Annotated in this window: 98 protein-coding genes, 1 tRNA gene and 1 pseudogene (1 of these 100 cut by a window edge); 51 read left to right on the forward strand and 49 right to left on the reverse strand. The window is 63.5% G+C overall.

From position 1 onward, the window contains the following. The 6 genes in view from LNV06_RS15510 to LNV06_RS15535 are tightly spaced (at most 34 nt apart) and all read right to left on the reverse strand, a layout consistent with a single transcriptional unit that may run on beyond the window. Positions 1-175, reverse strand: the start of a protein-coding gene (locus LNV06_RS15510) for an urease accessory protein UreF (protein ID WP_263539203.1). 503 nt of this gene lie to the left of the window's left edge; 175 of the gene's 678 nt are visible here — the first part of the coding sequence; its start codon is at positions 173-175; its stop codon lies beyond the left edge, outside the window. Next, on the reverse strand, positions 172-696 hold the full coding sequence (gene ureE / locus LNV06_RS15515; RefSeq protein WP_411970124.1) for an urease accessory protein UreE: 525 nt from the start codon (positions 694-696) through the stop codon (positions 172-174). The genes LNV06_RS15510 and ureE overlap by 4 nt, the downstream gene beginning before the upstream one ends. An 11-nt stretch (positions 697-707) precedes the next feature. Further along, a complete protein-coding gene (gene ureC, locus LNV06_RS15520; protein WP_263539204.1) occupies positions 708-2,471 on the reverse strand; it encodes an urease subunit alpha in 1,764 nt (587 codons plus the stop codon). Further along, the gene (locus tag LNV06_RS15525) at positions 2,471-2,776 is read right to left on the reverse strand and encodes an urease subunit beta (protein ID WP_263539751.1); all 306 of its coding nucleotides are present in this window, start codon (positions 2,774-2,776) and stop codon (positions 2,471-2,473) included. The genes ureC and LNV06_RS15525 overlap by 1 nt, the downstream gene beginning before the upstream one ends. Before the next feature lie 5 nt (positions 2,777-2,781). Further along, complete coding sequence (locus LNV06_RS15530; RefSeq protein ID WP_263539205.1) at positions 2,782-3,363, reverse strand: HupE/UreJ family protein; 582 nt, start codon at positions 3,361-3,363, stop codon at positions 2,782-2,784. 34 nt (positions 3,364-3,397) lie between these two features. Beyond that, positions 3,398-3,700 (reverse strand): urease subunit gamma, encoded by a 303-nt coding sequence (locus tag LNV06_RS15535; RefSeq protein WP_263539206.1) that lies wholly within the window; start codon positions 3,698-3,700, stop codon positions 3,398-3,400. A gap of 102 nt (positions 3,701-3,802) precedes the next feature. On the opposite strand from LNV06_RS15535, the gene LNV06_RS15540 reads away from it, so the two are divergent. Further along, positions 3,803-7,351: a hybrid sensor histidine kinase/response regulator gene (locus tag LNV06_RS15540; protein WP_263539207.1), complete on the forward strand. Its 3,549-nt coding sequence runs from the start codon at positions 3,803-3,805 to the stop codon at positions 7,349-7,351. Further along, positions 7,348-8,406, forward strand: coding sequence for a response regulator transcription factor (locus LNV06_RS15545; protein ID WP_263539208.1), 1,059 nt, complete (start codon positions 7,348-7,350; stop codon positions 8,404-8,406). Before LNV06_RS15540 ends, LNV06_RS15545 begins: the two co-directional genes overlap by 4 nt. Positions 8,407-8,434: 28 nt before the next feature. Here the strand turns inward: LNV06_RS15545 and LNV06_RS15550 are convergent, their stop codons facing one another. Further along, entirely contained in the window at positions 8,435-8,809 is a 375-nt protein-coding gene (locus LNV06_RS15550) for an Mpo1-like protein (RefSeq protein ID WP_263539209.1), read from the reverse strand. A gap of 721 nt (positions 8,810-9,530) precedes the next feature. Here LNV06_RS15550 and LNV06_RS15555 point away from each other — a divergent pair. The 5 genes from LNV06_RS15555 to gtfA all read left to right on the forward strand — a co-directional run bounded on the left by LNV06_RS15555 (position 9,531) and on the right by gtfA (position 17,006). Beyond that, positions 9,531-10,604: a LacI family DNA-binding transcriptional regulator gene (locus LNV06_RS15555; protein ID WP_263539210.1), complete on the forward strand. Its 1,074-nt coding sequence runs from the start codon at positions 9,531-9,533 to the stop codon at positions 10,602-10,604. Positions 10,605-10,835: 231 nt separating this feature from the next. Continuing rightward, entirely contained in the window at positions 10,836-13,121 is a 2,286-nt protein-coding gene (locus LNV06_RS15560; protein ID WP_263539211.1) for a TonB-dependent receptor, read from the forward strand. Positions 13,122-13,134: 13 nt separating this feature from the next. Continuing rightward, positions 13,135-14,154 carry a PfkB family carbohydrate kinase gene (locus LNV06_RS15565; protein WP_263539212.1) on the forward strand — a complete coding sequence of 340 codons (1,020 nt, stop codon included), beginning with the start codon at positions 13,135-13,137 and terminating at the stop codon, positions 14,152-14,154. Continuing rightward, positions 14,151-15,494, forward strand: coding sequence for an MFS transporter (locus LNV06_RS15570; protein WP_263539213.1), 1,344 nt, complete (start codon positions 14,151-14,153; stop codon positions 15,492-15,494). Before LNV06_RS15565 ends, LNV06_RS15570 begins: the two co-directional genes overlap by 4 nt. Positions 15,495-15,512: 18 nt before the next feature. Then, positions 15,513-17,006 (forward strand): sucrose phosphorylase, encoded by a 1,494-nt coding sequence (gtfA, locus tag LNV06_RS15575; protein ID WP_263539214.1) that lies wholly within the window; start codon positions 15,513-15,515, stop codon positions 17,004-17,006. A gap of 10 nt (positions 17,007-17,016) precedes the next feature. On the opposite strand, the gene LNV06_RS15580 is transcribed toward gtfA, so the two are convergent. Continuing rightward, complete coding sequence (locus LNV06_RS15580) at positions 17,017-18,156, reverse strand: alpha/beta hydrolase family protein (RefSeq protein ID WP_263539215.1); 1,140 nt, start codon at positions 18,154-18,156, stop codon at positions 17,017-17,019. A 55-nt stretch (positions 18,157-18,211) separates the two neighbouring features. Next, positions 18,212-18,505 carry a hypothetical protein gene (locus tag LNV06_RS15585; protein ID WP_263539216.1) on the reverse strand — a complete coding sequence of 98 codons (294 nt, stop codon included), beginning with the start codon at positions 18,503-18,505 and terminating at the stop codon, positions 18,212-18,214. Positions 18,506-18,681: 176 nt separating this feature from the next. Here LNV06_RS15585 and urtA point away from each other — a divergent pair, with 176 nt between their 5' ends. From urtA to urtE, 5 genes are all read left to right on the forward strand, one after another. Further along, complete coding sequence (urtA, locus tag LNV06_RS15590) at positions 18,682-19,971, forward strand: urea ABC transporter substrate-binding protein (RefSeq protein WP_263539217.1); 1,290 nt, start codon at positions 18,682-18,684, stop codon at positions 19,969-19,971. 267 nt (positions 19,972-20,238) lie between these two features. Further along, positions 20,239-21,753: an urea ABC transporter permease subunit UrtB gene (gene urtB / locus LNV06_RS15595; protein WP_263539752.1), complete on the forward strand. Its 1,515-nt coding sequence runs from the start codon at positions 20,239-20,241 to the stop codon at positions 21,751-21,753. A gap of 302 nt (positions 21,754-22,055) precedes the next feature. Then, the gene (urtC, locus tag LNV06_RS15600; protein ID WP_263539218.1) at positions 22,056-23,141 is read left to right on the forward strand and encodes an urea ABC transporter permease subunit UrtC; all 1,086 of its coding nucleotides are present in this window, start codon (positions 22,056-22,058) and stop codon (positions 23,139-23,141) included. Beyond that, entirely contained in the window at positions 23,138-24,022 is an 885-nt protein-coding gene (gene urtD / locus LNV06_RS15605) for an urea ABC transporter ATP-binding protein UrtD (RefSeq protein WP_263539219.1), read from the forward strand. Before urtC ends, urtD begins: the two co-directional genes overlap by 4 nt. A gap of 5 nt (positions 24,023-24,027) precedes the next feature. Next, positions 24,028-24,735 carry an urea ABC transporter ATP-binding subunit UrtE gene (gene urtE / locus LNV06_RS15610; protein ID WP_263539220.1) on the forward strand — a complete coding sequence of 236 codons (708 nt, stop codon included), beginning with the start codon at positions 24,028-24,030 and terminating at the stop codon, positions 24,733-24,735. A gap of 28 nt (positions 24,736-24,763) precedes the next feature. Here the strand turns inward: urtE and LNV06_RS15615 are convergent, their stop codons facing one another. Further along, a complete protein-coding gene (locus tag LNV06_RS15615; RefSeq protein WP_263539221.1) occupies positions 24,764-25,666 on the reverse strand; it encodes an urease accessory protein UreD in 903 nt (300 codons plus the stop codon). Between the two features lie 51 nt (positions 25,667-25,717). Next, positions 25,718-26,935 (reverse strand): M24 family metallopeptidase, encoded by a 1,218-nt coding sequence (locus LNV06_RS15620; protein WP_263539222.1) that lies wholly within the window; start codon positions 26,933-26,935, stop codon positions 25,718-25,720. A gap of 250 nt (positions 26,936-27,185) precedes the next feature. Between LNV06_RS15620 and LNV06_RS15625 the strand changes: the two genes are divergently transcribed. Next, a complete protein-coding gene (locus tag LNV06_RS15625; RefSeq protein WP_263539223.1) occupies positions 27,186-27,764 on the forward strand; it encodes an NnrU family protein in 579 nt (192 codons plus the stop codon). Between the two features lie 73 nt (positions 27,765-27,837). Here the strand turns inward: LNV06_RS15625 and LNV06_RS15630 are convergent, their stop codons facing one another. Beyond that, positions 27,838-29,136 carry a glycerophosphodiester phosphodiesterase family protein gene (locus LNV06_RS15630; protein ID WP_263539224.1) on the reverse strand — a complete coding sequence of 433 codons (1,299 nt, stop codon included), beginning with the start codon at positions 29,134-29,136 and terminating at the stop codon, positions 27,838-27,840. A 274-nt stretch (positions 29,137-29,410) separates the two neighbouring features. Between LNV06_RS15630 and LNV06_RS15635 the strand changes: the two genes are divergently transcribed. Next, the gene (locus tag LNV06_RS15635; protein ID WP_263539225.1) at positions 29,411-30,721 is read left to right on the forward strand and encodes a phytase; all 1,311 of its coding nucleotides are present in this window, start codon (positions 29,411-29,413) and stop codon (positions 30,719-30,721) included. 51 nt (positions 30,722-30,772) lie between these two features. On the opposite strand, the gene LNV06_RS15640 is transcribed toward LNV06_RS15635, so the two are convergent. Continuing rightward, positions 30,773-31,393: a glutathione S-transferase family protein gene (locus tag LNV06_RS15640; RefSeq protein WP_263539226.1), complete on the reverse strand. Its 621-nt coding sequence runs from the start codon at positions 31,391-31,393 to the stop codon at positions 30,773-30,775. Between the two features lie 201 nt (positions 31,394-31,594). Here LNV06_RS15640 and LNV06_RS15645 point away from each other — a divergent pair, with 201 nt between their 5' ends. The 3 genes from LNV06_RS15645 to LNV06_RS15655 all read left to right on the forward strand — a co-directional run bounded on the left by LNV06_RS15645 (position 31,595) and on the right by LNV06_RS15655 (position 35,014). Further along, complete coding sequence (locus LNV06_RS15645) at positions 31,595-32,086, forward strand: hypothetical protein (RefSeq protein ID WP_263539227.1); 492 nt, start codon at positions 31,595-31,597, stop codon at positions 32,084-32,086. Between the two features lie 82 nt (positions 32,087-32,168). Continuing rightward, entirely contained in the window at positions 32,169-33,950 is a 1,782-nt protein-coding gene (locus LNV06_RS15650) for an ABC transporter ATP-binding protein (protein WP_263539228.1), read from the forward strand. Positions 33,951-33,988: 38 nt separating this feature from the next. Then, entirely contained in the window at positions 33,989-35,014 is a 1,026-nt protein-coding gene (locus LNV06_RS15655) for a CE1 family esterase (RefSeq protein ID WP_263539229.1), read from the forward strand. Here LNV06_RS15655 and LNV06_RS15660 read toward each other — a convergent pair. Continuing rightward, complete coding sequence (locus tag LNV06_RS15660; RefSeq protein ID WP_263539230.1) at positions 34,990-36,699, reverse strand: GGDEF domain-containing protein; 1,710 nt, start codon at positions 36,697-36,699, stop codon at positions 34,990-34,992. The two genes, LNV06_RS15655 and LNV06_RS15660, sit on opposite strands and share 25 nt — an antisense overlap. A gap of 275 nt (positions 36,700-36,974) precedes the next feature. Continuing rightward, entirely contained in the window at positions 36,975-38,177 is a 1,203-nt protein-coding gene (ppk2, locus tag LNV06_RS15665) for a polyphosphate kinase 2 (RefSeq protein WP_263539231.1), read from the reverse strand. Positions 38,178-38,449: 272 nt separating this feature from the next. Between ppk2 and LNV06_RS15670 the strand changes: the two genes are divergently transcribed. Beyond that, a complete protein-coding gene (locus LNV06_RS15670) occupies positions 38,450-39,157 on the forward strand; it encodes a hypothetical protein (RefSeq protein ID WP_263539232.1) in 708 nt (235 codons plus the stop codon). Between the two features lie 20 nt (positions 39,158-39,177). Here the strand turns inward: LNV06_RS15670 and LNV06_RS15675 are convergent, their stop codons facing one another. Continuing rightward, a complete protein-coding gene (locus tag LNV06_RS15675; protein WP_263539233.1) occupies positions 39,178-39,798 on the reverse strand; it encodes a DUF7010 family protein in 621 nt (206 codons plus the stop codon). 255 nt (positions 39,799-40,053) lie between these two features. Between LNV06_RS15675 and LNV06_RS15680 the strand changes: the two genes are divergently transcribed. From LNV06_RS15680 to LNV06_RS15690, 3 genes are all read left to right on the forward strand, one after another. After that, positions 40,054-41,295: a CaiB/BaiF CoA transferase family protein gene (locus tag LNV06_RS15680; protein WP_263539234.1), complete on the forward strand. Its 1,242-nt coding sequence runs from the start codon at positions 40,054-40,056 to the stop codon at positions 41,293-41,295. Positions 41,296-41,393: 98 nt separating this feature from the next. Further along, positions 41,394-42,500, forward strand: coding sequence for a sensor histidine kinase (locus LNV06_RS15685; protein WP_263539235.1), 1,107 nt, complete (start codon positions 41,394-41,396; stop codon positions 42,498-42,500). Continuing rightward, complete coding sequence (locus LNV06_RS15690; protein WP_263539236.1) at positions 42,497-43,333, forward strand: LytR/AlgR family response regulator transcription factor; 837 nt, start codon at positions 42,497-42,499, stop codon at positions 43,331-43,333. Before LNV06_RS15685 ends, LNV06_RS15690 begins: the two co-directional genes overlap by 4 nt. A gap of 57 nt (positions 43,334-43,390) precedes the next feature. On the opposite strand, the gene LNV06_RS15695 is transcribed toward LNV06_RS15690, so the two are convergent. Beyond that, positions 43,391-44,635 (reverse strand): serine hydrolase domain-containing protein, encoded by a 1,245-nt coding sequence (locus LNV06_RS15695; RefSeq protein WP_263539237.1) that lies wholly within the window; start codon positions 44,633-44,635, stop codon positions 43,391-43,393. Between the two features lie 119 nt (positions 44,636-44,754). Here LNV06_RS15695 and LNV06_RS15700 point away from each other — a divergent pair, with 119 nt between their 5' ends. Then, positions 44,755-45,414 (forward strand): response regulator, encoded by a 660-nt coding sequence (locus LNV06_RS15700; protein WP_263539238.1) that lies wholly within the window; start codon positions 44,755-44,757, stop codon positions 45,412-45,414. Further along, positions 45,411-46,856, forward strand: a complete 1,446-nt coding sequence (locus tag LNV06_RS15705) for a sensor histidine kinase (protein ID WP_263539239.1) — start codon at positions 45,411-45,413, stop codon at positions 46,854-46,856. Before LNV06_RS15700 ends, LNV06_RS15705 begins: the two co-directional genes overlap by 4 nt. Positions 46,857-46,872: 16 nt before the next feature. Here LNV06_RS15705 and LNV06_RS15710 read toward each other — a convergent pair whose 3' ends face one another. Next, a complete protein-coding gene (locus tag LNV06_RS15710; RefSeq protein ID WP_263539240.1) occupies positions 46,873-47,334 on the reverse strand; it encodes a heavy metal-responsive transcriptional regulator in 462 nt (153 codons plus the stop codon). A gap of 405 nt (positions 47,335-47,739) precedes the next feature. Between LNV06_RS15710 and LNV06_RS15715 the strand changes: the two genes are divergently transcribed. The 8 genes from LNV06_RS15715 to LNV06_RS15750 all read left to right on the forward strand — a co-directional run bounded on the left by LNV06_RS15715 (position 47,740) and on the right by LNV06_RS15750 (position 52,544). Continuing rightward, positions 47,740-48,192: an ester cyclase gene (locus LNV06_RS15715; RefSeq protein WP_263539241.1), complete on the forward strand. Its 453-nt coding sequence runs from the start codon at positions 47,740-47,742 to the stop codon at positions 48,190-48,192. Next, positions 48,185-48,526: a hypothetical protein gene (locus LNV06_RS15720; RefSeq protein ID WP_263539242.1), complete on the forward strand. Its 342-nt coding sequence runs from the start codon at positions 48,185-48,187 to the stop codon at positions 48,524-48,526. Before LNV06_RS15715 ends, LNV06_RS15720 begins: the two co-directional genes overlap by 8 nt. A 47-nt stretch (positions 48,527-48,573) precedes the next feature. Beyond that, positions 48,574-49,044 carry a DUF2867 domain-containing protein gene (locus LNV06_RS15725; RefSeq protein ID WP_263539243.1) on the forward strand — a complete coding sequence of 157 codons (471 nt, stop codon included), beginning with the start codon at positions 48,574-48,576 and terminating at the stop codon, positions 49,042-49,044. A gap of 8 nt (positions 49,045-49,052) precedes the next feature. Further along, positions 49,053-49,418 carry a bleomycin resistance protein gene (locus LNV06_RS15730; protein ID WP_263539244.1) on the forward strand — a complete coding sequence of 122 codons (366 nt, stop codon included), beginning with the start codon at positions 49,053-49,055 and terminating at the stop codon, positions 49,416-49,418. Between the two features lie 345 nt (positions 49,419-49,763). Then, positions 49,764-50,561, forward strand: a complete 798-nt coding sequence (locus LNV06_RS15735) for a CPBP family intramembrane glutamic endopeptidase (RefSeq protein WP_263539245.1) — start codon at positions 49,764-49,766, stop codon at positions 50,559-50,561. A 102-nt stretch (positions 50,562-50,663) separates the two neighbouring features. Then, positions 50,664-51,068 (forward strand): hypothetical protein, encoded by a 405-nt coding sequence (locus LNV06_RS15740; protein WP_263539246.1) that lies wholly within the window; start codon positions 50,664-50,666, stop codon positions 51,066-51,068. A 79-nt stretch (positions 51,069-51,147) separates the two neighbouring features. Then, positions 51,148-51,423 carry a DUF2164 domain-containing protein gene (locus LNV06_RS15745; RefSeq protein WP_263539247.1) on the forward strand — a complete coding sequence of 92 codons (276 nt, stop codon included), beginning with the start codon at positions 51,148-51,150 and terminating at the stop codon, positions 51,421-51,423. A gap of 170 nt (positions 51,424-51,593) precedes the next feature. After that, on the forward strand, positions 51,594-52,544 hold the full coding sequence (locus LNV06_RS15750; RefSeq protein ID WP_263539248.1) for an MBL fold metallo-hydrolase: 951 nt from the start codon (positions 51,594-51,596) through the stop codon (positions 52,542-52,544). A gap of 8 nt (positions 52,545-52,552) precedes the next feature. On the opposite strand, the gene LNV06_RS15755 is transcribed toward LNV06_RS15750, so the two are convergent. Genes LNV06_RS15755 through LNV06_RS15770 form a run of 4 tightly spaced genes read right to left on the reverse strand, consistent with a single transcriptional unit; the run spans position 52,553 to position 59,585 of the window. After that, positions 52,553-53,947, reverse strand: coding sequence for a patatin-like phospholipase family protein (locus LNV06_RS15755; RefSeq protein WP_263539249.1), 1,395 nt, complete (start codon positions 53,945-53,947; stop codon positions 52,553-52,555). 3 nt (positions 53,948-53,950) lie between these two features. Beyond that, on the reverse strand, positions 53,951-55,384 hold the full coding sequence (locus LNV06_RS15760) for a TolC family protein (protein ID WP_263539250.1): 1,434 nt from the start codon (positions 55,382-55,384) through the stop codon (positions 53,951-53,953). A gap of 20 nt (positions 55,385-55,404) precedes the next feature. Beyond that, positions 55,405-58,470, reverse strand: a complete 3,066-nt coding sequence (locus tag LNV06_RS15765; protein ID WP_263539251.1) for an efflux RND transporter permease subunit — start codon at positions 58,468-58,470, stop codon at positions 55,405-55,407. After that, complete coding sequence (locus tag LNV06_RS15770; RefSeq protein WP_263539252.1) at positions 58,467-59,585, reverse strand: efflux RND transporter periplasmic adaptor subunit; 1,119 nt, start codon at positions 59,583-59,585, stop codon at positions 58,467-58,469. Before LNV06_RS15770 ends, LNV06_RS15765 begins: the two co-directional genes overlap by 4 nt. Positions 59,586-60,005: 420 nt before the next feature. On the opposite strand from LNV06_RS15770, the gene LNV06_RS15775 reads away from it, so the two are divergent. Together LNV06_RS15775 and LNV06_RS15780 are read left to right on the forward strand one after the other, a co-directional pair. Then, positions 60,006-61,058, forward strand: coding sequence for an AraC family transcriptional regulator (locus tag LNV06_RS15775; RefSeq protein WP_263539253.1), 1,053 nt, complete (start codon positions 60,006-60,008; stop codon positions 61,056-61,058). A gap of 165 nt (positions 61,059-61,223) precedes the next feature. After that, positions 61,224-61,505 (forward strand): HU family DNA-binding protein, encoded by a 282-nt coding sequence (locus LNV06_RS15780; protein ID WP_263539254.1) that lies wholly within the window; start codon positions 61,224-61,226, stop codon positions 61,503-61,505. Between the two features lie 59 nt (positions 61,506-61,564). Here the strand turns inward: LNV06_RS15780 and LNV06_RS15785 are convergent, their stop codons facing one another. Both LNV06_RS15785 and LNV06_RS15790 read right to left on the reverse strand, forming a co-directional pair. Next, the gene (locus tag LNV06_RS15785; RefSeq protein ID WP_263539255.1) at positions 61,565-62,299 is read right to left on the reverse strand and encodes a hypothetical protein; all 735 of its coding nucleotides are present in this window, start codon (positions 62,297-62,299) and stop codon (positions 61,565-61,567) included. 6 nt (positions 62,300-62,305) lie between these two features. Further along, a complete protein-coding gene (locus tag LNV06_RS15790; protein ID WP_263539256.1) occupies positions 62,306-63,709 on the reverse strand; it encodes a DUF885 domain-containing protein in 1,404 nt (467 codons plus the stop codon). Between the two features lie 146 nt (positions 63,710-63,855). Here LNV06_RS15790 and LNV06_RS15795 point away from each other — a divergent pair, with 146 nt between their 5' ends. Next, positions 63,856-64,752, forward strand: coding sequence for a DMT family transporter (locus tag LNV06_RS15795; protein ID WP_263539257.1), 897 nt, complete (start codon positions 63,856-63,858; stop codon positions 64,750-64,752). 127 nt (positions 64,753-64,879) lie between these two features. On the opposite strand, the gene LNV06_RS15800 is transcribed toward LNV06_RS15795, so the two are convergent. The 3 genes from LNV06_RS15800 to LNV06_RS15810 all read right to left on the reverse strand — a co-directional run bounded on the left by LNV06_RS15800 (position 64,880) and on the right by LNV06_RS15810 (position 67,757). Continuing rightward, positions 64,880-65,566, reverse strand: coding sequence for a choice-of-anchor E domain-containing protein (locus LNV06_RS15800; protein ID WP_263539258.1), 687 nt, complete (start codon positions 65,564-65,566; stop codon positions 64,880-64,882). A 378-nt stretch (positions 65,567-65,944) separates the two neighbouring features. Beyond that, the gene (locus LNV06_RS15805; RefSeq protein ID WP_263539259.1) at positions 65,945-67,147 is read right to left on the reverse strand and encodes a sensor histidine kinase; all 1,203 of its coding nucleotides are present in this window, start codon (positions 67,145-67,147) and stop codon (positions 65,945-65,947) included. Beyond that, the gene (locus LNV06_RS15810) at positions 67,137-67,757 is read right to left on the reverse strand and encodes a response regulator (RefSeq protein WP_263539260.1); all 621 of its coding nucleotides are present in this window, start codon (positions 67,755-67,757) and stop codon (positions 67,137-67,139) included. The genes LNV06_RS15805 and LNV06_RS15810 overlap by 11 nt, the downstream gene beginning before the upstream one ends. A gap of 143 nt (positions 67,758-67,900) precedes the next feature. On the opposite strand from LNV06_RS15810, the gene LNV06_RS15815 reads away from it, so the two are divergent. The 6 genes from LNV06_RS15815 (at position 67,901) to eutC (ending at position 75,124) form a co-directional block, all read left to right on the forward strand. Then, positions 67,901-68,587: an ABC transporter ATP-binding protein gene (locus LNV06_RS15815; protein WP_263539261.1), complete on the forward strand. Its 687-nt coding sequence runs from the start codon at positions 67,901-67,903 to the stop codon at positions 68,585-68,587. A gap of 8 nt (positions 68,588-68,595) precedes the next feature. After that, positions 68,596-71,055 (forward strand): FtsX-like permease family protein, encoded by a 2,460-nt coding sequence (locus LNV06_RS15820; RefSeq protein WP_263539262.1) that lies wholly within the window; start codon positions 68,596-68,598, stop codon positions 71,053-71,055. A gap of 146 nt (positions 71,056-71,201) precedes the next feature. Further along, positions 71,202-72,479 carry an acyltransferase family protein gene (locus LNV06_RS15825; protein WP_263539263.1) on the forward strand — a complete coding sequence of 426 codons (1,278 nt, stop codon included), beginning with the start codon at positions 71,202-71,204 and terminating at the stop codon, positions 72,477-72,479. Next, positions 72,476-72,922 (forward strand): lactoylglutathione lyase, encoded by a 447-nt coding sequence (locus LNV06_RS15830; protein WP_263539264.1) that lies wholly within the window; start codon positions 72,476-72,478, stop codon positions 72,920-72,922. Before LNV06_RS15825 ends, LNV06_RS15830 begins: the two co-directional genes overlap by 4 nt. A 31-nt stretch (positions 72,923-72,953) precedes the next feature. Then, positions 72,954-74,360, forward strand: coding sequence for an ethanolamine ammonia-lyase subunit EutB (locus LNV06_RS15835; protein ID WP_263539265.1), 1,407 nt, complete (start codon positions 72,954-72,956; stop codon positions 74,358-74,360). Next, positions 74,357-75,124: an ethanolamine ammonia-lyase subunit EutC gene (eutC, locus tag LNV06_RS15840; RefSeq protein ID WP_263539266.1), complete on the forward strand. Its 768-nt coding sequence runs from the start codon at positions 74,357-74,359 to the stop codon at positions 75,122-75,124. Before LNV06_RS15835 ends, eutC begins: the two co-directional genes overlap by 4 nt. A 44-nt stretch (positions 75,125-75,168) precedes the next feature. On the opposite strand, the gene LNV06_RS15845 is transcribed toward eutC, so the two are convergent. From LNV06_RS15845 to rsmB, 6 genes are all read right to left on the reverse strand, one after another. Next, positions 75,169-75,369, reverse strand: a complete 201-nt coding sequence (locus tag LNV06_RS15845; protein ID WP_263539267.1) for an oxidoreductase-like domain-containing protein — start codon at positions 75,367-75,369, stop codon at positions 75,169-75,171. A gap of 113 nt (positions 75,370-75,482) precedes the next feature. Continuing rightward, positions 75,483-75,558, reverse strand: a tRNA-Phe gene (locus tag LNV06_RS15850). A gap of 71 nt (positions 75,559-75,629) precedes the next feature. Next, positions 75,630-76,328: a response regulator gene (locus tag LNV06_RS15855; protein ID WP_263539268.1), complete on the reverse strand. Its 699-nt coding sequence runs from the start codon at positions 76,326-76,328 to the stop codon at positions 75,630-75,632. A gap of 11 nt (positions 76,329-76,339) precedes the next feature. After that, the gene (locus LNV06_RS15860) at positions 76,340-78,613 is read right to left on the reverse strand and encodes a sensor histidine kinase (RefSeq protein WP_263539269.1); all 2,274 of its coding nucleotides are present in this window, start codon (positions 78,611-78,613) and stop codon (positions 76,340-76,342) included. Between the two features lie 66 nt (positions 78,614-78,679). Next, positions 78,680-79,354, reverse strand: coding sequence for a DUF4390 domain-containing protein (locus LNV06_RS15865; RefSeq protein WP_263539270.1), 675 nt, complete (start codon positions 79,352-79,354; stop codon positions 78,680-78,682). Between the two features lie 119 nt (positions 79,355-79,473). Next, the gene (rsmB, locus tag LNV06_RS15870; RefSeq protein WP_263539753.1) at positions 79,474-80,775 is read right to left on the reverse strand and encodes a 16S rRNA (cytosine(967)-C(5))-methyltransferase RsmB; all 1,302 of its coding nucleotides are present in this window, start codon (positions 80,773-80,775) and stop codon (positions 79,474-79,476) included. Between the two features lie 166 nt (positions 80,776-80,941). Between rsmB and folE the strand changes: the two genes are divergently transcribed. Further along, a complete protein-coding gene (gene folE, locus LNV06_RS15875) occupies positions 80,942-81,667 on the forward strand; it encodes a GTP cyclohydrolase I (RefSeq protein ID WP_263539271.1) in 726 nt (241 codons plus the stop codon). Positions 81,668-81,696: 29 nt separating this feature from the next. Further along, positions 81,697-82,119: a BLUF domain-containing protein gene (locus LNV06_RS15880; RefSeq protein WP_263539272.1), complete on the forward strand. Its 423-nt coding sequence runs from the start codon at positions 81,697-81,699 to the stop codon at positions 82,117-82,119. Between the two features lie 29 nt (positions 82,120-82,148). On the opposite strand, the gene LNV06_RS15885 is transcribed toward LNV06_RS15880, so the two are convergent. The 3 genes from LNV06_RS15885 to LNV06_RS15895 form a co-directional block, all read right to left on the reverse strand. After that, positions 82,149-82,694, reverse strand: coding sequence for a LemA family protein (locus tag LNV06_RS15885; RefSeq protein ID WP_263539273.1), 546 nt, complete (start codon positions 82,692-82,694; stop codon positions 82,149-82,151). Continuing rightward, positions 82,687-83,427 (reverse strand): 7-cyano-7-deazaguanine synthase QueC, encoded by a 741-nt coding sequence (gene queC, locus LNV06_RS15890; RefSeq protein WP_263539274.1) that lies wholly within the window; start codon positions 83,425-83,427, stop codon positions 82,687-82,689. The genes LNV06_RS15885 and queC overlap by 8 nt, the downstream gene beginning before the upstream one ends. A 168-nt stretch (positions 83,428-83,595) precedes the next feature. Further along, complete coding sequence (locus LNV06_RS15895) at positions 83,596-86,631, reverse strand: reprolysin-like metallopeptidase (RefSeq protein ID WP_263539275.1); 3,036 nt, start codon at positions 86,629-86,631, stop codon at positions 83,596-83,598. 229 nt (positions 86,632-86,860) lie between these two features. On the opposite strand from LNV06_RS15895, the gene LNV06_RS15900 reads away from it, so the two are divergent. Both LNV06_RS15900 and LNV06_RS15905 read left to right on the forward strand, forming a co-directional pair. After that, positions 86,861-87,361 (forward strand): hypothetical protein, encoded by a 501-nt coding sequence (locus tag LNV06_RS15900; protein WP_263539276.1) that lies wholly within the window; start codon positions 86,861-86,863, stop codon positions 87,359-87,361. Between the two features lie 197 nt (positions 87,362-87,558). Further along, complete coding sequence (locus LNV06_RS15905; protein WP_263539277.1) at positions 87,559-88,179, forward strand: cohesin domain-containing protein; 621 nt, start codon at positions 87,559-87,561, stop codon at positions 88,177-88,179. A 57-nt stretch (positions 88,180-88,236) separates the two neighbouring features. On the opposite strand, the gene LNV06_RS15910 is transcribed toward LNV06_RS15905, so the two are convergent. From LNV06_RS15910 to LNV06_RS15940, 7 genes are all read right to left on the reverse strand, one after another. Then, positions 88,237-88,617, reverse strand: coding sequence for a DUF2845 domain-containing protein (locus tag LNV06_RS15910; RefSeq protein WP_263539278.1), 381 nt, complete (start codon positions 88,615-88,617; stop codon positions 88,237-88,239). Between the two features lie 39 nt (positions 88,618-88,656). Continuing rightward, positions 88,657-89,952 carry a glutamate-5-semialdehyde dehydrogenase gene (locus LNV06_RS15915; RefSeq protein ID WP_411970125.1) on the reverse strand — a complete coding sequence of 432 codons (1,296 nt, stop codon included), beginning with the start codon at positions 89,950-89,952 and terminating at the stop codon, positions 88,657-88,659. Positions 89,953-89,998: 46 nt separating this feature from the next. Then, positions 89,999-90,397, reverse strand: coding sequence for a thiol-disulfide oxidoreductase DCC family protein (locus LNV06_RS15920; RefSeq protein ID WP_263539279.1), 399 nt, complete (start codon positions 90,395-90,397; stop codon positions 89,999-90,001). Then, a complete protein-coding gene (locus tag LNV06_RS15925; RefSeq protein WP_263539280.1) occupies positions 90,394-91,614 on the reverse strand; it encodes an FAD-binding domain-containing protein in 1,221 nt (406 codons plus the stop codon). The genes LNV06_RS15920 and LNV06_RS15925 overlap by 4 nt, the downstream gene beginning before the upstream one ends. Continuing rightward, entirely contained in the window at positions 91,598-93,220 is a 1,623-nt protein-coding gene (locus tag LNV06_RS15930; RefSeq protein WP_263539281.1) for a cryptochrome/photolyase family protein, read from the reverse strand. Before LNV06_RS15930 ends, LNV06_RS15925 begins: the two co-directional genes overlap by 17 nt. Then, complete coding sequence (locus LNV06_RS22675) at positions 93,199-93,279, reverse strand: DUF2256 domain-containing protein (RefSeq protein ID WP_411970133.1); 81 nt, start codon at positions 93,277-93,279, stop codon at positions 93,199-93,201. Before LNV06_RS22675 ends, LNV06_RS15930 begins: the two co-directional genes overlap by 22 nt. A 119-nt stretch (positions 93,280-93,398) precedes the next feature. After that, positions 93,399-93,710: a high-potential iron-sulfur protein gene (locus tag LNV06_RS15940; RefSeq protein WP_263539282.1), complete on the reverse strand. Its 312-nt coding sequence runs from the start codon at positions 93,708-93,710 to the stop codon at positions 93,399-93,401. 172 nt (positions 93,711-93,882) lie between these two features. Here LNV06_RS15940 and LNV06_RS15945 point away from each other — a divergent pair, with 172 nt between their 5' ends. Next, positions 93,883-95,007, forward strand: a complete 1,125-nt coding sequence (locus LNV06_RS15945) for a MerR family transcriptional regulator (RefSeq protein WP_263539283.1) — start codon at positions 93,883-93,885, stop codon at positions 95,005-95,007. Here LNV06_RS15945 and LNV06_RS15950 read toward each other — a convergent pair. The 3 genes from LNV06_RS15950 to LNV06_RS15960 form a co-directional block, all read right to left on the reverse strand. Then, the gene (locus LNV06_RS15950) at positions 95,004-95,990 is read right to left on the reverse strand and encodes an AEC family transporter (protein WP_263539284.1); all 987 of its coding nucleotides are present in this window, start codon (positions 95,988-95,990) and stop codon (positions 95,004-95,006) included. The two genes, LNV06_RS15945 and LNV06_RS15950, sit on opposite strands and share 4 nt — an antisense overlap. 22 nt (positions 95,991-96,012) lie before the next feature. Further along, on the reverse strand, positions 96,013-97,869 hold the full coding sequence (locus LNV06_RS15955; RefSeq protein WP_263539285.1) for an ATP-binding protein: 1,857 nt from the start codon (positions 97,867-97,869) through the stop codon (positions 96,013-96,015). A gap of 101 nt (positions 97,870-97,970) precedes the next feature. After that, entirely contained in the window at positions 97,971-100,655 is a 2,685-nt protein-coding gene (locus tag LNV06_RS15960) for a DNA topoisomerase III (protein WP_263539286.1), read from the reverse strand. Between the two features lie 136 nt (positions 100,656-100,791). Here LNV06_RS15960 and LNV06_RS15965 point away from each other — a divergent pair, with 136 nt between their 5' ends. Genes LNV06_RS15965 through LNV06_RS15975 form a run of 3 tightly spaced genes read left to right on the forward strand, consistent with a single transcriptional unit; the run spans position 100,792 to position 103,074 of the window. Continuing rightward, positions 100,792-101,307, forward strand: coding sequence for an SET domain-containing protein (locus LNV06_RS15965; protein ID WP_263539287.1), 516 nt, complete (start codon positions 100,792-100,794; stop codon positions 101,305-101,307). Between the two features lie 11 nt (positions 101,308-101,318). Beyond that, the gene (locus LNV06_RS15970) at positions 101,319-102,287 is read left to right on the forward strand and encodes a biotin--[acetyl-CoA-carboxylase] ligase (RefSeq protein ID WP_263539288.1); all 969 of its coding nucleotides are present in this window, start codon (positions 101,319-101,321) and stop codon (positions 102,285-102,287) included. Between the two features lie 43 nt (positions 102,288-102,330). Then, a complete protein-coding gene (locus tag LNV06_RS15975) occupies positions 102,331-103,074 on the forward strand; it encodes a hypothetical protein (RefSeq protein WP_263539289.1) in 744 nt (247 codons plus the stop codon). Between the two features lie 4 nt (positions 103,075-103,078). Here LNV06_RS15975 and LNV06_RS15980 read toward each other — a convergent pair whose 3' ends face one another. Continuing rightward, positions 103,079-105,190, reverse strand: coding sequence for a S8 family serine peptidase (locus LNV06_RS15980; RefSeq protein ID WP_263539290.1), 2,112 nt, complete (start codon positions 105,188-105,190; stop codon positions 103,079-103,081). A 239-nt stretch (positions 105,191-105,429) separates the two neighbouring features. Between LNV06_RS15980 and LNV06_RS15985 the strand changes: the two genes are divergently transcribed. Next, a complete protein-coding gene (locus LNV06_RS15985; protein WP_263539291.1) occupies positions 105,430-106,482 on the forward strand; it encodes a hypothetical protein in 1,053 nt (350 codons plus the stop codon). Between the two features lie 508 nt (positions 106,483-106,990). Here LNV06_RS15985 and gap read toward each other — a convergent pair. Together gap and tkt are read right to left on the reverse strand one after the other, a co-directional pair. After that, entirely contained in the window at positions 106,991-107,989 is a 999-nt protein-coding gene (gap, locus tag LNV06_RS15990) for a type I glyceraldehyde-3-phosphate dehydrogenase (protein ID WP_263539292.1), read from the reverse strand. 86 nt (positions 107,990-108,075) lie between these two features. After that, the gene (gene tkt, locus LNV06_RS15995; RefSeq protein ID WP_263539293.1) at positions 108,076-110,142 is read right to left on the reverse strand and encodes a transketolase; all 2,067 of its coding nucleotides are present in this window, start codon (positions 110,140-110,142) and stop codon (positions 108,076-108,078) included. A gap of 2,088 nt (positions 110,143-112,230) precedes the next feature. Here tkt and LNV06_RS22680 point away from each other — a divergent pair. After that, positions 112,231-112,326 (forward strand): annotated as a pseudogene (locus LNV06_RS22680) (FxDxF family PEP-CTERM protein); the annotation flags it as partial. Positions 112,327-112,493: 167 nt separating this feature from the next. Next, a complete protein-coding gene (locus LNV06_RS16005; RefSeq protein WP_263539295.1) occupies positions 112,494-113,117 on the forward strand; it encodes a TIGR02466 family protein in 624 nt (207 codons plus the stop codon). Positions 113,118-113,137 lie beyond the last annotated feature (20 nt).

A 113,137-nucleotide genomic window follows, 5' to 3' on the forward strand; every position in this document is an offset into this window, starting at 1 on the left:
CCAGGTCGCCGCGCGTCTGCGTCAGCGCGAGTTGCTGCGACAGCCATTCGGCCGCGCTCGCCTCGTCATGCACCCGACCATGCTCGACCGCCGACTCCAAGCCCTCGGAGTAAGAAAAGCCCCCAATCGGCAAGGCCGGCGAGGCCAGCCACATCAACTGCAGCAAGGCACTCATGGGTGGGGATGGGGATGGGGGTGTGCATGTGAATGCGCATGGCCATGTTCATGGGAGTGGGCGTGCCCGGCGCCATACGCCCCGGCCTCAGGTTCAAAGGGCGCGTTCACCGCAGCCACTCGGAGGTGCATGGCCTGCAGCATCTCGGCCAAGACATGGTCGGGCTCGATCTGCAAATAGTCGGGCCGCAGTTCGATGGGCACATGGCGGTTGCCCAAGTGATAGGCCGCGCGAATCAGATCAAAGGGCGAGCCATGTTCCGGGCAAGCGCTGATGCGCAGCAAGGCCTGCGGCGCGGCCGTGACACGGATCAAGGACCCGTCCTCGGCCACCAACACATCGCCCCCGCGCAAAACGGTGCCGCGCGGCAAGAAAACACCGAGACTGCGGCCCAGGCTGTCTTGCGCTTGGAAGCGACTTTTTTGACGGCAGTCCCAGTCCAACAAGAGCTCGCTGGCGCGCTTCAACAGCACGGCGGCCAAACCCTGGCCCTGAGGAATCCGCTTGGACACTTGCAGCATTGATCAATGCCTCAAAACAGAAAATAGCGCTGCGCCATTGGCAGCGAAGTCGCGGGTTCGCAGCTGAGCAATTGCCCATCAGCGCGCACCGCATAGGTTTGGGCATCGACTTCCATGCGCGGCAAATAGTCGTTATGAATCATGTCGCGCTTGCCAATGCCGCGGATGTTTTTCACCGCCGCCAAGGTCTTGCTCAAGCCATAGCGCTGGCCCACGCCGGCCGCCATTGCGGCTTGCGAGACAAAGGTCAAGGAACCACGCGCCAGCGCGCCACCGTAAGCCCCAAACATCGATCGGTAGTGCACCGGCTGCGGTGTCGGAATCGAGGCACTGGGGTCACCCATGGCGGCCATGGCAATGCTGCCGCCCTTCAAAATGAAGCTGGGTTTGACGCCAAAGAAGGCCGGCTTCCAGATCACCAGATCGGCCCATTTGCCCACCTCAATGCTGCCGACCTCATGGCTGATGCCATGCGCAATCGCCGGGTTGATGGCCAGCTTGGCCACATAACGCTTCACCCTTGCGTTGTCGTTACGCGCCCCATCGCCGGGCAAGGCGCCGCGCTGCGTCTTCATTTTGTGCGCCGTTTGCCAGCAGCGAATGATGACCTCGCCGACCCGGCCCATGGCCTGCGAGTCAGAGCTGAACATGCTGATGGCGCCCAGGTCATGCAAGATGTCTTCGGCGGCAATGGTCTCGCGGCGGATGCGGCTTTCGGCAAAAGCCAGATCCTCGGCGATGGCCGGGTCCAGGTGATGGCAGACCATCAACATGTCCACATGCTCATCCAGCGTGTTGATGGTGTAAGGCCGAGTCGGATTGGTGGAAGACGGCAGCACATTGGCCTCGCCCACCACCTTCAAGATATCGGGCGCATGGCCGCCGCCCGCGCCCTCGGTGTGGAAGGTGTGGATGGTGCGGCCCTTGAAGGCCGCGACCGTGTCTTCCACAAAGCCACTCTCATTGAGCGTGTCAGTGTGGATGGCCACTTGCGTGTCGGTGGCTTCGGCCACGTTCAGGCAGTTGTCGATGGCGGCCGGCGTCGTGCCCCAGTCTTCGTGCAGCTTCAGGCCAATGGCGCCGGCCTCGATTTGCTCATGCAGGGCGCCGGGCAGGCTGGCATTGCCCTTGCCCATCAAGCCCAGATTCATCGGGAAGGCATCGGCCGCCTGCAGCATGCGTTCGATATGCCAAGCGCCCGGCGTGCAGGTGGTGGCGAAGGTGCCGGTGGCCGGCCCGGTGCCGCCGCCCAGCATGGTCGTCACGCCGCTGGAGAGCGCCTCTTCGATCTGCTGCGGGCAGATGAAGTGGATGTGGGTGTCCACCGCGCCGGCGGTCACGATCATGCCCTCGCAGGCAATCACCTCAGTGCCGGGGCCGATGATGATGTCCACGCCGGGCTGGGTGTCGGGGTTGCCGGCCTTGCCGATGGCGGCGATGCGGCCGTTCTTCAGGCCGATGTCGGCTTTGACGATGCCCCAGTGGTCAAGGATCAGGGCGTTGGTCATGACCGTGTCAACCGCCCCTCCGTCCTTCCCATCACCGCGGCCGCGTTGCGACTGCGCCATGCCGTCGCGTATGGTCTTGCCGCCGCCGAACTTCACTTCTTCGCCATAGCCGACGGCATTGCCGGCGGCGTCGACACGTCCCTCGCCTGCGCGCAGGGTCAGGTCTTGCTCCACCTCAATGATCAGCGCGGTATCCGCCAAACGCAGGCGGTCGCCCACGGTCGGGCCATACATCTCCGCATAGGCGCGGCGTCCAATGGTGGCCATCACAAAGGCCCTTGCACCAGGCCGCGAAAGCCGTAGACGATGCGATCGCCGGCCAGATCGACCAGCTCCACCGTGCGCTGCTGGCCCGGCTCAAAACGCACCGCCAGGCCCGAGGCGATGTTCAGCCGCATGCCGCGCGCGGCAGCGCGGTCGAAGCTGAGCGCCGCATTGGTCTCGGCAAAGTGGTAGTGCGAACCGACCTGAATCGGCCGATCGCCAATGTTTTGCACCACCAGGCTGAGCGTGCGCCGGCCGGGATTGAGCTGATGCTCGCCCGCATCAGTAAAGAGTTCGCCGGGGATCATCATGCTCAAACCACCCGCAGCAACAAGCCCAGGCCCAGCAGCGCGATACCGCCGCCCAGCATGCGGCTCAAGCCAAGCTGCCAAAGTGCATTGCGGCGCAAGACCAAGCCCATCGCCAAGCCCAGCAAATGCAAGCCCCAGGTGGCCACCACCATGCCGATCAAGGCCAGGCTGCCCTCCAACTCGCTGCCATGGGCCACACCGTGGAAGAAGGCAAAAAAGCCCACCAGCGCCATGGCCAAAGCCGGCCCCATCTGCTGCCGCAGCGCAGCCAACAAACCCAAGCACAAGACGGACACCGCAATCATCGGCTCCAGCGCCGGCAAGCCCATCTCAGCCAAACCGCCCAGGCCGGCCAAGGCGCCAGCCAGCAACATCAAGGCAAAGGCCAGCGGCGCGCGCCAGGGGCGCTGCAAGGCCAAGCCGCTCCACAGGCCGACGGCCAGCATGGCAGCCAAATGGTCCGCGCCGCTGAGCGGATGAACAAAGCCGCTCAAGAAGTCATGGCCGTGGGCGACGTCCCCGGTGTGCGAAGCCGCCAAGACCGGCAAGAGGGCGGACAGTGCGGTGACGAAAAAACGCTTCATGCAAACACTCCTGAATACGAAAAAAGGCTGGGCTTCAAACAATCGGCTGGTGCACCGTCACCAGCTTGGTGCCGTCGGGGAACGTGGCCTCCACCTGAATGTCGGCAATCATTTCGGCCACGCCGTCCATCACGTCAGCGCGGCTGAGTAAGTCGCGGCCCTCGCTCATCAACTGCGCCACGGTCTTGCCGTCGCGCGCGCCTTCCATCACCGCGGCGCTGATGAAGGCCACCGCCTCCGGGTAGTTCAGCTTCAATCCGCGAGCGCGGCGGCGCTCGGCCAGCAAGGCGGCGGTGAAGATCAAGAGCTTGTCGCGCTCTCGGGGAGTCAATTCCATGGCAGGGCCTGAATTCGCTGTGGTCCCTCAGTCTTAGCAAGCCCCGTGCCGCTTTTGCTCATCACCAGCGCAGCGGGCACGAAACCTGCACACCCCAGCGGCATGAGCGAGCTCGCCGCCAGTCCCTGCCCAAGCACCACCCCAAGCATCAGCCCTGCCACCAGCAGCGCGCCCCAGCGCGTCATCAAGGTGCGCCGGGACTACAACGCCTGGGTGGCCAGCGAAACGCTGGAAGACTATGCGCTGCGCTACACGCCGCAGCGCTTTCGGCGCTGGTCCAAGTTTCGGGTGGCCAACACCGCCTTTGGCGCGGCCTCGTTTCTGATCTTGGAAGCGGTGGGCGCCACGCTGCTGCTGCAATACGGTTGGGCGAATGCCTGTTGGGCGATTCTGGCCACCGGTCTGATCATCTTTCTGGCCGGCCTGCCCATCAGCATCTATGCCGCTCGCTACGGCGTGGACATGGACTTGCTGACCCGCGGCGCCGGCTTTGGCTATATCGGCTCGACCCTGACCTCGCTGATCTACGCCAGCTTCACCTTCATCTTCTTTGCGCTCGAAGCGGCCGTGATGGCCTATGCCCTGGATCTGGCGCTGGACATCCCGCCGCGCTGGGGCTATCTCATTTGCGCGCTGGTGGTGATCCCCTGGGTCACCCATGGGGTCTCGCTGATCAGTCGGCTGCAACTGCTCACTCAGCCGCTGTGGCTGCTGATGCTCTTGCTGCCCTATGGCTTTGTTTGGGTGCGTGAACCCGCTGCTTTCGCGGGCATCACGCACCAGATTGGCGTGCAGTCCGGCGCTGCGGGTTTTGATCTGCGCTACTTCGGTGCAGCACTCACCGTGGGCATTGCCCTGATCACGCAAATGGGCGAGCAAGCCGACTACCTGCGTTTCATGCCCGCCCTGCGCGCGAACGCCAGCATTGCGGAGCGGCGCCGCTGGTGGACTGCGGTGCTGGTGGGCGGGCCGGGCTGGGTGGTGTTGGGCGTGTTGAAGATGCTGGGCGGCGCGCTGCTGGCCTATCTGGCCCTCAGCCACGCGGTGCCGCCGGAGCGCGCCGTGGACCCGAATCAGATGTATCTGGCGGCCTATGAATATGTATTCCCGCACTACGGCTGGGCGGTGGCCGCCACCGCGCTCTTTGTGGTGATCTCGCAGCTGAAGATCAATGTCACCAATGCCTATGCCGGCTCCCTGGCCTGGAGCAACTTCTTCTCGCGCCTGACCCACAGCCACCCCGGCCGGGTGGTCTGGGTGGTGTTCAACACCTTCATTGCCTTCTTGCTGATGGAGATGAATGTGTTCGAGGCTCTGGGTCTGGTGCTGGGGCTTTATGGCAATGTGGCCATCGCCTGGATGATGGCGGTGGTGGCAGATCTGGTGATCAACAAGCCCATGGGTTGGTCGCCAGCCGGCATCGAGTTCAAGCGCGCCCATCTGTACGACATCAACCCGGTGGGCGTGGGCGCCATGGCCCTGGCCTCGCTACTTTCGGTGAGCGCGCATCTGGGTCTCTTCGGCGAAGGGCTGCAGGCTTTCTCGGCCTTGATCGCCATGGGCTGCGCCCTGCTGGCCTCGCCGCTGATCGCCTGGGCCACGCGTGGGCGCTATTACCTGGCGCGCTCGGCGAGCACCGCCACTCCAGCCGCCGAAGCAGGCAGCTACACCCGCCTGGTCAACCGGCGCTGCGTGATCTGCGAGCGCAGCTATGAAGGCCCAGACATGGCACACTGCCCGGCCTATCAAGGCCCGATCTGCTCCTTGTGCTGCACGCTGGACGCGCGCTGCGGCGACTTGTGCAAGCCGCAGGCCAAGCTCTCGGCCCAATGGGCGGCGGCGCTGCGCTGGCTTTTGCCGCGCAAGACCTGGCCCTTTTTGGACAATGGCCTGAGCCACTTCTTGCTCTTGATGGGCGTGGCGCTGCCGCTGCTGGCCGGCTTGTTCGGCCTGCTCTACAGCCAGGAGCTGCGCAGCCTGGCCGGCACTGCGGACACCCAGGCCTTGCAGAGCCTGCGCGCCGGCTTCATCAAGGCCTATGTGCTGCTCGGCCTGGTGGCCGGCATTGCCGCGTGGTGGTTGGTGCTGACGCATCAAAGCCGCGAGGTCGCTCAAGAAGAGTCGAACCGCCAAACCGAGGCCTTGATGCGCGAAATCGCCTCGCACCAGCGCACCGACGAAGCGCTGCAAGCCGCGCGGCTCTTGGCCGAGCGCGCCCAAGCCGCGGCGGAAGCCGCCAACCAGGCCAAGAGCCGCTACGTCAGCGCCATCAGCCACGAGCTGCGCACGCCGCTGAACAGCATCTTGGGCTATGCCCAGCTGATGGCCGAAGACCCCACGCAAGACCTGCCCCCCAGGCGCCGCCAGGCGGTGCAAGTAATCAAGCGCAGCGGCGAGCACTTGCTGCAACTGATTGACGGCACGCTGGACCTGGCGCGCATCGAAGCCGGCAAGCTCAGCCTGGAGCTCGCGCCCATGCGCTTTGAAGACTGCCTGCATGAACTGGCCGAGATGTTCGAGCCGCAAGCCGCCGCCAAGGGGCTGCGCTTTCACTTTGAGCCGCAGGGCGAATTGCCCACTTGCGTGCGGGCCGACGAGCGGCGCCTGCGTCAGATCCTCATCAATCTGATTGGCAATGCGCTCAAGTTCACGCAGCAGGGCGCGGTGCGCCTGCGGGTGCGCCATGCGCGCGAGATGGCCTGGATTGAGGTGCAAGACAGCGGCCCCGGCATGAGCGAAGCCGACTTGGCGCGCATCTTCGAACCCTTCACTCGCGGCAGCGCGTCGGGCGAAGCCACGAGAGAGGTCGCCAGAGAAGCCGGTACCGGCTTGGGCCTGAGCATTGCCAAGATGCTGGCCGCGCTGATGGGGGGTGAGCTGACGGTGCGCAGCCGCTTGGGCGAGGGCTCAACGTTCACCGTCAAGCTCTTCTTGCCGGCCATCGCCGAGTCCGGCCTGCCGCATGCTCAAGCCCGCGCCATCCATCGTCCATTGCCCCGTTTGGGCTATGCCGGGGCGCGCCGCACCGTGCTCTTGGTCGATAACGAAGAAGCTGATCGGCAGCTGCTGCAAGAACTGCTGCAACCCTTGGGCTTTGAGCTGCATTGCGCCGCCAGTGGTCATGACGCTTTGGACCTGCTGGTAAGCGCCGGCCTGCGCCCCGATGCTGTGCTGATGGACCTGGCCATGCCCGGCATTGACGGCTGGGAGACGCTGCGCCGACTGCAAGCACTGGCGTTGAAGCCCGCCCCAAAGGTCGCCATTGTTTCGGCCAATGCGTTTGAGAAAGGCCAAGACAACACGGCCGGCATCCGCGCGGCCGACTTCATCACCAAGCCGGTTCGGCATGCCGAGTTGCTGGATTGGTTGGGCCAGGCTTTGCAACTGCAATGGCTGAGCGGCACGCCCGAGCCCGCGTCCCGGCCTCAGGAGGCGAGCCCAGCGGCAAGCGTCGCTCTGCCGGCCGAGCATCTGCCCGCCCTGCGCGAGGCTGTACAGCTGGGCTTTTACCGCGGTGTCTTGAACCAGCTCGACGCCATGGCTCGCCTGGCGCCAGAGAGCCAGCTCTTCATCGAGCAGTTGCGAGGTATGGCCGCGCAGTTTCAGTTTGAAGCCATGGAACAGTTGTTGAGCGAGGCCCCAAGCATATGAATGCAGGTGTCAAAAACGAGGCGCCGCCTTTCAACGCGAACTCCAGCGCGCACTCCAACGCGCAGTACGGTCCGCAGTTCGCCCGCCAACGTGGCGAGCTGGTCTTGATCGTCGACGATGTCCCCGACAACCTGAGCCTGCTGCACGATGCGCTGGATGAATCGGGCTACACCGTGCTGGTGGCCACCAACGGCGAGGCCGCGCTCAAGCGCGCCACGCAGGCCCTGCCCGACATCGTGCTGCTGGACGCAATGATGCCGGGCTTGGACGGCTTTGAGGTGGCGCGTCGCCTGAAGGCCAACGCCGCCACGGCGCACATCCCCATCGTTTTCATGACGGGCTTGACCGAGACCGAGCATCTGGTCGCCGCGCTCGACGCCGGCGGGGTGGACTACGTGACCAAGCCCATCCGGCCCAAGGAGGTGCTGGCTCGCATGCAAGTGCATATGCGCAGCGCGCGCCAGGCTCAGGGCGCGGTGCAAACGCGGCGGGCGCTGGACGCCTTTGGCTACGCGAGCATCACGGTGCGCGCCAGCGATGGCCGGCTGATGTGGCAAACCCCTTTGGCGCGCGAGCTGCTGTTGACCTACTTCGGCAGCGCCGGCAGCCGCGCGCCCGAGCCGGTGCTGGCCTGGCTGCAGCGCCACCTGCCCGCCGCACGCGATCAACAGCTCGAGCCACCGCGCCTGTATGTCGAGCAGGGTGCGCGACGTCTGAGTTTTTCACTGCATCAACAGATAGGCAACGAGGCTGAAGGCGAGAACCCCGAGGAGGCTGGCGATTGGCTGATCGTGATGCGCGAGGTGTCTGATGCCGCCATCATCGAGTCCATGGGCCTGAACTTCCGGCTCACCGCCCGCGAGGCCGAGGTCTTGTACTGGGTCATCAAGGGCAAGATCAACCGCGATATTGCCGACATCCTCGGCGCCAGCCCGGCCACGGTCAAAAAGCACCTGGAGCGTGTATTTGCCAAGTTAGGCGTTGAAACCCGCACCGCCGCCGCCGCCATGGCCATGGGCCGCATCCGGCAATTGCACCCGCAGTGGGAGCTTTGAGCGACTGTCAGTTCAACAATTCAAAGGTTCAGAAGCTCAAACGACCGAGCCACATGTCGCGGTACATCACCCAGTCGCCCATCAAGCTGTACAAAGGGCGGCTGAAGGAAGCCGGCTTGTTGTGCTCAAAGCCAAAGTGCCCCCACCATGCGAAGCCATAGCCCAACAAAGGGCAGAGCCAGCACAAGGCCCACACGCCCGTCACCGCCGCCGCGACCAGACAAAGCAAGACCAGGCTGGACCCGATGAAGTGCATGCGACGGCAGCGACGGTCGCTATGCTCCCCCAGGTAGAAGGGGTAGAACTCAGCGAAGCTGCGAAGCTCGCGCGGATCTACTCGACCAGCAGCGGCGGAGGCATCGTCCGTCGTGGCCGGTACTGCGTCTTGCTTGCTGCTGTGCATGGATGGTCGCTCCTGTTTTCTTGCAGGCATCTTGCCCCCTGCCTCATCCCCAAGAAAGCCGTGCCTGCCCTATCCAGGGTATGTCCCGACGCAAATTTGTGCACAGCTGCCCCAGGGTGGTGCTGGCGTGGATGGCATCGAAAAACACTTAGCGGATCTTCGCCTGTCGGCAGGTGCCGAGCGCCGCCGGGGACGCAATTCCGCTCCTGTCCCCCGCCGTCGCCCTTCAGGCGCCGGCTCCTCCTCTACCTCGCGGAATCACGTCCCCGACGCCACTCGGCAGTTCCACCAATGCGAGTCCGCGTGGAGGTCGCAGGGCCGTGCTGGATCAGGACGCTTGGGGGCTTTGCGACACGAGGTAAAGGAGGAGCCACGGGCGAAGACCGGGGCGGGGGACTGAGCTCGGACTCAAGGCGTCCTGAGGATGGCTTGAGCCTAGCGAAGGGCTGGGCCGCTGGCCCAGACAGGAGCGGCGCAGAGCCTTCAAGTGGCCCGATCTCCGCCAGATCGGAGGTCAACAAAGCACACCAGAAAAAAAGCCCCAAGCTTTTGGCCTGGGGCTATGAATCCACCATAGGGACGGTGGAGGAGACAACTGAGTACCTCTTAGCTTTAGCAGCATTCGTGCCAGCTTTAGCTGAGGCCGCACCGATGTCGCGGCGAAGCATGCTCAAAGTCGGCTCTGAGCTTGCCTTCAAGGGCTGCGGCACAATACAGCCCCATGCCAAAGCGTGAGCCTTCATCAGTTTCCAAAGCCGCCAAACCAGACGCGAAGCAAGGTCCCGCAGAGCAGCGGCGTTTGCAGATGGCCGACATCGCTCGATTGGCTGGTGTCTCGATGTCCACGGTGTCGCGTGCTTTGAGCGGCAGCCCTTTGGTGAACGCCGAGACCCGCCAACGGGTGGCCGAGTTGGCCCGCTCACTGAACTATTCAATCAATCTCGGCGCGCAGAACCTGCGCTTGCAGAAGAACCGCATCGTCGCCGTGGTCGTGCCCTATGAAGCGGCCTCGCGGCAACACATTTCAGACCCCTTCTTCCTGGCGCTGGTCGGCAGCATCGCGGATGCCCTAACGGATCAGGGCTACGACATGTTGCTCTCCCGTGTCGACGCCGAGCACCTGGACTTGGCTGCACAGTTCTACGACTCGGGCAAGGCGGTCGGCGTGATCATGGTGGGTCAATGGCGCCACCATGATCAACTCAACGCCTTGGCCACACGCCAACTGCCGCTGGTCGTTTGGGGTGGCGCGCTGCCGCAGCAGCTCTACTGCACCGTCGGGGGCGACAACACCGACGGGGGTCTGCAAGCCACCCGCCATCTGCTGCAACTGGGCCGGCGACGCATTGCGTTTCTCGGCGATGCTCAGCTGCCCGAAGTTTGGCTGCGCCGGGAGGGGTATCTGCAAGCCCTGCAAGAAGCCAAGCTGCCAGCCGAACCGGCGCTCGCCTTGGCCTTGCCTTTTGAACCCAGCGCCGCGCGCACGGCCATCGAGCAATGGCTGCCCGAGGCGCCCGCTTTTGATGCAGTGCTGGCTTGCAGCGACTTGTTGGCCTTGCAGGCCATTCATTGCTTGCGCGCACGCGGGCAACGTGTGCCGGAGGACGTCGCGGTGGTCGGTTATGACGACATGCCTCTGGCGGCCTACTGTGACCCGCCACTGAGCACCGTGCACCAGCCGGTAGCCGAAGCCGGAGCCGAACTCGTGGCGGCGCTGATGGCCCAGCTGCGCGGCACGCCCAGCCCCTCACGCACGCTGGGCGTGAAACTGATCGTCCGCCATAGCACTGGCTGACGATCGATTGCAAGAAATTTTTCAGTAACCTTGTAATGCCAATGCAGATACGTGTTTCCCCTCGTTTGCAATCGATTGCAATCGATTGCAATAAGTTTCAGAATGGTGCCCTAGAAGACGGCGGTGGTGCACGATGCCCCAAAAGGCAACACGCCCACCAGCGGTCTCGACGATCCGCTGGTGACGCCACTTCCCTGAGCGTGACCAGTTCCTCAATAGGAGACAGACGCCATGCGAAACCACCAGCCCTCTTTCTCACGCCGCCCGACTTTGGCCGCCATCACCCTGGCACTGCTGCAGCTACCCGCCCTGGCCCAGCAAGCTGCGGCTCCCGCGAGCGAGGCCGAAGCCGCGCAAGACGGCAAGCAAGACAGCCTCAAACTGAATCAAGTGGTGGTGACCGGCAGCTCGGTTCGTACCAGCAAGATGAAGCAAAGCCTCTCGGTCAGCTCCATGGACAGCGAACAGATCAGCAAAGTAGGCGCGAGCAACGCTGCTGAACTGCTGCGCAGCGTGCCGGGTCTGCGGTCGGAGTCGACCGGCGGTGAGGGCAATGCCAATATCACCGTGCGCGGAGTGCCCCTATCGGCGGGCGGTTCGCGCTATGTGCAAATGCAAGAGGACGGCCTGCCGGTGCTGCTCTTCGGTGACATTTCCTTCGGCACGGCCGACCAATTCCTGCGGGCCGACTACAGCACGGCCCGCCTGGAGGTGGTGCGCGGCGGCTCCGCTTCGACCTTGGCCTCCAACTCACCCGGCGGCATCGTCAACTTCATCAGCAAGACCGGCGCCGGCAAGCCGGCCGGCTCCATCGGCCTAAGCCTGGGACTGGACAACCGGTTGATGCGCCTCGATGCCGACTACGGCGGCAGCATCGGCAAAGGCACCAGCTTCCATATCGGCGGGTTCCAACGCGTTGGCGAGGGTGGTCGCCCAACCGGCATGAACGTGGAAAACGGTGGCCAGATTCGCGCCAAGCTGACACAGAAAATCGACGCCGGCTACCTGAGTGTCAATGTCAAGGCTCTGAACGATCGCACGCCCTCCTTCATGCCCGTACCAGTCACGGTGGACAAGGGGCAGATCAACACGATTGCAGGCGTCGATCCACGAACGGCCTTCTTCATCACCCCCAGCCTGGCCAAGGACACCGGCTACAACAAGGACGGTGGCACCAGCACCAGCAACACCCGCGATGGCCTCAACATCAAGAGCCTGGCTTTTGGCTTCGAGGCTGGCCTGGATCTGGGCCAGGGATTCAGTGTGGAGGAGAAATTCCGCCGGGCAAGCAACTCGGGCCGCTTCATTGCGCTGTTCCCGGCTGACAACGGCAACAATGGTGCAGACAAGTCCTTCACCGGCACACTCTTCAACACCTCGCTGGACAACTTTGACAACACCTTCAATGACCTGAAGCTAAGCAAGGTGATCCAAGGCGAAGGCGTCAAAACCACCTTGGTCGCTGGCCTCTTCACCGGCGTGCAGAACGTCGCCCAGACTTGGTTCTGGAACCAATACAAACTGAGCATGCAAGGCGTTGGCTCGCAGGTACTGAATGCTGCCGGCCAGCCCGGCAGCGCTCCGATCGCCGAGGGCTGGACCACCTGGGGCGGCTGCTGCACCCGCAGCTTCGATGTGCAGTACACCCAGACTTCGCCCTACGCTGCAGCTTCAGTGGAACTGGGCAGCTTGATCCTCGACGGCAGCTTACGCCGCGACGAACAAAAAGCCAGCGGCTACACCTTGTCGGGCAACAACACGGCCAAGACCTGGGACAGCGCTAGCCAGAAGACCATCAACTATAAAGTGGCACACACGTCCTACTCGCTAGGTGCCAACTACAGCATAACGCCCAATCTGGCCGGCTTTGCTCGCGTTAGCAACGGCGTGTCCTTTAGCGCGGACCGGCTGCTTTATGGCAACCCGCTGGACGGATCGGTGCCGATCAGCGTCAACGAGATCGACCAGGTCGAAGGCGGCGTGAAGTGGCGTCAGAGTGGCCTGAGCCTCTTCGCCACATTGTTCAATGCGCGCACCACCGAAAGCAATTTCGAGGTCACCACCCAGAAGTTCAGCGCAAACAAATATGAAGCCAAGGGTCTAGAGCTGGAAGCCGCCTACAGCTGGGGAGACTTCAGCATCAGCGGCGGCGCCACCTTCACCAACGCCAAGATCAAGGCCTCGAACGACGCCGCCATCGTCGGCAAGAAGCCGCGCCGTCAGGCCAGCTTCGTCTACCAGCTGGCACCCAGCGTGATGCTGGGCCAGATCGAGGTGGGCGCCGCCCTGGTCGGCTCGGGCAAGTCCTACGGTGACGATGCCAACACCATCACCATGAAGGGCTACACCCTGATCAATGCCTTTGTGAATGTACCCTTGGGTGACAAGGCCCAGCTCTCGCTCTCGGCCAACAATCTGTTCAACACCTTGGCCTACACCGAGATCGAGGGCGACGGCCATGCCGCACGCGCCTTCAACGGCCGCAGCCTGCGCGCCACGCTGAAGTACAACTTCTGATCGCGGCGGCCTCATGCACAAGGAGCTGAACTCCGCCGTCCTGCTGGTGGGCGAAGCGCTGGTGGACGAGTTCCACGAGCGCCAAATCGCCGGCGGCGCACCCTTCAATGTGGCGCGCTCGCTGGGAGCCTTGCTGGCCGACGAGGGCGGCGGCTCAGCCCCGGTGTGCCTGGTCAGCCGCATCGGCCATGACGATGTCGGTGGCGCCCTGATCCGTGCCAGCCTGCAACGCTTCGGCCTGGCGACCGAGGCGGTGCAGATCGACCCCACGCACGCGACCGGCCGCGTCACCGTCAGCGAGCAGTTCGCCGCCGACGGCAGCCCGGCCGGCCACAGCTTTCACATCCACACGCCGGCCGCCTGGGACTTCATCGCCTCGGAACCGGCCTTGGCCTCACTGGAAGCCTTGCGACCGCGTTTCTTCTACTTCGGCACCTTAGCCCAGCGTGGTGCGGTCTCGGGCGCCAGCATCCTGGCCCTGGCCGAGCGCGCCCGCACCCTCGGTTGCACGCGCTACCTGGACCTGAACCTGCGCGCCGGCACAGACACGCCCCTGCTGGCCGGCACCTCGCTGGCCCAGGCCGACTGGCTCAAGGTCAATGACGAGGAACTGGGCCTGCTGCTGCGTTGGTTCGGCCGCGCGGGTGATGCGGCACTGAACCCGCTGGACGAGGCCCAAGCCTTGAGCCCCGCGGTGGCGGCGCTGATGCAGCGCTTCGGTCTGCAGCGCATGATCCTGACCCGCGGCGGCGCTGGCTATGCCGCCTTTGCCGCGGACGGTGCACTGCTGGCGCAAGGGTCAGGTCTTGCCATCGCCCAATTGGTCGACACCGTGGGCGCGGGCGATGCCTTCAGCGCCATGCTGCTAGCCAGCCTGATGCGCGGCGATTCACTGCCGGCCAGCCTGCAATTGGCCAATGGCTACGCCGCAGCCCTATGTGGCGAGCGCGGCCCCATGCCCGAGGACGATGCATTCTTCCTGCCATGGCGACAGGCCCTGCAGCAACAAACGCTGAAGGAAAACGGCTCATGAGTCACATGAACAAACCCAGACTCAGCTTCTGGCAGATCGTCAATATGAACATCGGATTCTTCGGCATCCAGTTCAGCTTCGGTCTGCAGCAGAGCAATATGAGCCCGATCTACCAGTACCTGGGCGCGGACGAAGCCAGCCTGCCCTTGCTGTGGCTGGCCGGGCCGCTGACCGGCCTGCTGGTGCAGCCCCTGGTCGGTGCCTTCAGCGACCGCACGGTCAGCCGCTGGGGCCGGCGCACGCCCTACTTCCTGATCGGCGCCCTGCTCTGCAGCCTGGGCCTGCTGGCCATGCCCTTCAGCCCGACACTGTGGTTTGCCGCCGGCCTGCTCTGGATCCTGGATGCTGCCAACAACGTGACCATGGAGCCCTACCGCGCCTACGTCTCGGACCGGCTCGACGCCAGCCAGCATTCCTTGGGCTTCCTGACCCAAAGCGCCTTCACCGGCCTGGCCCAGACCCTGGCCTATCTCGCGCCCACCTTGCTGGTGCTGATGGGCATGGACAAGGACGCGCTGGGCAGCAACAACATCCCCCAGATCACCCTGACGGCTTTTCTCATCGGTGCCGTGTTTTCCATCAGCACGGTCTGGTGGTCGGTGCGGCGGGTGCCCGAGTTGCCGCTGAGCGCCGCGGAGCTGGCGCAGATACGCCGCCAGCCGCGCGGCCTGGGCGCAGCGCTGCACGAGATCTGGAGCGCGCTGCGCGAGATGCCGCGCACCATGCGCCAGCTCTGGTGGATGAAGCTGTTCCAGTGGTACGCCATGATGTGCTACTGGATCTACATCGTGCCGTCCCTGGCCCTGACGCTCTTCCAAAGCAGCGACCCGCATTCCCAGGGCTTCCGAGACGCTGGCCTGGTGAACGGGCAGATCGGAGGCTTCTACAACTTCGTCGCCTTCCTCGCGGCTTTTGCGATGGTGCCCTTCACCCGGCGCTTCGGCCCCAAGCGCGTGCATGCGCTCTGCCTGGTGCTGGCCGGCGCCGGCATGTGGGCCATCCCCGAGATCCAGAACCGCTGGCTGCTCCTTCTGCCCATGCTGGGCGTGGGCCTGGCCTGGGCCAGCATCATGGGCAACCCCTATGTGCTGCTGGCCGGCAGCATCCCGCCCGAGCGCGCCGGCGTGTACATGGGCATCTTCAATATGTTCATCGTCATCCCCATGCTGATCCAGATGGTGACGCTGCCGCTGATTTATCACAGCCTGCTGGGCGGCCGCCCGGACCATGTGATCCGCCTGGCCGGCGCCCTGCTGGTTTGTGCCGCCATCGCCATGCTTCGGGTGCAGACCCAGGCCCGCCCGTCCCCTTTGCCCGAGAACGAAGCCGGCGTGGCCTGAGCCACGCCGCCCACCGATATGAAGAACCAAGTCCAACTGATCACCTACGTCGACCGCCTCGGCGGCCGCCTCGACGGCCAGGACCTGCAGCGCCTGCGCCGCCTGCTGGGCCCGGGCGGCGCGCTCGGTGAGGTCTTCGGCGGCGTGCACCTGCTGCCTTTCTTCCACGCCATCGACGGCGCCGATGCGGGCTTCGACCCGATCGACCACACCCAGGTCGACCCGCGACTGGGAAGCTGGAGCGACATCAAGGACCTGACGGCCACCCTCGACGTCATGGGCGATGTGATCGTCAACCACATGTCGAGCAGCTCGCCGCAATTTCTGGACTACTCGACGCACGGCGACGCCTCGCCCTATGCCGGCCTGTTTCTGACCCTGGATGCGGTCTTCCCGCAGGGCGCCACCGAAGCCGATCTGCTGGCCGTCTACCGGCCGCGCCCGGGCCTGCCGGTACAGATGGCCACACTGAAGAACGGCCAGAAGAAGCTGCTCTGGACCACCTTCACCGCCGCCCAGATCGACATCGCTGTGCACCACCCGCAGGGCCGCGCCTACCTGCTGAGCATCCTGCAGACCTTTGCCGAGCAAGGCATTCGCATGGTGCGCCTGGATGCGGTGGGCTATGCCATCAAGAAGGCCGGCGCCAGCTGCTTCATGATGCCGGAGACTTTTGCCTTCATCGACGAGTTCGCGGCACAGGCACGCGGCTTGGGCATCGAGGTGCTGGTGGAGATCCATGCCTACTACCGGCGCCAGATCGAGATCGCTGCGCGCGTGGACTGGGTTTACGACTTCGCCTTGCCGCCGCTGGTGCTGCACGCTTTCTTCTTCGCTCAGTCCGGTCCGCTGCAGCAGTGGATCGCGCAGCGCCCCCGCAATGCGCTGACGGTGCTGGACACGCACGACGGCATCGGCATCATCGACATCGGCGCCGACGCCAGCGACCGCGAAGGCCAGCCCGGCCTGGTGCCGCCGGCCGAACTCGATGCCCTGGTCGAGCGCATCCACAGCAACAGTGGCGGCGAGAGCCGGCAAGCCACCGGCGCTGCCGCCTCCAACCTCGATCTGTATCAAGTCAACTGCACCTTCTACGACGCCCTGGGCCGCGACGATGTGCGCTATCTACTGGCGCGAGCGCTGCAGTTCTTCCTGCCCGGTGTGCCCCAGGTCTACTACGTCGGCCTGCTGGCCGGCCACAACGACATGGAGCTACTGGCCCGCAGCGGCGTCGGTCGCGACATCAACCGCCACTACTACGACGAAGCCGAGATTGCCTCAGAGCTGCAGCGACCAGTGGTGCAGCAGCTGGTCCAGCTGATCCGCCTACGCAACAGCCACCCCGCTTTTGCCGGCGAGTTCAGCAGCGAGGCCAGCAGCCCGCAAGACCTGACCCTGCGCTGGCAAGCCGGCGAACATCGAGTCTCCCTGCAACTGAACTTCGCCTCCCTGGCCCATGACTTGAGCTTTAGCACGGCGAACGGAGAAACAAAGCGACTGCAGTTTCGCTGAGCGTCCAAACTCAGCGACGCCGCAGCTGGGCCAAGGTCCAATCAGGCAAGAGCTGCAAATAGCCGGGGGCATAAGCCGCTTCGGCATCCCACAAATAGCGGGCGCTCATGCCCCAGGTCCATTCCTCGGGCCGCTGGGTCTGATAGCGATCGGCCCGCAAGAGCTGGTGATCGCCGCCGGCAAAGACCTTGACCGCGTGGTGCTGCTGCACCAGCACCTGGTTCGATTGATCGATGGGCCCGGCGTGCAAGAGCTGGGCATAACGACGCGCCGAAGCAGCAGCGTCCACATTCAGATCTTGCGCCCCCCACACGGCCAAGAAGGGCGCTTGCGCCACGTGCACGCCGGCACTGGCATCGGCCTGGCGATTCAGCGCCACAAAACGGTAACGCTCGGCCGACAAAGGCGTCGCGTTCGCACCCAAGGGCGGTGGGCTTGCGCTGAGATAGCGGGTCAGCGCTTGCCGATAGTCTGCATAACTCAATGCCAAATCGGGCTGCGGCGCGGCCCGCTGCCAGGCCAGCACGGCCTCCACCGCCGCCTCATCATCACCCAAGCCCTCACGCCGCAAGCGTTGGCGGGTGAAGTACTCGCCCTGCGAAGCCCAATCGACCGCGCCGCCCACGGTGATCAGAAAAGCCGGCATCTGCGGCTGTGGCCATTGCGCCGCCTCGGCCAAGACCCAAGCGCCTTGCGAAAAGCCGATCAAACCTAAACCACGCGGGTCCACCTCGGGGCGCTTTGCCAGCAAAGCCATGGCAGCGGCGGCCTCTTCGGCGCGTTGCTGCAAGGTCTGGCCCTGCCAGCCCAGGTCTTCGCGGGACTTGCGCAGCGGCAACGATCGCCCGGTGCCCGGCTTGTCCCAGCTGAAACAGGCAATGCCCGCCTTGAGGAAGGCATTCATCAACAAGGCATAACGATCCAGCCCGCGGTCTTGCGGGCCGTCTCCATGCACAAACAACACGACCGGATGCGGCCCCGGCCCGCTGGGCAAGAGCAAGCTGCCCGACAGCTGGTAATCCCCCTGGCTGAAGCTCAAGTCCAGCTGCTGCTGAGCCTTCACCTCATGAGCGGCCAAACGCAGCGCCAAGACCAGCAGCAAGCCCAAACACAGGGCCGCCAGGCCCAGCCAAAAAACACGTCGTCTCACTCGGTCCATGCGCGCCGCACACCCTCTTCTTCCATTGCCTTCGACACCATCCGACTCAGTTCTGCGCCAGCTTGCCGCCTTTGATCAGCACCTCGCTGCTGGCCTTCACCTCCACCGCCTCGCTGGCCTCAAACCGGAGCGTGCGACCCTTGATAACAATGCTGCCGTCTTTTTTCATCAGCAGGCTGGCTTGGCCAACCACCAGCTCCAAGCTCTCTTCCGCCTCGATACGCAGATGCTTGCCGACTTGCACGCGCAGGTCTTTGGCCACACTCAGCCGAGCCTGCCCGTCAAGCGCAATGACGCGATCGGCCACGGCAGCCCCCGGCAAGGTCTTGTTTTCAGGCATGCTTGATCTCCGAAATGAAAGCCCGGGCAGGATAGCGGATCGCCCTCGGGCGCGTACGCCATCCGCCGTATATCGTTTCTGCTTCGCGATGCCTACATTGGACCTGTCCCTGAGGCCGGCTGTGGCCCAGGCCCCCGGATTCACCCATAGCCCCCCATCCACACAGGAGCGATTCCATGCATCAAGACCAGCCCCGTCGCCGCGCGCTGAAGACCTTCAAAACCCTGGCACTGGCCAGCGCCCTCGCCAGCCTGGGCTTCACCGGCTTGAACGCTCAGGCCGCCGACACCATCAAGGTGGGCGTGCTGCACAGCCTCTCGGGCACCATGGCGATTTCGGAGACGGTGCTCAAGGACACCGTCTTGATGGCCATCGACGAGATCAATGCCAAGGGCGGCGTGCTGGGCAAGAAGCTCGAGCCCGTGGTGGTGGACCCGGCCTCCAACTGGCCGCTGTTCGCCGAGAAGACCAAGCAGCTGCTGACGCAAGACAAGGTCTCGGTGATCTTCGGCTGCTGGACCTCGGTCTCGCGCAAATCGGTGCTCCCGGTGGTGGAGGAGCTGAACGGCCTGCTCTTCTACCCGGTGCAATATGAGGGTGAAGAACTCAGCAAAAACGTCTTCTACACCGGCGCCGCGCCCAATCAGCAGGCGATTCCGGCGGTGGACTATTTGATGAGCAAGGACGGTGGCGGCGCCAAGCGCTGGGTGCTCTTGGGCACCGACTACGTCTACCCCCGCACCACCAACAAAATCCTGCGCGCCTATTTGAAGACCAAGGGCGTGAAGGACACGGACATCGACGAGAAGTACACGCCCTTTGGCCACAGCGACTATCAAACCATCGTCGCCGACATCAAGAAATTCTCGGCCGGCGGCAAGACGGCGGTCGTCTCCACCATCAACGGCGACTCCAATGTGCCCTTCTACAAAGAGCTGGGCAATGCCGGGCTGAAGGCCAAGGACGTGCCGGTGGTGGCCTTCTCGGTCGGTGAAGAAGAGCTCCGCGGTGTGGACACCAAACCGCTGGTCGGCCATCTGGCCGCCTGGAACTACTTCATGTCCATCAAGAACCCGGCCAATACCGAGTTCATCAAGAAGTGGAGCGACTACGCCAAGGCCAAGGGCTTGGCCGGCCACAAGGACAAGCCGCTGACCAATGACCCGATGGAGGCCACCTATATCGGCATCCAGATGTGGAAGCAGGCGGTCGAGAAGGCCAAGAGCACGGACGTGGACAAGGTCATTGCCGCTATGGCCGGCCAGACCTTTACCGCGCCCTCGGGCATCACCTCCAAGATGGACGAGAAGAACCACCACCTGCACAAGTCGGTGTTCATCGGCGAGATCAAGGCCGACGGCCAGTTCAATGTGGTCTGGAAGACACCTGCGCCGGTCAAGGCCAAGCCCTGGAGTCCCTACATCGAAGGCAATGACAAAAAGCCTGACGAGCCGGTGAAGAAGTAAGCCTTTTCTCCTAACTTCTCCTCACTTCTCCCCTCTCGCCCTGCCCTGCTTCCACCCGCCCGCAGCCCCCAGCTTGCGGGCGCTGGAGGTCTGCGGCTGGCTCCGTGTGCTTCACTTGCTTGAAACGGAACTCCGATGATTTGCACCGGGCGGAAAGCGTCGCCATTGCTGAGCTCGCTTCGATGGCTGCAGTTGCTGCTGCTGCTGAGCGTGAGCTGCTTGCTCGGTTCGCAGGCTTGGGCCCTGAGCCGCGAACAGGCGCTGGCTATGGCGGCCAGCGAGGACACCGAGGCGCGCATCGCCGCGATGAATGCCGCACTGGCGGCAGCCGCCCGGAAGCCCGATGCGCGGCTGCAAGCTTTTTTGCAAGCCCTGGCCAATGAGGAGCTCAAGCAGGCCGACGCGCAACTGCTGATCGTGTCGGACAGCGGCACCGCAATTGACGCGCTCAGCGGCAAGCCGGTGCCGAAGCTGCCGGCCAGCTTGGACGATATCCCCGTAAACAACCGCTTGCGCGGCGAGTTAGATCAAGCGCTGGCCGCGCTCAAGCTCTTCAGCGGCACCGCCAAAGAGCGCCTCGCCGCCGCGCAGGCCTTGCAGCAAGACGCCAGCGAGCAGCGTCTGCCCTTGTTGGACCAAGCCCTGACGCAAGAACCCGACGCCGCGGTACGCAGCGAGTTACAACTGGCCCGCGCCGCGGTGCTGAGCGGCAGCCCCGAGGTCGGCAAGCGCCTGCTGGCGGCCAAGCAACTGGGAACATCCGACAGCCCCGCCACCCTGCTCTTGCTGAACCAGCGCCTGGAAGAAGAGAGCGACCCCGCCGTCAAAAGCGCGCTGCAGGTATCGCTGCGCAAGCTACAAGCCACGCTGGCCTGGGGCGAGCGACTCGGCGCGCTGTTCTCGGGCCTGAGCCTGGGCAGCATCTTGCTGCTAGTGGCCTTGGGTCTGGCCATCACCTACGGTCTGATGGGCGTGATCAATATGGCCCATGGCGAGCTGATGATGATTGGCGCCTATGCCACGTATCTGGTGCACCTGGCCTTTCGCCAATGGCTGCCGCCCAGCTGGTTTGACGCCTATCTGTTGGTGGCCCTGCCGGTGGCCTTCTTGAGCGCGGCGGCCGTGGGCGCCTTGATGGAGCGGCTGGTCTTGCGCTGGCTGTATGGCCGTCCTTTGGAGTCGCTGCTGGCCACCTGGGGTTTGAGCCTGGTGCTGATGCAAAGCGTGCGCAGCCTCTTTGGCGCTCAAAACGTGGGCGTTGAAAACCCCGCCTGGATGAGCGGCGCCTGGCAGGTCTTGCCGAATCTGAGCCTGCCCTACAACCGGCTTTTGATCTTGCTCTTTGCAGGGCTGGTGTTTGGCGGCATGAGCTTGCTCATCAAGCGCACCCGCCTGGGCCTCTTCGTTCGCGGCGTGACGCAGAACCGCCCCATGGCCTCGTGCATGGGCGTCAACACCGCCCGCATCGACACCTACGCTTTTGCGCTGGGCTCCGGCATTGCCGGCCTGGCCGGCTGCGCGCTCAGCCAGGTGGGCAATGTGGGCCCCGACCTGGGCCAGAGCTATATCGTTGATGCCTTCATGGTGGTGGTGCTGGGCGGCGTGGGTCAGCTGGCCGGCACGGTCTATGCGGCCCTGGGCCTGGGCTTGCTGAACAAGCTGTTGGAGGGCTTTGTTGGCGCCGTCCTGGCCAAGATCGCAGTGCTGGTGTTCATCATCATCTTCATCCAGAAGCGGCCACAGGGCATCTTCGCGATGAAGGGGCGGGCGGTGGAGGCTTGAATGACACCCATTGAGCTTGTCCTCATGACCCAGCCCGTCGGGCGAGTGTCTCCGCTCATGTCCTCCGGATCTGGCTTCGCCAGACCCTCCCCCTTTACTTCGCTTCAACACTCGCCCGACGCGCTTAGCGGCCTCTCTTCTATCCAGAGCCAAAGCGGCGCCGTAGAAGGCTGGCCGGGTGCTTTGCGGAGCGAAGTAAAGGAGGAGGCACGGTCGGAGGCCGTGCCGGGGGACATGAGCGCAGTAAAGCGCCCGGTCGGCCTGACCCTCGAGAAGGCCCTATATCAAGCGTCAGAACAGCCATGAATTTCAAACCGAAAGCTCTCCTCAGCCCCCAAGGCTGGCTCGGCTTCAGCAGCGCGCTGCTCGTCATCGCCTTGCTGGTGCCGGCCCTGAACCTGTGGGTGCCTGAGGGTCAGGTCTTGCATTTGAGCGACTATGCGGTGGGCCTGGTCGGCAAGATCATGTGCTACGCCATTTGCGCGCTGGCCATGGACTTGATCTGGGGCTTTGCCGGCATCTTGTCGCTGGGCCACGGCCTGTTCTTTGCGCTGGGTGGCTATGTGATGGGCATGTATTTGATGCGCCAGATCGGCAGCGAAGGCCAGTACCAAAGCGCCCTGCCCGACTTCATGGTGTTTCTGGATTGGAAGACCCTGCCCTGGCACTGGAGCTTGAGCGACAGCTTTGCGGCCACGCTCGTGCTGGTGGTCTTGGTGCCGGGCTTGGTGGCCTTTGTCTTCGGCTACTTTGCCTTTCGCTCGCGCATCAAAGGGGTGTACTTCTCCATCATCACCCAGGCACTCACCTACGCAGCCATGCTGCTGTTCTTCCGCAATGAAACCGGTTTTGGCGGCAACAACGGCTTTACGGACTTCAAGCGCATCGCCGGCCATGCGATCGCCACACCCAGCACCCGCATGGCGCTCTTTGTGCTGAGCGGCTTGGCCTTGCTGGGCTTTTATCTGCTGGCCCGCTGGATCACCCAAAGCAAGTTCGGCCGGGTGCTGCAAGCGGTGCGTGACGCTGAATCTCGGCTGATGTTTTGCGGCTACTCACCGCTGCCTTACAAGCTGACCATCTGGACCCTGTCGGCCGTCATGTGCGGCGTGGCTGGGGCGCTGTATGTGCCCCAGGTCGGCATCATCAACCCCAGCGAAATGAGCGTGGCCAATTCCATTGAGATCGCGGTCTGGGCGGCGGTGGGCGGGCGCGGCAGCTTGTTGGGGCCTATCGTCGGCGCCTTTGCGGTGGGCGGGGCCAAGAGCTGGCTGACCGTCAGCGCGCCCGAGATCTGGCTCTACTTTCTGGGCGCATTGTTCATCGCCGTCACCCTCTTCCTGCCGCATGGCTTGGCGGGTCTGATCAAGAGCCGAGGCAAGACATGACCCCTGAACTGATGAACGAAGGCCGCGAACGGCTGCAATATCGAGAGCAACAAGGCCAAAACACCGTGGGCGGCTCGGGTGGTCTGGGCGGCTACGGTGCCGGCTACTCGCGGGTGCACCAGCCGGGCTCGCTGGACCTGACCCACGGCCGCATTTTGTATCTCGAAGATGTGAGTGTGTCTTTTGATGGTTTTCGCGCTATCCACCAACTCTCGCTGGACATTGCGCCAGGCGAGCTACGCTGCATCATTGGCCCTAACGGCGCGGGCAAGACCACCATGATGGACATCATCACCGGCAAGACCCGGCCCGACAGCGGCCGCGTCTTCTTCGGCAGCACCATCGACCTGCTGCGCCACAGCGAGGCCGAGATCGCCGGCATGGGCTTGTGCCGCAAGTTTCAAAAGCCGACGGTGTTCGAAGCGCTGACGGTGTTCGAGAACTTGGAGCTGGCCCTGAAGACGCCGCGCGGCGTGGCGGCGGCCCTGTGGCACCGGCTCAGCGGCGAGCAGCGCGACCGCCTCGGCGAGGTGCTGGACCTGATCCAACTGAGCGAGCAATGGCAGCGTCCGGCCGGGCTCTTGAGCCATGGCCAAAAGCAGTGGCTAGAAATCGGCATGCTCTTGATGCAAGAGCCCAAGCTGTTGCTGCTGGATGAGCCGGTGGCCGGCATGACGGATCAGGAAACCGAGCGCACCGCGGAGCTGTTTTTGTCTCTGACGCCCAAGCATTCGCTGATCGTGGTGGAGCACGACATGAGCTTCATCGCCCGCATTTCGCAAACCGTGACGGTGCTGTGCGAAGGCGCGGTTTTGGCCCAGGGCACACTGGCCCAGGTGCAGGCGGATGAGCGGGTGATCGAGGTCTATTTGGGGAGATGAGCGCGATGCTGCAAGCCAAGAACATCCAACAGTATTACGGCGGCGGATCGCACATCTTGCGCGATGTGAGCGTCAGTGCCAGTGCGGGCCGGGTCACCGTGCTGCTGGGCCGCAACGGCGTGGGCAAGACCACGCTGCTCAAATGCCTGATGGGCCTGCTGCCGATCAAGAGCGGCACGATGGAATTCGCCGGCCAGGATCTGGCCCGCATGAAGCCTTATGAGCGGGTGCGAGCCGGCATCGGCTATGTGCCGCAGGGGCGCGAAATTTTTGCGCGGCTGACGGTGAAAGAAAACCTGGAGATGGGCCTGGCCAGCCGCCCCAGCAGCACGCCAATTCCAACGGCCTTGTTTGAGCTCTTTCCGGTGCTGCAGCAAATGCTGCACCGGCGCGGCGGCGACCTCTCAGGCGGCCAGCAACAGCAGCTGGCGATTGCACGCGCCCTGGCCGCGGGCCCCAAGCTTTTGATCCTGGACGAACCCACCGAGGGCATACAGCCCAATATCATCAAAGACATCGGCCGCATCATCCGCAAGCTGGCCGACGAAGGCCTGAACGGCCAGCGCATGGCGGTGCTGCTGTGCGAGCAGTACTACGACTTCGCCGAAGAACTGGCCGACGACTATCTGGTGCTGGAGCGCGGGGCCGTCATCTCATCCGGCAGCCGCAGTGAGATGGCCAGCAAGGGCGTGCGGCAAATCGTTTCGATCTAAGACCGGCTTACTCTTTTCACAGAGCCCCTCACATGGACCAGATGCGCGGTGGCGTGGCGCTCAAGCCCCACAGCTCGTGCCGCCACAGCGCCCAAGCCTGACGCAGCAGCTGCAAGCTCGGCTCGGTCAAATGGCTGAGCGCACGCAGCACCAGCACCTGGCCATGCGCCGCCGTGGCGCCTGCGATCAAGCCCGCTTCGGGCGCCGCTTCGCGCTCTTGCGCTTCGATCAAGGCGCGCACCGCCTCCAGCGCACGCTCTTGGCGCGGCCGGGTGATCGCATGGCCCGCAGCAAACACCAGCGTCGCCATGCAGCGGCGCCCGGCCAGCCCCAGGGCGCCATTCATCAGCAACTCGTCTTGGGCTTCGATCAGCCCACGCTCCAGCCACACGCCGCAGACCTCCAGATGCTGGGCAAAACGCCCCCGGTCAAAGGGCGCGCCGGCGACGGGCAGGCCCAGGGCGGTGATGTCCCAGGCCATCATCTCAGCACCGGGCGCCAGCTCGAAGCGCGCCTCATTGAGGGCATCGCAGGCCGGATAGGCCAAGGCCTCCAGCGGCAGCCACTCCAGCCGCGAGCCACCGGCCAGCTGGGCGTGCAGCTTTTGAGTGGCCAGCGCGCCGGCTTCGCTGCGATAAAAACGGGTGGCGCCTGGCGTGGTGATCAGGCCATGCGCGCCCTCGGCCAGGCGCAGCTGCACATCCAAGGTGTCGCCGCCGACCAGTCCTCCGGGCGGATGGACCAGCACGTTGTGGCAGACCGCATCGCCCTCGGGGTAGAGGCTTTTCAGAATGCGCAGTGGGCCGTCATGGCGGTAGCGCAGCACGCTGCGCTGGGCCTCCAAGGTGTAATCCAAAGCCAGGCTGGCGCGCCAGTTGGAGCCGGCGCTCAGAGGCAAGCGTTCGGGTGATCGGAGCAAGTCGGGGTGCATGCAAGCAGGCTAGCAAGAATCGGGCCCCTCTGCTTGCCCCACCTCGCCTGCTCAGACCGCCAAGCCGAAAGGGTCGTCCACCGAATGGGCCGGCTGGCTGAACCAGCGCGGCCCCTGCGCCGTCATATAGACATGGTCTTCATGCCGGATGCCAAACTCGCCGGGCACGCAAATCATCGGTTCATTGCTGAAGCACATGCCCACATCCAGCGGCGTCTCATCGTTGTCCACTAGATAGGGCCACTCGTGAATGTCCAGGCCGCAGCCGTGGCCGGTGCGGTGCGGCAGGCCAGGCAATTCATAGCGGGGCCCCAAGCCCGCAGCAGCAATAACACGGCGCGCCGCACGGTCGACCTCGCGGCAAGCTGTGCCCAGTTGCGCCGCCTCGAAGGCCGCCGCTTGCGCCGCCTTTTCCAAGTTCCAAATCTCGCGCTGGCGGGCATTGGCTTCACCAAACACATAAGTGCGGGTGATGTCCGACATATAGCCGTGCACCAAGCAGCCGGTGTCGATCAGCACCACATCGCCCTCCTTCAGGCGCTGCGCCTCCTTGACCCCATGCGGGAAGGAACTGGCCACACCGAAGAGCACGATGCAGAAGTAAGAGCCGCTGGCGCCGACATTGCGGTGCGCGTTGGCGATGAAGGCCTCGACCTCGGTGGTGCTGATGCCCTCATGCAGCATGCTGGCGGTGGCGCGGTGCACGGCCATGGTCATGTCATGGGCGCGCTGCATCAGCGCGATCTCGGCAGCGGACTTGCGCATGCGCAAAGTGGCAGTGATCGGCTTGGCGTTCACCCAGGCAATGCCTTCGCGCTGCAGGCCGTCCACCACGAACAGCGGCGTGTCTTCACTCACCGCAATACGCGCATCGGCGGGCACACCCAAACTGGCCAGCACCTGGCGGCACAGGGCATAGGGGCTCTCATGTTCATGCCACAGGTGCAAGGCGCCCGGCAGTTGCATGTACTCGCGCAGCGTGCCTTCTTCAAAGGCTGGGGCGATGTATTGCGGTTCGCCCTGGGCCGGAATGATCAGGCCGACCATGCGCTCGCTCGGGTACCAAACAGTGCCGCTGAAGTAACGCATATTTGTGCCGGCATGGGCGTACAAGGCAGCGATGCCTTGCGCCTGCATCAAGCGCTGCGCCGCCTGCAAACGGGCCCGGTACTCGTCCAAGCCAATCGGCTGCGCGCCGCTCATCATGTTGACCAGCCCGTCCAGCGCCTGCTGTGCCCGGACGCCACCCACACCCACTGTTCTTGCCATCACCGTTTCTCCTGTTGGAGCCCGCCAGAAAGCTTGCACCCTTGAGCGCAAGTCGTATAAATATATTTACAGCATTCTACGATTGAAGAGACTGGGAAAGGTCGGGGCCTATTCACCGCCCATCACCCCGCCATTCCCTCGGAGCATTCCTGGCAGAAGAAAATCGGTTACAACCGCTGCCTTGCATAGCCCAAGGGATCAGAAGCCACGGCGACTGCCCTAGCCACAGCCCCCCACAGGAGTTTGATTCATGCTCGAATTGATTGCCGGACTGACCCTTTTCTTGGGCGTCCACTCGGTGCGCATCGTCGCCGACGGCTGGCGTAGCGTCCAGATCGCGCAGCGTGGCGAAACCGTCTGGAAGCTCAGTTACACCGCCCTCTCGCTGCTGGGTTTGGGCCTGATCATCTGGGGCTACGGCCAAGCCCGCTTGAGCCCGCAAGTGCTGTGGGCCACGCCCAAGGGCATGAACCACTTGGCCGCGCTACTGACCTTGGTGTCCTTCGTCTTCCTGGTGGCCGCCTATGTGCCGCGCAATGCCATCAAGGCGCGCTTGAAACACCCCATGGTGCTGAGCGTCAAAGTCTGGGCTCTGGCGCATCTCTTGGCCAACAACACCGTGGCCGACCTGCTCTTGTTCGGTGGCTTTCTGGTTTGGGCCGTGCTGTGCTTCCGCGCCGCCCGCCAGCGCGACCGGGTCAATCCCCCCGCCGCGATTCAAGCCCGTCCGCTGAACACCGCCATCACCGTGCTCGTCGGTGCGGTCGCATGGGCCCTGTTTGCCTTTGTCGGCCATGCAGCGTTGATTGGTGTTCGGCCCATGGGCTGAAGCAAGTCTGCGTCGGACAGCAAAAAGGGGCCTCGCGGCCCCTTTTTCGTCTCAGTGAGCACTAGCGCTTGAATCAAGCGGCTTGGCTGCTCTTGCGACGACGCGCCATGGCCAAAACGCCGGCCAGGCCGCCCAACATCAGCGCATAGGTTTGCGGCTCAGGCACAGCCAGAGCTGCCACTGCGGCCACGCCCAGATCGGGTTGGTCGGTGAAAAAACCGTCCATGCCCAGGTCCACAAAGGCCTTGACCTGGCCGGCGAGGTCGCCAAAAGCGGCCGGGTCAGCGCTGCTGTCGAACTCATTCGGCAGGAAGACGTTTTCAGCGCGGAAGGTCCAGCCGTGCACGGCCAGGCCGCGCTGGTGCGCGTTGGCGATCAGCTGCGTGGGGCTGCCCAACTTGCCGCCCACCAAGGTGATCATCAGATTGGTGTTGGAGCCCACACCGTCGGCGTAGCCCTTGATGAAATCGAGGCCGGCGGCCGAGGCCAAGTCGGCGTAGCTGCGGGCGTCATCGAAAGGCGTGCCGCTGCCATTGAGCAGCTGCACGATCTTGATGTCGGTCTTGCTGTTGATGTACTCGAGGTTGTGCACCTCGAAGGACTGGATGAACACCGGCGCATTGCGGTCATTGCCATAGTTGGCATGCAGCACTTCGACCAGCTTGTCTTCCATGCGCTTCAGGCCGGTCGCGTCGGTGAAGTTCTTGAAGTAGGTCGGGTGCTTGGTTTCTGGGTAGATGCCAATGGTGCGGCCGGTCTCGAGGGACTTGGCCTTGGCCAGATCGATCACTTCTTGCAGGGTCGGGATCACCAACTTGTCGTTGTAGGCGTTGTTGCCCAAGCGCAGATCACGCAGACGCTCTTGGGCGCGGATGTCGCTGCGGATCTCCGCTGCAGTGAAGTCTTCGGCGAACCAACCGGCGACTTTTTGGCCGTCCAGCGTCTTCACCTTGAGGCGATCGGCATATTTGTCCAGCTGCCAGACATTGGTGCTGCTGTCGGTGCGGTTCAGCACCGGGGCGCCGTTGACCATCTTGATGCTGCCGTCGGCGTTCAGGTCCACGCGCGCCAACAAGGGCTCGTGACGGGCAATCAGCTCGCCGTCCTTGGTCATGACCAGATCGGGCTCGATGTAGTTGGCACCTTGGGCGATGGCCAATTCATACGAGGCCAAGGTGTGCTCGGGCCGGTAGCCAGAAGCACCGCGGTGGCCGATGACCACGGGCGCGTCGCCCGTCAAAGTGTTCCAAACCTTGGCGGGCAAGGCCTGGGGGCGCGCGCCATAGATATCGGCTTGTGCCTGGGCCGTGCCGGCCAAAGCAAAGCCAGCGCAAACTGCCGCCACGGCGGCCATACGGTACGAGTTCAACATAAGCTTTCTCCTCTCGGTGGACCAATCAAATCACCGCGGAGCATCGAATAGATCGATGACAGCGGCGTGAAGCCGGCCATCCGCTGTTCGGCTTGCTCCCGCCCCCTGGTCTGCCGAGCTCCCCCGCCGTTGCCCTTGAACTGTTCGGATCAGAGCGCGAGACACGCCGCAGCCATCTTGTCTCGCTAAGGTTCAATTTCAGCGCATCCGCTCTCGGCAGCTAGTCTCGGACGGTGCCCCTCTTTAGCCCCATCTTTCTTGGAGTCACTCCACCATGTCCTCCACCCCTCGCCTGCGCGCCATCGCGCTCTGTATCGCTTTGTTGGCCGCCGCCCTGCAGGCGCAAGCCGCTTCCGCCGTGATTGAAACCCCGACCATCGACAGCAGCGGCGATGCCGACGATCCAGCCATCTGGCTGAACCCGCTGGATGCATCCAAGAGCCTTGTCATCACCTCGGTCAAGAACTCCGGCCTGCGCGTCTATGACCTGAACGGTCAGCAGCTGCAAAGCCTTTTGCCTCCCGGCAAGATCGACGGTGTGGCCAGCCGTTTGAACAATGTGGACGTGCAGTACAACTTCCGCATGGCCGATGGCAGCCGCGCTGACCTGGCCATCTACAGCGACCGCGGCCAAGACACGCTGCGCGCCTTCAAGATCAACGCCAGCGGCACGCCGCTGACCGAGGTCACCGGCTACAACCGACTCTTCCCCCAGCAGCCACTCGCCAATCAGGCCACCGGCTATGGCCTGGCCCTGTGGCGTGACCAAGCCAGCGACAAGCTCTACAGCTTGGTGGCTCAGCGCGGCGGCAGCGGCGCCGGTGGCGCCATCAAGGGCCATAGCGTGGCCCAGTTCGAGATGATCGCCACGCCCGACGGCAAGGTCAGCTCGCAACAGGTGCGCAGCTGGGACCTGCCGACCAGCTACAAGGGCCAAAGCCTGCTGAACGGCATCGACAGCACCGGCTCAAGCTACTCGCCGCAATCCGAAGGCATGGTGGTGGACCAACAGACCGGCATGCTCTACGTCGGCCAAGAAGACGTGGGCATCTGGGGCATCGACTTGGCCAGCGGCACGCTCGGTGCCAAGCCGCTGATCGAAACCAAGAACTTCGACCCCAACAGCCCACTGACGCCCGATGTGGAAGGCCTGACGATTCGCTACGCCAAAAACGGCGAAGGTGTGATCCTGGCTTCCAGCCAAGGCGATAGCAGCTTCGCCGCCTTCAATCGCAAGGGCTTTGGCTACCTGGGCAGTTTCAGCGTGGGCGCCGGCGCGCATGACGCGGTGGAACATTCCGACGGCGCCGACGTCAGCAGCTTTGCCCTGCCCGGCTTTGAAGATGGCGTCTTCATCACCCAGGATGGCGAAAACGTCAACAATGGCGCCCTGGTCGGCACCAACTTCAAATACGTCAAATGGTCAGACCTGGCCAAGGAGCACGCCTTCCTGGCGCCCTACGCCCAAATCGACCCTGACTTTGACCCACGCAATGTGGCGGCCATCCCCGAGCCCAGCAGCTACGCCATGCTGATCAGCGGCCTCGCTGCCTTGGCTCTGCTCGCTCGCCGCCGCAAGGTCTGAAGAAGCGTTGAACTCAGCCGGGACGGCCGAAGCCGTCCCCGCTGAGTTCGGTCAAGCCGCGAACTTGGCGTAGTAAGCCTGCACCGCCGGCAACTGCTCAATGCGCGCCAAATGCGCATTGAGCGCCGGCGCTACTTGAGCCACCAGATCGCGGGGCACATGGTCCAGACGGCCGGAGTTCAGGCCGCGCACATCCACAAAGACCTTCAAATCCGCCACCGTCAGGCGCTGGTCGGCAAAGTACTCGCCGCCGTGAGCGAGCAGTTGCTTTTCCAGCCAGCGCAGATAGACCGGCATGGACCCATTCACCAGCGCCAGCCGCGCTTGCTTTTGCTCCTCGCCGCTCATGCGAAAAGTCGGGCCCAGCTTGACCGAGGCCTCTTCCACCACATACATCACCTCATCGCAGAGCAAGGCTTGATAAGGGTCGCTGGGGTAGAGCTTGGCCAGCTTGCCCGCATAACGCAGGATCGCATCGCACTGCGTCACCTGCACGCCGTCGACCTGCAAAGTCGGGACCTGCCCAAACGGCGTGCTCTTGCGCAGCTCTTCAAACTCGGGGAACTTGAAGCGATGGTCTTCAAAGGCCACATCGCCCAGATGGAAGGCCAAGCGCACGGGCTCGGCCCGGCCGCCGTGAAAGTCAAAGTAAGTCAGTTTGAGTTGGCTCATGGTGATGACGAAGTCCTATGAGGGTCAAAGAAGGAAAGTCGATTCTTGAGGCGGATATCAGCTAGCTGCATGGGCTGAGCCGCCTTGCCATCCTAGCCCTAAGGGGATAGACCCCAAATCCTTTCTCAGCCAGGCCTGCAAGTAACGGGCATCTCAATCGCATGGTCAAATCAAGGGCAGAACTCAATAGACCTCCACTGCATGAAGCTCCTGCTGGCAATGCTGCTGTCATTGGCCGCCTCCGTTTCCGCCCTGGCTCAGGAATCCGTGTACGTGGAGGCCGTCAGATGCGTCGGCGGCCCATTCGGGATGAAGCTGCCTGCGGATGCGCGAAAGTTGCGCCTGATGGCACCACTGCTTCGCGAGGCTATTGCAGAAGTCGAACGCTGGGATGGCTATACCGCGACAAGAAAGACGCTGTACTTCGAAGGGCTAGAAATCGGTGTTGTTGAGTTCTCAAATGATGCCGCGAAGCTCATGGTCACGCATGCGGACATCGCCAGTCCGAAGTGGAACCATCTTTTGCCCTTCAAGATTCACCAATCGATATCCTCCGCGCGCGCTGTGCTCGGCGCTAGCGCGACGGACGATGCTCGCTTAAGCCGAAGCTATGACAGCGATGGCGATAGCCTTCAGTTTCGGACTTCAGGCGCTTTGCTGGTCGGCATTTCGTACAGCTGCTATTCCGGGTGAGCGCTTAAGCGTCCACACGGGCCACATGAGCGCAGCGCCCGGAGTCTCATTGAAGTCACGCTCGCTCAGTTACCCTTCCGCCATGAACACCACCCACCCTTTCAAGAAGCTGCTGGCCTATGCCCAGGGCCACAGGCGCGATATTCGCCTGGCAACGCTGTATTCCATCCTCAACAAGTTCTTTGACATCCTGCCCGAGGTGCTGATCGGCGCGGCGGTCGATGTGGTGGTGCGCGGCGAGCAGAGCTTTTTGGCCAAGAACCTCTTGGTCAACTTCGGCATCACCGACACCTGGCAGCAGCTGCTGGTGCTGGGCGCACTGAATGTGGTGGTGTGGATTGGCGAGTCGGGCTTTGAATATTTGCTGGAGCTGAAGTGGCGCGGCCTGGCGCAGAACATTCAGCATGAGCTGCGCCTGGACACCTACCGCCACGTACAAAAGCTCGAACTCAGTTACTTCGAGAACCAGCGCACCGGCGCTCTGATGTCTGTGCTGAACGACGACATCAACCAGTTGGAGCGTTTCTTGAATGGCGGCGCCAATCAAATCATCCAGGTGGTGTGCTCTTCGCTGATGGTCAGCGCGGTGTTCTTTGCGCTGCAGCCGGGGCTGGCGGTGATCGCCTTGCTGCCGGTGCCGGCGATTTTGTTCGGCACTTTTTGGTTCCAAAAGCGCCTGGCGCCGCGCTATGCCGAGGTGCGCGAGGCGGCCGGCGATGTCTCGGCCCGGCTCAATAACAATCTGCTCGGCCTGGCCACCATCAAGGCCTTCGCCACCGAGAACCTGGAGGCCGCCCATATCGAGCAAGCCAGCCGTGGTTATCTGCAGTCCAACGCCCGCGCCATCCGCCTGAGCTCGGCCATCACCCCGGTGATCCGCATGGGCATCTTGGCCGGCTTCACCGCCACCCTGGTCTATGGCGGCTGGTTGACGATTCATGGCGATCTGGCCGTGGGCGCTTACTCGGTGCTGGTCTTCCTGACCCAGCGCCTGCTCTGGCCCATGACCCGCCTGGCCGAGGTGGCCGATATGTATCAGCGCTCCATGGCTGCAGCGCAGCGGGCGCTCGGGCTCTTGGACACGCCGATTCGCATCGCCTATGAGGGCGAGCATTTCCCGGTCAGCCAGGCACGCGCGGCGCTGCGCTTTGAGAACGTCAGCTTTGCTTATGCCGAGCAGCCGACCTTGCAAACGCTAAATTTAGACGTACCCGCCGGCCAGACGATTGCGTTCGTGGGCAGCACCGGTTCGGGCAAATCCACCTTGGTCAAGCTGCTGCTGCGTTTTTACGAGCCGCAGCAGGGCCGCATCTTGTTTGACGGCAAGCCGATCGCCGAACTGAATCTACAAGACCTGCGCCGCGCCATCGGCTATGTGGCGCAAGACAGCTTTTTGACCGACGGCACGATTGCCGAGAACATCGCCTACGGCATGGCCGAGGCCAGCGAGGCCCAGATCCATGAGGCAGCGCGTCTTTCTGAGAGCCTGGAGTTCATCGAGCGATTGCCGTTGGGCTTTGCCACCCGCGTGGGCGAGCGCGGCCAAAAGCTCAGCGGCGGCCAGCGCCAGCGCCTGGCCCTGGCCCGCGCGATTCTGAAAAACCCGCCGCTGCTGATCCTCGACGAGGCCACCAGCGCGGTGGACAACGAGACCGAGGCTGCCATTCAGCGCTCGCTGAATGTGGTCAGCCAAGGCCGCACCACCCTGGTCATCGCGCACCGCCTGTCCACCGTGCGCCAAGCCCATTGCATCCACTTGCTGGAGCGCGGCCGCATCGTGGAGAGCGGCACGCATGAGGAACTGCTGGCACGTGGTGGCGCCTATGCGGCGCTGTGGCGGCTGCAGACCGGCGAGCTGGCCTGAAATCTCGCCGTCAGAGCCCTAGATCTATCGACCACCCCATGAGCATTCCTTCCTCAGGTCTGCGCGGTTGGCTGCGCCAGTGCCTCCTCGGCAGCAGCGTTGTCAGTGCTCCGCTGGCGCGCCTCAGCTCGCAGCAACTGGACAGCCCCGACGGGCTGCGCCCTTATCAACTGGCGCTGCCCAGCGCCGGCCCCTGTTCGGCAAACCCGGGTCAGCGCCCCCTGGTCATCCTGCTACACGGCTTCGGTGCTACCGGCGCGCAGTTGCTGGGCCAAGGCTTTCCGCCTTCGCCTTTGGCGCAATGGCTGGAGATTGCCGAACGCGAAGGCTGGGTGCTGGCAGCGCCAGATGGAAGCGGCAAAAGCTGGAACGACGGCTTTGCCGACGCCAGCGCAAACGCCAAGACCGATGACGTCCGTTTCATCCATCAGCTGATCGACCATCTGATCGCCACCCAAGCCGTTGACCCAAGTCGTGTCTATGTGATGGGCGTCTCCAAAGGCGGCATGATGAGCTTGCGTCTGGCGGCCGAGTTAGGGCCCAAGTTGGCGGCTTTTTGCGCCGTGCTGGCCTCAATGCCGCGCAACAGCTGCTGCGCACTGCCCAGTCATCCGCTGCCCGCCCTCTTCATCGCCAGCCGCAGCGATCCGCTGGTGCGCTTTGAGGGTGGCAGCTTCCGAAAGAACCGCCGGCAAGCGGGCGAGATGCTGGGCATTGAGGCTTCGGTCGCCGTCTGGCGCGACTTGGCTGGCTTACACGGCCTGAGCAGCGACACACGGTGCACGCCCATCGCACCGCGCAATCCGCTTGACGGCAAGCCAGGCACAAAAGCCAGCAGGCAGGATTGGGGCGAGGAGGCGAGCGGAGCGCTGCAGGTCAGCTTGGTCACCATCGAAGGCGGCGGTCACGCCGAACCCAGCCCAACGCGGCGCTATCCGCGCTGGATCACCCTTCTCACCGGCGCACAAAGCGCTGACTTCGAAACAGCCGAGCTGGCCTGGGCATTTTTCAAAGACAAAACTCGCCTGGGCCCCCAGCATCAATCTTCACAAGACCAAACGTAGACCCGCGAGCGTCCCGCCGCTTTGGCGCCATAGAGCGCCGAATCGGCGCGTGACAAAAGCAAGTCGAGCGAATCGCCGGCCGTTTCAGAGTCCGCCACACCGGCAGAGAAACTGCAGGCAAAGCGGGCCGATGCACCATCTTCAAAGTGCAGGCTCATGAAAGCCTGCAGCAACTGCGCCACCCGCTCGACGGCCTGCGCCGCATGCGCTTTGGGCAGTAGCAAGACAAACTCTTCGCCGCCGTAACGGCAGACCAAATCCTCAGCACGCATGGTGCGACGCGCCAAATCGCCAAAGGCACGCAAGACCTTGTCGCCAGCTTCATGGCCATGCAGATCATTGACCTCCTTGAAGTGGTCCAGATCGATGACCGCCACCGACAAGACCTCATGGTTGCGAATGGCCAAGGTCAGCAAGGCGCTGCCGGCTTCGATCAGCTGGCGTCGGTTGCCCAGATGGGTCAAAGGGTCCTCCAAAGCTTGAGCCTGCAGCAGCTTTTGCAAGCGCGCGGTCTCCATCACACGGCTCTTCAACAATTCGTTCAGTTGCTGCACCTGATCGGCGGTCTTCTTGGCCAGATCCCGCTCGCGCTCAGCTTCACGCATGCGATGAGCGAAGCGCAAGCTCATCTGCCTGGACTTGGCCGCCACCCCAAGCAACTGCTCATGTTTGGCAAAGGCCTTTTCAAGCAGACGGTAGCCCAGGGCGGAGTCACCATACCGGGTGGCTGCCTGGGCCGCCACGCGCAGCAAGTTGACGCGCTCGACCGGCAAGGTGTCGGCCACCGGCTCCCCCTCCAACTCGCGCTGGCGCCTCAAGCAGAGGTCGAGCGCTTCTTGTACCTGGCCTTGCGCCAACAAGATGCGCGCCCACAAACTGGTGCGCAGCGTCAGCTTTTCATTGCTCATCGGGTCGATGGACGGCTCACCCCGCAGGACTGCAGCCGCCTCATCCACATGGCCGCTTTCGAGCAGAGCCATGGCAATCTCTTCCTGCCTTTGCAAAGAGGGCGGAAGGTCATCGCTGATCCGATTCATCAAATGCAGTCGAGCCACTTCCAAGGCCCGGTCCGCGCAGCCCATCTGGCAAAGGCAGGGCACCAGATTGCCGGCCGCAAAAATGATTTGTCGTCGCGAACCCAATCGCAAAGCCTTGTTCAAGCATTCATGCAAATGCCGCGCGCCATCTTCCAGGTTCAAGAGGTCAGACTCAAAAGAACCCAGATTGTTCAAAGCATTGACCAGCACCGGCGCCAAGCCGGTCTCGCGGGCCAGATCCAAGGCTTGATAAAAATGGTCCAGTGCCTTGACGTCGTTCTTGCTCATCGAATAGACCGTGGCCAAGGCCGCTGCGCTCAGATAGGCCTCGCAGCGATTGCGACGCGCACGCTGCGCATGCAAGCTCGACAAGAGCTGCTGAGCGGCCTCAAGCCGCCCCGCCCGCCGCAGGCCTTGCGCCTCGACGTGGCGGAGCAGCAACTCCGCCGCCAGGCGCTCCTCGCCTCGGACCTCAGCCAGGTATAGCTGGGCGGCTTGGAGCTCTTGTTCAGCCTGGCGCTCATCGCCGGCGCGGTAGTGGCACAGCGCCATCAAGGCCAGGGCTCTGGCCTGATTCTCAGGCGCTTGAAGCTGCTTCATCCAGCGTTTGGCCATGACGATCGCCGCCACCTCGCCTTCGCTGAACATCCGGGCGATCGTCTGATCACACCAATCGCGAACCCTGAGCGTGCTCTCCACCATGCGCCCTCCTTGCTGGTTGCGTGCGGCTTGAACGCGGCCTTCAGAAGGCCATGTTCAGACCGATGGCTTCAGCCTAGCAGGACTCGGGCGCCTGTTGAGCCCCATGTTTGGAGCTGCCACTGCCAAGACTTCGGTGCTAGGCTGTTGCGCGCGAACCTTCGGTGATTGAGGTCTGAAGGGCTTGGCCTTTAGGAGCTTCAGAGCCTCAGAAACTGCCCCCGTCAAGCTTGGCTTACGCCCTGCGACTCACCCCGCTCGTACACCACGTTAGCGCGCCCCACCAGCAAGGGGTCCAACTGGCCCAGCTTGCTGAGGTCTTTGTTGGCATAGGGCAGCTGGTGCAGCACATGGCGCATGGCGTTCAGGCGTGCGCGCTTTTTGCAATCGGACTTGACCACGGTCCAAGGTGCTTCGGCAATGTCGGTGTGGAAGAACATTGCCTCCTTGGCCTGGGTGTAGCTGTCCCATTTGTCCAGCGAGGCCAGGTCGATGGGCGAGAGCTTCCATTGCTTGAGCGGATGGGCCTCGCGCTCCTTGAAGCGCCGGCGCTGCTCCTCACGGCTGACCGAGAACCAGAGCTTGACCAAGTGCACGCCGCTGCGCACCAAATTGCGCTCGAACTCCGGCGCCTGGCGCATGAATTCTCTGTACTCATCGTTGCTGCAAAAGCCCATCACCCGCTCGACGCCGGCGCGGTTGTACCAGCTGCGGTCGAACAGCACGATCTCGCCCGCCGTGGGCAGATGCTGCACATAGCGCTGGAAGTACCACTGGCCGCGCTCCACCTCGCTGGGCTTCTCAAGCGCCACCACACGCGCGCCACGTGGATTCAAATGCTCCATATAGCGCTTGATGGTGCCGCCCTTGCCGGCCGCGTCGCGCCCTTCAAACAAGATGATGACCTTTTGCCCGGTCGCCTTGACCCAGGCTTGCAGCTTCAGCAGCTCGACCTGCAGCTGGTACTTCTGTTGCTCATAGCTCTTGCGCGACATCAGGTTTTTGTAGGGATAGCCGCCGCGGCGCCAATCGGCGGACAACTCCTCATCCGGGTGCAAGCCCTGCGGTTTTCGGCCGACTTGCAACTCCTGCAACAATGCTTCGCGCAAGGCAGCAGCGTCATCGGCAGAAGAGCCGGCCACGATGGCCTTGACCGAGGAGGCGAGAGCCTCTGCGCCGCCCTTGGCGACGATGTCTTTCAAGGCGGCCAGCTCGCGCGCCTGCGCGGCCGCGACGGCTTCCTTGACCACATGGCGCGCGATACCGGGGGCGCTGCGGCTGCCGGCGGTGTCACCGCTGCGGCTGCGACGGGGCTGGGCTGCCGGCTTCAAGCGGGGCTTGGCGCTGGCGGCGGCCTTGGCAGATTTGGACGCGCTGGCCGACTTCTTGCTGCCGACGGCGGGCGACTTGCTCGGTGCTGGGCTCATGGTGCGGATTCGAGAGTCACGAAACTGTCACGTTCGCACTGTAACCCTGGTTTTGACTTGACCTAACTCAAGAGTCGCGACGCTTTTGCGCCGCTCTCGGAGCGTTCACACCCCCCATCGCAGTCGGCGTGAAAAAGTACTGCAAAAGGCGCGAAAGGTGCGAAAAGGCACAATGAGGCCTGCCCTCGGCAGCACGCCGACAGGCCCTATAAAAACGAAGACATGGAGCAAGCCGCGTGAATCGATGGACCCACTCTTTGACCCGGATACTGATGAGCGTCGCCCTGCTGGCCTCGGTCACCCAGGCCTCACTGGCGGCCAGTCTCGGCGCTGACGGTTATCGCGAGAACTTCGACAGCATGGGCGTGCTCGGCGTCAGCCCACCCGAGGGCTGGAGCTTGTGGGTGGGCGAGGCCGGCAGCTCGCGCAGCAGCTGGACCGAAAGCATCAGCGCCAACGGCCCCGGCCACTGTGTCGCCAATATGCGCCGCTCGCGCGACAACTTGCTCGCCAGCAACGCGCCCTATTCCCCCAGCCATGTGGGCTACAACGCAGCCTTTGCCGTCAACCAAACCCGGGACCGGGTGCTGGCCACCTCGCCCACCGTTTTCGCGGGCATGGCCTGGCAGCTGGAGCTGAGCAATGCCAGTGGTCAGGCCATCGAGGCTATTCAACTCAGCTACGACACCCGCCGCTTCACTGTCGCTGCGCATGACAACGAGTTGCCCGGCTACCAGCTGTTCTTCAGCCTCGATGGGCGCAGCTGGAACGTAGTGCAGGCCCTCATTCCCAACCTGGACAGCGTGCCCAACACCGTGGGCGTCACGCCGATCAAACAAGCCCGCATAGACCTGGGCGGACGCTGGGCGCCCAATGCGGTGCTGCTGCTGCGCTGGGTGGACGACAACGCCGAGCAAAGCTCGCCCGACCAGATCATTGGCCTGAACAATGTGGAGGTTCAGGCGCTGAGCAAGCCCTGAGCCTGGGCCGCCTCGCTCCATCAGGCTGCTACTGCAGCTTCAGCCCGCAGCGAAAAACTCCCGATGCGCTGAGCCTGCTGCCAGCGCCGTTCCATCACCCAGATGGTGAGCAGATACACCGCCACGATCAGCGCCGGAATCAAGACAAAGCGCTGGGCCGGAAAGGCATACCAAGCGCCCAGCACCAACACGCTGCGCGCCAGCGCATGAAAGACGCCAACCCAGTGCTGAATGATCCAGCTATAGGGCAGCCACATCAGCCCAGCCAGCACGCCGAAACTCAGCGGTAGCGATTGATAGTCTTGCGTCGCCCAAGGCAGGGCAATGGCAAAGATCAGCAGGCACATGAGCACGGCTGAGATGAAGAGCCGGTCAAATTCGTTCTTGGGCTTGTTGCGGGCAAAGAAGTTCTCACCGGTAAAACGCGACAAGAACGCGCCCAGATAAAAGATGACGCCGGTGCCCAAGTACAGGGCCATCACCGCCTGATACGGCGTGCCCAGCCAGCCCACCAGGCCAATGCCCGCCCAAGCCAAAGTGCCCGCCAGCGGCATGGCCAAGCCGCGCCGGCGAGAGAACTCTTCGCGCTGCGCCTCCAGGCTGCGAGGTGCGACTGCGAGATCGTGCTTGCTGCTCATCATGATCGACTCCTTTTTTCACTCTCAACTCAGGGCGACGTGCTCTGTTGGGCTGAACTTTGAGCCACAGGGCAGACAAGGCCGAGACGCTTGCGATGTTTCGACAGTCAGCGCGACGAATCGACACCAGCGCCGATGCATGCCCGGCCATCCAAACGAGGCGGCGATCGCTCTGCGAGATACTCGCGAGGCCTTTTCCCACCAACAGTTCGGGCCTCAACAGGCCCAGCTGCGCCAACAAAGCCGACAGCGACCACGATGAGTGCAAAGTCAGAGGACACCCACAGCCCGTCCACCGCCTCGAACGCCGCCCTGCCCCTGGCCGGCCTGCGGGTGATCGAGTTCACCCATATGGTGATGGGCCCGACCTGCGGCATGGTGCTGGCCGACCTGGGTGCCGAGGTCATCAAGGTCGAACCACTGAGTGGCGACAACACCCGCCAACTGCTCGGCTCGGGCGCCGGCTTTTACCCCTTGTTCAACCGCAACAAGCTCAGCTTGAGCTTGAATGTGAAAGACCCGCGCGGGCTGGAGATCGTGCTCAAGCTGGTGGCCAGCGCCGATGTCTTCAGCGAGAACTTCAAGGCCGGCAGCATGGACAAGCTGGGCCTGGGCTATGAGGCCTTGAGCCGGCTGAATGAGCGCTTGATTTACGTCTCGCACAAAGGCTTTCTGCCCGGACCGTATGAGCACCGCACCGCGCTCGACGAAGTGGTGCAGATGATGGGTGGCCTCGCCTATATGACCGGCCGGCCGGGCGACCCGCTGCGCGCCGGCAGCAGCGTCAACGACATCATGGGCGGCATGTTCGGCGCCATCGGCGTGCTGGCGGCGCTGCAGCAGCGCCACAGCAGCGGGCGCGGCCAGCAGGTGCAGTCGGCCCTGTTCGAGAACAATATTTTTCTGGTGGCGCAGCACATGATGCAGTTCGCCGTCACCGGCAAGGCCGCCGCGCCCATGCCCGAGCGCATCTCGCCCTGGGGCATTTACGACGTCTTCAACGTGGCCGGCGGCGAGCAGATCTTTCTGGCCGTGGTCAGCGACACCCAATGGGCTGTCTTCTGCCAAGCCTTTGCCCTGACTGACCTGCAAGCCGATGCCCGCCTGGCCAGCAACAATCTGCGGGTGCAGGCGCGCGAATGGCTGTTGCCCGAGTTGCGCCAGCGCCTGAAAGACCGCTCGGCCCAAGACATTGCTGCAGTCTTCGAAGCCGCCGGCCTGCCTTTTGCCCCCATCACCAAGCCCGAGCAGCTGATGCAAGACCCGCATCTGCTCGCCACCGGCGGCCTGGCGCCCATGACCCTGCCCGATGGCCGGGCCACCCAAGTGCCGCTGCTACCGCTGAGCCTGGACGGTGCCCGCCTGGGCCTGCGCCGCGACCCGCCGCGCCTGGGCCAACACAGCCGTGAGCTGCTGGCCGGCTTGGGCTATGACGAGGCATCCATTGCTCAGCTCATCACTGAGGGCGTGGTGGGCGCTGAAAACCCGGTCGCAGCTTGAGGCTGGGGTCGGGAGCTTTGGGGTGAACAGCGCTTCAGCAGGGGCGAGCGGTACCGCGTGGGCGGCAAGGCCGCTTCGACTGCTGCTACCGTAGCGCCATGTCTGCAATCAACGATTCAGCAAGGTCCTCACCCCGGAGCCTGAGTTGGCAATTCAGCTGGGGCTTTGCCGCCGCCTTTCTGGCCATCGGTCTGCTGCAAAGCATTTCGGAGCTGCAGCATTACTTGGCCCAGGGCGGCCAGCACCCGTGGGAACCCTTTCTCTGGGAGCTGAGCTCCACCAGCTGCACCTCCTTGCTGGCGCCGCTGATCTTTCGGCTGCATCAGCACAGCCTGAGCCTGAAGGCCTGGCCGCAACGCCTGGGTCTGCACCTGGGCGGCGCCCTGCTCTACCCCTTGCTTCATGTGGGCGGCATGTTTGGCCTACGCTTGGCTGTTTATGCACTGGCCGGCGTGAGCTACGAGCCCGGCAGCGCGGGCGAGATCTTGGCCTATGAGGTCGGCAAAGACTGGGTCAGCTACGCCATCATCGTGGGCTTGTGCCATGCCGTGCTGCTGCATCACGCCCACCGTCAGCGCGAGCAAGACCTGCTGCGCCTGCAGGCCGAGCTGGCCGAGGCACGGCTGGCTCGGCTGGCCGAGCAGATCCAGCCGCACTTTCTCTTCAACACCCTGAACTTGATTTCATCGGTGATGTATGAAGACGTGGCCCAGGCCGACCGTATTCTTTGCGATCTGGCGGCCTTGCTGCGCCAAGCGCTCACCGCCCAACAAAGCCCACGCCACACGCTGGCGCAAGAAGTTGCCTTGGTGCGGCCCTATCTGTCCATCATGCAGGCGCGCTTTGGTGAGCGCCTGAGCGTCAGCATCGAACTGAGCGAAGACGCGCAGCGCTGCCTGCTGCCCAGCCTGCTCCTGATCGCCCCGGTGGAAAACGCCATCACCCACGATGTGGCGCAAAGCAGCGGGCCGGTGCGGGTGAGCCTGCAGGCCGAGGTGATTGCGGGGCAGCTGCATCTGCGAGTGCACAACAGCGGCACCGCGCCGCAACGCCAGCACCGCGAGGGCGCCGTGGGCATGAGCAATACCCGCGAACGGCTGCAGAGCCTTTACGGAGAGCGCGCCCAAGTGACGCTGCAGCCCCACCCCGAGGGCGGCACGCTCTTGCGCCTGCAACTGCCCGCTGAGATGGAGACCAAGGCATGAGTGATATGCCGCCCCCAATGCCGCTGCCCTTGAGCCTGCTGATTGTGGACGACGAGCCGCCCGCGCGCGCCAAGCTGCGTCGCCTGTTGGCCGAGATGCCCGGCCTGCAAGTGGTCGGGGAAGCCAGCCATGCCGACGAAGCCCAAGCCTTGGCTGAAGCCCTGCGGCCCGATGCCGCGTTGCTGGACATTCAAATGCCAGGCCGCAGCGGCTTGGAGTTAGCCCTCAGCCTGCCCGAAGGCATGCTTTGCGCTTTTTGCACCGCTTTTGACGCCCACGCGGTGCAAGCCTTTGACCTGAACGCGGTGGACTATCTGCTCAAGCCCTACACCGCCGAGCGCCTGGCCGACACGGTGCTGCGCCTGCGGCAACGCTTGCAAGTTCAGCGGCAACTGCAGTTGCAAGCGCTGCCTGAGACACCAGCGCAAGCCAAGCCTCCGGCTGCGCGCAGCGTCTTGCTCAGCGCCTTGCAACAAATTCAACCGGTGCCCGGCCACTGGCTGCTGCCGCAGCGCGCCGCGGCCGGAGGTGGGCTGTTCAAGCTACCTCTGGCCTCGGTGGAATGGGTGGCCGCAGCCGACAACTACATTGAGTTGCACGCCCCACCTAGCCAACATCTGGACCGCTGCACCTTGTCCGACTTTCTGGCCCATGCCAGCGTGCAGGAGTGCGGCTTCTTGCGGGTGCACCGCTCGCACGCAGTCAACCCCCGCCACATCCAGGCCATCAAAAGCCTGCCGCGCGGCGAAGCCGAGCTGACCTTGAGTTCAGGCGCCAAGCTGCGGGTCTCGCGCGCCTATCGACAAGCCTGGAAACCAGCGCCGAGCGCTTGATCCATTCAAGTCGTCCTGCTCAGACAAGCTTTTGAAACCGACCGGGCCAGAAGCTCATCAAAAGCCTGCCGCCGCCAGCGCCGCATCAATCTGCGCCATCAGCGCCACATGATAGGAGTCGCTGGCTTGCTCCTCGGCCTTGTTCATCAGCACCGCATAGCTGCTGCCCGAGGCCCGCTGGCGAATGATGCTGGTCGTGCCCGGCAGCTCTCCGAAATGAAAGCCATCCTGGGTCTTGCCCGCCAAAGGCAAGCCATTGCCGGCCATATCGACGCCGCTGGCATTGGTTTGCAAGGCATAGCGCGAAGCGAACAAGGCCAAGGCCCGGGCGGTCGTCAAGCTGCTAACGGCCGAGACCCAGGTGCTGCCATTGAGCGTGCCATCGATGGCGCTGACCGTTTTGCCCGGCAGGTAAATGCTGGGAGCGCTCAGGCCCGTCAGATAGTTGGGTTCGCGCGCATCTCGCTGGCTGAGCGGTGAGTGGGCGATTTTGAAGTCAGTGGCCGACACACCGAGCGGCTTCAAAAGATACGTCTGCACAAAGCCGACATAGTCTTGCTGGCTGGCGCGCTCCACGACACGCCCGAGCAACATATAGCTGGTGCTGGAATAGGCAGTCTGCGTGCCCGGCGCAAAGTCCAAGGGCCGGCGCAGCCAGTAGCGCAAGTCATCGTCGCTGCTGGGCGGTGCTTTTAGGCCCAAACTCTGCTGCACCTGCGCTTCCAGATGGTCGAGGTCCAGCCCGTTGTGCAGGCGCCGATCCCAGCCGGCTTGGTGGGCCATCAAATGCGCAATGCTGATGTCCGAAACACGCGGGTCGGTGTCGGCCGAGAGCAGGTCTGCACTCAGCCAGCAAGGTGCGTTTCGGCCCGTGCAGAACACATGGTCGCTCAGACTCAAGCGGCCTGCGGCGGCCAATTGCTGAATCGCCGCTGCCGTGATCGGCTTGACCACACTGGCGCTGACCATCAGCGCGTCAGCCGGCAAGGACCGTTGCTGCGCCGCGTCCGTGTAGCCATAGCCTTTGTCATGCAGCACTTGGCCGTCTTTGCCTGTCACCGTGAGGCTCAGCGCACTCACGCCCTTGGCCGCCATGAACCCGGTGATGAGCTGGTCCAAGCTGGCGCTCAGGGCTGCATGGCTTGTGGCCACCGGACCGCTGGTGACGGGCAGCGTCTGGGGCTGCGGCTGCGCCGCATCGGGCGAACCGGAGCCGCCACAGGCGCTCAAGAAGTGGGCCAGGCAGAGCGCCATGCCCAGCATGTTTGCGACTGGGCGCAAGTTGAAGGAAGACAAAGCCATGTCGGAACCCGGCGTGTGTTGATGCGATGCGCTTCACTCTATAAAACCCAAGCTTTGGATTTGCTTTAGGCCGTGTTTGCCCTGCCGCCGCCAGGTACAAGCCTGGATACAGTGCAGCCATGCATTTGCTGATCATTGAAGACGACCTGGACCTCGGCGCCGGCCTGCAGCAGGCCTTGAAGGTCAATGGCCTGAGCAGCACCTGGCTGCGCCGGGCGATCGACCTGCCCGCAGACTTCGACGGCCTCAGCATCGACTGCATCCTGCTCGACCTGAGCCTGCCCGACGCAGACGGCCTCAGCCTGCTGGCGCGTTGGCGCAGCTGCGGCCTGCTAACGCCGGTCATCGTCATCACCGCACGCTCCGGGCTTGACGACCGGTTGGCCGGCTTGGACGGGGGCGCCGATGACTTCATCCTCAAGCCCTTTGCAATGGCCGAGCTGATCTCGCGCATTCATGCGGTCTTGCGCCGCTATGCGCGCCAAGCCAGCGAGGTCTGGCAGCTCGGCGATTTGGAGATTGAGCCGCAGCGCTTTCAAGCTCGGCTGCAAGGCGCGCCCCTGGAGCTGTCTCGGCGTGAGTTCAAGCTGCTGCAAGAGCTGGCGCGCGAACCCGGCGCGGTGCTGGCCAAGACCGATTTGGCCCAGCGCCTGGCGCCGCTGGGTGAGCCGCTGGACGCCGGCACCATCGAGGTCCATATCTTCAATCTGCGTCGCAAGATCGGCGTGCAGCGCATCCAGACAGTGCGCGGTTTCGGCTACTTTCTGGACTGCTCATGAGCGAACTCGAACCCACCTGGCATCGTCTTCGAAAACGTCTGAGGGTGCGCTGGCAACCCAGCTTGGTGGGGCGCGTGATGCTGTCCATCTTCTTGGCCTATGGCTTGACTTGGCTGGCCTTGATTGGATTTGACTTCATGCGCCGCAGCGACACCGAGCGCATCAGCGAAGGCATGCAGGCCTTCATGCGCTATGAGTCCGAAGCGCTGGACCATATGCCGACGGCGGCCGAGGCCTATGCCTTCACCCTCTCGCTGGAGCGCGAGTTCAACCGCAGCCGGCGCGAGTTTGAACAGCCTGACGCCTTGATGGAGTTGCAAGACCATGCGGGCAAGCGCGTGTTTTGGATGCGCCGCGAAGCGCTGAAGGGCGAACTTCAAACCGTGAAGCGCTGGCAGCACCAGGGACGCGAATATCTGCTGTTCCGCCACGACGGCGCGCGTTGGGCCCTTCATCTGGCTTATCCGATCCCGCTGTTTTCCGATGTGGTGCGAGAGATCGGCGGGCAGCTGAATGTGCGCCTCTTGATCAGCTTGCCTTGCTTGATGTTGCCGATTTGGCTGGCGGTGTCGCGCGGCTTGTGGCCGCTGCGGCGCTTGTCGGAGCAACTGGCCCGACGCCGCTCCAACGACCTCAGCCCTTTGCACTTTCATGCGCCCTATCTCGAGCTCAAGCCCTTGACGGCAGCGCTGGACCGCTTGTTCGAGCAGCTGACTCAAAAGCAGGCCAGCGAACGCGGCTTTGTGCGAGACGCCGCCCATGAGCTGCGCACGCCGCTGGCAGTGATCGCCGCCCATGTCAATGTACTGGCCTTGGCCGAGGCGCCCGAGCAACGCGCGCAAGCCGAGTCGCAAGTCAATGCCGCCATTGCCAGGGCCGCCCACTTAAGCCAACAGCTGCTGGACCTGAGTCGACTTGAAAGCTTGACCTCATTGCCCGCAGAAGCATTGGACCTTGCTGCGCTGGTGCGCCAGGTGATGCGGCAACTGCTGCCTTTGGCCCTGTCCAAAGGGCAGCAGCTGGAGCTGGATGCGCCGCAGCATTTGCTGTTTGAAATCGATCGCCACGGCATGCAAACGGTGCTGTTCAACTTGCTGGACAACGCCATTCGCTACTGCCCTGCGGGCGCCGTGATCCGTATCGCCTTGCAGGCAAGCCACTCGGGCTCAGATGAGACGCTCAGCTTGCGCGTCAGCGACGATGGCCCGGGCATCCCTGCCGAGGAACGCGAACAAGTGTTCGAACGTTTTTATCGCGGCGCAGGCCAAGCCAGCGGCGGCGGGGCCGGCCTGGGCCTCGCCATCGTGCGTCAAGCCGCTGAACACATGGGGGGCTCGGTCGAACTGAGCGAGGGCCACGGCGGCGTGGGTTGCTGCTTTACCTTGCGCTGCATCAGGCCCACAAATGCTGCCGCTAAGCCGAAGCCCTTCGCCGCGCGCTAGGTGCAGTGTCGGCTGGCTAGCCTTTGGTGGACCGCCGCTTCGGCGGCGCAAAGCTGCGTTTGAGCACGGCCACGCCAGTGCCACTGCCGCTGTCTGGCGCGACCGCATCCGCTGTCTTGAGTCGGCTCTCGGGCGCGCAACGCAGTGAGGCGAAAGTTGCCGCCAGCTCGGTCTTCAAGTGCTGCAGCTGCGCGATGTGAGCGTCGATCTGCGCCATCTTGGCCTGCAACTGCTGCTCAATCTCGGCGCGACCCAACTGCCCCTGCGCCAGCAAAGGCAAAATCTCGCGAATCTCCTGCAGCGAGAAACCCAGCGCCTGCGCGCCCCGGATGAAACGCAGTTGCTCCACCTGCGCCGGCGCATAACTGCGGTAACCGTTCTCCTGCCGCGCCGGCGCCGCCAACAGCCCCTGCTTCTCGTAATAGCGCACGGTATCCGTGGAGGTTTGGCAGGCCCGGGCCAGCTGGCTGATGTTCATGGTTTGGGCGAGAAGATGGATGAAGGAAAGAGGCGTCGCAGCAGACAGTCCCCGTAGAACACCAGAGTCAGATTCCCTCAGGCCAGCGGGCCCCGACGAAAGCGACGCACTTTGCGGGGAAATCCCAAGTTAGTTTCCGCCACAAATTTTGCACCCCTCACGACAAAGCTGGCAATATACCGAGCAGAACTACCGAGCCGAACGGCGCCGTTCCTAGCCCCTTCCAGCGTTTGTAAGAGCCGCCGCTTTCGTCGGAAAAATGAATCCGGTATGAAACTGCCACGCAAGCGCAAAGAATCCTGTGCCAACCAGCACTGATCCGGAAATGAGGCGAGCCGATTATGACGACGCCAGCTTTGATAAGTGGCACTCGCCTTCGACATAGACCACCTTAGGCAGACTCCCATGAGCCAGCATGCCAAAGAGCAGATCCTGAGTGCCACTTCCGCGCTCTTTCGCGACGGACAAATCGAGGCGATCAGCAAGCATTTTGCCCCGGACTACGTCGTTCACACGACGGATCAAGACTTGCGCGGTGGCGCGAAGTTGATTCGATCAGTCATCGAACTGTATCGCGGTGCCTTTCCTGACTTGGCGGTCGATGTGCAGTTCTTCCTGGCCTCAGCAGATACCGTGAGTTGGCAGCGAACTATGCGTGCTACCCACACAGGAGCGTTCAAGGGATTCCCGGCAACAGGTCAGCCGATCGTCTGGCGCGAGATGGTGGTCAGTCGATTCTCCAACTCGCTCATCATTGAGGAATGGGTCGTTACGGACTTGGCTGAGCGACTGCTCTTCGCACGAAAGTCCCTCTCTCACAAATCGCCCCAAGCGAAGCTGCCGCGCAGCAATGAATAAACAATCTCTCAAGCGGACCCGCAACGGCAACCCTACAGCCATCCCGCCTGAACTCCCTGAGGCGACGCTGCGGGCTCAGCTGCGTCGAACAGGCAGCTACCCCGACTGCTTTTCACTCGCACTTCCTCTCGCGCTTCCTCTCGCAGTGACCTTCGCCAGCTGCAAGAACAGCCGATCAGAGAGCTTCGTCGTGCTCAACTGCGTTTTGCGCGGGATGGAGAAGGTTCTATCCTTTCCTGCCTCAGCAGACCGCCGCACCCTGAGCAGCCCAATGGACGACCTCTACAGAAAAATTCGCTCAGGCCTCAACCTTGCATCGAGAGACGTCAAATGAAGATCGAAGCGTGCGAAGTTTCAAGCCTCAGCGTTCTGGATCGCCGCGTGGTCGAAGCTGCGTTCTTTCGAGATTCCTACCGCACGCCCCTGACTCATCCGCAAGCCAGCGTTGTTGAAATCTTTTTCGCGGTCTTCGCTCATCTGCCCCTTTGGATGAAGAGCGCGCTGCTGGTTCGGAACTGCCTCGCCTCGGCTTGCGGCCTCGAGGTGCCAAGGTCCGCCGAGATCCTCAGTCCGGAAGTGAAAGCCAACTACAGGGTGGGCGACAAAATCGGCCCCTGGCCCATCTTCGCCCTGAGCCCAAGCGAACTCGTCGCCGGTCGCAACAACAAACACCTCGACTTCAGGCTGAGCGTGCTGAAGGAGGCCCAGGGCGAAACCATCAACCTCGTCATTTCGACCGTTTGCACGACGCACAACACCTTGGGGAAGCTCTATTTGCTCCTCATCATCCCCTTCCACAAATGGGGTGTGCAGCGCCTGATGTCCAGCGCGGCAAGGGCCGGCAGGCTTTGAAAATAGCCATGACTTCCATCGACAAATCCATCCCGGTCTTGCCCAGCCGCTCTTTGCCGCGGACCATCACCTTCTACGAGAAGTTGGGCTTCTCAGGGCTGCTGCTCGCCTCAGGTACCTACGCAATCCTGAGCCGAGGCGACTTGGAGCTTCATTTCTTCCCGCATCCCGAACTGAAGCCTGAGGCTTGCTACGCGGCTTGCTATATGAGAGTTGCGGACGTCGATGCCTTGCACTCGGCTTTTGCATCGGCAGGTCTGCCGACACAAGGGATACCCCGCATGGAAGGGGTCGAGAACAAACCCTGGATGATGCGAGAGTTTGCGCTGGTCGACGAAAACGGAAACCTCGCCAAATTCGGCCAAGTCATGTAGCCAGCCAGCACGGCCGAGAACCGCGGCGCCAGGCACGGCAGCCAAGCGGAGCCTAAGCCGAGACAAAGTGGCGGCCGGGCTCTGCCATCGTCACGTTCGGTGCTGCGCCCCTCGAGCTTCAGCTCTGAAGCCGCCGACTTTGAGAGTTAACCTTATCATTCGAGACCATAGCTGCTCGCCCATATCGCGCCCACTGCAGCCCGCAGTGCTCGATGACTGCCATCCACTTCGACGGGGAACGCAAAGATGACCACACCTGCGAACGCGCAGCCCAAACTTGCACAACGCATGCTCAGTTCACCCCCCGTTCGCGTCCTCTTGCTCGGGTTCATCTTGCTGCTGTTCATGTCCCTGAACACCGATGCGATGAAAAGCTATGCCGGTGAACCTGTCAAAGCGGTCATGCACATCGTCGCCTTGGCCATCGCCGGTTTCGCGGTGTATGTGGGCTACGCCGGGTTTTTCGAAAAACGTGCCGTATCGGAACTCGCCTTGCCCGGCTTCGGTCGAGAACTCGGCTTTGGTCTGCTCATCGGGGCCAGCTTGTATGCCGCCTGTGAAGTGATCCTGATGGCGCTCGGCATCTACCGAATCGTGGGTTTGAATCCCTTCAGCTATATGGTTCCGGCGATTGCCATGGCGATCAGTTCAAGTGTCTTTGAGGAGCTGTTGTTTCGAGGCGTGCTGTTCGGCGCGGTCGAGCAGTGGTTGGGCACTTGGGCAGCCCTGGTGGTGTCCTCGCTCGTATTTGGCCTGACCCATCTGATCAACCCGCAGGGCACGATTGAAGGCGCACTGTTCATCGCCGTCGAAGCCGGTGTCTTGCTGGCTGGAGCCTATATGCTGACCCGCAGGCTATGGGTCAGCATCGGCTTCCATATGGCCTGGAACTACACGCAGTCGGCCATTTTCTCCGGCATCGTCTCCGGCAACGAGGCTCAACAAGGCCTGATCCGATCCACCGTGAACGGCCCCAACTGGCTGACGGGAGGCAGCTTCGGCGTCGAGTCATCGGTACTTGCGCTGCTGCTCTGCACCACGACCGGCCTCGTGATGGTGGTGATGGCCGCAAAGCGCGGCAAGGTCTTGCCGCCGATTTGGAAGCGCCCGGTCAGCCCCGCAGCCACTCGCAAGGCGGCCTAAGCCTCGAATCGATTGGGCACACTGGGCAGACGCGCTGATCTGGAAGCTTGACCCGCAAAGGCAGCAAGACTGAATATGGCTCGCGTTTTCGAAAAGCTGAATTTGAAAGCACAAGACGAGATCCTCCTTGTCAACGTGCCGCCCTCCTTCGAGCCAGAGTTGCTGACGCTGCAGGGTGTGCGTGTTCTGCGTGATCCCAAGCAGGCCAAGTCGCTTCGATTCGCTCTGGCCTTCACGACTCAGCAAGCCGAGCTCGATGCCTTGAGCCAGCTCCTCACGGGCAAGGCCGAGGGCGACGCGCTGATCTGGTTTGCTTACCCCAAAGGCAGCTCCAAGTGCTTCAAATGCGATTTCAACCGGGATACGGGGTGGGACTCCATGCGAAGCGCGGGCTTCGATACCGTTCGGCAGATATCGATCGATGAAGACTGGACGGCGCTGCGTTTCAGGCGGTTGGAGTTCATCAGATCAAGCAGCCCGGCCAAGACCCGCGTTGTCGGCGAATAGGGCTAGTCTCTTATTCAAGCGGTGCACCCGGGACGTGCATCATGGCAGTCAAAGAACTTGAGAGAAAGGCCACTCGACCATGTCCATTGAATTGAGCAAAGAAGCCCGCAAAGAAGCAATAACCTCGATCGAGCGCTATTTCAGAGAGCAGATGGACGAGCCCATTGGCAATATCGCCGCGGGCGGGCTTCTGAGCTTTTTTCTCGAGGAGATCGGCCCAAGCATCTACAACCAGGCTGTTGCCGATGCGCAAGAGAAGTTGCAGGCCCGTGTCTTGGAGCTGGACATCGAAGTGCACGAAGACGAGTTCCAGTACTGGCGCAAATACGAGCGCCAAGGCAAGGGGCGCAAGTGAGGGGTCGAGTCGCCCAATGACCGGCCAGGGACCTAGCTCTATGGGGTCATGGCCCCGACAGCAACGGTCGGGGCTTGTGTCTGCGGCTGCCCCCTTGACCTTGGTCTATAGACCCATCTTTAAGCTCGGATCGCACCTCAACAAAAAGCGCGCTCCGGCGCGCCTCAGTCATGCGATCCATTGTTCTGCTCTTCTTGCTGCTCACCCTCCACGGGCTGTTCGCAGCGCCACTGCACGCCGCAGCGAATGCAGCGCCCAGTGCCACAGCCATCGCCATACCCAGCAACTTGCCCGAGGTGGGCTTTGCCATCCTCAAGACCTCGCGCGTCGCGGTGCGAGAGGCGCTGTTGGTGCCAGGCGGCAGCCTCAGCAAGGAGATTGACTCCAACTTTTCGGCCTTTTTGATCAAGCACCGGGACGAGTACTTTTTGTTCGACACCGGCATGGGGCGCCAGATCGATGCCCAGTATCGTGCGGACATGCCCTTGGGCTGGCGGCCCTTTTTCAAGTACGAAGCGCCGGTGCGGCCGGCGCGGGAGCAGTTGGAGCAAGCCGGTTTCTTCACGCAAAACAAGACTCTGAGTCGGGTGATCCTCAGCCACAGCCATTGGGACCACGCCGGCGGCGTGCTGGACTTCCCCGAAGCCAAGATCGCCATCGCCCCGGCCGAGATGGCGCTGGTGAAGAACCCTTCGCGCGGGCCAGGTGGCAGCTGGGCTTCGCAGATCGGCAGCGCGGCCATCCAATGGGAGCCGCTGCAGTTCCAGGCCAAGCCCTACCGCGGCTATGCGCAAAGCCTGGACCTGTTTGAAGACGGCCGCGTGGTGCTGGTGCCCATGCCGGGCCACACGCCAGGCTCCATTGGCCTGTTTTTGACCGTTGACAGCGGGCAGGTCTATTTCTTCATTGGCGATGTGGCCTGGACGGTGGAGGCCATCAAGGCCGGCGCGCCGAAGTTCTGGGCCGCCAGCGCCGTGGTCGACGGGCATGCCGAGCAAACGCACAAGAGCGTGGCGCAACTGCGCGCCACGCTGCAGCAGGAGCCTGGTCTGGTCTTGCTGCCGGCGCATGACAGCGCAGTGCAAGATCGGCTGGGCTACTTTCCGCAGTGGGTCAAATAGGCAAGTGCTCAGGGCGGGGGTTCACGCAAGCGAGCCAAGACATGCTGCAACTGCAGAAAAGACTCGGCGCTGTGCAAGGCGCGGGTGCCGGCGGTCTGCAACTCGCGCACATCTTGCGCCTCGATGGTGAAGGCGGTGGGCACGCGCAGCAGGCGGTCGCGGATGCGGTCATCGCGTTCGTCGTGCAGGCTCAGGTTGACGACGTGCAGTTGCGCATCGGCAGCAAAAGGGCTGCCCGGCTGGCCGCGGGTGCGGGCTAACTCCTGCCGCCAGCGCAGCAGGTCATCGCTCAATATGCCCAGCGTGACCTGCGAATCGCGTGCGCCCGCGCCGAAGATCAGCGACTCCAAAACCTGCCCGGTAGTGGGCACGCGGTCGCTGCTGTCGATGCGCTCGGCCAGGGCACGCTCGGAGTTCACCGTCACCAAGACCAACTGGCGAATCGAGCCCGGCGGCGCATCGGCAAAGTTGGCGTGCATGGAGCCGCTGGCCACCAAGCGGTCCAGCATCAGGCGCACGCCCAGGTTGTCGGTCACGCCGCCGTCGACCAAATGCACAAAAGGCCGCTCGGCAGCATTGCGGTAGCCCTCCACCGAGCGTTTCAGCAGCTGAGTGCGATAGCTGTGCTCCCCGTCCTGCAGGGTGCGCACCGGTCCAAGCGGGCAATGGCCGGCATAGTTGCGCACTGTCACCGGCGAGAGCAGCAGAGGTACGGCCGATGAGGCGGCGACGGCAAACGACAGCGGGGTGTTGTCCAGGTCGGAGCAGATCAGCTCAAACTGCTCGGCGGTGAAGTCAAAGGGCGCGCCGGTGGTGAGATCGGTGGCGGTGATCATCAACTCGGGCGCACCGGGACGTCGGCGCGCATCGGCAAAGCTCATGCCGCGATAGAGCTCATCGAGGCGCTCGGCCAAGATTTGCGTGCGACCATACCAGGGCGAGCTGAGCTGATAGAGCCGCTCCGGCCAAAGCAATTCCCGCAGCAGCCGACCTTCAAACGGTGCCAGCAAAAAGTCGGACTCGAAGCGCTCCAGGCACTCATCACCAAAAGCTGCGAAATGCGCCGCCAAGATGCTGCCACCCGAAACGCCGCTGATCAGACTCACCTCATCGAGCAGATTGGTGCGGCGATCGGGCAGCTCAAACTCAGCGGCTTTCAAGCCCTTGAGCACGCCCAGGCCAAAGGCAGCGGCCCGCGCCCCGCCACCGGAAAGTGCCACGGCCACCACCACCGGCCGAACGGGGCTGGCCTGGGGCGCGGCGGCGGCTTCTTGCGCGCTGACGGCGCGCGGCTGATTGATCCAAGGGCGATAGCTGGAGCAAGCACTCAGCAAAAAGCCTGCAGCCAACAGCAGCAAGGCCAGGTTCGCTCGCAGCAAGCCCTTCTTCATCAAACGGCCCATGCCTCAGGCCGGTTGCCAGGCCCCTAAGGCCAGCTGGACTTGCACAAAGGCTTGCAGCGCTTGGGCCTGCTGTGACAGGCTGCGCTGCCGGGCGTCCAGGCGCTGGGCCTCGGCGGCCAAGGTCTGCAGCCTGGGTTCCAGGCCCGCTTTGTGGCGCTCGCGGGCATAACGCTCGGCTTCGGCGGCTGCGCGCTCAGCCATCTGGGCGTCTTGCCATCCGTTCAGCTGAGCACTCCAGCCGCGCAGCGAACTTTCGGCTTCGGCCAGAGCCTGCAGCACGGTGTGTTCAAACTGGGCCCAGGCCCGCTCGCTGCCCGCGCGGGCGGCGGCTTCGCGGGCTTGGCGCCGGCCCGCGTCCAGCCAATCCCATTGCAAGGCCGGGCCTAGGGCATAACGCATCGCCCCGGCTTGGCCTAGGCGAGAGGCGCTCTCATTGAGACCCACCGTGGCCGCCAGGCTCAGGCGCGGCAGATGAGCGCGCTCGGCCAACACCACCTGGCCCAGGCTGGCGCGCAGTGCGGCATCGGCGCGCGCCACCTGCGGCAGGCGCTGCAGCAAGCCATCGCTGGAAGGCAGCGTTTGCTCAAGTGGCAGAGCCGGTAAGGCTTGCGGATGGCGCAGCGCGGCCAGATCAGCATCGGGCGTCGCCGGCGCCTCGCCGCAAAGCAGCGCAATCACCGCCAAGATGCGCAGGGTTTGTGCCTGCAGACCGGCGCGCTCGGCGCGGCGCAGCGCCTGCTCGGCCTCGGCGGCGCGCAGCTCGCGGGCATCGGCCAAGCCGGCCGTCAAGCGCGCTTGCAATTGCTGACGGCGCAGCTCGGCCACGGCCAGCTGCTGCGCGCTCAAGGCCTCCAGCTGCTGCGAAGCGCGCAGCTGCACATAACGGCTGACCAGCTCGGCTTGCAACAGAGCCTGAGCCGCCTGCGCGTCAGAGTTGGCCATGTCCAGCTCGCGCTCGGCGACGGCCTGAGCGGTGGCGACGCGGCCAAACAGGTCCAGCTCCCAGCTCAAGCTTTGGCTCAGGCCTATCAAGCGTTGCTCTGGCGGGCGAACCAGGGGCTCCAAGCCATAAGGATTCACTTCAGGAATAGAAAGCCGCTGCGCTTGCGCGCTCAGGCCCAGACTGCCCTGCGGCCCGCCTTCGCGGCGCGCCAGGCCGGCCATCGCGCGAGCCTCTTGCACGGTGGCCAAGGCAGCTTTGAGTTCCAGGTTGCGGGCCACAGCCTTTTGCATCAGCGCGTTGAGCTGCGGGTCTTGCAGGGGCAGCCACCATGCGCTGACGAGTTGAGAGTCGGCTGTGCGCGGCAGCTCCGCCGCGCCCGGCAGGCGACTGTCATGACGGGTTTGCAGCGAGGGCAACTGGCTGGGCGCTTCGACGGCAGCGCAGCCGCCTAGCAGCAGCACTGAAGCAAAGAGATGGGGGCGGATCGACAACATGAGATGAGCGCTCGGCGAGTTCAGCGGGTAGCCGGAGCCTGAGGCGCCGGCACGCGGTAAAAGGTGGCGTAGAGAGCCGGAATCAGCCCCAACGTGATCAAGGTGCCCAGGGCCAAGCCGCCCATCATCACCACGGCCAAGCTGGTCCAGACCGAGCCGCCAAAGAGATAGAGCGGCAGCAGGCCCAAGATGCACACCATCTTGGTCATCACGATAGGACGTAAGCGCTTGGAAGCCGCGTCTTCAATGGCACTGGCGGGCTCCATGCCGTGGGCAATGGCCTCGTCAATGGCGTCGAGCAAGAGCACCGCGTTATTGACGATGATGCCGGCCAGGGCCAGCAGACCCAAGGTGCCGACAAAGGTCAGCGTGGTGCCGCTGAGTTTGAGCGCCAGGGCCGCGCCGATGCTGACGAAAGGGATGCTGGCCAGCACGATCATGCTTTTGCGCAGGCTCTCAAACTGCCACACGAAGAGCAAGAACATGGCCACCACGCAGACCGGCAGCAGGGCCAAGATGGCCTCATTGGCGCTTTGGTTTTCTTCGATCTCGCCGCCCAGGGCCACGCTGACGCGGCCATCGGCCTGCAGCTCTTGCAAGACCTTGTGCACTGATGCGGCCACGCCCTCGGCCGTCATGCTTTGGTGCTTGGCGTTGACGGTGACGGTGCGCTCCTGGTTGTGGCGCTGGATGACCGAAGGCTGCGAGCGCAGTGCCACCTTGGCGACCTGGCCCAGCGGCACGGCGCCAGAGCCGTCAGCCTTTTGAATCGGCACGGCGGCCAGTTGCTCGATGCGCTGGCGCCACTCGGCCCCACCGCGCAGCAGCACGGGCAGCACGGTGTCGCCTTCACGGAAGCCGGTCACAGCGCTGCCGGCGAGCAGCAGGTCCAGGCTGCGGGCGATGTCGCTGGTGCTGACGCCGGCCACGGCGGCTTTGGCCTGATCCACTTGCACGTCCACACGCAGGATCTGGCGTTCGGCGTCGCTGTTCACCTCCACCATGCCAGTCTGCGCCTGCAGCGCTTGCATCAGCTTGTCGGCGGCGGCGCGCTGGCTGTAGCCATCGCCGCTGCTGAGGCGGAACACGGCCAAGCCGGACTCCGACGAGCCCATGGAGAAGCGCTTGGGCTCAAAGCGAACTTCCGGGAAGCGCTCGGCCAGGGTCTGGCGCAGGCGCTCAATCGCCGCAGCATGGGTGCTGCTCGGGTCCAGCGTCAGCACCGCATAAGCACGGTGGCCGGCCGGTGTGGGCGGGTTCAGCGCCAAGATGAAACGCGGCCCCCCATCCCCCATATAGACCGCATGGCTGATCACTTCGGGGAAGGCCTTGCGCTCGCTCAGCGCTTTGCTGATAGCCGCCGTGGTGGCCTGTGTTTGATGGGTGCTGGCATCCGGGCTCAGCTCGATGGCCATTTGCAGCTGCTTGCGCTCGGAGGCCGGCATCAGCTCGGACGGCACATGCGTGAACAAATAGCCGGCCAGCGCCAGGAAGGCCAGCATGGTGCCGATATAGAGCGTCTTGTGGCCCAGCACCCAACGCACCTTGCCGCGGTACCAGCCCGTGAGCGCCTCAACAGCGCGAGCGGTACGGCTGAGCTCGGCATGGTGATGCGCAAAGCGCTGGCACAGCAGCGGCGTCACGGTGACGGCCAAGAGCAGTGAGAGCAGCAGCGCAATCGCCATCACGATGCCCATGCTGCGCAGGTACTCGCCGGTTTCGGTCTTGCTCAGCACCAGCGGCATAAAGGTCAAGATGATGGCCAGCGAGGACACCAAGAGCGGCACGAACATGGTGCGCCCCGCTTCCGCAGCCGCTTCTTCGCGCGGGTGACCCAGACTCAGGCGGCGCTCCATGTCTTCGGCCACGACGATGGCGTTATCGACGAACAGGCCCAGGGCGATGATGATGGCGCCGATGGAGATGATGTGCAGGTCAATGCCCAGCAACTTCATGGCCACCAAAGCACCCAAGACCGTGGTGGGCACGATGGCGCCGACGATCAGCCCGGTGCGCAGTCCCAGAAACAGCACCACCACGGCCATCACGATGACGGTGGTTTCCATGAAGACCTGACCCACCTGCTTGAGTTGCTTTTTGACGATCTGCGCCTGATCGGTGATGGGCACCAGGCCCATGCCCACCGGCAAAGCGCGCTCCAGCGTCTGCACCTTGGCGCGCAGGCGGTCGGCGAAGCTGGTGACGTTCAGGCCAGGGTCCATGGACACGGCCAGCACCACAGCGGATTGGCCGTTCACATAGGCCGCCGTTTGCGGCGGATCTTGCGGCACCCGCTCAATTCGGGCGAGCTGAGCCAGCGGCACGAAGCCGCCGCGCGGCAGGGCGATGGGCGTGCTGCCCAGTTGCTCCGGGCTTTCGGCATCGCCGCTCACGCTGATCGCCAGCTCGCTGCCGCCCACCTGCACAAAGCCGGCCGGGGCCAGCACATTGCGCTTGGACAGGGCCTGGGCAACAAGCAAAGGACTCAGTCCGCGCGCTTGCAAAGCAGCCAGGTCCAGCACAATTTGCACCTGCTCTTCACGCACGCCGTGCAGGCTCACCCGCTCCACACCGGGCAGTTGATAGAGCTGGTCGCGCAGCTGGCGCGCCTGGGTGCGCAACTCACCGGCGCTGTAGTCGGCGCCGGTCAGGCCCAGAGTGAGCACCGCGACGCGGCCGAACTCATCGTCCACCAAGGGGCCGATGGCGCCCTCGGGCAGCGCGGGCTTGAGCTCATTCATTCGCGTGCGCAGGCGCTGCCACACCGCCGGCAGGGCCGCTGGACTGACGTTCGCTTCCAACTCCACATAAGTGAAGGAAAAGCCGGGGCGCACCGTCGTTTTGACGCGTTTGACCTCGGGCAGAGACAGGATGCTTTCTTCGGTGGGCCGGGCCACCAGTTGTTCCATGCGTTCCACCGAGGCCCCGGCCACCGAACTCATGACGGTGGCGGTGCGGATGGTGATTTGCGGCTCTTCGGTAGACGGGAAATCCAACGCCAGCCACAGGCCGCACAAGACCAGGGCCAGCGCGCTGAGGAAGGTGAAGCGGGGGCGCTTCAATGCCAAGACGGCCAAGCTGCTCATGGGGCCTGCTCCCGGTGAGCCTGGGCCAACTGATTCACCGGCTTCACGCGGCTACCGGGCTGGAGCTGATGCGCACCAGCCAACACCACGCGATCGCCGCGCTTCAGGCCGGCGCTGACCTCCACCCAATCACCGTCGGTGCGACCCAACTGAACCTCCGTGGTTTCGACATGCTGGCCATCGGCAGCCAAACGCAAAACGCGGGCCTTGTTGGCTGTGGCGCCGGCTAGCACCGCACGAAGCGGCACTTGCAGCGCGGCGGCGTTGTTGTCGGCGCCTGCCAGCTGGACCGTCCAGGTGGACCCCACGGCCGCGGAGGCCGGCGCGGCCAAGTGCAGCTGGCGCAGGCCGCCCGCTTGCAGACGCTCACCCAAGCGCAGCACGCGGCTGGCATGGCGCTGCTGGCCTTGCACCAAGGTGACTGGCTGGCCGAGCTTGATCGGCAAAGACTCCGGCACGTTCAAGAGCAACTCGCGGCCAGCGCCATCCATGGTCAGCACCGGTGCGCCAGGCGCCACCGCTTGGCCTACTTCCAGGTTGCGGCTGGCCAACACGCCATCGATCGGCGCGCGCAGCTCCGCTTGCTTCAAGGTCCATGTCGCAGCATCGCGCTGCGCCTGGGCCGCTTTCAAGCTGGCCTCGGCCGCTGCCAACTCGGCTTGCACGCCGGTCCATTCCGCCGGGCTGGCCGCATCAGCAGCCTGAGCTTGACGCATGCGCTCCACACGCAGACGCAGCTCCGCGCTTTGCGCCTGGGCACGCAGGATCTCCGCCTCGGCGGCTTTGGCTTGCGCCTGCAAGGGTCGGCTGTCCAGCTGCGCCAGCACATCGCCCTTGCGCAGCGGGGCTCCCACATCCACCAGCACTCGGCTGAGCACCCCATTCACCGCAAACGCCAGCTCGGCACGCTGAGCGGCCCGCACCTCGCCCACAAAGGTTAAGCCATTGGCCTCTGCGCTGCGCACCTCGGCCACCAAGGCGGGGCGCGGCGCGGCGGCATCGGGCTCATCTGCGCCGTCCTCACAAGCCGACAGGGCAAGCAAAAGGCCGGGCAGCAGCAGGGCCCAAGGGTTCACGGCCGAAGACCGCGACAAGACAAACGAAAGAGATTTCACAACACGCTCCAGGCCTTTGGCCGCCAAGTTCACCCAAGCTTCGGGAACCCATACGGGCCTCTATGCAAGGGCGGGACTCTAGGGCCGAGCTCTGGTAAACCCGGGGACATTTGCGGCCAAGCAAGGGGCATTGCTGGCCGTTCCGAATCCCCCTTTACGGTGGGTCGCGAAGTCATCAAATGCACATCAAAGTCAGTTACTCTGCGCGAGTACGCGGAGTATCAGCGTTATGCTCCAAACGCCCTATTTCAAGCCGGCCGCCTCGAAAGAGCCCTTTGTTGACACGGGCTGCGCGCCAAACGAAAACGGCCAAAGCCGGCACTTTCTTTTTGGTCCATGGCGCGCCAAGATGCTTGCTACCCGGCCTCACGCTCTGAAGCCCTGAAGCCTTGATGCCCATTCCCCCCTGTTTTTTGACTGATGCCTCGCCCTCTCGCCTATCGCCCTGAACAAGGCCCCATCGACCCCCGCAAGCAAGCCCGGCTCGTCCCCTACCTCTCACGCTCATTGCTGGCGTTCGCAGAAGACCGTGGCGTGTCGGCTGACAGCCTTTGCCGTGGGCTGGGCTTCAGCCCTGACGAGCTGAATCAGCACGACTTCCTGCTTTCACACCAACAAGCGCGGACCTTGATCTTGCGGGCCCAGCGCCTGCTGAAAGACCCAGAACCCGCGCTTGGCCTGGCCCTGGGCGCGCGACAAACTCCCCATGCCTGGGGCCTGACCGGTGTCGCCATGCAAACCTGCGAGACCCTGGGCCAAGCGATACATCTGGCGCTGGAGAACCAAGGCCACGCGGGCAGCATTCTTGAGCACCGCCTGTCTCAGACCGGAGCCTTGGCGCATCTGAGTGCCGAACCCCGGCAATTCGACCTGCAGATCGAGCCGTTCTTGGTGGAGGAGTCTTTTGCCAGCTCGGTGGCGATCTTGCGCTTTTTGGTCGGGCCGCATTTCAACCCGTCTCGGGTGGAGTTCGCCTTTCCTAGTCACGGGCATGATGCGCTGTACCAGCGTTTTTTCCGCTGCCCGGTGCATTTCAAGGCCAGCGCCCATCGGCTCTCGGTGGAGCTGCGCTGGTTTGAGGAAAAGTTACCGGGCTATGAGCGCGGTGCCAGCGAATTGGTGCGCGCCCAACTCAGCGCCATGCTGCGAGCCAAACCGCAGCAGGATGAGCTGCTTGAAAGCCTCTCGCAACGCATGCGCATCGGCATCGAGGAGCCGCCCCGTCAAGGCGAGTTGGCCCAGCAAATCAACATCAGCGCGAGAACCTTGCGTCGCCGCCTGGGCGAACAATCCACCAGCTTCTTGGAGTTGCGCGATGCGGCTCGTTTTGAGCGCGCCCGCGATCTGCTGAAGAACTCGGAGATGACGGTCAACGAGATCGCGGATCTGGTGGGCTATGCCGACGCGCGGGCCTTCCGCCGCGCCTTCAAGCGCTGGTCCGGCATGCTGCCCTCGGCCTTCCGCTCCGCCTAGGCGAGGCCAAGCCGAGTCACGCTGAAGACCACTCCGGCGCCGCTTTTCTGGGGAAAAGATAGTGAAAAAGTGGCGCCAATTCGGCCCTGTCATCGATAGACACGCCGATCAGCAGATAATCGCGCCCCCTTCTCGGGATTTTTTTGCGTACCCACTGGATATCTGATGAACAAAAGTGAACTGATCGAAAGCATCGCCACCAAGACTGGCTCGACCCGTGCTGTGGCTGGCGCCGCGCTGGATGCTGCCCTGAGCTCGATCACCGAAGCCCTGGTCGCTGGCGACTCCGTGGCCTTGGTGGGCTTCGGCACCTTCAAGGTCGGCGAGCGCGCTGCCCGCACCGGCAAGAACCCTTCGACCGGCGAAGCGCTGGAAATCGCAGCGGCCACCGTGCCTAAATTCACCGCCGGCAAGGCGCTGAAGGACGCGGTCAACGCCAAGAAGTAAGTCTTCCCCCGCGGAAGGCCGGGCGCCGTCCTTGCGACGAGCGCCTATTTTTTTGCCCGCTACTTGCCAGGCCCGGCGCCAGGCAGCAAGGCCTTGGCCGCCTCAATGCGCAGCGCCATGGGCTGCTGCGCGTCGTTCATGACGCGCAGCAAGAAGGCGCGCGGGTCTTGTTCAAACACGGACTCGACGGGAGGCAGACACTGCGCCTCAGCGCGCGGCTCACTCTTAGGCAGCAAGGGCGCGGCACTGGCCACCCCATTCAGCTGCAGCAAGGCCGCGCTCAGCTGCGCCCGGCTGATGCAAGCCAGGCGGGCCAGCACATCGGCTTGCGCATCCGGGCCCGGCTCGGTGTCCAACCAGGGCTCCTCGCTGAAGACGGGCGCCAAGTCGGGCGCCACAAAGGCCGACCACTGGCCGGCCGCGGCCAGCTGCGGCGGTAAGGCGGGCACCTCGCCAGCGCCTTGCGACGAGCGAGGCCACAGGCACAGTCGGGCCGCTTGTTCTGCGGGCTTGAGCGCCGGCAAATAGACCCGGCAAAGCGCCCGCATCAACTCGGCAGCCTGAGGTGCCAAGTCATCCTCGGCCAGCGCAAACCAAAGCTGAAAACCGTCCTGACCCGACACCGCAATCGCCGGCGCCGGCAGGCCCAGATCGGCCTGCACACCGCGCCAAACCGCGCCCAAGGCGCGCCACTCGGCGGGCTTGGCCAAGCCCAACAGCGCAGCACGCGGCCCCAGCCTAAAGTCGCCTCTCGCGCCATAAAGGCGTTGCAGTTCTTGTTGCAGTCGGTTCATGGGGCGCTATTTTGCGCTGTCGGCCACCATCCGCGTCGTCATCGGATCGGGGCCGAGCACCCATTCACGCATCAGCGCCAGCGGCAATGGCCCCTGCTTGAGCACGCGGTCATGGAATTCGCGAATATCGAAACGCTCGCCCTCCTGCGCTTGCGCCTCGCTGCGCAGCTGCCGTAACAACACCGCCCCAAGCTTGTAACTGATGGCCTGAGCGGGCCATTGACGCACTCGCCGAATCTCCCGCTCGGCGAGTGCCGGCAGCATAGGCAGCTGCTCTCGCCAGTAGGCCTGCGCATCGGCCTCGCTCCAGCCTTGCGCATTCAGCCCCACATCAAGCACGACCCGGATCGAACGTACCAAATCCCATTCGATCGCCCCCAGCGCGTCGCCCGCTTGCTGGAACAAACCCAACTCGGCACCGTACTCCTCAACATAAGCGCCCCAGCCCTCGGCATAGGCCGAATAGAAGCCATGAGCTAGGCCGAGCGGGCAGCCTCGCCCGGCCAGGGCATAGCGGCTTTGATAGTGATGGCCTGGCGTGCTTTCATGCAGCAGCAGCCAGTCCACATTGCGCCGGCCATAGCCCTGAGCGCCTTTGTTGAAGTAAAAGCTTGACTCTTCGGGCTCGTAATAGCCATCAACCGGGAGCGCTGTCCCCAGCGTAGAGGCTTTGATCGCCGGCCCCTGAATACCGGTGGCCACAAAGAGCTGCGGCATATGCCGCTCCACGATGGTCTGGCGGGCTTCGTAATCGGCCTGCGGCGTGCTGCCCTCGGGGTAACGGAAGGCAGGGCTGGCCAGGTAAGCGGCGAACTCGGCATCCCGATCTGCATAGCCCATGCGCGCTTGCAACGCCCGATAGCGGGCTTGGGCACGTGCCAGCTCGGCCCGACCCAGGGCCATCAAGTCTTCAGGCCGACTGTCTTGCGTCAACCAGGCTTTACGCAGCCAGCGATACCAGTCTTGGCCCAAAGCGCTCTGCGCCAAGCCCTGCTCTGACAAAACCGCAGCGGCACCCAAGGCTCGGTAGCGCTCCAACACCTCCAACTTGTGCAGATGCAGGTCCAGCTCAAACCCGACCTGCCCCAGTTGCAAACGTTGGCAGGCACTGGCTTGTTGCAGGCTCACCGCCTGCACGGCCTGGAACTCTGCCCTCAGCGCCTGGAGCGCTTGGCGCTGCGCGTGCAGGTCGGTCGATTGATTGATCTTGTTGATGCTCTTGACGAAGGACAACTCCATTTCACCGCCCAGGCCCAATTCACGATGCGTTTGGCTATAGGCAGCGAGAAAGGCTTCGATCTCGGCAGGCAAGGCGCGAGGCGTTTCGGCCCAACTGCTGCCGACCGGCAAGAAAGCCCCCAGGCACACAGCCAAGACAGCAAGAAAAGCAGGGCGAAAAGTGGCGAACATGGATGAGAGCGGCAAGCAAGGAGCCCGCCAGTATGGTCCAGCCCATCCTCAACTGCCGAAGGTCAGGCCTCTGGGCGGGGCGGTATGAGTTCAATCACGGGTCAGCGAGCGCAGGCCCTGCTTCGCCCCAAGGGATACTGCTCCTCATGGCCCCAACTTCCTCCCAAAAGCCCGACCTCGCCTCCACTCGCCTCTACCCTTGGCTTTTTGTCGCCCTCTGGAGCACTGGATTCATTGGCGCCAAATACGGCCTGCCCGATGCCGAGCCGCTGACCTTCTTGACGATTCGCTATGCGCTGGTGCTGTTCTTGATGGGCGCCATCGTGCTGTGGACACGCGCGCCTTGGCCGCCTCTCGGCAGGGCTTGGGGGCATATCGCGATCTCGGGCTTGCTGGTGCATGGTGTGTATTTGGGCGGCGTGTTCACCGCGATTGGCCACGGCCTGCCTGCCGGCATCACCGCCTTGGTCGTCGGCTTGCAGCCCCTCCTCACAGCGCTGGGCGCAGGGCTTTTCTTGGGCGAGCGGGTGCGTGCGACCCAATGGTTAGGGCTGGCACTGGGTTTGCTGGGCGTGGGCCTGGTGCTGGCGCACAAAGTGGCAGCGGGGCTCAGCAACGCGGCGCTGTTGATGATGTTGCTGCCCGCCTTGCTGGCCTTGTTGGGCATCACCGCAGGCACGCTCTACCAAAAGCGCTTTTGCCCAGGCTTTGATCTGCGCACCGGTTCACTGATCCAGTTTCTGCCCTGCTTGGCGCTGACGGGCTTGGCCGCCTGGCTCAGCGGCGAGACGCTGCAAGTGCATTGGAGCGGCGCTTTTGTCTTCGCCTTGAGCTGGCTGGTGCTGGTGCTCTCGCTGGGCGCGGTGAGCTTGCTCAATGTGTTGATCCGCCAAGGCAGCGCCATCCATGTGGCCAGCTTGTTCTACCTGGTGCCACCGACCACGGCGGTCTTCGCCTGGGCGCTTTTTGGTGAAACGCTCACCGGCCTTGCATTGCTGGGGATGGCGGTCACAGTGTTTGGGGTCTGGCTGGCAAGGCGCTAAAGGCTCTGCTCAGAATAAAAAAAGGCCCGGCAATGCCGGGCCTTGTCTTTCTTCGCAGGCAAGCAGGCTCAAGCCTTTGGCGGTCTCAGGACAAAGCCCAAGCCACGCTCGCCCAACTCAGGCTGACTTAGGCAGCCTTGCGACGACGCGAGGCCAGGCCGACAGCGCCCAGGGCCAGGCCGACCAGGGCCAGCGAGGCTGGCTCAGGGACGTTGACCGGAGGAACAGGCTTGTCAGCGTAGGTGTAGACGATTTGCGCGCCGCAAGCGGCTTGGGTGTTCTGAGTGCTGGCAATATTGCCGCCACCGCCAGTGATGCCAATGCCGCTGAGCGAACTGCAGCTCAGGTCAAATTGACCACCGCCGGCCTTGGTGAAGCTGGACAAAATGCCGTTCAACTGCGAGGTCCAGTTGACGGAATCACTGTCCAGCAACGGGCCGAAGGACTGGGTGGCGCCGGCGGCCAGGCTCACAAAACCGGTTTCTGCGCTCAGGGAAACCAAGGGAGTAGACCCGAGCAAGCTATTCAAGGACAGCAGATCGCTCGAGAACGACAGATCCGTCGTAGCGACCGCCTTGGTGGTTTGGCTTTGAGCCGCGTTATTGGTCAAAGACAAGCGCGTGGTGTTGTTGCCAGAGAAAGTCAGGCTGACACTGGTCAGATTGCCCAAGTTGGTGTCAAACAGGCCCAGCTTGCCGGTCTGGCTGATTTCAGTGGTTTGCAGCGGGTTGCTGAAGTCGAAGGACAGAGTGCCGGCATTGGCAGCCGTGGCAGCAAAAACGGTGGCGCCGAGCAGGGCGACGATCTTTTTCATTTACAAAACTCCCTAGGGTGAAAATTTACAACATGCACAAGTTCATAACTTGAAGCCTGAGCGTGTCATGAGCATGCAATTCGCATGCCAAATCACCACCCAACGGCCGATCACCCAGCTGGCAGGGCTTTCAAGAATTCGCCGCCACCGAACACTTTCCCAAGTGTCAAATTTCTCGACAGTGGGAATTCACAAATCACAAAAAGACGCCTATTTTCGAAGTTATTTCAAAGCACCAAATCAACCCCTAACTTGTCAGTCATCAGTCCAGTGACGCTGTTTATTCAAGTTATGTGTCGAGCCTTTTTTTGGATTGAGGCACACCTGGTCTTGCCTCTCAATTAGTCTGAGAGAACACCGTCCCGCGATTGATTGGCCTCAGAAACTCAGCACAAATGCCGCCCCACCCTCCAGAGGCCGCACATAACGCACGCGGCCGCCCATGCCGTGTACCAGCTGGCGCACCACGGTCAAGCCGATGCCTTGGCCGCCCTCACGGGCGCTGAAAAAGGGCAAGAAGATCTTGCGCTCCAGGCCGGGCGGAACGCCAGGGCCGTTGTCTCGAACGCTGATCTGCAAGCGGCCGCCGCGGCCTTGGCGTGCCGTCAGCCAGAGACGCGGCGGCAGTTCTTGCTCAGCGCAGGCTTGCTCGGCGTTGTGGATCAAGGCCAGCAAGGCCTGCTCCAGCTGGCCTTCGTCAGCGTTCAGTCGCAGCCCCGGCTCACTGACCTCGAAACTCAGCTGACCACCTACCCGCTCCCAGGCGGGCGCGACTGCCAAGCGCAAGCGCTGAAACAGAGCGTGCAAGTCCACCGGCGCCAAGACCGGCGCCGGCCATTGGCTGACCCGTCGATAGGTGGCCACAAAGCGCGACAAGCCCTCGGCACGCTGCGCTATGCCGTCCAAAGCGCTGCGCAGATCGGCCTCGACCAGCGGCGGCTCGTCCAGCAACATTTGCGCGGTCTGGCTCAGGCTCTTGATGGGGGTGAGCGAGTTCATGATCTCGTGGGTCAAGATCTGAACCAGTTGCTGCCAGGCCTGCAGCGACTCACCTTCCAGCTCCCGCTCCAGCGGCACCAGCACCAAGAGGGTCTGGCCCTGTCCGTCGAGCGAGAGGGTTTGCATTTGCAACTGCCAGCGCTCGCTGCCGCGTTCGGTGTCCAGGCTGACGGGGCCGCTGCGCTCGGCGCTGCGCAAGAGCTGCTGCAGCGCCGCCGCCTCTCTCACGCCGCCGGGCGCTGCCAAGCGACGGGCGCGATTGCTCAAAGCACGCAGATCGCCCTCATGGCCCAGCACCCAGGCGGCGACCGGCAGGTGTTCGAACTGCGCTTGCAAAAGATGAAGCCGCTGCAGATCCAGCGGCTGCGCGGGCTCGGCAGGCAGCAGTTGCGGCTGCAAACGCCGCTGCCGCAAGGCCCTCGCCATCGGCCAAGCCAGCGCCAAGCCCGCAGCGAACAAGAGCAGCACCGGCACCCCATCTCTCAGCGCCAAGCTGGGCTGAGCCGCGGCCCGGTAAGCCAAGGCGCCAGCGCCACCCCAGAGCAGCGCCAGCAGGCCGAGGCGAATCGATTCAAAGCCCATGCTTGTCCAAACGCCGGTACAGCGCCGCGCGTGAGAGGCCCAGGCTACGCGCCGCCGCGCTGAGATTGCCCTCGGCCGCCGCCATGGCCGACAGCAGGGCCGCGCGCTCCTGAGCAGCCAGGGAACGATCGGTTTCTTCAGACGGAATCAGGTCGTGCGCCGAAGCTGCGGCGGGAGCACGGCCTTGGCCTTGCTGTTCATAGCGCTGCAAGGCCTCGCGGCAGGTGGCGATCAAGCGCGGGTTGTCCCAGGGCTTGGTGATGAAGTCAAAAGCGCCGCGTCGCAGCGCTTGCACCGCCAACTCGATTTCGGCGTAAGCCGTCATCACCACCACCACCGGCGGCGCGGCTCGGGCCAGCACCTCGCTCAGCAGCTTCAGCCCTTGTTCGCCGTCCGTGCGGCCAGGGCCGAAGTTCAGGTCCAAGAGCAGCAAGCTGGGCTGGAGCTTGTCGAGCGCAGCCATAAGCTCGGCCGGCCGGCGCAAGCAGGTGATGGGGGCCACGCGGCGCTGCAGCAGCAATTGAGCCGCCAGGCCGACGCCAGGGTCGTCGTCAAGCAGCAAAAGGCTGTGGCGTGGTGTCAGGAGGAGGTCGTCGTCTTCTTCATTCACGGCCTGCAGTTTCGCAGTTTGAGACGCGCGCGCGCCAGACCGGTGTTCGGAAACGGACAGGGGGCTTGGCCGCCACGCGCCCTGCGCCGATGCTGCGAAGCCTGCACCCCTCATTTCTTTGACCGACCGAATCAGGACTCCGCATGATCGAACTCAGCCAACTGAGCAAACGCCACCGCGCCGGTGACGTCGAAACCACCGCCTTGAACGCCATTGACCTACGCATTGAAGCGGGCGAGTACGTAGCCATCACCGGCCCCTCGGGCTGCGGCAAGTCCACCCTCTTGGGGCTCTTGGGCTTGCTGGACCGGCCCAGCAGCGGCAGCTACCGACTGGAGGGCGAAGACATCAGCCGCAAGTCGGCGCGCGAGTTGGCCGCTATCCGCCGAGGTCGCATCGGCTTTGTGTTCCAGAGCTTCAATCTTGTGGACGACTTGAGCGTGCGAGACAACATTCAGCTGGCCTTGCGCTACGGCTCCATGCCGGTGGCGGGTCAGCGGGCGCGGGTGGACGAGGTCTTGCATCGCCTGGGCCTGGCGCACCGTGCCGAGCACAGACCCAGCCAGCTCAGCGGCGGCCAGCAGCAACGCGTGGCCATTGCCCGCGCCATCGCCGCCCGGCCGGCACTGCTTTTGGCGGACGAGCCCACCGGCAATTTGGACAGCGCCCATGGCCAGGAAGTGATGCGCCTCTTGCGCGAACTCAATGAAGAGGGCACGACCCTGGTGATGGTGACCCACAGCCCCGAGCATGCGGCCCTGGCCTCGCGCACCGTTCGCTTGCTGGATGGCCGGGTGCTGGTGGACGCCCACACGGAGCAGTACGCATGAGTGCCCCCATGAGTATCCAATGGCCTGCCCTGCTCCGCGAAGCCTGCGCCGGCTTGGCCCAGCGCGCCTCGGCCACCTGGGTGTCTTGCGGCGGCATGATGTTGGCCATGGCGGCCTGCGCCCTGGTGGCGGTCTTGGCGCTCTCGCGTGCCGCCATCGACCCCGGCGTGCCCGAGCCCGAGCGGGTGGTGATGCTGGACTTCATGAGCCATCAGCCCGGCGAAGAGGCGCGCTGGCAACTGGCCTCGCCGGCCGGCCTGGTGCCGCTGCTGAAGAGCCGCGGCCTGCCGCTGGAGCTGATCAGCCGCAGCAGCAGCGCCGGCTTCACCTTGCAGCTGAATGCCGATGGGCAAAACCGTTTGGAGGTGGTGCGCGTGCTGGCGGCCGACCCGGATTTGGCGCCGCTGATGGGCATCAAGGCTCTGCACGGCGATTTGCCGGCCACGCTGCGCCGCCGCGACGCGATTGCGCTGACGCCCAAGCTGGTTCACAAGCTCTGGGGCGAGCTGCCGCTGGCCGAGGCCTTGGGCCGCACGGTCGAATGCCGGGGCAAGGCCTATCAGGTGACGGCGGTGATTCCGGCCATCGACTCGCGCAGCAGCCTGAACGCCGCACACGAGGCCATGGCCAGCTTTGAACTGGAAGGCACCGACTTCCGCGGCGGCATGTTCGACAGCCCCGAGGCGGTGGAGAGCATTCACCAAGGCAATGCCCAGATCTACGCCCGCTTGCGCCCCGGCACCCGGCCCGAGCAAGTGCTGCCGCTGCTGGAGCAGGCCTACCAGGCCCACCCGCTTTACGCCAAGCTGCCGGCCGAATGGAAGGACAAGAGCCCCAGCAAGAAAGCGGTCGAGTTTCGCGTTCTGCCCCTGACGCAATTGCCGCTGGAAGGTCAAGCCATGGTGTGGGACTTGCTGCTCGCCTTAGGCGCCGCAAGCGCTCTGCTCTTCATGCTGGCCGCCATCAACAGCATGAATCTGCAAACCGCGCAGCTGCTGCAGCGCCGGCGCGAGACCGCGCTGCGCCGCAGCCTGGGCGCCACCGGCTTTGACTTGCTCAAGCTCTGGAGTCTGGAACTCTTGCTGAGCCTGCTGATCAGCGCGGCCGGCGCCGCCCTGCTGGTGTGGTGGTTGGCCCCGGCGGTGGCCGACTGGCTGGGCCTGAGCGCCGAGCGGCCGATTCTGGACGCCCTGCCTTCGCAGGTCTTGCTGGGCCTGGGCGCAGCAGTCCTCGTGCTGCTGCCTTTGAGCTTGGCCTTGCCGGCCGGCATGGCGTTGCGCCAGGTGCCGGCCCCGGCTTTGCAGGGCCGCACCGCCAGCGAAGGACCGTGGGGCCGGCGTGTGCGCCAAGGTCTACTAACTCTGCAACTGTGCGGCGCCTTGCTGCTGCTGGCGCTGACCGGTGTGTTGAGCCTGCAGCATCGGCATATGGTGATGGCGGACCGCGGCATTGAAACGCAAAACCGCTTGGTGCTCAGCGCCATTGTCGAACGCGACTTTGTGCCCAAGATGGATGCCTTTGCCGAAGGACTGCGCCAGCATCCGGCCATCCAGCATTTCGCTTTCAGTTCGGCCCGCCCGGCCATGGACACCGATGGCCCCAGCGAGTTTCATGTCGGCCCCAAAGGCGACAAGCAAATGCTGCGCATGACCATCGCCTCGCCCAGCTTTTTTGACACCTATGGCATCAAGGTGCTGGCCGGCGACCCGAAGAGCGGCAGCGGCGAGGGGCGCTTGGTGATCGACGCCAAGGCCGCGCGCCTGCTCGGCTTTGCCTCGCCGCAAGCCGCTGTGGGCGCGGTGCTGCGCGGCGGCGGTGACCTGGCCAAAGAAGGCCAGGAGCAGCGCCGAGTGGTGGCGGTGGTGAATGACATCAAGCAAGAGTCGGCCCGCGAGGCGGCCCGCCCGCAAGGCTTCATGCTCAGCGACGAGCCGCAGTGGGACCTGACCGTCTATGGCCCCGACCCGGTCGCCCTGCGTCAGGCCTTGGAATCGGTATGGACCAGCCATGGCCCGCCGCTGGCGCATCTGATCTGGACGGCCGATGAGCAGCGCGCCCGTGTCTACCACCTGGAGAAGCTGCTCAGCTGGCTGCTGGCTGCTGTGGCCTTGGTGGCGGTGGGCGTGGCCATGTTGGGCGCCTATGCCTTGGTCGCCGACACCTTGCGCCGCCGCCGTACTGAGCTGGTTCTGCGCCGTTTGCATGGCGCCGGCCATGGCGCCATTGCCCGCGAAGTGGCGGCCGAGTTTGCGTGGCCTTTGGCGCTGGCGGCCTTGATCGGTCTGCCGCTGGCCTGGCTGTTGGGCCAAGGCTATCTGAGCGAGTTTGTCGACCGCATCGACCTGGCCTCGGGCCTGCTACTGCCGCTGGCATCGGCTGCCATCCTCACCCTGCTGGTCACCGCCCTGGCGGCCCTGCGCCATGTGCGGCTGGCCCTGGCTTTGCAGCCGATCGAGGCGCTGCGCTGAGCGAGGCTTGTTCTGACGGGGAAGGCGCCAAGGCTATGTCTTGGCGCCTTCACTTCTCCGCGCCTTTGCGCCCACTCGCCACAGCGCTGATCCCACTCGCCCCATCCGGCTTGGCCTGAGGCACCTGGCGCGGCGATGCTGGCGGCATGGAACACACACCTCCTCCTCAAGCCCGCCTCGCCGCAACAGACGGCCAGCGCCTGTTCTTCCTGGATTGGCTGCGCATTCTGGCGTTTGCGCTGCTGGTGCCTTATCACGTGGGCATGTACTACGTGAGCTGGGGCTGGCATGTCAAAAGCCCGGCCGCCAGCACCGCTTTGGAGCCCTTCATGCTGCTGAGCGCGCCTTGGCGCTTGGGCCTGCTGTTCTTCATTGGCGGCGTGGCGCTGGCGCAGGCTTGGGGCCGCTCGCCTGCGGGCCTGCTGCGCCGCCGCAGCGCGCGCTTGCTGCTGCCCTGGTTGTTTGGCATCTTGCTCATCGTGCCGCCGCAAAGCTATATTGAGGTGATCCACAAGCTGGGCTACTCGGGGTCTTACCTCGAATTCATGCGGCTCGCGCTGCGAGGCTATGGCGGCTTTTGCCGTATCGAAGAGGGGCGCCGGCAATGCCTGAGCCTGCCGGCCTGGAACCACCTTTGGTTTCTGCCCTATCTCTGGCTTTACGGCCTGATCGCCTGGGTCCTGATGCGCCGCCTGCCGGCATGGCTGGACACAACATCCCAGCGTTTGGCCGCGCTCGGGCCCGTGGCTGTGCTGCTGGGCTTGAGCCTGCCGCTGGTGCTGGCTCGGCAGCTGGCGGGCGCCTTTCCGTCGACTCACAACCTCACCTGGGATTGGTACAACCACGCCCAGTACCTGAGCCTGTTCGTGCTGGGGCTCTTGGCCGCCAAGGCCGGCGCATCGTTCTGGGCGCGCTTGGGAGATTTGCGAGTGGTCGCATTGCTCGGCGCATTGGCCAGCTGGGGGCTGCTCTTGAGTTACTTCGCTGCTTATGCAGACGCCACACCGCCTGAATCCTTGCGGGTGCTGATGCGCGGCATTTGGGGCTTGATGCAATGGTGGGCCATGGTGGCCGCCTGCGGCTTTGCCTACCGTCACCTGAACTTCGATTCGGTCTGGCGCCAGCGCCTCAGTGCCGCGGTGTTTTGTGTTTACATCCTGCACCAAACCTTGATCGTGCTGCTGACGCAGGCCCTCTTGCCTTGGCAGCTCGCTCCTATCCCCGAGGGCCTGCTCTTGATCGGATTGACTTTCGCTCTGTGCACCCTGGGCTATGGCCTGGCCCGCCTGCTGCCGGCACCACTGGCCCTGCTGCTGGGCGTGGACAAGAAGCGCAACAAGGCACAAAAGCCCCAGCTCGTGCCGCTGCCACAGACTGCCTCCACAATGGCGGCTGTTTCCACAGCTCCGCCCCACACCCCATGAAATACCTGCACACCATGGTGCGCGTCACCGACCTCGACGCCTCGCTCAAGTTCTACCGCGATGCCCTCGGCATGCACGAGGTGCGCCGCAGCGAGCATGAAGCCGGCCGCTTCACCCTGGTCTATCTGGCCGCCCCCGGCGACGAAGCCGGCAAGTACCAGCCCCAGGTGGAGCTGACCTACAACTGGCCCGACGCCGACGGCCAAGGCGAGGTCTACACCGGCGGCCGCAATTTCGGCCACCTGGCCTTTGCCGTGCCCGATATCTACGCCGCCTGCCAGCGCTTGATGGACCATGGTGTGGTGGTGGTGCGCCCACCGCGCGACGGCCGCATGGCGTTTGTGCGCTCGCCCGATTTGATCTCGGTCGAGCTGCTGCAAGACGGCCCGGCCCTGGCCCCGGCCGAGCCTTGGATTTCGATGCCCAATATCGGCGGCTGGTAAAGGCCAAGCCCGTCGTCAAGGGAGAAGCCCTATGGGTTTTCACGCCAGCGTCGGCGCGCAAAGCTATGCCTTCAGCAGCCTGGCCGAGCTCTTGGCCAAGGCCAGCCCGGCCCGCTCGGGCGATCAGTTAGCCGGCCTGGCGGCCGAGAGCGCGCAAGAGCGTGTGGCCGCACGCCGCGCCTTGGCCGAGCTGCCGCTACGCCACTTTCTGAACGAAGCGGTGGTGCCCTACGAGGCGGACCAGATCACGCGCTTGATTCTGGACAGCCACCAGGCAAACGCTTTTGCGCCGGTGGCGCATTTGAGCGTGGGCGACTTCCGCAACTGGCTCTTGTCCGATGCGGCAACGTCAGCCGCGCTGAGCGCACTGGCGCCGGGGCTCACGCCTGAGATGGTGGCCGCCGTCAGCAAACTGATGCGCAACCAAGACCTGATGCTGGTGTCCAGCCGCTGCCGCGTCGTCACCCGCTTTCGCTCCACCCTGGGCTTGCCCGGCCATCTGGCGGTGCGCCTGCAACCGAACCACCCGACCGACAGCCCGGCCGGCATCGTCGCCAGCATCCTCGACGGCCTGATGTACGGCGCCGGCGATGCGGTCATCGGCATCAACCCGGCGGCCGATAGCGTACCCGCCATGATGCGCCTGCTGCATCTGCTGGACGACTTGATCCAGCGCCACCAGATCCCCACGCAAAGCTGTGTGCTGACCCATGTCAGCAACACGCTGCAAGCCATCGAACAAGGTGCGCCGGTGGATCTGGTGTTCCAGTCGATTGCCGGCAGCGAAGCTGCCAATCGCAGCTTTGGCATCGACCTCGCGCTGCTAGATGAAGCCCATGCGGCTGCGCTGTCGCTGCGGCGCGGCCATGAACACGTGATGTACTTTGAGACCGGCCAGGGCAGCGCCCTGTCGGCCAATGCCCACCACGGCGTCGATCAACAAACCATGGAGGTGCGCGCTTATGCGGTGGCGCGGCGCTACCAGCCGCTGTTGGTCAACACGGTGGTGGGCTTCATCGGACCAGAGTATTTGTACGACGGCAAGCAGATCATCCGCGCTGGGCTAGAAGACCATTTCTGCGGCAAGCTGCTGGGCCTGCCTATGGGTTGCGACATCTGCTACACCAACCACGCCGAGGCCGACCAAGATGATATGGACTCGCTCTTGGTGCTCTTGGCCAGCGCCGGGCTGAACTTCATGATGGGTGTGCCCGGCGCCGACGATGTGATGCTGAACTACCAAAGCACGTCCTTCCACGATGCCTTGTTCGCCCGCAAGTTGCTGGGTCTGAAGCGCGCACCGGAGTTCGAGGCCTGGCTGCAGGCCATGGGCATCACCGATGCGACCGGCGCGCTCTTGCCGGCAAGACCTGGCCCTGCCCTCTTGGCTGATTCGCTGACTGATTCTCTAATGGCCAGGATTGGCGGCGTGCCATGAGCGAGCAAGACATCGCCCCCGACCGCTGGGCCGCCTTGCGCAGCCATACGCCGGCGCGCATCGGCATCGGCCGGGCCGGCACCAGCTTGCCTACCCGCGAGTTGCTGGACTTTGGCGCCGCCCATGCGCAGGCGCGCGATGCCGTCTTGCTGCCGCTAGATGTGGAGGGACTCACTGCGGGATTGATGGCGGAACAAGGCCTGACCTGCTTGCACGTACAAAGCCGCTGCACCGAGCGCGAGGTCTATTTGCGCCGCCCCGATCTGGGTCGGCGGCTCAACGCGGCCTCCGCCGAGAGCTTGCGCGCGGCTGCGGGGCCGGCAGTCGATTTGGCGATCGTCCTGGCCGACGGCCTATCGGCCATCGCCTGCCAGCGCCACGGTCTGCCACTGCTGGGCTTGCTGCGCCAAGAGTTGGCCGGCGACCAACTGCGACGGGCGCCCCACATCATCATTGCCACCCAGGCGAGAGTGGCGCTGGGCGATGACATCGGCGCCCTGCTGAATGCCCGCGCGGTGCTGATGCTCTTGGGTGAGCGTCCGGGCCTGAGTTCCCCCGACAGCCTGGGCGCCTACCTGACCTTTGCCCCACAAGTCGGCCGCACGGACGCCGAACGCAACTGCGTCAGCAATATCCGCCCCGAAGGCCTGCCCTTGGTTATCGCCGCCAAACGCATTGCCTGGCTTTTGCGTGAATCGCTGCGCCGCCAAATCAGCGGCGTTGCCTTGAAGGACGACAGCGAACGAGCGCTGCTGAGCGAGTAGCTCACTCAGCGCCTGTTTCATTCACTCAATCATTCATTCAGCCCTTAGCTTTGCGAGCCACCCGACTGCCGCGCCCTCCAGGCGCGCAGCTCCTGCCGGTACTGATCCATGGCCAGATCATGCAAATCAAAAATGCAAGGGTCGCAGCCATTGCCGCAGCAGGCATCCAGATTGGGCTGATGCGGAGGCTTGGGCTTGGGGTCAAAGTCAGTGGCCTGCTGGGCCGGGTCAGATTGGCTTTCCATCGGCAAGCAGTGTCAGAGAAATCGTCAGAAAAACAAAAAAGCGGCCTTTTTGAGGGGCCGCTTTCTGCTTTGACTTCGCTGCTAACTCGGTGTCAGCGTTGAAATCTTTGTTTTGGTGGCCTGGGGCGGAATCGAACCACCGACACGCGGATTTTCAATCCGCTGCTCTACCAACTGAGCTACCAGGCCATCTTTTTGCTTGCTGACTTGTTTCAGAGATCTGTTTCAAATCAGCGAAGACCATGACTATAGCACCTTTTTTAGTTCCCGCGCTTATTTCTACTGAGATCGACACCTAATTGTTTGAGCTTGCGATACAGGTGGGTGCGTTCGAGGCCGGTTTTCTCGGCCACACGGGTCATCGAGCCGTTCTCTTTGGCCAGATGGAACTCGAAATAGCTCTTCTCGAAAGCGTCGCGCGCTTCACGCAAGGGGCGGTCCAATTCGAAGCTTTGCTCGGAGGCCAGGCCCATGGACACGGGCTGCACCGACTGCGGCAGCATGCCCATGCTGGGCGTTGACGAGTACTGCGCCGGCGCTTCGGGGCGGATGTAGCTGATGGGTTGCTGGCCGACCGGCGGCGCGGGGCGCGGTGCAGTTTTGACCAGTGACTGCTCCACCGCGCGCAGTAGCTTTTGCAGAGTGATGGGCTTTTCCAGGAAGGCAATGGCGCCGAACTTGGTGGCCTCCACGGCCGTATCGATGGTGCCGTGCCCGCTCATCATGATGACGGGCATGGTCAGCAAGCCTGCGCCGCCCCATTCCTTCAGCAGGGTGATGCCGTCAACATCGGGCATCCAGATGTCCAGCAGGACCAGATCAGGGCGCATGCGTTCGCGCACGGCACGAGCCTGCGCGGCGTTTTCCGCCAGTTCGATCGTGTGTCCCTCATCGCTGAGGATTTCGGACAAGAGGGCGCGAATGCCCAGTTCGTCGTCAACTACAAGAATTGTTGCCATGGATACCTAGTTCACGCCGGCTTGATTGCAGCGCCGGCGTCGGCTGCTGCAGTCGCGAGTTTTGAAAATGATAACGAAACTTGCGCACCCACCACCGGCTGGGTTTCATCACCCCCCGCATGCAGGTTGCTCAAACGGATGCGCGCGCCGTGTTCGTCGGCGATTTTCTTGACCACGGCCAAGCCCAGACCGGTGCCCTTGGTCTTGGTCGTGACGTAGGGCTCAAAGGCGCGTTTCAGCACCTTCTCGGCAAAGCCGGCACCATTGTCGATGATTTGTAAGCGCAAAGAGCTGGGCTGACCACTTTCATTGACGCTTTGCTGTGTGCGCACCAGCACATGGCCATCGACTCGGTCTTGTACCGCATCCAGCGCGTTCTGCACCAGGTTGTGAATGACCTGGCGCAGCTGCGTGGCGTCACCCCGGATGCGGCTGGCCTCATCGGCCAGTTCGGCATGCAGGCGGCCGGCTTCTTGAGCCTCGGCGTAGAGCGTCAGCACTTCGCTGACCAGGGCATTCAAATCGAGCGGCTTGAGCTGCGCCGAGGGCAGGCGCGCATAGTCACGGAACTCATTGACCAGTTGCTTCATCGACTGCACCTGGTTGACGATGGTGGCCACCGAGCGCACCAGCATGGCTTGGTCGGTGCCCTCGAGCTTGGCTTCGAGCTTGTGCTGCAGGCGCTCGGCCGAGAGCTGAATCGGCGTCAAGGGGTTCTTGATCTCATGCGCCAAGCGCCGGGCCACCTCGCTCCAGGCCGCCGAACGCTGCGCCGAGACCACCTCGGAGATATCGTCAAACACCATCAAGCGGGCCTCGTGCGGCAGCGGCGCGCCGCGCACCAGCAGGGTCAGCACATCGCCATGGGCGTCGAGCTTGAGCTCGAACGCGTCTTGCCAGTGATCACTCTCGCCGCTGGCCGCATTGGCCGGGCTGTATTGCTCGAAGCGCTGGGCGATCTCATCGGCAAAGGTTTGCAAGGCTTCGATCTCGTTCAGGCGATGCCCCTGAAAATCGCTCGGCGGCAGGCGCAGGATACGGGTCGCCCCGGGGTTGATGGTCTCAACCCGCTGCTGTGAATCAAACACGATCACGCCGGCGGTCAGATTGTCCAGAATCGTCTGCAAATGGGTGCGGGCGCTTTCCAGCTCGGCCACGCTGCGCTCGACCATGGCGCGGGCGTCGGAGAGCTGCTCGGTCATGTCGGCAAACGAGCGGGTCAAGCCACCCAACTCATCGCGCGAGCTGAGCATGGGCTTGCGGCTCAAGTCGCCCTGCGCCACCTGGCGCACGCCGTCGGCCAAGAGCAGCAAGGGCCGCGCCAGCTGGTTGCCCAGGGTGACGGCCAGCAGCAAGGCCGCGAACACCGCCAGAATCAACACCAGGGTCAGCGTACCCAGATACATGCGGCGCAGGCCGTCGCGCTCCAAGGCGCGCTGCTGGTACTCGCTGCTGGCGGTTTGCACGGCCAAGGCATTGGCCAGCACCGCGCGCGGCACCCGCTGCACCACCATCAAAAATCGCTCGCCCACGCCGCCGCTGCCCAAGCGCAACTCGGTGTTCGGCAGCAGCGCCAGAGCGCGGATGCGGGCTTGGCCTTGCAGCGCCAGCGCCTCGTCCTCCAGCCCTTCCAACTGGCTGGCCACATTGGCATTGCGGGCCAGGCGCAGCATGGCGTCGCTGGGTCGATCGGCAATCAAGGAGGTGGTATCACCACCGGAGGACATCAAGATCTGCCCGTGACCGCTGACCAAGGCCACGGTGCGTGCGCCCAGTTGCTCGCGCAAGCGTTCCAGCGCCAGCGGTTGCGGCATGCCACTGCCTTCCGACAAGCGCACTGCCGCCCCTTGGGTCTTGCTGGCCAGGTCAGTTTCCAGTCCGACCAAGGTGCCGCGCCCCAGGTTCAAACCCGCTTCCAAGGCGCTGGCCAAGCGCACATCAAACCAGCTTTCAATGCTGCGGTTGACGAACTGATAAGACACGCCGTAGATCAGCACCCCCGGCACCACGCCCACCAGCGCGAAGATGCCGGCCAGTTTCAAAAGCAGCTGACTGCCGAATTTGCCCTTGCGCACCCGCAAGGTCAGGCGCACGGCGGCGGCTCCAATCACCAGCACCAGCAAGGTGGCGACCGCGGCATTCAGCCAGAACAGCCAGACGTAATGCCGCTCGAAGAAACCACGTTCGGAGGTGGCGCCAATCGACAGAAGAAAGGCCAGCACCCCGCAAACGCCGGTGACGATCACCATGGAGATGACCCAGGCCCAACGCGCCCGTTTACTCATGCCCTGGTACTCATGCCATCTTGCTCATGCCATCTCGCTCATGCGCTGGTGCTCGCGCGCTTTGGCTCACTGGCCGCCCAGGCTGCGGATGCTGAAGTCGGGGTTCAGGGTCAGATTGCGTTCCAGCGTGAGACCCCAACCCTGCGGCGAACCCAGGCCAATTTGCATGGGGCGTGGCAACTGGCTGGTGTCCAGGCGGTAGCTGAACTCAACGTAGTAGCGGCCTTCGTCCTCGATGTCTTTGGGCTCGGCAATGCGCCAACCCGACACGCCGCGCAGCGCCGTCAAGGCCTCGCCCAGGCTGGCATAACCCTGGTTCAGTCCACCGGTGCTGACCTTGAACTGGCGGGTCAGCGGCTGCCAAGCCAGGCGCCAGGTGCGGGTGACGCGGGTGGCGCGGTTGTCGCGCCAGTACCAGCGGTAGCGCAGCACGGCCGCCTCGGCAGTGAAATAGATGGGCACGCCTTTTTTCAGCGCCTCTTCGACAGCCGGCGGCAGCTCAAAACGGGTGCTGAAGCTCAGCTCCAGGCCTTCTTCGCTGCGCGTGGTGCTGATCTGGTTCAGCTCCACCCCTTCGGCGCGCGCCGCGCCCGGCATCATCCCCAGCAAGAGCAGGCTCAAAAGCAGCGTCGACAGCAGCGGCTGCAGGCCTCGAAGCCAGCGGCTGGCCAGATGCTTGAGCGCACCACCTCCGAGGGCGAGGCGGCCAATGCTTGCGGCGAAGACGAAGGGCGAAATCAAAATCGGCGACGGGCGAAAAGGTTGAACGGGCGCTAGGCTATCAAAGTTCTTGAATCAAGCCAGGCACTCGCCCAGGATGTTTCTCGGGGTATTCGGGGGCTGTTTTCGCAGCCTGGGGGTCAACTTTTGAGCAACAGCGCGTAATAGAACCCGTCAAGCTGAGATGGTTCCGTCGCTGCAGCCTCGTCGCCATTGTGTGCGAGCGGCAGTAAGTGCCCTGTGACGCCCTCCACTTCCTGAGCGTTCACCCCGTTTTGGCGTTGCAAAAATGCGTCGATTTGCGCCTGACCCTCGGCCTTGAAGATGGAGCAAGTGGCGTAAACGAGACGACCACCGGGTTTCAAGGTCAGCCACAAGGCGTCCAGCAAGTCGGCCTGGATTTGCGCCAAATTGGCGATATCTGTCGGGCGACGCAGCCAGCGCACGTCCGGATGGCGCCGTACGATGCCCGAGGCGCTGCAGGGCGCATCCAACAAGATCGCGTCGAACAGGCGGCCATCCCACCATTTGGCGGTGTCGCGGGCGTCAGCGGCGCGAGTTTCGGCCTTCAGGCCCAAGCGCTTCAAATTGTCTTGCACCCGTTCGAGCCGGCTGGCGTCGCTGTCCAGGGCCAGCAGATCCAGATCGGCCAGCTCCAGCAGATGCACGGTCTTGCCGCCCGGTGCCGAGCAGGCGTCCAGCACGCGGGCGCCGGCCGGCAAACCGGCCTGGAGCAACAAAGGCGCGGCCAGCTGCGCCGCCGCATCCTGCACCGACACATCACCCTCGGCAAAACCGGGCAAGGCGCTCACGGGAACCGCGCGGTCCAAAACCAAGGCTTGCGGCGCCAAAGGCCCGACGGGCCGGGCCGCAATGCCGGCGGCCGTCAGGCGCTGCAGATAAGCCGAAGTGGCCGCCTCGGGGCTTGAGCGCCGCGCATTGACCCGCAAGGTCATCGGCGGGTGCTGGTTATTGGCCTTCAGAATGGCCTGCCATTGCTGTGGCCAGTCCTTCTGCAATTGCTCGATCCACCACAGTGGATGATTGAACAAGGCCTGCGGCTGGGCGGCCAGGGCCAGCACGATGGCCTCACGCTCGCGCAAAAAACGCCGCAGCACGGCGTTGACAAAACCGGCGCTGGCCGGCGCCCGCTTGCGCACCGCGCTGACCACTTGGTCCACCACCGTATGGTCGGCATAAGGGCGCTCTTCAGCGCCTGGCCAGAGCAGCGCCAAGGCGCTGAGCAGCAGCGGCTCCACCTTGGGCGGAGGGGCTTTGGGGGCCAAGTGCTGACGAGCCGCTTCGGCGGCGCCCAGCTGGCGCAGCACGTAAAAACTCAGCGACTGAGTGCCGGGGCGCAAGTCCGCCGGGCAGCGCGCCAGCACCTCGGTCAAGGAGCGGCCGGTGCGCACGGCCTGCACGGCATCGGCCACCTGCAGCATCAAGCGCTGCAGCGGCGGGGAAAGCGTGGGAGAGGAAGAGGAGGAGTTCTGTGTCACCGACTCAGTGTAGGCGAGCCGGCTGCGCGCAGCGCTGCAAGACCCGCGCCAGCGAGGTCTTTGCAAAGCAGACACAATGGTCCTGTTACCGCCCCGAAAGAGAAGGCCCATGTCCGGCAAACTGTCGACCCCCACCGTATCCCTCAGCGCGGCCGAGTTGTCCGCCCTGCCCGCTTCTGAGCGCGTGCGCTACCGCTTGATCAGCGCCGGCTGCCGCCACCACGCCAACGACAATATCTCCGCCTTCATTGAAGACGGCGAGTTGGCGGAGTTGCAGGCCGAGGTGCAAGCGCAGATGCAGGGCGTTTTGCGCGCACTGGTGATCGACACCGACAGCGACCACAACACCCAGGACACCGCCAAGCGCGTGGCCAAGATGTTTGTGCAAGAAATCTTCAAGGGCCGCTACCAGCCGATGCCGGCGGTGACCGAATTCCCCAATGTCACCCGCTTGAATGAGCTGATGATCGTGGGCCCCATCACCGTGCGCAGCGCCTGCTCGCACCACCTCTGCCCCATCATGGGCAAGGTCTGGATCGGCTTGCTGCCTAACGAGCATTCCAATCTGATCGGCCTGTCCAAGTACGCCCGCATCTGCGACTGGATCATGAGCCGGCCGCAGATCCAGGAAGAAGCCGTCACCATGCTGGCCAATGAGCTGCAAGAGCGGGTGCAGCCCGACGGCTTGGCCATCGTGATGGAGGCCGACCACTTCTGCATGCACTGGCGCGGCGTCAAGGACAACGAGTCCAAAATGACCAATAGCGTGATGCGGGGCGCCTTCCTGAAGGACCCGAATCTGCGCCGCGAATTCCTGTCTTTGATCAAACCCTGAGCCTTGCGCGCCTACCGGAGGAATTTCCCATGCTTGTCCGCCTGATGTATGCCAGCCGCGCCAATCAAGCCATGTCGGACCAGGACCTGAGCCTGATCCTCAAACAGTCCCGCGAACACAACCCGGCCGAAGGCATCACCGGTCTGCTTTGCTACACCGACGGCATCTTTATGCAGGTGCTGGAAGGCGGGCGCGACGCCATCAATGCGCGCTACAAGCAGATCCTCACCGATGCACGCCACCATGACGTCATCCTGCTCAGCTACGAAGAAGTGGGCGAGCGACAGTTTGCCGGCTGGTCCATGGGCCAGGTCAATCTGCATCGCCTCAACCCCGGCCTCTTGCTGAAGTACTCCGAGACCGGCCGCCTCGACCCCTACCGCATGAGCGGCCGCTCGCTGATGGCCTTGTTCCACGAACTGGTCAGCTCGGGCGCCATCGTCTGCAACTGAGGCCGCGCGCTCGGCTCAGCGCGCTCAGCTCACAGCGAGCGCGCCTCCCGAAAGCCATAGACGCTGGCCAGAATACGGGTCGGAAACTGGGTGATGGCCTCGTTGAAATGGCCCACTGCCTGATTGAAAAGCTGGCGGGTGAAGCTGCGCTGGCGCTCGATCATCTTCAACTCATCCACCAAGGCAAACAGCTCCGCGTGCTCACGCAACTCGGCGTGGTGGTCGAGCAATGACATCAGGCGAGTCAGCGCCGCGGCATGCACTGCGCTGGCCACGCCCAAGCTGGCCACCGGGTCGCCCGCATAGGGCCGCGCCCGCACCGCCTGCGCAGCGGCCTGCGCCTCGGCCTGCGCCGCATCCAGCGCATCGAAGGTCGCCTGCTCATTGCTGAGCAAAGGCCGCAGAATGGCCAGCAACTTGGCGCAGGTGTTGGCGCGTGCGCTCAAGTGCTCATCCAGCTGCGCATAAGCCGTGGTGATGGCATTGCGCAAGCTCATCAAGCGGTTGTAGGCGCCGATGCACCAAAAAGTCAGCAGGGCCAACATGCCCCAGCCCAACCAGCTGAGGTCAAACATAGCCGCCCTGCTGCTTCTGCTCAAACTCGAAGTAACCGCGCGCGCGCAGCTCGCAAGCGGGGCAGCTGCCGCAGCCATAGCCCCAGGCATGGCGCTGGCTGCGCTCACCCAAGTAGCAAGTGTGGGTGTGCTCGATGATCAACTCATTCAAGGCCACGCCCCCGAGCTGCTCGGTCATCGCCCAGGTCTGCGCCTTGGTGATGAACATCAAGGGCGTCTCCAGCGTCATCGGCGCATCCAGCCCCAGGCTCAACGCCACTTGCAAGGCCTTGAGCGTGTTGTCGCGGCAATCGGGGTAGCCAGAAAAATCGGTCTCGCACATGCCGCCCACCAGCACCGAGGCGCCACGCCGATAGGCCAGCGTCGCCGCAAAGGTCAGGAACAAGAGATTGCGGCCCGGCACAAAGGTATTGGGCAAGCCATTGGCCTGCATCTCAATGGCGCGGTCTTCGGTCAGGGCGGTGGAAGAGATTTGCCCCAGCAGACTCAGGTCCAGCAGATGGTCCTCCCCCAGCTTGGCGCCCCAGGCCAGGAAGCGCGCACTCAGCTCGCTGCGCACGGTTTGGCGGCACTCCAGCTCGATGCGGTGGCGCTGGCCGTAGTCAAACCCTAAGGTTTCGACTTCAGCATAACGCTCCAAAGCCCAGGCAAGGCAGGCCGTTGAATCCTGACCGCCGGAAAACAAAACCAAGGCCTTGCGGTGCTGATTGGCAGGCGAAACAGAGGTACTCATGAGCGGAATTCCAAAGACATGGGCGCAAGTGTGCCAGGGTCGAGGGCTGGGCACTTGGGAACTGTTGCTCGCACCCAAATCCTCCGAGGGGCAGCCAAGCGGTCCAAGTAAAAAGGTCCCGCAAGCCTCAAGGCTGCGGGACCTTCAGAAGCAAAGTCTTCTCGTCGCTTACTTGGAGCAGGTGCTGTTGGCGGGCAGCAAACGAGTCACGGCGCTCAGATCGCGCAGGTCCACCGCACCGTCTTTGTTGACATCGGCGCGCGGGTCAAAGCCTGCCTGGCCGGCACGCTTGCCAAACGAAGCCTTCACGATGGCAAGGTCGGCGCAGTCAATCACGCCGTCGCCGTTCGGGTCAACGGCCAGCTTGATGGTGAAGTCGGCGTTCGAGACATCGAAGAACACATTGCCCAGCGCTTCCACCTTGATGCGTGCCTTGCTGGTGGCCAGCACCGGCAAAGTCACCGCACGGCTGCCATTGTTTGGCGTGCTGGCCGCCAAGACATGGGGGTAGCTCAAGCCACCGTCCACCGACAAGCTGATCTTCACATCGCTGGTGCTGACTGGCGCCGCATTCGTGTTGGCCACATTCCAGGTCACGGTCTGCGTCGAGCCAGCGTTCAGCGTGAGCGCTGTGTTGGGCGAGGTCACCAAGAAGGGGCCTGCATTCGGCGCCAAGATCAGGCTGGTGGTGGCGCTGTTCACGCCGCCCTTGCCGTCACGTGCAGTCAGCTTGAAATTCAGCGAAGCCGGGCTGGCGTTCACACCGGCAAAGCCCACGTAATCCGCGGTCGGCAAAAACTCTGAGAAGCACTCAACTTCCTTGACCGTTGGCGTGGCCGAGGCTGCCGGGCAGCTGCCGGTCTCAGCATTGGTGTTATTGGCCAGGATCTGCGCCAGATCGGGAAACACACGGGTCGGGTCGGTGCCCACGATGTTCTCGCCCGGCGAGTTGTAGAGAATCGTGTTGGCTTCCGTGACCTGAGCCGCCACACCAAACTGGCGGAACAGCGGGCCATTCGTCTTGGTGTTGCTGATCAGGCTGGTGCCGGTAGCGGCACCACGGTCGTTTTGCTCCCACATATAGCTCAGCGTGTCGCCATCGGCGTCACTGGCCGAGCCGGTCAGCGCAAAAGGCGTGCGCACCGGGATGGTATAGCTGGCAGGCACGCTGACCAGGGGCGCGTTATTGCCCGTAGCGGTGACGGTGCCGCGACGCTGGGTTGGGCCGCCAGCGACGATCTCGCCCACATAACCGCTGCAGCCATCGGTGCAGCCACCCAAGACCAGCGGGCTGACATTGACCCCTGCCAAGCTGCCGCCGAACGTCAAAGTGAAGCCCGCATCGGTCAGCGAGCCGACCGTGACGGTGCCACCGGCGGGCCAGCCGGCAATGGCTTCGATGGCCGCCTTGATGCCGGCCGTGGTGAAGTTGCCGCCGCGCACAATGTCGGCCGAGGCATTGCCGTTGTAGCTGAGCTGGAATTTGGCCGTGCCGGCAAATCCGGTCAGGGCCGCCTGCTGTATTTCGTTCAGGTTGGTCTCGGCGCCCGAGGTGTAGGCGGTGATTTCATCGAAGCTGCGCTGCGACCAATAGGCATCGCTGTGCGGCTGTGAGTTGTCGGTGCCGCAAATGCCGGCATAAGCCATGATGGACGAGCCGCTGCCCGGCTCCACCGAGGTGCCGGCGTTGCGGTTGCCGCCGGTACAGCTACCGGTCACGCCATTGAAAGTGTGGTTACCGGAGAACTGGTGGCCCAACTCATGCGCCACATAGTCCACCGCAAAGAGGTCGCCCACCGGTGTGGGCACGCCGGTGCAGCCCTGTGCCTTACTGCTGCCGCCCACCACGCCCAAGCTGGCAATGCCGCCGCCATTCAATCCAAAGCCGATATGGCCCACGTCAAAGTTGCTGGCGCCAATCAAAAGGCCCACTACCGTGCGGTTGCGGGTCAAGGTACTGCTGGCGCAGCCGGCCGCCTGCGCCGTGGTGTAGCAAGCGGTGGCACCGCAAGGACCATTGGCGCCGGTCATTTGCGCGGCGGTGTCTAAATTGAGCTTGTCATTGTTGTTGACGAGCACCAAGCGGATCGATGTCTCATCCTCGTAGACATGGGTGATCCGGTTGACCAAGGTGACCTTGGCCGCCGTCACATTGGCAGAGCCGCCGAAATAGCTTGCATAGGTCGGGTCGGTGACCAAGGCCAGTCGATAGGTGCGCAATTGGTTGCCGGACGAAGCGGTAGGCGTCTGGCTGTCATCCACCACATGGTAGGCCGCTGTGGCGGTGGTGCGACCATCGGAGGCGCTGACTTCATAAGCCCCCAGATTGCGCGAAGGGTCTGCACGCAAGGTGGCCACCAAAGTGCCATCACGGTCGGCCTGGGCGGTGACAGTCTGGCGTGCCAAGGTGTCCGTCTCAGGGTTGCGAATCGTCAGCGTCACTGTGGCGCCGGGCACGAAGCCAAAGCCGCGCACTTCCACCGCATCGCCGGCGTGATAGAAGCCGCGCGTCAAATCCAGATGAGCCTCGTTCAAAGCACCTTCGATCAGTGGACCACGCGTGTTAGGCAGGTCGCCGCGGTGGTAGCTGACGTAAAGGCTGTCGTCCAGATGGTAGTAGGGGTCGATATACCAAGCCCCACGCGGCGAGCGCACCGAGGCATGCAGGCCCAGCGGAGTGATGTCCATGCGCAAGCTGGCGCGCGGGTCATCAATGCCTTTGCCGGCATAGGTCTTGATCTCGGGGTGTTTGGCCGCCAGCTCGGACTCCATCACCGGCGACTCAAGCAAGGCAAAGCGCTGATAGCCGCCATCGGGATGCGGCAAGGAAATTTCCAAGCTGCTCAGCTGTGCAGCTGCGCTGCGCTCTAGCGGCGCGGCGGCCAAATGAGCAGCGAGACCCAGGCGATCCAAGGTGGCGGCGCGGTACTTGCTCGGCTGAATCGAAGGGGTCGCGCCCTTGGCGGAGGCCTTGGCCGGCGTGGCCCTCACTTCTTGCCAGAAGGCGCCCGTTGCCGCTGCGAGGGTCACTTCTTGCGCTACATCTTGTGTGCCCAAAGCGCGGCCAGCCGCTTGCGCTGAAGAGAGCGCCGTGATGGCAGCCAAGGCCATGCCGACGGCCAGACCGGTGCGGCTGGGCGCAAAGCACGGGGCACTCGAAGCCTGCTTGAGTGCAGCGCCGCGCGATGAAGATTTCGTTGCCATCGGATGTCCTTTATGAGGCCAAATTGGGGTTTGAGCGAACCGGGTGAGGCGCTTTTGCTCCAGGAAAAACCATCGCCTTTTCGGCTGCAAGATCCCGCCCTGAGTGCAAGTCCCCTCCAGCAAGCGAATTCGCTCGACAAGGTCTTGCATGAGTCTGATTGCGCCAGCTTGCTCACAAGACTGCGAAGATAGATGACAAGCAATGCCGAGAGATAGAGGGTCAATCCTGATGAGAAAAACACCTGCATGGCAGCTTTATGGGCACTGTTTTGCCGCGCTATGGTTGCTGTTTCACGCCCAGACTTCGCTGGCTCAAAACCAAGTCGGTGCCGGCGAACTAGCGCCCCAATTCAGCAGCATCACCCTTGAGAAAGACTGCTTCGGCTGCGCTGGCGGCGTGAAACTGGTCTTGCTTCGAGAGGGCTCCGCCACACGCACGGCTCTCGGTCAGGCTCGGCTGGGCACCATCGATCAGCAGCGCACAAGCCCCTTGAGTTCGACAGACTTTGACGCGCTGCTGCGTGTCATCTTGGAACAGGATTTTCTGAGTCTGCAAAGCATTTATGAGGAGCCCGACCTGCGCGACGGCGACTGGATCAACATCACACTCGCAGGCCCGGGCGTCGAGAAGACCGTCTTCCAGCGAGCCCAAGCCGGCCCACCCGCGCTGCAGGCCATTGCAGCCGCCATCGCCCATTTAGAAGCTCAGCTCTTCAAAACGGCACACTGAAGCTCGCAGCCCTATCGAACACCACGGCTTCTTCTCCGGCCACCCTGGAATACGGGCCGGGATTCCCCTCTTGCTGGCAATGGCCTGGCATTGAAAGATGGTCGCCAATGAAGTCGGCTGCAGCGGAAGACCCCGCTGCAGCCCATCAACAAAGGCCGCACAGGCAGATCGCCGTCAAGGCAAAGGAGTGAGTCACCATGGCCCGTCGTCAATCGGACTTGAAACCGGCAACACGCTGGCAGCAGTATCTTGGCGCAGCTTTGCTGCTGGGCGCTTTGTCCACCCAAGCCCAGGCGGCAGACCCGGTGCTGTCGATCTCTGCCACGCCCAACCCGGCCGTGCAGGGCTCGACCGTCAGCCTGGATGTGCTGATCAGCGGCATCAGCGACCTCTACGGCTACCAGTTCTCGCTGTCCTTTGACCCCAAGATCCTGCAAGCCAGCGGCGTCAGCGAAGGCTCATTCCTAAGCAGCGGCGGCAACACCTTTGGCGGCAACGGCACGATCGACAACAGCCTGGGCTCGATCGAACTGGTTTTCAACTCTTTGATTGGTGCCGTGCCTGGCGTCAGCGGCAACGGCACTTTGGCGCAGATCAGCTTCAATGTGACCGGTGCCGGAAGCAGCACACTGAACTTCAGTGATGTCATCTTCCTGGACTCGAGTCTGGCGGACCTGCCCGTGCAGATCCAGAATGGCTCACTGCAAGCGCTGCCTGTGCCTGAGCCTGCGTCTTATCTGATGCTGGCCGCCGGCTTGGCCGGCTTGGGTGGCATGCGCCTTCGCAGCAGGCGCCTGCTGAGCGAACAAACGGCCTGACAAAGCCGCCCACGATGAGGGCCAGGCCTCTGGCCTTCGTTGTCTTTAAAGCGCCCTTTAGCTTCCGTACCCCAGATCCTGCACGGCCTTGAGACGGCCGTCCTCAAAGATCAGCAGTTGCATGAACTGGCTGGGACCGAAGTTATAGGTCCACTCCTCGATGCTGACCAGGATCTCACGCTCCTGCTCTAGCACCTGACCGTTCACCGTGCCCGGCCTCGTGCTGTTGAGGGCTCCCTCACGCACGCGGATGATGCGCTTTTCGGTGCGGCTGTCACGCAGGCTGGGCGCGCCACATTTCTTCAGCACTTCGGCCTTGTGCATGCCCTCGTCAATGACGAAGGAATTGCAGCGAAAGGCCTGCGCCGCCGGGGCGCACAGCAAGACGGCCAAGGCCAGCATGGCGCCAGCCCAAGAGTTGCGGGGTGTACGGCTCATCGAAGCTGCTTTCCTTTCCATTATTTGGCCAGGGCCACATCAGCTGCGGACTTCGCCCTGCCCCAGCACCACCCATTTCATCGAGGTCAAACCCTCCAAACCGACGGGGCCGCGGGCGTGCAGCTTGTCGGTGGAGATGCCGATTTCGGCGCCCAGGCCGTACTCAAAACCATCGGCAAACCGCGTGCTGGCATTGACCATCACGCTGGCCGAATCCACCTCGCGCAAGAAGCGCATGGCGTTGGCGTGGTTGGTAGTCAGAATTGCATCGGTGTGATGCGAGCCATAGCGGTTGATGTGGGCGATGGCCTCGTTCAGGCTGTCCACCACCTTGATGCTGATGATGGGACCCAGATACTCCTCGGACCAATCGGCCTCGGTAGCAGCCAGCACCTTAGCGCCGGGGATGGGCCCCAGCAGCGCCAGCGTGCGCGGGCAGCCGCGCATCTCTACGCCCTTCTCGGCCAGCAAGGCACCGATATGCGGCAAGAAGTCTGAGGCGCTTTCCGCATGCACCAGCAGCGACTCGGTCGCATTGCAGGGGCTGTACTTTTGCGTCTTGGCGTTCATCACCACGGTCAGCGCCAAGCCGAAGTCCACCTCGGCATCGACATAGCAGTGGCAATTGCCGTCCAGATGCTTGATGACCGGCACCTTGGCCTCGGCGCTGATACGCTCGATCAGGCTCTTACCACCGCGCGGGATGATCACATCCACATGCTCGGGCCGCGAGATCAACAAGCCCACCGCAACCCGGTCCGGCGTGTTGATCAATTGCACGCCGGCTGCGGGCAGGCCGGCTTCTTGCAGCGAGGCCTGCACCAACTCGGCCAAGGCCAGATTGGAATGCAAGGCTTCAGAACCACCGCGCAAGATGCAGGCATTGCCGCTCTTGATGGCCAGCGAGGCCGCCTCGATGGTGACGTTGGGGCGGCTCTCGTAAATCATGCCGAACACGCCCAGCGGCACCCGCATCTGACCCACGCTGATGCCACTGGGGCGGCGGCGCAAATTCGTGATTTCGCCAATCGGGTCGGGCATGGCGGCGATCTGCTCGCAGCCCTCGGCCACAGTGGACACCACCTCGGGCGTGAGCTTGAGCCGGTCCAGCATGGGGCCCTTCAAACCATTCGCCTTGGCGGCGGCCAAGTCTTTGGCATTGGCGGCCTTCAATGCGGGGCCGGCGGCGCGGAGCCGCTTGGCCAGGGCCAAGAGGGCCTGGTTCTTGGCTGCGGTGGAGGCCGCGGCCATGGCCGCAGCGGCGTTGCGGGCGGCCAGGCCTACGGCGTCCATGTAAACAGTCAGGGCTTTCAGATCGGTGTCGGTTGCGCTCATGCGGGCATTTTCACCGATGCTCGGGGCCCGGCTATTTCAGGCGGTTTCAGTCCCAGCGGCGCGCCCAGCGCTGCAAGGCCGGGCGGCAACGCAGAAATCCGACATAAGCCCATTCCATCAGCCTGGCCACGCCGGGCAGCGCGCCCAGTCGCGCCAACCAGCGCCAGCCCGGCAAGAGCGCCCACAAGGCCAAAAAGGCCGCAGCGCCTTGCAGCAAGCGGCCATCGGCAGTTTGCACATGAAAGCGAGCCATCAGCTGCGCTTGGGTGGCGCCCGGCGGCAATGGCGTTGACGCTTGGCTGACATCGGCATAGTCCACCGCTTGCTGCGCACAAAGCCCTTGGTACAGGCCGATCTCCCGGCGACACAAGGGGCAAGCCCCGTCGTACAGCACCTTCAACGCAGGCGCTGGCATGGTTGTCTCTGGCGGCGCTTGCGTGCTCATCGTGGGCTTTGCTGGGCCGCCAGCAGTTCAGATGCGACTCGCATGCCACGGGTGCTGCGCGCCCACCACTGAAAGAAAGAGGACTGCGGCACTGCCACCTCAGGAAACAACAGCGACGCAGGCTCGCAGTCGGCCCATTGGCCCAGCCAGGGCTGCAGATGCAAGTCCATCACGCTGCGCACCGAAGCGGCACCGGCCAGCGCCTGACCGATCGCCGCGGCATCGTCCGACCATTGCAAGATCGAGTGCCGGGCCTGCAGTTCCGCCAGCCGCTCGCCCACAAATCGCCAACGGTTTTCACCCCAAGGCCAGGCCTGATGAAAGTCCTTCACCCACAGCATCAGCACGACGGTTTGCGGCGACAACGTCGGCGGCAACTCGCCCAAGCTCCAGGGATGCAAGAGCCAGACCTCGCGGCCTTGTACCTGGGCAGCGTCGGCAGCGGCCGATCCGAAAGCTGCCGGTGGCGCGGCACTCAACATGGGTTCAGACACACCCAGAAGGGCTGATACGCCCTCCTCCGCTGCTGCCGAGACGGCAAAATCATCACGCGCCAGTTGGTCGAGCGTGTCATAACTTGCATCGATCACGCTGCCAGGGCTGTGCCACTCGGCTGGCGCATAGCGCGCCACATTGGCGGCATTGAAGAGATAGGGCTTGCGGCTGCCGGTGCCGGCCACCCATTGCCAGCTCAGATGATTGCTGGCGAGGTCACCGTCCAGCAGATGGGCATACAGCCAGTCGGCCGCGCAGCGCCAATGCAGCTTGCGCACATGCACGCAGTAGCTGGCCAGCCACATGCGAGCATGGTTGTGCAGCATGCCGGTGGCGTAGAGGCAGCGCACCGCTTGGTCCACCACGGGCAGGCCAGTGCGGCCCTGGCGGATGTCATCCGGCAAGGTGGTGGTATAGGCGCTGTCGGGCAAAGGCCCGGCGTGCAGTGAATGAAAAATCTCCTCACCCCGGTGCTGCCACACATGCCTGAAGTAAGCCCGCCAGCCCAGCTCGAAGACCCATTTGTGCTGCAGATCCAGGTCGCCTCGCGCCAGCACGCCGGCCAGCACCTGGGGCAAGCTCACCAAGCCATGGGTGATATAGGGCGAAAGACCAGACACCGCGCCATTCAAGAAATTGCGACTCCCCGCATAGGCAGCCGGGCGCACCGCCTCGATGCGCGCCTGAGCTGCAGCCAGGTTGCCCTCAAAGCGCATGGTCATGGGTCCCCTCTTGCGTGGCAGCGAGGGCTCCCACTTCGCCGCGCCGCAGCGCCGCCGCCCGTTCCGCAATGGCCTGGCGCTGCGCTGCGTCCAAACGTGCCAGATTCTTCACTTGCAAAGCCATGCGAGGGTTCTCGCTCAAACGACGCTCATGTCGCATCAAAAAGTCCCAGTAAAGCGTGGTGAAAGGGCAGGCGCGCGGGCCCTCGCGCTGTGCCGGGTCGAAGCGGCAGTTGGCGCAGAACGGGCTCATGCGGGCGATGTACTTGCCGGTGGCCACATAGGGCTTGCTGCCCATCAAGCCCCCATCGGCGAACTGGCTCATGCCCAGGCTGTTGGGCAGCTCGACCCACTCCACTGCATCCACATACATGGCCAAATACCAAGCGTGCACCTGCTGGGGCCGAACGCCCAACATCAGCGCATAGCTGCCGGTCACCATCAGGCGTTGGATGTGGTTGGCATAGCCATGTTGCAAGGTCTGGCCGATGGCGTCACGCAAACAGGCCATCTCGGTCTGGCCGCTCCAGTACCACTCAGGCAGGTCTTGCTCCGCCTCCAAGGCGTTGCGCTCCAGATAGCCGGGCATCTGCGTCCAATAGACGCCGCGCACATATTCGCGCCAGCCAAGGATCTGGCGCACAAAGCCCTCCACGCTGCTCAAGGGCGCGTGGCCGCTCTCGAAGGCCGCGACCGCTGCAGCCACCACTTCGCGCGGATTCAGCAGTTTGAGATTGAGCGCCGCCGACAACTGAGCGTGATAGAGCCAAGGGTCGCCCGGCCACATCGCATCTTGGTAGCGCCCGAACAAGGGCAAGCGCTCGGCCACAAAGGCTTGCAAGGCCTGCAGCGCCTGGCTTCGCGTCACCGGCCAAGCGAAGCTGTCCAAACTGCCCGGGTGCTGGGCAAAGCGCTCGCGCACCAAGGCCAGCACCTCGCGGGTCAAGGCATCGGGCTCAAAGCGCAGGCGCTCGGGCATGAAGCCTGGCCCGGCGGCACCGAAGCTGTCGCGGTTGTCGGCGTCAAAGTTCCATTGGCCGCCCAGAGGCGCGTCTTCGCGCTGCGGGTCCATCAAGATGCGATGCTTTTTGCGCTGCTCCCGGTAGAAGTACTCCAGGCGCAAGGATTTGCGGCCGCGCGCATGGGCGGCGAACTCCCGCACGCTGCAAAAGAAGTGCCGGTCTTCCCGAATCTCCAGCGGCAGCCCGCAGGCCTGGGCCGCCGCCTTGAGGGCCTGCAGCACGCGCCAATCGCCGGGCGCCGTCATCAGCAAACGCTCGGGCCGCAAGCGCGCCACATCGGACTGCAACTGCGCGGCCAGGCTACCCGCATTGCCGACCTGCTCCAGGCGCATGTAATGCAGCGGCCGGCCCGCTGCTTGCAGGGCTTGAGCGAAATGGCGCATGGCCGCCAGAAACACGGCGATACGTGCTTGAGCCGAAGGCACATGGCAGGACTCGTCTTGCACCTCGGCCATCCACACGGCGTCGACTGCGGGATCGAAGCCGTCAAAAGCGGCAGCGTCCAGATCCAACTGGTCGCCCAAGACCAGCACCAAATGGCGCAGTTTGACCACCACGCCCTTCAAGCCTTGCTGCTTCGGCAAGCGTCGGAGCAGAACTTGACCTCCAGCCAGTTCCTAGCCCAGCGTTTACGCCAAGTCATGCTGCGCCCACAAGCCACACAGGGCTTGCTCGGCAGGCTGGCCTTATTGCCGCGAAAGCCCACCGATGGGCTCGGCTCGACCTTCAACGCAGGCCGCTGCAAAGACGCCCGGCCCAAGCTCAAGCCTTCTTTGCCCAAGCGCTGCACCAAGCCGCAGCCGCCACCTGTTTGCCAGCAAACAGCGGGCAGCCGCCGGCCTTGTCTCCCGCCTTGCCTTGGTAGAGCGCGCAATTGCCACAGTTCTGGCCGGCCGCGAACTTGGGGTACTTTTTGGTGTCCACACGCTTGGCGTCCGCCACATAGCCCAGCGCTGCAGCTTGGGCGTCCTTTTCATCGACAGCGGCTTGCGCGAGCGCAGGGCCGGCGGCGATCCCCGCGCCGGACGCGGCCACGGTCATCAGGAAAACACGGCGTTGAATCAATCGGCTCATGGGGAACTCCTTGCGATGGCTAACGAGAGGGTTTGGGCACAGAAAAAACCGTTGAGCGGCTTTAGCTGCTGCGCAAGCATAGGCACTTTCGATTCAAAATGGCGTCAAATCTACAAAGCCCTAGCAGCACCCTCCGTTAATCGGCGTCAAACCCGATTCAAAGAAGATCACCATGGCAAGCGACCAGGCAAAAAAAGTCTCAACTGAGGTCAAGCCTCCAGCAACTGCGGCATCAACCGCCACCGTCGCCCTGCACCGCAGCGGCGCCGTGGCCCGCATGCTGCGCATGCCCGTGGCCACGCTGCGGGTCTGGGAGCGGCGCTACCAGCTGACCCAGCCCGAGACCAGCCCCAGCGGCCAGCGCCTGTATTCGGCCGCAGAGATCCAACGCCTGGCCTTGATCAAACGATTGAGCGACCTGGGCCATGCCATCGGCAGCTTGGCGCGGCTGGACATGGCACAGCTGCAAAAAGTTGCCGCCACCCATGCGCGAGCCTTGAGCGAGTCCAAGGAGCGAAGAGACGCAAGGGCGCATCCGCCGCTTGAGGGATCGGCTAGCCCCGGAGACCCTGCTAGCCCGACCGCGTCCTGCTGGCGAGTGGCCGTGGTCGACGAAAGCGACGCAACGCTGATGCGACGCCTCGCCCAGCCCAAGCTGCTGCGCCGACTCGGCCGACCCTTGGAGTTATTCGGACCATTTGCAAGCCCAGCCGAGGCCCGCGCCAGCTTGCGCGGGCAGCCCCTTGACCTTCTGCTTCAACGCATTGGCCGTTTGCATGAGCATGAGCATGAGCATGAACATGAACATGAAGCGGATGAGGCGCCCCCAAGACCGACCTGGCAACAGCATGCCGTCTTGTACCGCTTTGCCAGTGAAGCGAACTGCGAGCGTCTGGCCGATGCGGGCATCACGCTCTTGCGCGAGCCGCAAAGTGACAGCGCGCTAGGCCAATGGTTGAGGCAGCTCTTGCAAGCCACGGTCCAAGCGTCCAGCTCAGGCGCAGCGTCTGTGCCGATTGCCGCGCCCCGCTGGAACGACGCCGCCTTGGCGGACTTCGCCAGCCTCTCCTCCACCGTCGCCTGCGAATGCCCGCGCCATGTGGCCGAGCTGCTGATGCAGCTTTCACACTTTGAAGCCTACAGCGCAGAGTGCGCCCACCGAAGCCCGGCGGATGCACAGTTGCACCAGGACCTGCAGCGGGTGGCAGCGCAGTCGCGGGCCAGCTTCGAAACGGCGCTGGAGTTGATTGCAATGCACGAAGGTTTGCTCTTGCCGCCTAAGCAAACTCCGTCCTAAAGCTGACTCAGCAGCGCCAGCCAAATCGGCGCCGTCGCCACAAACAACAAGGTCGAGGCGACGATGGCGGCCGTTGTCTCGGCCTCTTGGGTGCGGTAACGCTGGGCAAAGATCAGCGCATTGGAGCCCGTTGGCAGCGCTGCGGCCATCACGATGACGGCCAGGGGCGTGCCGTTCAAGCCCAGGCCCCAATGGCCGATCACGAGCACCAGCAGCGGCAAAACCAGCAGCTTGCAGGCCACCAAGCCCATCACTCGGCGCCAGGTCTTGGGCCAGCCGTAATAGGCCAGCGACATTCCGATCAGGGTCAGGCACAAAGGCACGACGGCCGTGCCCAGCATTTGCAAGACCTCATCCAGGACCAAGGGCAGCGGCAGGCCGGTGACATGCCAGCCCATGCCTGCCAAGACCGGCAGCACCACCGGGTGGATGACGGTGTTGCGCACGGTGCTGCGCAGCGTCGCCAGCAGGCCATGCGCATCGGGCCGGGCGCGCGCCAGATCCAACTCCACCAAGAGCGTCAACACGGTCAAAAGCGTCAGCGCATGCAAGCTGATGACGGTGATATGGATGGCCAAACCGGCCTCACCGAAGACGCCGGCCGCCAAGGGCACGCCGATTTGCAAGGTATTGCCAAAGGTGGTGGTGATGGCCTGCACACTGGGCCGCGCCGGCTCAGCCTCGAAAGCACCTCGCCAACGTTGCACGCCATAAACGAGCAAGAGCAAGATCAAGACCGGAATGAAGAAACCCGCCAAGGTCAGCCAAGGCAGTTGCGCCAAATCGAGCCGCGCGGTGGTTCGAAACAGCAGTGCGGGCACAAAGATGTAGAAGGCGGCATTCGACAAAACCCGCGCGGGGTCATTGCCACCGGCTGACCCTGCCTCGGTCGCTTCACCCAGCCAGCGCATCCGCCCCACGAACCAGCCGATGCCGACGGCGATGAAAATCGCCAGCAGCTTGAAGAAGACCAGTGCCGTCATGGGCAGCGCTGCACGATCCCGCTCAAGCGGTGGTCGGCAGGCTCAGCTCGAAGGAGAACTCACTGCCCTGCCCGAACTCGCTGTGGACGCGAATCTCGCTGCCCATCTCGCGCACCAGCTGCTGGCTGATGGACAAGCCCAGGCCCGTGCCGCCGAGGCAACGGGCATCGTCCACCACCTGCTCAAAGGGTTGGAACAAGCGCCCCAGCTGATGCTGGGCAATGCCAATGCCGGTGTCGCCCACCGCAAACAGCAAACGCACCTGAGCGGCCTCAAAGCCCAGCACCTTGACCCGCAGGCTGATCTGCCCCTGGTCGGTGAACTTGACGGCATTCGACAGCAGGTTCAGCAAGACCTGGCGCAGGCGCTGGCCGTCGACCAAAACCCGGGGCGGCAGTTGCTGGCTGAGGTCAATCTCGAAGCGCAGGCGCTTTTGCTCCAGGCGCAGGCGCACGCTGTCGCAAGCCATGTCCAGCAAGGCGCGCAAATCCACCGAGCTGGGCTGCAGGCGCACCTTGCCGGCCTCGATGCTGGCGGTATCGAGCACATCAGAAATTAGGTTCAGCAGATGTTCGCCGGAATCGCGGATCAAACCAATCTTGCTGTGCTGAGCAGCACCCAAGGTCGTGTCCATCTGCAACAACTGGGTGAAGCCCAGGATCGCATTCAAAGGCGTACGGAACTCATGGCTCATGGTGGCCAAGAAGCGGCTCTTGGCCTCGCTGGCGGCCTCGGCGCGGCGCTTGGCCTCGCTCAGTTCCAGGGTGCGTTCGGCCACCAAGTCTTCTAGATGGTCGCGGTGGTGGGTCAACTCCTGCTCGGCCAGGCGGCGCTGGCTGATGTCACTGACCATGCCTTCAATGCGTGTGCCTTGGCCATCTGTGGTGGGCACTAGGTGTGCGCTCAACTCCACCCATAACTGCCGACCTTCACGGGTCGAAATCAACAAAGGCACTTGCTGCAGCAAGCGAAAACGCTGCAAGGCATTCGCCACCCGCTTGTATTCGGGGCGCTCAATCTGCACCAAGGCACGCAGCCGCGTGCCGACCCGCAAGGCCTGTTCGGGCGAGGAAAAGCCCAGCATCTGTGCCAAAGCCCGGTTCAGGCCCAGCAAACGGCCGCGCGAGTCGGTTTGAAAAATGCCCTCGGCCGCGTTCTCAAACAAGCTGCGGTAACGCTCTTCACTGAGCGTCAAGCGCCTTGACGAAGCCAGCAGACGCTCGCTCATTGAATTGAACTGCTGGGTCAGTTGGCCGATTTCATCCACATGTGCCACCTCGGCCTGCGCGCCCAACTCGCCGTCGGCCACCCGCTGCGCCAGAGCGCCCAGCTTCTCGACCGGCTGCTTGACGAAGCGATTCACCAACAAGAAGCAGCTGCCGATCACCGCAGCAATCACCGCCACCAAGAGGCCGCTGACAAAGCGCCGGATATGGCTGACCTGCCGATCCACCAGCTCGGTATTGAAGACCAAGACCGCCTGCGCCACCTCGGTGGGCTGCATGTCGGGGCTGCTTTGATAGAGGATGGGGAACTCGCGCCGCAGCGGCCGCAGTGCCGGTTTGTCGCGCTGACGCAGCAGCGGCACCGCGCTGACACCCGCGCTGCTGAGCTCGATGGACTGGACCTCGGGGTCGGCCATCACGGCGCCGAGCAGGTTTTCAATCGCGGTGCCGTCGAGGTTCCAGATCGGGGCGGCGAAACTGCGCGCCACCAGATCGGCCATGCGCTGCTGTCTTTGCGCCAGCGAGGCCGAGAGCTCGCGCTCTTCGCTGCTGCTCCAGTACCAGCCCACCGCCAAGGCCAAGACCGAGGCCACCACCGCAATGCCGGCGATCAGGCGGGTCTGAATTCCGATATTGACGGGCTGGCGCATCATGCTTCCCTCAAGTCTGCGCGGATATTGGCTTGCATTTCACTCCGCAGCATAACGCCAATGTGCATGGGGCCACTCCTAGAGAAACGAGCGGCCCGCAAAGCTCAAGCGGACTTTTTGGCTGCGACTCGCTTGGTGGCGGTCTTGGTCGCAGTTTTCTTCGCCGCCACTTTCTTGGCTGGCGCTTTCTCGGCTTTCTCAGTCTTGTCCGCTTTTTCAGCGGCAGGCTTGGCCCCGGGCTTGGCGGCGCGCGGCTCAAACTCGAACATCACCTTGCCCTCCTTCTTGTCATAAGCCAAGAAGGCCTTGAACTTGCGGCGGGTCTTGTTGGAGACGAAGTTTTCCAGCAAGGCGGTCTTGCCCTCGCTGAGCAGCTTTTGCATCTGGCTGATTTCAATCGGCTGCTGCAAGATGATCTTGCCGCTCTTGAAGTCGCAGCTCACGGCCGCGCCGACGGCATGCTCGCAGACGTAATTGCTGCCATGCTCGTACACATGGCCGGCGCACTTGGGGCAGGCGCCCAAGGAAGTCTGCGCGCTGAAGTCCACCGGCTCACCGTCGCCTTCCGCCTTTTTGGCGTCCTCACCAAAGTCGAATTCCAGCTTCCAGTTGCTGATCTCGTCGTCATAGACCAGGGCCAGCTCGGCGGTAAAGGGCCAGCCCGCCTTGGAGCGGAAGCCTTCCAGGGGGCCGATTTTCTTGTCCAGCAAGAACTGATCGACCTCATGCAACTCAAAGCTGCGGCCGCCGGGGATCTTGCCGATCGAGAAACCACAGCCCTCGCCTTCACCGGACTTGCCCTGGCAAGTGAAGCGGCGGTAGTTCTCTTTCACCACGCCGCCGCACTTGGGGCAAGGTGCTTTCAAGGTGGCGTAGTCGCCGGGGATGGTGTCGCGGTCGTATTCCTTGGCTTTTTGCACCACCTTCTGCGTCATGGCGGCAATCTCGGCCATGAAGTCATCGCGGTTCAGGCGGCCTTTTTCCATCTCGGCCAACTTGAATTCCCAGTTGCCGGTCAGCTCGGGCTTGGTCAGCTCCTGCACATCCAGGCCGCGCAGCAGCGTCATCAGCTGGAAGGACTTGGCGGTGGGCACCAACTCGCGGCCATCGCGCAAGATGTACTTCTCCATGATCAAGCCTTCGATGGTGGCCGCGCGGGTGGCTGGCGTGCCCAGGCCCTTCTCGGTCATGGCGGCGCGCAGCTCTTCGTCGTCGATCAGCTTGCCAGCGCCTTCCATGGCGGAGAGCAGCGTCGCTTCGGTGTAGCGAGCCGGCGGCTTGGTGGCCAGGGCCTTCACATCGGTGCTCTCGGTGCGCACCACCTCGCCGGCGGCCACGGCCACCAGATTGGCGTCGTCTTCTTGTGCTTCCTTGCCGTAAACCGCCAACCAGCCCGGCTTGACCAACACCTTGCCGTTGGTTTGGAAGTTGTAGTCCTTGCCGGCGGCTGCGACTGTCGAGATCCGCGTGGTGACCAAGAACTCAGCGGGCGGGAAGAACACCGCCAGGAAGCGCTTGACCACCATGTCGTAGAGCTTGGCCTCGATATCGGTCAGGCTCTTGGGCGCTTGCAGCGTCGGGATGATGGCAAAGTGATCCGAGACCTTGGTGTTGTCAAACACCTTCTTGGTCGGCTTGATATAGCCCTCGTTGAGGGCCTTGCGGGCGTGAGCCGCCAGCTCGCGCAGCGGGCCGGGCAGGTCTTCGCCAGCGATCATCTCGGCGGTTTGCTTGGCCACGGCCAGATAGTCTTCCGGCAGATAGCGAGAGTCGGTACGCGGGTAGGTCAAGACCTTGTGCTTTTCGTACAAGGCCTGCGCCAGCGACAGCGTGGTCTTGGCCGAGAAACCAAAGCGCGAGTTAGCCTCGCGCTGCAAGGTGGTCAGGTCGTAAAGCCCGCCGCAGCTTGACGTGGTGGGCTTGCTTTCTTCGGTCACCCGCGCCGGCTGGCCCAGTGCGGCCATGGCGATGGCGTCGGCCTCGGCACGGCTCCAGACGCGGTCCGCCTTCAGCTCCGCATCCTCGGGGTTCTTCTTCCATTTGGGATCGAACCACTTGCCCTCGTACTGGCCGGCCTGGGCGTCGAAATTGGCGCGGATCTCCCAATAGTCGCGCGCCACATGCTTGCGGATCTTTTCTTCACGCTCGACCACGATGGACAGCGTGGGCGTCTGCACCCGGCCGACGGTGGTCAAGAAAAAGCCGCCATCGCGCGAGTTGAAGGCCGTCATGGCCCGCGTGCCGTTGATGCCCACCAGCCAGTCGGCCTCAGAGCGGCAACGCGCCGCATCGGCCAAGGGCAGCATCTGCGCATCGCTCTTGAGCTTGTCAAAGCCATCGCGAATCGCCTGCGGCGTCATCGACTGCAGCCACAGCCGCTCCACTGGCTTGTTGATGGCGGCCTTGGCGGTGCCCGCGTATTGAACGATCAAACGGAAGATCAACTCCCCTTCGCGGCCCGCGTCACAGGCGTTGATCAGCTGCGTGACGTCCTTGCGGCGGATCAGCTTGACCAGGGCGTTGAGGCGGCCCTTGACCTTGTCGATGGGGTTCAAGTCGAAGTGCGGCGGGATCACCGGCAAATTGGCAAAGCTCCATTTGCCGCGCTTGACGTCGAACTCCTCCGGCGCCTTGATCTCCACCAAATGGCCCACCGCCGAGCTCACCACGTACTGCTCGCTCTCGAAGTATTCGTCGTGCTTGTCGAACTTGCCGGCCATCGGCGTCAGGGCGCGGACGATGTCCTGCGCCACGGAAGGCTTCTCGGCAATGATCAGGGTCTTGCTCATGATGGTGATGATTTCTTCTGTTCAGTTGAACGGGGCTTCGCAAAACATGCCAAAGCCCTGCCTACAATCCGGCCTCGCGCACGCACGCTCGCACACACGCGCGCACACCCATGAATTCAATGTACCTAAAAAGCCGATGAGCTCATCAGCCCGCAAAAAAACTGCTGCCCCCCCTGAAAAGGCCATCAAGCCGGCGGCAGCCAGCAAGGGTCGGCGCATCCAGGTCAGGAATTCCGGGGTCCATGGGCGCGGAGTCTATGCGCTGGCGCATCTGAATGCCGGCGAGGTGCTGATCGAGTACACCGGCGAGCGCATCTCCTGGGACGAGGCCATGGACCGCCACCCGCATGATCCGGCCCAGCCCAATCACACCTTTTACTTCCATGTGGAAGACGGCAGCGTCATCGACGCGCTGCACGGCGGCAACAGCTCGCGCTGGATCAACCATTCCTGCGAGCCCAATTGCGAGGCCGACGAGGTCAATTGCCGCGTCTACATCAAGGCGCTGCGCGACATCTTGCCCGGCGAAGAGCTGTTCTACGACTACGGCCTCACCATCGACGAGCGCTACACGCCCAAGCTGAAAAAAGAGTTTGCCTGCTACTGCGGCAGCCCGGATTGCCGTGGCACCATGCTGACGCCGAAACGTTGAGTTAGCTTGCCGTGAACGAAAGCCACCAGAACTGGAACGTCGAAACCCTGTGGGAGCAACTGCTTCCCTTGCTGCCGGGCATCAGCATCGAAGTGCTGGCCCGCACCGATTCCACCAACACTGCCCTGCTCGAACGCGTGCGCAGCGAAAGCCGCAGCGGCGCGCCGCAAGCCTACGGCCGCCGCGCCCACGATATGCAGCCCTGCCTGCTGGTGGCCGAGCATCAAACCCATGGCCGTGGCCGCATGGGCCGCGCTTGGCTCTCCAGCCCCGGCAGCTCGCTGACCTTTTCGCTCGCTTTGAGCCTGCAGCCGGGCGACTGGTCGGGCCTGTCTCTGGCGGTGGGCTGCGCGATTGCCGAGGCGCTGGAGCCTTCGGCCAGCCTAGCAGCCGGCGCCAAGCCGCGCCTCACCTTGAAGTGGCCCAACGACCTTTGGCTGGATGAGCGCAAGCTCGGCGGCATTTTGATCGAAACCGTGCCGGCCGGTGATCGCCGCATGGCGGTGATTGGCGTGGGCCTGAACATCAAGGAACTGGTGCTGGGCAAGGACGACCCAGACCACGCGGACGGCGCCAAGCAAGACAGCGCCGGCGGCCCCATCAGCCCCATCAACCCCATCAGCCCCTTCAACACCGGCTTTGCCGCCCTGACCGAACTGCGCCCCGGCTGCAGCGGCCCCGAAGCGCTGGCCCTGATTGCGCCGGCCTTGGTGCAATGCCTCTTGGACTTTGAACAACAAGGCTTTGCCGCCTGGGCCTCGGCCTATGCCAAGCGCGACCTGACCCTGGACCGCCTGGTGACGGCCGGCGCCACCGAGGGCATCTCCGAAGGCATCAGCGCCCAAGGCGAGCTGCAAATCAGAACTCGCGACGGGCAGTTGCAAATCATCAGCGGCGGCGAAGTCTCAGTGCGACTGGCCTCGGACCCGCAATCACAGCCGCTGTCTGAGTTGCAGACCGAACTTCAAGCGACCGACTGATTGACTTCCTGAATCAACCACTGAAAGGCATCAAGACCCCATCATGCTGCGTGCCCTGGTTCTGCTCTTGCTGCTGCTCAATGGCTTGTTTTTCAGCTGGACCCAGGGCTGGCTGGACGGGGTGATCGGCATCAAGGCCGGCGGCACGCATGAACCCGAGCGCCTGAATCAGCAAGTCAATCCTGAGAGCATCAAGCTGCTGGAACCTCAGGCTGCAGCCGCACTCCAAACCCGGGTCTGCTTGGAGTCGGGCCTGCTGGGCAGCGAGGCCGCCTTGAACGAGGCTCAGGCTGCCTTGCAAGGCGCCGGCTTCAGCGCCGCCGATTGGCAGGTCCAACACAGCGAGCAGGCCGGTGTTTGGGCCGTGGCCTCGATCCGCTTGCCCACCAAGGACTTCCAGGCCCGTAAGGAAGAAACCTACAAAAAACTCAAGATCAGCTTTGAGTACCTCAGCGGCATGCCGGAGGAAATGCCCACCTTGCTGCTGAGCCGGCATGACAGCGAAAAAGCCGCCAACGCTGCGCTGGAATCACTCTCACAACGGGCGCTGAAGGGCCTACGCGTGTTGCAATTGCAAACCCCGAGCAAGCGCTACAAGCTCGTGATGCCACAACTGGACGGCCTGCAACAAGGTCGCGTGGCGAACCTGAAAGACGGCGCCGCGGTCGCGGGCGGCTTCAAGGCCTGCCCGGTTCAGCCTGCGGCAGCAGCTGCCTCCACCGCAGCATCGGCTGCATCGGCGCCCCTCACGGCTTCAAGCGCAGCCGCGACTGGCCCCAAACCCTAGGGCCTCAGGCCCGCAGCGGCTGAGGCTGCGGGCGTCGCAACACCCAGGTCGCCAGGCCCAACAAGGCCACCCACAGGGCGCTGAAAGCGCCGCCGCCTCCGCCGCCACTGCTGCTGCTTTGAGTCGCAGGCGGCGTGGTGACCGGCGCGGCCGCCACATTGACGCTGCTGGTCGCGCTGTATTTGATGCCCAGGTCATCGGTCACCTCAACCTTAACCGACACAGTGCCGGCCGCACTGGCCGTCATCGTCGTGCTGACCCCATTGCTGGCCGATGAGAAGCCACTGACCACACCACCGCCGTCGACCAAGGTCCAGGCATAGCTGACCACGCTGCGGCCAGCGCCAAGCGCGCTGCCGGCAGCGCTGAGCGTGATGAGTTCACCGGCCACTGCGCTGCTGGGCGTAACGGCGATCGCCACCGAGGCGCCGTTGAGCGACTTGGCAGCGGCCACGGCCGCCGCGGCGTCCAGCATGCCGGCGCCGCAAGTGCTGGTCGTGCAGTAACACTCATCTTGTACGGTGGAGGTGGGCGCCTTGCATTGGGCAATGCCAGCAGTAGCACCCGTGCTCACAAAAGGCCGGGCCGTGCTCTTGAGCAGACTGAGCACTTCGGTCGAAGTCAGCGAGGGGCGCTGCGACGCCATCAAGGCCACCGTACCGGCCACGATAGGCGCGGAGAAACTGGTCCCGACCGAGGCTGAGTTGTTCGTGTAGGCCGCATCCGCCAGCACCGGGCCGCGGGTGCCGCTATTGCTGGTGCTCAGCATGGGGTAGAGGCAGGGATAACCTGTTGCCAAATTTATGCAGTTCCCCCCAGGCGCGGCAATCGCCACCTCCGGGCCAAGGCTGGAGAAGCCCACCTTGCTGCCCACATGACGCAAAGCAGCCACCGAGATCACACCCGGGCAATTGCCCGGCAGCCCCACAGCCAGTCCTTCGCTGTTGCCGGCCGCCACCACAACGATGGCCTTGGTGGCATTGACCTGGGTGATGGTGTCGCGGTACAGCGCCCCGGTGCCGGTGGTGCCACAGCTACCGGTGCCACCCAGGCTCAGGTTCAAGACCTTGGCTGGATTCGGATTGGTCGGCAAGCCCGGCACGCTGATACCGGCCGCCCATTTCATGCCGGCCATGATGTCGGAGTCGTAGCCACCGCATTTGCCCAACACGCGGATTGGCAAGATCTTCACGCCCCAGGCCACACCGGCAATGCCTTGACCGTTATTGCTGGCCGCAGCAATCAAGCCCGAGACTCGCGTGCCATGCCAAGAGCTGTTGGTGAGGTCGGCCGAGGTGCAGCCACTGCCCAGCGTACCGCCGTCGATATCCGCCTGACTGACCCAATCGCCGGGGTCGGAAGCGTCGGCGTCGGCGCCATTGCCGTCATTGGCTGTGGCCACGCCGGCCGAGGTGCTGAAGCCCACCATGTCATAGCCACCGATGAATTGACCGGCTAGGTCCGGGTGGTCCATGCGAACCCCGGTATCCAGAACGGCTACTACTACAGAGCTGCTGCCCGTACCGAGATCCCAGGCCGCCGGTGCGTTGATACTGGAGACCACTTCACCAGCCGGCGCTTTCAGATACCACTGATCCAAAGTGCGACTGTAGGTCGCCTGAAGCTTGCCTTGGCTATCCGGAAACTGACCTATAAAAACCGGCGCAGCCGATGTAGCTCCACCATACAAAGAATCATTCGGCGTCACCGCAAAGTGGCGCCGGCGTTGGTCCACCGCCACCATCTCGATTTCACTGTCTTGGCTCAGGCGCTTGGCCAAGCTGGCCGAATCGATGCCGCTGGCGGTGAACACATGGGTGCGCTCGTCCAGGCTCAGCCGCGCGCGCAAGCCGCCGCTGGCGTGCAGACCAGTCCGCATACCCAGGCCGGTGGCGCGGGTCTGGGCGACATCCATGGCCGAAGACCGGCTCATGCGCGCCGCCATGATTTTGGCGCGCACACTGGCCGCCTCGGGTTTGAAGCGCACGATCACGCGAGCGGTGTCAGGCGCCGCAGCGGCTGAGTTCGCGGTCTGCGCTTGAGCGACCGGCACCGAAGTCAAAGCGAGCGTCGCAGAGAGCAGCAGCAGGGGCAGCGAGAGATATTGGGACTTCATGGTCTGCGACTCCAAAAAACTGGGCGGCGCCGCCAGACCGGCGCAGCTCGGACCAGTTTAGTCCGCGTCCATGTAACTAAGGCGTAAAGAAGGGCAAATCCAACCCATCAGTTGCGCCGCAACGCAGGGCATATCCCCAGGTGTCAGTAGGCGCGCCTTCGTTATTCTTCTGCCCCAAATAGACAAGGCGCAAGCAGAGCGAAATACCGCGCTTTTGATACAGCCCAGGGAGGGGTGCCATGAACTCGATCACCAACAGCTACTTCAACTTTTCTCGCCTGCGTTTGCGCGGCGCAGGGGCCATCTTTGTTTTAAATCTCTGGGCCTTGGGTCTACACAGTGTGCAAGCACAGACCCTGGTGCCCGACGAGACAAGCGCACAGACGCTGCAATGCTTGGTCAAGCCGGGCGCTGCACCGGCATTTCCCGAACGTATGCTGGAACAACGCCTAGGCGCCTTCCTCCGCGTCAAGCTGGTCTTCACCCACCCCGAGCGCGCACCAAGGCAGGAACTGCTGTTTCGATCAGGCGCTCAAGAGCATCAAGACGAGATGGAGCGCTATCTCAACAACTACCGCCTGCCTTGCCTGAAGCCCGGACAGACCATCGAAGCGGTGCAGGAGTTCAACTTCGACCCGGACAAGTTCGGCAGCGTGCATTGGAACGATTTGCGCCATTCGCCGAACAGTTCAGGCAACTTTGACTACGCCTGTATCAAGACTGCTGAACGCAAACTCAGTCATTTTGAAGACCAGGCACTGAGCTCCAATATCAAGCGCAAGGCAAATGGCAATGTGATCGCCAGCATGCGATTCACCAGGCCTAACGCACCTCCTGAGGTCAAGATTTTGTACGACAACGGCAATGCGAATTGGCGCAATTCTGTACTGGAGCACTTGTCGGAATACCGAGTGACCTGCCCGGTTCCCGAAGGCGAAGCTATCGTCTTCGAGCAGCAGTTCAGCTATGCCGCATCCACTCGCAGTTATGACTACGCGCTGAAAGACACCGATATCGTCAAGTTCCTAGGCTTTGTCAAAGACATCGACAAGCAAAAGGTGAACTTCGATCTGGACAGTATGGCCTGCCCCTTCGAAGTGGTGTGGGGCGTGGGCATGCCCGCAATCAAGAATCGCGTCGGCCAAGTGGGTGCGCCCAACCCCAATCGCCTAGAGTTCATCGCTTGGCTTGAAACGCTGACCTTGAACGTAGGTCCAGACGTTTTTGATCAGATCTTGGGGAACAAATTCAAGATCTACGTCCCTTGCGGGAAGATCAATCTGGGCGATTGAAATACATAACAGAGGATTCAGACGGCATCTGATGATGCGTGCAAGATTCCGTTTCGCACTTTGCGGACATCCGACTTTGAGCGGCCCTTTGCCGGTCTTAGCGAACGAGCAAAGGCTATGGTTGAGCAGGCCGACTGGGCACTCTGCCCCGCTCCTGTCCCCCGCCCCGGGGCTTGCGCACGGGTCTCCTCCTTTACCTCGCGGTTCAGCGCGCCCAGCCGTCCTGCTCCGGCAGGATTGGTCGTGGCGCAAGAACAATCGCCGAGGGCGTCGGGGGTACGGTGAAGCGAAGTAAAGGGGGAGGGACTGGCGCAGCCAGAGCCGGAGGACATGAACGGAACCGTGCGCCCGATGGCCTCGGCCAGAGGAACCCTCAAGACTGCCAAGTGCCAACAGCCTCCGTTCACGACCTAGCGAGCACCATGAAAAAGGCCGCCCCGCGTTGCCACGGGCCGGCCTTTTTGGTCTTGCCTACTCAGGGGCAAGCCTCAATCCATCAAGTCACCAATTACTTGGCGATGACGCGAACCATCTCGAGCACCTTGTTCGAGTAGCCCCACTCATTGTCGTACCAGGCGACCAGCTTGACGAAGGTGCCGTCCAGGGCGATGCCGGCGTCGGCGTCGAAGATGGAGGTGCGAGCGTCACCGCGGAAGTCGGTCGCGACGACCTTCTCTTCGGTATAGCCCAGCACGCCCTTCAGCGCGCCTTCGCTTTGTGCCTTGAACTCGGCGCAGATGTCCTTGTACGAAGCTTCGTTGTTCAGCTCAACGGTCAGGTCAACCACCGACACGTCGGAGGTCGGCACGCGGAAGCTCATGCCAGTCAGCTTCTTGTTCAGCTCGGGGATCACCACGCCCACGGCCTTGGCGGCGCCAGTGCTGGAAGGAATGATGTTTTCCAGGATGCCGCGGCCACCGCGCCAGTCTTTATTGCTGGGTCCGTCCACGGTCTTTTGCGTGGCAGTAGCCGCATGCACAGTGGTCATCAGGCCGCGCTTGATGCCCCACTTGTCGTTCAGCACCTTGGCCAGGGGGGCCAGGCAGTTGGTGGTGCAAGAAGCGTTGGAGATGATGGCTTGGCCGGCGTAGGTGTTGTGGTTCACACCGAACACGAACATCGGGGTGTCGTCCTTCGACGGAGCGGAGAACACCACCTTCTTGGCGCCAGCGGCCAGGTGCTTTTCGCCCGAGGCCTTGTCCAGGAACAGGCCGGTAGCTTCGACCACGATGTCGGCGCCGACTTCGTTCCACTTCAGGTTGGCGGGGTCACGCTCTTGGGTCAGGCGGATGGCCTTGCCGTTGACGACCAGGGTGTTGCCTTCGACCGAAACTTCGCCGTCGAACTTGCCGTGCACGCTGTCGTACTTGAGCATGTAAGCCAGGTAGTCGGGCTCGAGCAGGTCGTTGATGCCGACCACTTCGATTTCCTTGAAGTTGGCGATAGCAGCGCGGAACACCATGCGGCCGATGCGGCCGAAGCCGTTGATACCAATCTTGATCGTCATATCAGTCTCCTCAATAAAAAACCAAAAAACTCAAAACAGAACATCAAAAAAAGGGGTGCGCGCGGCACCCCTTTTGCATTGCTGACTTATTTGCTGCCCTTGCTGGACTTCTTGCCCTTCAGCTTGGCCACACCCAGCGCGACGCGCACGGTATCGGCCACATTTTCAGCCGTAAAGCCGAAGTGCTTGAACAGCACCGGGGCCGGGGCCGACTCGCCGTAGCTGTCGATACCGACCACGGCCGCGCAACCATACTTCCACCAGCCATCGGTGACGCCCATTTCCACCGCAATGCGGGGCGTGCCTTCGGGCAGCACGGACTTTTTGTAGGCCAGGTCTTGCCGATCGAAGACATTGGTCGAAGGCATGGAGACCACACGCACGCCGATGCCGTCCAGTGCCAGCAGCTCTTGCGCGCGCATGGCCAGTTGGACTTCGGAACCGGTGGCGATGATGACGGCCTTGGCCTTCTTCTTGATGCCTACATTGCTGGGCTCGGCCAGCACATAGCCGCCCTTGGCGATGTCATCCACCGCAGTCTTCGGCGCGTAAGGCAGGTTCTGGCGGCTCAGGGCCAGCACGCTGGGGCGCTGGGCGTTGCCGATGGCCATGGTCCAAGCGACCACGGTTTCGGTGGTGTCGGCCGGACGCCAGACATCCAGACCCGGGATCATGCGCAGCGAAGCCACATGCTCAATCGACTGGTGCGTTGGGCCGTCTTCGCCCAGACCGATGGAGTCGTGGGTGAACACATGAATAACCCGCTGCTTCATCAGCGCTGCCATGCGGATGGCATTGCGGCTGTAGTCGCTGAAGGTCAGGAAGGTGCCGCCGTAGGGGATGTAACCGCCGTGCAGGGCCACGCCGTTCATGATGGCGGCCATGCCGAACTCACGCACGCCATAGTTGATGTGGCGGCCAGCATTGCTGCTGCCGTCTTCTTCCACGCGGAAAGCGGGTGTCGACTTGGTGTTGGTCAGATTGGAGCCAGTCAGGTCGGCGCTGCCACCCAGCAACTCGGGCAAGGCGGCGGTGAAGGCTTCCAGCGCCAGCTGGCTGGCCTTGCGGCTGGCCACGGTCTCGGCCTTGCCGTGAGCGGCAACAACCGCGTCCACCGCGGTCTGCGCGAAGTTGGCGGGCAAGACGCCGGCCATGCGGCGCTGGAATTCAGCGGCCAGCTCGGGGTGAGCGGTGGCGTAGGCGTCAAATTTCTCGTCCCAGGCGGCTTCCAGCTGGGTGCCGGCGTCCTTGGCGTCCCAATCGGCATAAACCTCTTGCGGGATGACGAAGGGCTCGTGAGCCCAGCCCAACTGTTCGCGGGTCAGCTTGATTTCTTCAGCACCCAGCGGCTCGCCGTGCGCCTTGGCGGTGTTGGCGCGGTTCGGCGAACCCTTGCCGATATGGGTCTTGGCGATCACCAGAGTCGGCTTGACGCTGCTCTTCTTGGCTTCGGCGATGGCGGCGTCCACGGCGTCGACATCATGGCCGTCCACCGGGCCGATCACGTTCCAACCATAGGCTTCGAAACGCTGGGCGGTGTTGTCGGCGAACCAAGGGGCCACTTGGCCGTCGATGGAGATGCCGTTGTCGTCATAGATGGCGATCAGCTTGTTCAGCTTCCAGGCGCCGGCCAGCGAGGCGGCTTCATGGCTGATGCCTTCCATCAGGCAACCGTCGCCCAGGAACACATAGGTGTGGTGATCGACGATCTGGTGCGCGTCGATATTGAATTCCTTGGCCAGCATCTTCTCGGCCAGGGCCAGACCGACGGCATTGGTGATGCCTTGGCCCAAGGGGCCGGTGGTCGTTTCAACGCCGGGGGTGATGCCCACTTCGGGGTGACCTGGAGTCTTGCTGTGCAGTTGGCGGAAGGCCTTCAGCTCTTCGATCGGCAGGGCGTAGCCGGTCAGGTGCAGCAGTGCGTAAATCAGCATGGAGCCGTGGCCGTTGGACAGCACGAAGCGGTCGCGGTTGGCCCATTGCGGGTTGGCCGGGTTGTGGCGCAGGTGGCGATTCCACAGTGCAACGGCGATATCAGCCATGCCCATGGGCGCGCCGGGGTGTCCGGAATTGGCTTGCTGCACGGCGTCCATGGCCAGTGCACGAATGGCGTTGGCCATCAAAGTGGGGTTGCTAGCAGCGGTAGTGGCCATGGGCTTGTGAAGAAGGAGTTACGGGGTAACCCGGGATTTTACTTGGACGCCGCGCATTGCCGGCAGCAGAGTTCACAGACAAAGCCGGGAAGTTCAAAAAGCCTCCCCAAAAGGCCTGAACTGAAGCGAAGCCTGCGAGCCGGACGCCTCGCCTGTGTCTTGTGAGGGCAGCGTAGCCGAACCCGATACCCCCCGACTTGCGGGGGAACAAGCCCAACGTCGACATCGGCAAAGACCCCCGAGATGCTTGCGGACCGGCCTCTGGAAGCCGTCAGGCCTCTTCACTAGTCCGATCGGCTCATGCCCTGGGACGCATTGCAGACATGCCCCCCACTTAGGCTGCGCGAGCTTGTGCGGGGTTCTGTGTGGATTTGTTGGCACTTCGGCGGTGTCAGCCAGTCAGGACAGGGTTCGTCGCACAACCCATGTTCCAGCCATCGCCAATCATCAGGAGTCCCTCCCATGTCCTTCCGTCCCAACGTTCTGAGCAGCCTGGTTGCTGCCGCCCTCGTCGCCATGGCTTCGCAAGCCAGCGCTCAAGTCTTCAACGGCAACTTGGTCCAAGGTGTCAGCAGCTCGCAGTCGTCCTACATCAAGGGCGCCACCGGCTACGACATCACTTCCATCATCACCGCCGGTGACGCCGTCGGTGGCTACCGCATGTCCGGCCTGCCAGACGGCCTGGGTGCTTTCGACAACGGCAACGGCACTTTCACCGTGCTGATGAACCATGAAATCGGCGCGAACGCCGGCATCGCGCGTGCCCACGGCGGCACCGGTGCTTTCGTCTCCAGCTGGGTCATCGACAAGGCCACGCTGCAAGTCAAGTCGGGCGGAGACCTGATCCAGCGCGTTTACGGCTGGGATGCCGCCACACAAGCCACTGGCGCCCAAGTGACCGGCGCGGCCAACCTGTCCTTCCAGCGCTTCTGCTCGGCCGATCTGGCCGCAGCTTCGGCCTACACCTACACCGACACCAGCGGCAAGAGCTACGGCACCAGCTCGCGCATCTTCCTGAACGGTGAAGAAGTCGGCACCAGCGCCAACAGCCGCGCCATGGCTCACGTGGCCACCGGCAGCGATGCCGGCAGCAGCTTTGTGCTGGGCAAGTTCAACCCTGCCACCAATGGCAGCGGTTTGGCTCAGTACTCCGCATATGAGAATCTGGCCGCCAACCCCTTCAGCCAGCTGAAGACCGTGGTGGTGGGCCAGAACGACGGCGGCACCGGCATCGCATCCAACGCCGTGGCTGTGTATGTGGGCACCAAGACCGACAGCGGCAGCGCTGTGGACCGCGCCGGCCTGACCAATGGCGTGATGAAGTACGTCAATGTGGCGGGTAACGCTTCCGAAATCGCCGACTCGAACACCCGCGCCACCAACATCGCCAACGGCAGCCGCTTCACCCTGAGCGCCACTGCATCGACGACTTTCTCGCGCCCTGAAGATGGCGCCTGGGACGTGCGTGCCGGCAAGCAAAACGTGTACTACTTCGTCACCACCGATCGCCTCGACGGCACCGAGCTGACCGGCGGCACGCAAGTCGGCGCGACGCGCCTGTGGCGCATGACTTTTGACGACATCGCCAACCCTGACGCTGGCGGCAAGCTGGACATCTTGGTGGACGGCAGCAAGATGGCTGGCGGCGTGGGTAACAGCCGTGCCAATATGTTTGACAACATGACGGTCAACAAGGACGGCACCATCACAATGCTGGAAGACACCGGCGGCGCTGACCATAACGGCAAGATCTGGGAATACAACCTGGAAACCGGCGCCGTCAAGATCATCGCCAAGTCCGACACCACCCGCTTCGGCGATGTGGTGAATGGCGCCTTCACTGGCCCGGCCTCTGGCAAGACCACCCCGAACGGCAGCACCGGCTACCACACCAATGACGAAGAAACCTCGGGCATCATCGATGTGACCGACATCTTCGACGCCAATGGCACCACCGGCAAGAAGTACCAGCTGTTCGTGACCCAAGACCACGCCAGCGCTGCCGGCCTGGACGCCGCAGGCATGCTGGTTGGCGGCAACCCCGCCGGCATAGTTGAAGGTGGTCAGCTGCAATTGATGGTCAGCGACGTTGTCGCCGCTGTGCCGGAACCAGAAACCTATGCCCTGATGTTGGCTGGTCTGGGCCTGGTGGGCTTCGCAGCTCGCCGCAAAGCTCAGCGTTGATCGATGGTCCGTGGGGTGGCCTGAGCCACTCCGCTCGCTTCAAACCCGCCTTCTGAACTGGCCGCGGGGATGAGCTGAGCGCCTGGATGGAGCCTTGCGGCTTCACCCTGGCGCTTTTTGCGTTTCTCCATGCGCTTTTGTGCTTGCTCTAGAAGCAAGGCCCTCACATGACCCTAAGCTTGAATCTGCACAGCATCGAACCCTTGTTCTTCACGCCCCTGGTGAAGTTTGAGCTGGTCGATGCCAACGCCCTGAATCGCCAATTGCTGGCCGAGGCCCATGCACGCCGCACAGCATCGGCTGGACTGGCGCGCAGCAATATCGACGGCTGGCATTCCGAGGACGACTTCTTCGAGCGCGAGGAACCCGGCAGCCTGGCGCTGCGCGGCCAGATCATCGAAGCCGTTCGACAAGCAACCTTGCAGCTATCGCCCCATTACGACTTCAATCGCTTCGGCATCCAGGCCGAAGGCTGGATCAATATCTTGCCGCCCGGCGGCATGAATGCGCCCCATGACCACCCCGGCTGGGTCTGGTCGGGCTGCTATTACGTCCACACGCCCGACGGCGATGGTCGTAGCGGAGAGATCGAGTTCATCGATTCCCGCACCAATCTGCGCACCCTCAGCATCGAAGGCGCGCCCTGCTTTGCCAGTAAGTTCAGCGTACGTCCCAGCGCTGGGCAACTGCTGCTCTTCCCCTCCTATCTGAAGCATTGGGTGGCGCCCAATCGCGGCGTGGAAGAACGGGTCTCGATTGCCTTCAATGCCCGCTTTGCACGGCGGCGCTGAGGACAAATGGCGCACAGCGC

Origin of the sequence: Paucibacter sp. Y2R2-4 (assembly GCF_025717535.1) — a bacterium.
Classification (GTDB): Bacteria; Pseudomonadota; Gammaproteobacteria; order Burkholderiales; family Burkholderiaceae_C; genus Paucibacter_A.

Excerpts from the sequence above, each read along its gene's own strand:
- ureE (WP_411970124.1), bottom strand. The coding sequence starts at position 696 with ATGCTGCAAGTGTCCAAGCGGATTCCTCAGGGCCAGGGTTTGGCCGCC.
- ureC (WP_263539204.1), bottom strand. The coding sequence starts at position 2,471 with ATGGCCACCATTGGACGCCGCGCCTATGCGGAGATGTATGGCCCGACC.
- LNV06_RS15525 (WP_263539751.1), bottom strand. The coding sequence starts at position 2,776 with ATGATCCCCGGCGAACTCTTTACTGATGCGGGCGAGCATCAGCTCAAT.
- LNV06_RS15530 (WP_263539205.1), bottom strand. The coding sequence starts at position 3,363 with ATGAAGCGTTTTTTCGTCACCGCACTGTCCGCCCTCTTGCCGGTCTTG.
- LNV06_RS15535 (WP_263539206.1), bottom strand. The coding sequence starts at position 3,700 with ATGGAATTGACTCCCCGAGAGCGCGACAAGCTCTTGATCTTCACCGCC.
- LNV06_RS15540 (WP_263539207.1), top strand. The coding sequence starts at position 3,803 with ATGAGCGAGCTCGCCGCCAGTCCCTGCCCAAGCACCACCCCAAGCATC.
- LNV06_RS15545 (WP_263539208.1), top strand. The coding sequence starts at position 7,348 with ATGAATGCAGGTGTCAAAAACGAGGCGCCGCCTTTCAACGCGAACTCC.
- LNV06_RS15550 (WP_263539209.1), bottom strand. The coding sequence starts at position 8,809 with ATGCACAGCAGCAAGCAAGACGCAGTACCGGCCACGACGGACGATGCC.
- LNV06_RS15555 (WP_263539210.1), top strand. The coding sequence starts at position 9,531 with ATGCCAAAGCGTGAGCCTTCATCAGTTTCCAAAGCCGCCAAACCAGAC.
- LNV06_RS15560 (WP_263539211.1), top strand. The coding sequence starts at position 10,836 with ATGCGAAACCACCAGCCCTCTTTCTCACGCCGCCCGACTTTGGCCGCC.
- LNV06_RS15565 (WP_263539212.1), top strand. The coding sequence starts at position 13,135 with ATGCACAAGGAGCTGAACTCCGCCGTCCTGCTGGTGGGCGAAGCGCTG.
- LNV06_RS15570 (WP_263539213.1), top strand. The coding sequence starts at position 14,151 with ATGAGTCACATGAACAAACCCAGACTCAGCTTCTGGCAGATCGTCAAT.
- gtfA (WP_263539214.1), top strand. The coding sequence starts at position 15,513 with ATGAAGAACCAAGTCCAACTGATCACCTACGTCGACCGCCTCGGCGGC.
- LNV06_RS15585 (WP_263539216.1), bottom strand. The coding sequence starts at position 18,505 with ATGCCTGAAAACAAGACCTTGCCGGGGGCTGCCGTGGCCGATCGCGTC.
- urtA (WP_263539217.1), top strand. The coding sequence starts at position 18,682 with ATGCATCAAGACCAGCCCCGTCGCCGCGCGCTGAAGACCTTCAAAACC.
- urtB (WP_263539752.1), top strand. The coding sequence starts at position 20,239 with ATGGCGGCCAGCGAGGACACCGAGGCGCGCATCGCCGCGATGAATGCC.
- urtC (WP_263539218.1), top strand. The coding sequence starts at position 22,056 with ATGAATTTCAAACCGAAAGCTCTCCTCAGCCCCCAAGGCTGGCTCGGC.
- urtD (WP_263539219.1), top strand. The coding sequence starts at position 23,138 with ATGACCCCTGAACTGATGAACGAAGGCCGCGAACGGCTGCAATATCGA.
- urtE (WP_263539220.1), top strand. The coding sequence starts at position 24,028 with ATGCTGCAAGCCAAGAACATCCAACAGTATTACGGCGGCGGATCGCAC.
- LNV06_RS15615 (WP_263539221.1), bottom strand. The coding sequence starts at position 25,666 with ATGCACCCCGACTTGCTCCGATCACCCGAACGCTTGCCTCTGAGCGCC.
- LNV06_RS15620 (WP_263539222.1), bottom strand. The coding sequence starts at position 26,935 with ATGGCAAGAACAGTGGGTGTGGGTGGCGTCCGGGCACAGCAGGCGCTG.
- LNV06_RS15625 (WP_263539223.1), top strand. The coding sequence starts at position 27,186 with ATGCTCGAATTGATTGCCGGACTGACCCTTTTCTTGGGCGTCCACTCG.
- LNV06_RS15630 (WP_263539224.1), bottom strand. The coding sequence starts at position 29,136 with ATGTTGAACTCGTACCGTATGGCCGCCGTGGCGGCAGTTTGCGCTGGC.
- LNV06_RS15635 (WP_263539225.1), top strand. The coding sequence starts at position 29,411 with ATGTCCTCCACCCCTCGCCTGCGCGCCATCGCGCTCTGTATCGCTTTG.
- LNV06_RS15640 (WP_263539226.1), bottom strand. The coding sequence starts at position 31,393 with ATGAGCCAACTCAAACTGACTTACTTTGACTTTCACGGCGGCCGGGCC.
- LNV06_RS15645 (WP_263539227.1), top strand. The coding sequence starts at position 31,595 with ATGAAGCTCCTGCTGGCAATGCTGCTGTCATTGGCCGCCTCCGTTTCC.
- LNV06_RS15650 (WP_263539228.1), top strand. The coding sequence starts at position 32,169 with ATGAACACCACCCACCCTTTCAAGAAGCTGCTGGCCTATGCCCAGGGC.
- LNV06_RS15655 (WP_263539229.1), top strand. The coding sequence starts at position 33,989 with ATGAGCATTCCTTCCTCAGGTCTGCGCGGTTGGCTGCGCCAGTGCCTC.
- LNV06_RS15660 (WP_263539230.1), bottom strand. The coding sequence starts at position 36,699 with ATGTTCAGCGAAGGCGAGGTGGCGGCGATCGTCATGGCCAAACGCTGG.
- ppk2 (WP_263539231.1), bottom strand. The coding sequence starts at position 38,177 with ATGAGCCCAGCACCGAGCAAGTCGCCCGCCGTCGGCAGCAAGAAGTCG.
- LNV06_RS15670 (WP_263539232.1), top strand. The coding sequence starts at position 38,450 with ATGAGCGTCGCCCTGCTGGCCTCGGTCACCCAGGCCTCACTGGCGGCC.
- LNV06_RS15675 (WP_263539233.1), bottom strand. The coding sequence starts at position 39,798 with ATGATGAGCAGCAAGCACGATCTCGCAGTCGCACCTCGCAGCCTGGAG.
- LNV06_RS15680 (WP_263539234.1), top strand. The coding sequence starts at position 40,054 with ATGAGTGCAAAGTCAGAGGACACCCACAGCCCGTCCACCGCCTCGAAC.
- LNV06_RS15685 (WP_263539235.1), top strand. The coding sequence starts at position 41,394 with ATGTCTGCAATCAACGATTCAGCAAGGTCCTCACCCCGGAGCCTGAGT.
- LNV06_RS15690 (WP_263539236.1), top strand. The coding sequence starts at position 42,497 with ATGAGTGATATGCCGCCCCCAATGCCGCTGCCCTTGAGCCTGCTGATT.
- LNV06_RS15695 (WP_263539237.1), bottom strand. The coding sequence starts at position 44,635 with ATGGCTTTGTCTTCCTTCAACTTGCGCCCAGTCGCAAACATGCTGGGC.
- LNV06_RS15700 (WP_263539238.1), top strand. The coding sequence starts at position 44,755 with ATGCATTTGCTGATCATTGAAGACGACCTGGACCTCGGCGCCGGCCTG.
- LNV06_RS15705 (WP_263539239.1), top strand. The coding sequence starts at position 45,411 with ATGAGCGAACTCGAACCCACCTGGCATCGTCTTCGAAAACGTCTGAGG.
- LNV06_RS15710 (WP_263539240.1), bottom strand. The coding sequence starts at position 47,334 with ATGAACATCAGCCAGCTGGCCCGGGCCTGCCAAACCTCCACGGATACC.
- LNV06_RS15715 (WP_263539241.1), top strand. The coding sequence starts at position 47,740 with ATGAGCCAGCATGCCAAAGAGCAGATCCTGAGTGCCACTTCCGCGCTC.
- LNV06_RS15720 (WP_263539242.1), top strand. The coding sequence starts at position 48,185 with ATGAATAAACAATCTCTCAAGCGGACCCGCAACGGCAACCCTACAGCC.
- LNV06_RS15730 (WP_263539244.1), top strand. The coding sequence starts at position 49,053 with ATGACTTCCATCGACAAATCCATCCCGGTCTTGCCCAGCCGCTCTTTG.
- LNV06_RS15735 (WP_263539245.1), top strand. The coding sequence starts at position 49,764 with ATGTCCCTGAACACCGATGCGATGAAAAGCTATGCCGGTGAACCTGTC.
- LNV06_RS15745 (WP_263539247.1), top strand. The coding sequence starts at position 51,148 with ATGTCCATTGAATTGAGCAAAGAAGCCCGCAAAGAAGCAATAACCTCG.
- LNV06_RS15750 (WP_263539248.1), top strand. The coding sequence starts at position 51,594 with ATGCGATCCATTGTTCTGCTCTTCTTGCTGCTCACCCTCCACGGGCTG.
- LNV06_RS15755 (WP_263539249.1), bottom strand. The coding sequence starts at position 53,947 with ATGGGCCGTTTGATGAAGAAGGGCTTGCTGCGAGCGAACCTGGCCTTG.
- LNV06_RS15760 (WP_263539250.1), bottom strand. The coding sequence starts at position 55,384 with ATGTTGTCGATCCGCCCCCATCTCTTTGCTTCAGTGCTGCTGCTAGGC.
- LNV06_RS15765 (WP_263539251.1), bottom strand. The coding sequence starts at position 58,470 with ATGAGCAGCTTGGCCGTCTTGGCATTGAAGCGCCCCCGCTTCACCTTC.
- LNV06_RS15775 (WP_263539253.1), top strand. The coding sequence starts at position 60,006 with ATGCCTCGCCCTCTCGCCTATCGCCCTGAACAAGGCCCCATCGACCCC.
- LNV06_RS15780 (WP_263539254.1), top strand. The coding sequence starts at position 61,224 with ATGAACAAAAGTGAACTGATCGAAAGCATCGCCACCAAGACTGGCTCG.
- LNV06_RS15785 (WP_263539255.1), bottom strand. The coding sequence starts at position 62,299 with ATGAACCGACTGCAACAAGAACTGCAACGCCTTTATGGCGCGAGAGGC.
- LNV06_RS15790 (WP_263539256.1), bottom strand. The coding sequence starts at position 63,709 with ATGTTCGCCACTTTTCGCCCTGCTTTTCTTGCTGTCTTGGCTGTGTGC.
- LNV06_RS15795 (WP_263539257.1), top strand. The coding sequence starts at position 63,856 with ATGGCCCCAACTTCCTCCCAAAAGCCCGACCTCGCCTCCACTCGCCTC.
- LNV06_RS15800 (WP_263539258.1), bottom strand. The coding sequence starts at position 65,566 with ATGAAAAAGATCGTCGCCCTGCTCGGCGCCACCGTTTTTGCTGCCACG.
- LNV06_RS15805 (WP_263539259.1), bottom strand. The coding sequence starts at position 67,147 with ATGGGCTTTGAATCGATTCGCCTCGGCCTGCTGGCGCTGCTCTGGGGT.
- LNV06_RS15815 (WP_263539261.1), top strand. The coding sequence starts at position 67,901 with ATGATCGAACTCAGCCAACTGAGCAAACGCCACCGCGCCGGTGACGTC.
- LNV06_RS15820 (WP_263539262.1), top strand. The coding sequence starts at position 68,596 with ATGAGTATCCAATGGCCTGCCCTGCTCCGCGAAGCCTGCGCCGGCTTG.
- LNV06_RS15825 (WP_263539263.1), top strand. The coding sequence starts at position 71,202 with ATGGAACACACACCTCCTCCTCAAGCCCGCCTCGCCGCAACAGACGGC.
- LNV06_RS15830 (WP_263539264.1), top strand. The coding sequence starts at position 72,476 with ATGAAATACCTGCACACCATGGTGCGCGTCACCGACCTCGACGCCTCG.
- LNV06_RS15835 (WP_263539265.1), top strand. The coding sequence starts at position 72,954 with ATGGGTTTTCACGCCAGCGTCGGCGCGCAAAGCTATGCCTTCAGCAGC.
- eutC (WP_263539266.1), top strand. The coding sequence starts at position 74,357 with ATGAGCGAGCAAGACATCGCCCCCGACCGCTGGGCCGCCTTGCGCAGC.
- LNV06_RS15845 (WP_263539267.1), bottom strand. The coding sequence starts at position 75,369 with ATGGAAAGCCAATCTGACCCGGCCCAGCAGGCCACTGACTTTGACCCC.
- LNV06_RS15855 (WP_263539268.1), bottom strand. The coding sequence starts at position 76,328 with ATGGCAACAATTCTTGTAGTTGACGACGAACTGGGCATTCGCGCCCTC.
- LNV06_RS15860 (WP_263539269.1), bottom strand. The coding sequence starts at position 78,613 with ATGAGTAAACGGGCGCGTTGGGCCTGGGTCATCTCCATGGTGATCGTC.
- rsmB (WP_263539753.1), bottom strand. The coding sequence starts at position 80,775 with ATGCTGCAGGTGGCCGATGCCGTGCAGGCCGTGCGCACCGGCCGCTCC.
- folE (WP_263539271.1), top strand. The coding sequence starts at position 80,942 with ATGTCCGGCAAACTGTCGACCCCCACCGTATCCCTCAGCGCGGCCGAG.
- LNV06_RS15880 (WP_263539272.1), top strand. The coding sequence starts at position 81,697 with ATGCTTGTCCGCCTGATGTATGCCAGCCGCGCCAATCAAGCCATGTCG.
- LNV06_RS15885 (WP_263539273.1), bottom strand. The coding sequence starts at position 82,694 with ATGTTTGACCTCAGCTGGTTGGGCTGGGGCATGTTGGCCCTGCTGACT.
- queC (WP_263539274.1), bottom strand. The coding sequence starts at position 83,427 with ATGAGTACCTCTGTTTCGCCTGCCAATCAGCACCGCAAGGCCTTGGTT.
- LNV06_RS15895 (WP_263539275.1), bottom strand. The coding sequence starts at position 86,631 with ATGGCAACGAAATCTTCATCGCGCGGCGCTGCACTCAAGCAGGCTTCG.
- LNV06_RS15900 (WP_263539276.1), top strand. The coding sequence starts at position 86,861 with ATGAGAAAAACACCTGCATGGCAGCTTTATGGGCACTGTTTTGCCGCG.
- LNV06_RS15905 (WP_263539277.1), top strand. The coding sequence starts at position 87,559 with ATGGCCCGTCGTCAATCGGACTTGAAACCGGCAACACGCTGGCAGCAG.
- LNV06_RS15910 (WP_263539278.1), bottom strand. The coding sequence starts at position 88,617 with ATGAGCCGTACACCCCGCAACTCTTGGGCTGGCGCCATGCTGGCCTTG.
- LNV06_RS15915 (WP_411970125.1), bottom strand. The coding sequence starts at position 89,952 with ATGAGCGCAACCGACACCGATCTGAAAGCCCTGACTGTTTACATGGAC.
- LNV06_RS15920 (WP_263539279.1), bottom strand. The coding sequence starts at position 90,397 with ATGAGCACGCAAGCGCCGCCAGAGACAACCATGCCAGCGCCTGCGTTG.
- LNV06_RS15925 (WP_263539280.1), bottom strand. The coding sequence starts at position 91,614 with ATGACCATGCGCTTTGAGGGCAACCTGGCTGCAGCTCAGGCGCGCATC.
- LNV06_RS22675 (WP_411970133.1), bottom strand. The coding sequence starts at position 93,279 with ATGACTTGGCGTAAACGCTGGGCTAGGAACTGGCTGGAGGTCAAGTTC.
- LNV06_RS15940 (WP_263539282.1), bottom strand. The coding sequence starts at position 93,710 with ATGAGCCGATTGATTCAACGCCGTGTTTTCCTGATGACCGTGGCCGCG.
- LNV06_RS15945 (WP_263539283.1), top strand. The coding sequence starts at position 93,883 with ATGGCAAGCGACCAGGCAAAAAAAGTCTCAACTGAGGTCAAGCCTCCA.
- LNV06_RS15950 (WP_263539284.1), bottom strand. The coding sequence starts at position 95,990 with ATGACGGCACTGGTCTTCTTCAAGCTGCTGGCGATTTTCATCGCCGTC.
- LNV06_RS15955 (WP_263539285.1), bottom strand. The coding sequence starts at position 97,869 with ATGATGCGCCAGCCCGTCAATATCGGAATTCAGACCCGCCTGATCGCC.
- LNV06_RS15960 (WP_263539286.1), bottom strand. The coding sequence starts at position 100,655 with ATGAGCAAGACCCTGATCATTGCCGAGAAGCCTTCCGTGGCGCAGGAC.
- LNV06_RS15965 (WP_263539287.1), top strand. The coding sequence starts at position 100,792 with ATGAGCTCATCAGCCCGCAAAAAAACTGCTGCCCCCCCTGAAAAGGCC.
- LNV06_RS15975 (WP_263539289.1), top strand. The coding sequence starts at position 102,331 with ATGCTGCGTGCCCTGGTTCTGCTCTTGCTGCTGCTCAATGGCTTGTTT.
- LNV06_RS15980 (WP_263539290.1), bottom strand. The coding sequence starts at position 105,190 with ATGAAGTCCCAATATCTCTCGCTGCCCCTGCTGCTGCTCTCTGCGACG.
- LNV06_RS15985 (WP_263539291.1), top strand. The coding sequence starts at position 105,430 with ATGAACTCGATCACCAACAGCTACTTCAACTTTTCTCGCCTGCGTTTG.
- gap (WP_263539292.1), bottom strand. The coding sequence starts at position 107,989 with ATGACGATCAAGATTGGTATCAACGGCTTCGGCCGCATCGGCCGCATG.
- tkt (WP_263539293.1), bottom strand. The coding sequence starts at position 110,142 with ATGGCCACTACCGCTGCTAGCAACCCCACTTTGATGGCCAACGCCATT.
- LNV06_RS16005 (WP_263539295.1), top strand. The coding sequence starts at position 112,494 with ATGACCCTAAGCTTGAATCTGCACAGCATCGAACCCTTGTTCTTCACG.